Below are 115258 nucleotides of genomic sequence, written 5' to 3'. Positions count from 1 at the left end.
TGCACACCCTGCTCACCAAGCATCGCTAGCCCACCACGATGCAACCACCACTAGAAACCGCCCAACGGCCAACACGGTGACCCTGCTGATCGGCGCCGGTCAGGAACCGGCGTTCTCGCCCGCAACCACCAACCGCACCGCGGTGAATTCCCGGTCCGCGACCAGGGCTCCAGCCGGGAACCCGCCGCTGCGTGCCACGGCGTCGAGCGGGCCATCGCACACCTTGAGCGCGGACAGCGCCTCGCCGCCGGCCACCTCGATCGAGGACCACTCCGCGGCGAAGTACTTGTCCTGCCAGACCGGGTTGGTGCAGTCGAAGGCACTGACCTCGTTGGCCGCGTAGGCCGGCAGGGCGCCGAGGGGGCCGATCGCGATCGCCGACGCGGCCATACCGATCAGGACGCGCATTCCCACTCGTTTCCTCATGTGGCCAGCCTCGCCAGCAGCGCGCGTTCTCCGCATCCGTCAGGCGTCCAGAAAAACCACCCGACCGGCTGGATGATCCCCCGCCGGTCAGGCCGGGCGGATCTCGTCCCAGGTGACCGGGAGGGCGGTCGGGCCGTAGACGGTGGTGTCGGCCTTGAACCGGATTTCCTCCTGCGGCACGGCAAGTCGCAGGGTCGGCACCCGCTGGGGCAGGGTGGCCAGCGCGGTGGTCAGTTCCAGGCGAGCGATCTGCTGGCCAACGCACTGGTGCGGTCCGTGGCCGAAGCCGAGGTGGCTGGTGGTCCGCCGCTCGATGTCCAGCGTTTCCGGTTCGGGGAACTGCGCCGGGTCGTGGTTGGCCGCCTGGACGGCGACGACCACGTACTCGCCGGCGGCGATCGGCTGGCCGGCGATCTCGGTGTCCTCGGTGGCCACCCGCAGCAGCCCCGCGCCGACACTCAGCAACCGCAGCAGCTCCTCGGCGGCGCCAGCGGCCAGCGCCGGGTCGGCGGCCAGCCGGTCGAACTGGGCCTGGTTGGCCAGTAGCGCCAGCACGCCGTAGGTGATGGAGCTGGCGGTGGTGTCGTAGCCGGCGACGAGCAGGCCGACGGCCATCTTGGTGAGTTCCAGGTCGTTGAACGGCTGCTGGTGTTCCCGGCCACGGGTGACCAGCACGCTCAGCACGTCCTCGCCTGGCTCGCTGCGCCGGGCCCGGGCCAGGTCGGCGACGTAGTCGTACAGCGGGAACCGCACCGCGTTCAGCTCGTCCACGTCGGTCTCGCCGCTGAACAGGGTCTCGGCAACGCGCTGGAACATGGCGCGGTCGGCGTAGGGCACGCCGAGCAGCTCGGCGATCACGGAGGAGGTGAGCGGCTTGGAAAACCGCTCGTGCAGGTCGATCGGCCCGGTCTCGCCGGCCAGACCGTCCAGCAGTTCGTCGGCGGTGCGCCGCACCATCGGCCGGAACTCCTCGATCCGGCGCACAGTGGTGATCGCCGGCGCGAACACCCGCCGGAACCGGACGTGCTCGGGCCCGTCCATCTTGAAGAAGTCGCCCTGCTCGACGGGCGAGTCGGGCGGCATGTTGGCGAGGATGTGCCCGGCCGCGCCGGAGCGGCTGCTGAAGCGCCGCGGGTCGCCCAGCACTTCGCGGACGTCGGCGTAGCGGGTGACCAGCCAGGCTTCGAGGCCGGTCGGGCAGGTGACCCGGGCCACCGGGGTCTGTGCCCGCAGCTCCGCCACCTCGGGGGCAGGCCCGAACGGACAGACGTCCTCGCGGGGAACGGGCAGTGGGCGGGCGCTCATCGTCGAGGACAAGACGGCTCCTTTGGCGGAAGGTTGCCTATAAGATCAGGTCGGCACTATTCACCGATGGGTGCGGATCCACGACAGGTCATGGCCGGGGCTGCCTGTTCAGCCACATCCTTGGGTACGAACGGGCAGGCCGAGGCGCAGGATACCCCGGTGTTGTTGTGCGGCAAGGTTCTCTCTTCCTCGCGTGGCGAGTACCGGCCACGTCAGGCGATAGCCGGGCACGGCCGCGGTCGGTGACGATGAGATGCCGCCGCCACGGTCCCCACCCTCGGGAGTTCCGATGCAGCGACGAGCTTTCCTGCGTGCTTCGGCCGGCATTGCCGCCTCGGCCGGTACCGCCGTGGCAGGCGGGTCTCCGGCGGCGAAACCGGTGCGGTTCCAGGTGCTGATGTTCGAGGGGGTGGAGGAGCAGGACTTCATCGCGCCGGTGGAAGTGCTTGGCCTGGCGGCGAAACTCAGCGCCGGGGCGATCGCGCCGCCGCTGATGGTCACCACCGGCGCGCCCGGGATGATCACCTGCACCTATCAGACCAGGGTGGAGGTTCCCGGTGGCTGGTCGCCGGAGCTGGCGGATGTCCTGGTGGTTCCCGGTGGTGGCTACCACCTGCCGCCCTCCGGTCAGCCGCGGCCCGGGGTCCGGAAACTGATGCGGGACAAGGAGTTCCTCGGCAGGCTGGCCGAGGTGCGCACGCCGCTGGCAGGCATCTGCACCGGGGTCATGGTGCTCGCCGCGGCTGGGCGTACCCGCGGCCGCACCGCGACCACCCACGGCAAGGCCAAGGCCGACCTCGCCGCGCACGGCGCCACCGTGGTCAACGCGCGGGTGGTCGACGACGGCGACCTGATCACCGGCGGCGGGGTGACCTCGGGGCTGGACGTGGCGCTGTGGCTGGTCGAACGCTACGCCGGGGCGCAGGTCGCGCTCGCGGCCGAGGAGATCCTGGAGTACGAACGGCGCGGCACGGTCTGGCACGCCTGAGCAGGCCTCCGCCGTCGAGTTGGCCCAAGCGGTACGCCCAGTTTGGCCAACTATGCGTACGACTTGGGCCAACTCGGCGGTGTCCGGTCGGTCTGGTGGGCTTTGCTTGACGGGGGTGGGTTTGGCTTGCTACATCTATCTCAGGGTTCCTGAGATGTAGGAGTGAGCTGATGAGCACTGCGATCCCCGCCGACTCCCCGCCGGTCGTGCCCGAACCGTGGGGGAACACCGTTGAGGTCAGCTTCGATCAGGGCATTGCCTGGGTGATGCTGAACCGGCCGAAGAAGCGCAACGCGATGAATCCGACGCTCAACGACGAGATGGTCCGCGTGCTGGACCATCTGGAGGCCGACGAACGCTGCCGGGTGCTGGTGCTCACCGGCGCGGGGGAGGCGTTCTCCGCCGGCATGGACCTCAAGGAGTACTTCCGCGAGGTCGACGCCACCGGCAGCCTCGCCGTGCAGCTCAAGGTGCGCCGGGCCAGTGCCGAATGGCAGTGGAAGCGGTTGGCGCACTGGAGCAAACCGACCATCGCGATGGTCAACGGCTGGTGCTTCGGCGGCGCGTTCACCCCCCTGGTCGCCTGCGATCTGGCCTTCGCCGACGAGCAGGCGCGGTTCGGGCTCTCCGAGGTCAACTGGGGCATCCCGCCGGGCGGGGTGGTCAGCCGGGCCCTCGCCGCGACCGTGCCCCAGCGGGACGCGCTCTTCCACATCATGACCGGCGAGTCCTTCGACGGTCGCAGGGCTGCTGAGATGCGACTGGTCAACGAAGCGCTGCCGGGGGACCGGTTGCGCGAGCGCACCCGCGAGGTGGCACTCAAACTGGCCTCGATGAACCAGGCCGTGCTGCACTCGGCCAAGGTCGGCTACCGGATCGCCAAGGAAATGCCCTGGGAACAGGCCGAGGACTACCTCTACGCCAAGCTCGACCAGTCGCAGTTCGTCGACCGTGCCGGGGCCAGGGCCAAGGGGCTCACCCAGTTCCTCGACGACAAAACCTACCGGCCCGGCCTGAGCACCTTCGACCCCGGCAAGGAGTAGCCTGCCGCCTGGGCATGAGGAGAAACCGTTGCGAAATCAGGGTTTGGGCTCCTGGCCCGCACGTCGGGCCAGGATGACCCCGCAGGCGGTGGCGGTCCGGCACGAGGACCGGGAGCTGAGCTACGCGGAGCTGTCCCGGCGGGTGACCGGACTCGCGCACGGCCTGTCCGCCGCGGGTGTGCGCTTCGGCGACCGGGTCGCCTACCTCGGCCCAAACCATCCGGCGTACCTGGAACTGCTCTTCGCCTGCGGGCTGCTCGGCGCGGTCTTCGTGCCGCTCAACTTCCGGCTCGCCGCCCCGGAAATCGACCACGCGCTGACCGATTCCGGCGCCGCGATGCTCGTGCACACCCCGGCGCACGCCGGCACGGTCGCCGCCCTGGCCGAACACCCCGGCCTGCGGCTGATCCCGGTGGCCGAGGAGTACGAGCGACTGCTGAGCACCGCGGCGGAACCGCCGGACATCCCGGTCAGCCTCGACGACACCTGCCTGATCATGTACACCTCCGGCAGCACCGGCCGCCCCAAGGGCGCCCAGCTGACGCACGGGAACCTGACCTGGAACAGTGTCAACGTCCTGGTCGAGACCGACCTCGCCGGGGACGAGCGGGCGCTGATCGCCGCGCCGCTGTTCCACACCGCCGCGCTGGGCATGATCTGCCTGCCCACCCTGCTCAAGGGCGGCACGGTGGTGCTGCACTCCGCCTTCGACCCCGGCGCGGCCCTGGACACGATCGAGCGCGAGCGGATCACGCTGATGTTCGGTGTGCCCACCATGTTCGCCGCGATGGCGGCGCACCCGTGCTGGCCCGCGGCGGATCTCGCCAGCCTGCGCACCCTGTTGTGCGGCGGGGCCCCGGTGCCCACGGCGATCATCCAGCGTTACCTCGACCGCGGCATCGGCTTCGCCCAGGGCTACGGGATGACCGAGACCTCGCCCGGCGCCCTGCTGCTCGACCCGGCACGGGCCCAGGACAAGATCGGCTCCGCCGGGGTGCCGTCCTTCTTCACCGACGTGCGCGTGGTGGACCCCGGCGGCCACCCGGTGCCGCCGGGCATCCGCGGCGAGGTGATTGTCAGCGGCCCCAACGTGATGCGCGGATATTGGCGCCAGCCAGGGGAAACCGCGGCCGCGGTGCGCGCTGGCTGGTTCCACTCCGGCGATATCGCCACGGTCGATGAGGACGGTTACGTCTACCTCGTCGACCGGCTCAAGGACATGATCATCTCGGGTGGGGAGAACATCTACCCGGCCGAGGTGGAGGAGGCGATCCACGCCTTCCCCGGGGTCCAGGCCTGCGCCGTGATCGGTGTCCCCGACGAGAAATGGGGCGAGGTCGGCAAGGCGATCGTGCTGCCCGAGCCCGGCGCGCAGGTCCGGGAGTTGGAGTTGCTGGCCTTCCTGCGCACCCGGCTGGCCGCCTACAAGGTGCCCAAGTCGGTGCGGTTGGTGAGCACGCTGCCGACCTCGGGCTCTGGCAAGATCCTCAAGCCCGAGGTGCGGAAGCTGTACTCCTGAACGGGATCAGAACCGCAGCACCGGTTTGATCGACTGTCCAGTGTGGACGGACGCGGCCGCGGCGTTGATGTCGGCGAAGTCGAATCCGGTGATCAGCTCTTCCAGGGGCAGCCTGCCCGCCTGGTACTGCGCGACCAGGAACGGGATCAGCGTCTCCGGCTCCGAATCCCCTTCGGTCACCCCGATAACTCGCTTGCCCGCGATCAGGTCGTTCACGTCGATGGCCACCTCGGCACCGAAGGGCGGCGCGCCGACCACGGCGCAGCCCCCGCGGGCGGCCAGCGCGTCGACCGCGGTGCGCAGCACCCCGGTGTTGCCGGTGGATTCCACCGCGTTGTGCACGCCGCGTCCGCCGGTGATCTCGCGCAGCGCCGAGGGCACGTCCTGTTCCGCGGCGTTGATCGTGTGCGTGGCGCCCAGCCTGGCCGCGAGCCGCAACCGTTGTGGCAGCAGGTCGATCGCGATGAGCTGGCCCGCGTTCGTCCAGGTGCCCGCGATGATCGCGGCGAGTCCGACGGCCCCGGAACCGAAGACGGCCAGGGATTGCCCGTAGGCCGGGCGCAGCGTGTTGAGCACCGCGCCGACCCCGGTCTGGATGCCGCAGCCCAGCGGGGCGAGCACGTCCAGGGGCAGTTCCGCGGCCACCTTCACCAGGCTGCGCTCGTCGACCAGCGCGCGGGTGGCGAAGCTGGACTGGCCGAAGAAGTGCCCGCCGATCCCGTGTCCGGCGCGGCGCAGGGTGTGGCTGCCGTCGGCGCGCAGACCGCCGATGAGGTTGGCGGGCAACCAGGTCGCGCAGTAGGCAGGGTGCCCGTCGCGGCAGGCGGCACAGCGTCCGCAGGAGGTGAAGGTGAGCAGCACGTGATCACCGGGCACCACCCGGGTGACCGCCGATCCGACCTCCTCGACCACCCCGGCGCCCTCATGTCCGAGCACTCCGGGCAACGGGAACGGCAGCCCGCCGGCGCGCACGCTGAGATCGGTGTGGCAGAGCCCGGCGGCGACCATCCGCACCACCACCTCATCCGGGCGCGGCGGGTCGAGTTCGACCTCCTGGATGGTGAACGCGCCGCCCGCCTGCTCGACCACGGCGGCCTGTGCCTGCGACATGGGGACCTCCTGTCTCGTACCACTTGGGCCAACTGGTACGCCCGCTTGGGCAAAACCGGCGTACCAGTTGGCCCAACTCGCCGGGGGAGTGGTCAGAACGGGTAACTCGGGGCGGTGGCGCGCAGGGTGAGCCACTGGGTGTCGGTGTAGCACTCCAGGTTGGCGCGGGCGCCGCCGACCCGGGAGGTGCCGGAGGCGCGGACGCCGCCGAAGGGGGCGTTCGGATCGTCGTTGAAGGTCTGGTCGTTGATGTGCACCAGGCCCGCGGGCACCCGGTCGGCGATGGCCATCGCCGCGGCCAGGTCGTTGCCCAGCACGCCGAGCGCCAGCCCGTACTCGCTGTCGGCGGCCAGCACCACCGCTTCGTCCACAGTGGAGAATGGGCGCACGCAGGCCACCGGCCCGAAGACCTCCTCGCGGTAGGCCGGGGTCGCCGAGGTGCAGTCGGCCAGCACGGTCGGGCGGTAGAACAGGCCGTCGTGCGTGCCACCCGCGACCAGCCGGGCGCCGTCGGCGACACTGCGCTCGACCAGGTCCTTGACGTGGTTGAGCTGCTTCTGGTCGATGATCGGGCCGAGTGCGACGTCCGCCCGGAAGCCGTCCCCGACGGTGAGCGCGTCGGCCTTCTTCGCCAGCAGGGCAACGTAATCGTCGTAGATCGATTCGTGCACCAGGTGCCTGCCGATGGCCATGCAGGCCTGTCCGGAGTGGACGAAGTTGCCGAACGCGCCGCAGGAGGCGGCCGCCTCGACATCCACGTCGCCGAGCACGACCAGGGCGCTGTTGCCGCCGAGTTCGAGATGCGTGCGGGTCAGGGTTTTCGCCGCCTGCGCGCCGATCGCGCGTCCGGCCGGGGTGGAACCGGTGAAGGACACCACCCGCACCTGGGGCGCGTCGATCATCGCGCTGCCGACCTCGACGCCGCCGGGCAGCAGCTGCAGCAACCCTTCCGGCAGCCCGGCCTCCTCGAAGACGCGGGCGATGAGCACGCCACCGCAGATCGCGGTGCGCGGATCCGGCTTGAGCAGCACCGCGTTGCCCAGCGCCAGGGCCGGGGCGAGCGAGCGCAGGGACAGGATGAGCGGGAAGTTGAACGGCGAGATCACCGACACCACCCCGACCGGGATCCGGCGCTCCATGCTGATCCGGGGCATCGGCGAGTGCAGCAGCTCACCGTAGGGGGCGGTGGCCAGTGCGGCGGCCTCCCGGCATTCGGCGATCGAGGCCGCGACTTCCAGGCCGCTCTTGAGCCGGGTCGAGCCGGACTCGCGCACCACCCACTCGTTGATTTCCTCGGCATGCTCCTCGAACAGCGCGGCGGCCCGGGACAGCACAGCGGCCCGCTCGACCGCGGGGGTCGCGGCCCAGGAGGTCTGCACCACCGCGGCCCGCTGCGCGGCCACCACCACGTCACCGGCCGTGGCCTGACCGACCTCGGCCAGTTCGGCGCCGGTGGCCGGTTCGATCGCCGGGTAGCCGAGCCCCGAACCCGGCAGCCAGGTGCCGGTGAAGATCCGGCCGGCCCAGGTTCCATCCCCGAGCAGCGTCATGTCAGCTCCTCTCACCAGATCACCCAAGATGTCAGGTTCCCTGATATTCAGTCAAGCGTAGCGAAGAATCAAGTCACGGTTGGGACGCGCTGGGCGCGGTCCTCAGTCGCGCCCGCCGTCGGTGCTCTCGCGTTCCCGTGCGAGCGGCGCCAGTGAGCCGATGCCGAGTTCGAGGGCCTCGCGGAACACCGCGCGCTGGCCAGGGCTGAACTGTTCGAGCATGGCGCGTTCCAGTTCCAGCACGGCCGGCCTGCACTCGGCGAGCAGCTCCTGGCCGGCCTCGGTCAGCGTGGCCAGCAGGACACGCTTGTTGCCCGGTTGCGCCTCGCGGCGGATCAGGCCGCGCTTTTCCAAGGTCAGCACCATCTCGTGCATGGTCTGCGGGCGCAGGAAGGAGCGTCGGGCCAGCTGCGCCGAGGAGGTCGCGCCTCGCGCCTCCAGGACGGTGAGGGCGGTGTACTGCAACGTGGTCAGCCCGCGCGGACGCAGTGCGTCGTCCAGCAGCGAGCGGCTCACCAGCTCCAGCCGCTTGATCAGGTACAGGGTCAACGGCGTGCCGTCGGTGGTGGCCATCCACCCATCCTCTCACCGCGCGCCAGGATTTCAGCATTCCTGATGATGCCATCAGGAGTCCCAGATGGCGCCGTAGGCGGGGATGCCCACCCGTTCGAGGCCGTGCACGACCTGCCAGGTGAGCTTCTTGTTGGAGATGCAGATGACCGCCTCGGCGTCGAAATCCCGGTACGCGGCGTAGGCGAGCCGGACCATATCGGGTTTGCCGTGTTCGCCGGTGTCCCAGATCTGCGCCTCGGGCTGCACCGCGAGGATCTCCTCCACCAGGCCGTCGCCGTAGGTCAGCCGCGGGTTGCGGGTGGCCCAGACGAGGCGGGCGGGCACCTGCTGGGCGAGCAGATGTGGCAGGCAGGGGCCGATGCCGCTGCCGGTGGCGACGTAGACGACCCGGCGGAACAGGGTCTCGATGTTGGCCACGCCCGCGGTGCTGATGCCCTTGACCCACACGTGGGAGGGCAGGTCGTCGATGAAGCGGCCGGTCCAGTCGCCCGCGCGGGAGATGGTCAGCCGGAAGCCGTGTTCGCCGGGGGCGGGGATGTTGGCGAAGGAGTGCCATTCGCGCAGCGGGGACCGGCTGATCGCGGTGGAGGAGCCGGCGAAAGGCTTGCGGCCGTGGGTGAATCGGGCGATGGCCACGTGCGGCGAGGGCCGTTCGATGGTCACCGGCACTCGACGCAACCGGGTCCACGGGGCGAGGATGGCCGCGGTGAGCCCGACTAGCACCCAGAACTGCGGGGTGCTCACCAGTGAATGTCCACTGTAGACGGATCGGGTGATGGTCAGTGCCCACAACAGGATCAGCGAGGTCCAGCCGCCGAAGCGGTGCATCAGCTCGAAGTGGTTGTGCGACTTGGCGCGTAGCCGGGGGAGTGCCAGCACCACCATCGCGGCGAACAGCGCGACCAGGAGGTAGGCCAGCACCAGCACGGCGGTGGCCGCGCCCTCAATGGTGGCCAGCGCGACGAATCCGGCGAACCAGAGCGTGCCGGACACCGCGCCGCCGACGTGCAGGCCGCCGAAGTGGTAGACCTTGCCCAGCAGCCAGCGCACCCGCAGCGGCCAGGTCACCGGCGCCGCGGTGGCCAGCCGGAACAGCAGGTTGATCAGGCGCTGGCGGCGGATCAGGATGGCCAGCGCGAAGTTGGCCAGTGCCGCGTCGGCGGCGAAGTCGGCGGCGATCCCGCCGGGCAGCGCGAAGCCGAGCACGACGAGGTTGACCAGGAGCACCGTGGCGGCCAGGCGATTGTGGTGCATCAGCCGCGGGTTCTTCCACACTCGCCGTGGCAGCGGCAGGGGGTCCGGGAGCACGATGTCGTTCACCAGCGCGGTCATGCCACTGCCCCCGTACCGCGTGCGATGCGCAGCAGCAGCGCCTTGTCGATCTTGCCTCGGTCGGTGCTGGGCAGCGTGGGCAAGGGGTGCACGGCGGCCGGAACGCAGTAGTACGGCAGGTCTTCGGCGATCGCGCGCAGTGCGGCGGCCGGGTCGACGGTTTCGGGCTGGACAAAGGACACCAGTGTGCGGTCGTCCAGCTTGACCGTGGCCGCCCTGGTGCAGCCGGGCAGCTGCTCCAGCACCGCGGACACCGAGTCCAGCTCCACCCGGAAGCCGCGGATCTTCACCTGGTCGTCGGTGCGGCCGAGGTGTTCCAGTTCGCCGTCCGGGGTCCACCGGCCCAGATCCCTGGTGCGGAACATCATTCGGCCCTCCCCGAGGAACGGATCGGGTGCGTAGCGCTCGGCGTTGAGACCGGGGTTGGCCAGATAGCCCGCTGACACGCAGTCCCCGCCGGCCCACATCTCGCCGACCGCGCCGATCGGGCAGGGCTGCCGGTGCTCGTCCAGGATGTAGACGGTGTTGTTCGGGGTGGGTTTGCCGATGGTCAGGCGTTCGGCGCCGGGATGGTGGCGCTGCATGGTATTGACGATGGTGACCTCGGTGGGGCCACAGCCGTTGTAGAAGGCGGTGACCCTGGCCCAGCGGTCGGCCAGCGGGCGCGGGCAGGGCTCGCCCGCGACCGCGACCGTGCGCATCCGGGTGCAGCGGGCGGGGTCGAGCGCGGCCAGGATGGTGGGGGTGGCGATCAGGACGTCCACCCGTTCCGCGGTCGCCTGGATGTCCTCGCCGCGGATGAGCAGGGTGCCGCCGTGGCTGAGGCAGCCCAGGATCTCCCAGGCGGCCAGGTCGAAGGCGATGTTGAGGAGCTGCCCGACCACCGTGCCCGGCCGGATGCCGAGATCGCCGGGCTCGGTGCGCAGCAGGTTGGCCACGTTGGCGTGGGTGACCACGACACCGTTGGGGGTGCCGGTGGTGCCCGAGGTGAACAGGACGTAGCACCCGTGGTCCGGGGTGACGTCCACCCGTGGTGCGGTGAACTTGTTCTGTTCAGCCATGATCACGTCGATGTCGATGTCGATGGTGAGGTGTCCACTTGGGACGGTCACCGGCTCATCGGACTGGGTAAGCACGATCCTGGCTTGCGTGGTGGCGAGGATGTGCCGCAGCGTGGCGGGCCGGAGGATCCTGGCGTCCTGCGGGACATAGGCCGCACCCGCCTTGAGGGTGGCCAGGATGCCGACCACCATCGGGATGCCGCGGTGCACGACCAGCACGACGTGCTCGCCCGGCCGCACCCCCTGCTCGATCAGGCGGGCGGCCAGCCGATCGGCCTGGCGGTCGAGTTCGCCGTAGGTCAGCTGTTGCTCGCCGTGCTCGACCGCGATCGCGCCGGGGGCCGCGGCGGCCTGCCGGGTGATCACCTCGTGCAGTGGCTCGGGTGGCACCGCACGAGCGGGTCCCCAGCCGAACCGCCGGAACAACCGGCGGTCCGCGGCACTCAGCCCGGGGTGATTGGTGCGGACATAGACCATGACTACTTCGTTTCATTTCGGACAGTATTGTTCCCGGCGGCACGACCTGAATGTCGTACGCCTGGTCTTCGCTATTCGGAATTGTTTTCCGCTGACCGTCAGGTGAGCGGAAGTCGCAATCGGAGCTGGTACCCGCCGTCGGGGGTGGAACCCGCGTGGAATCGCCCGTCCAGCAACGCGGCCCGCTCCCGCAGGCCGACCAGCCCGTGCTGGGCGCTGGGCAGGGCGAGTGCGGGCCGGGTGGGCGCGGTGTTGGTGACGGTGACGGTCAGATCGCTGTCATCACGTCTGAACTCGACCGTGGCCTTGGCGCCGGGAGCGTGTTTGCGGACATTGGTCAAAGCCTCCTGGATGGTGCGGTAAATGGCCCGCTGCATGGGCGCTTCGATACCGGTGGGAGCGGTGCCGACCAATTGGGTGTCGATTCCGCTGTTGTCGATGAGCCTGCGCAACTCGGCCAGCGTGGGCTGGGGCGAGAGTTCGGACTCCGGGGTGCCGGAGGCGCGCAGCAGGTTCACCATGTGCCGCAGTTCGTCCAGGGTGTTCACCGACAGGGTGCGGATGTGCTCCACCGCCTCCCGCACCGCGGGATCGGCGGTGCTCACCGTGACCACCCCGGCCTGCACCGCGATCAGGCTCACCTGGTGGGAGACCACGTCGTGCATCTCCCTGGCCAGCTGGTTGCGCTCCTTGGTCAGGATCACCTGGGCGTCCAGCTGCCGTTCGTACTCCCTGGCCTGTTTGACCTCTTCCAGTCGCAGGGCCAGTTCATGCCGGGTTTGCAGGAACCGGCCGAGCAGGATCGGGCCGCCCGCGGTCATCAGCGAGTCGATAAGTTCGAGCACCAGGTCCGAGGCCTTGAAATCCTCGTCTGGTCCGGGCAGCGGGAAGAACAGGCCGGCCGTCAGGGCCAGCCCGCAGCTGATGAGCAGCCACCAGTTCCGGTACCGGGCGGAGATCGAGTAGAGCGCCACGACCGCCGGGACGTACACATCCAGGAAGGCCACGGCGGGCAGCGTCAGCAGGTAGACGGGCAACGGCCAGCGGTGGCGCAGCAGCAGCGCGAGCACGGCGGCGACGCCGAACCAGGCGGTCGCGGTCGGCTCGCTGAGCGTGGTGAGGACCGCCTCCACCGTGGCGAAGGCCAGCACGGCGATGTCGATGAGCCACCCGCGCAGCCGGCTTTTCATGACCGGGGTTCCTCGGTGCTGAGCAGGCCGGCGCGCTCGGCCACCAGTGCGGCCTGCACCCGGCTGCCCACCCGCAGCTTGGTCAGGATGGCGCTGACGTGGTCCTTCACCGTGCTGGCGCTGACGTGGATCCGGGCGCCGATCTCGGTGTTGGACAGCCCCTCGGCGATCAGCACCAGCACGGCGTGTTCCCGTTCGGTGAGCTGTTCGGTCAGCGCGGTGGCCGCGGCCTCGGCGTCGCTGCCCGCGCCGAGATAGCCCTCCACCACCGTGCGGGTGACCTTGGAGGAGAGCACCACGCCGCCCGCGGCGACGGTGCGGACCATCTGGGCGAGCTGGTCGGGCGCGGTGTCCTTGAGGATGAAGCCCGCCGCGCCGGAGCGCAGGGCGGTGGCGATGTACTCGTCGGAGTCGAAGGTGGTCAGCATGGCAACCACCGGCGGGGGCTTGAGGCCCTGGAGCTGGCGGAGCACGGTGAGTCCGTCCACATCGGCCATCCGGATGTCCAGCAGCACCACATCGGGCCGGTGCTCGGTCACCTCGCGCACGGCCTGTGCGCCGGTCGAGGTCGCGACGACCTGGATGTCCCCGGCCGCCTGGAGGATGAGGCGGAAGCCTGATCGCACCAGTTCCTCGTCGTCCACGACGATCACCCGAATCACGCCACGCTCCTTTGCGGCTCCTGTGCCGGTCCAGTGTGGCCAGCACCAGCCCCGGCGACCACCCGGCTCGCCGGAGGCAGGCACCTGCCGTCGAGTTGGCCAAAGTGGTACGTCCAGTTTGGCCAACTAGGCGTACGGCTTGGGCCAACTCGACGTTGGGACGGCCGGGGTCACCTGGTCGCGCTCGGCGGTCAGGGTTAGCCAGGCGGAGATCAGGGCGGGCCAGTTGGTGGCCTGTGCTTCCTGGTGGGATAGGCGGAAGTGGCCGAAGGCGTTGTCGCCGTGCGGGAACTCGCCGCCGCGCCGGTCGGCGGCCAGCAGCACGCACAGCTCGTGCTCGCTGGGCACGAAGATCAGTTCGACCTCGTCCACCCGGTTCGCGAACGGGGCGGGCGAGGCGAAGGCGAATGCCTGGTAGAAACCCATTTCCTGGGGCAGTTCGGGCACCCGGCCGGTGGCCACGCCGACCTCGCGGAAGGAGAAGCCGAGCTGGGTGAACGCCGCCAGCACGGTGTTCTGGCTGGGCATCGGGTTGATCTGCACCCAGTCGAGATCGTCCCGGTCCGGCCTGCCCGAGACCATCAGTTCGGTCCGGAGCCCCACCGCCGTGCGTGGCAGCGGCGACCCGCCGACCGCGGTGAGCGGCGTCTCCCACGGCACCGGCAGCTGGAACGGGAGGATGACCAGCTCACCCGCTGACACGCTGATGTCCTGCTGCAGCACCAGCCGGAAGAACTCCGCGGTGCTGCCCGGCCCATGCTCGCCCTCGACCTCGGTGACCAGCGACAGCACGATCCGGCTGATCTCGGCCGCCGCGGAGCCGGCCTGGAGGTAGACCTGGCCGGTCAGCGGCCTGCCGGGCACGGCGTGCGGTGCGTCCAGCCAGGTCTCGACGGAGGGGTCACTGATACCAAATGCGCTCTGCGTCCGGTGGAACATGAACAGTCTCCTTCGGGACAGGTGGCACAGCCGCCGCCGGAGCGAGTCAGTCCGCACCGCCTGTGTCACCTGGCCCAGCCTCGCTGGGCCGACCGGCGTCACGCATCCCTCATGCGTCCGGAACAACCCCCCACCCGGCTGGATGACACCCCCGCCGGGTGGCTGGAACCGCGGCTGACCCCGCTCCGGTGGCTGGTCCGTGGCTAGTCTGAAACAGACGGGCGGTCGCCGTCTGTTTCAAGTCCATTGTGGAGAGACCAGCATGACTGATCGAATGCGCGGCCTTGCCTTCCTCGGCCGGGGCGAGGTCGGCCTTGTCGAACGCGACATCCCGGCCGCCGGTCCCGGCGAGGCCATCGTCCGGACCACGGCCTCGCTCATCTGCACCTCGGACGTGCACGCCGTGCTCGGCGCGGTGCCGGTGCCCGACGGGCGCCTGCTGGGCCACGAGAGCGTCGGTATCGTGCACGCGATCGGCGAGGGCGTCACCTCGGTGGCCGTCGGGGACCGGGTGGCCGTCAACGCCATCACCCCGGACGGGACCTGCGACTACTGCCAGCGCGGATTCACCTCGCAGTGCGGCGGTCCGCTGGGCGCATACCGTTACACCGCAAGGAAAGACGGCAACCTCGCGGAGTACTTCCACGTCAATGACGCGGACTACAACCTCGCGCCGATCCCGGACGGAGTCTCCGACGAGGCCGCCGTCTACGCCTGCGACATGCTCTCCACCGGTTTCGTCGGCGCGGAGAACGCCAACATCCCGATCGGCGGCACCGTAGCGGTGTTCGCCCAGGGCGCGGTGGGCCTCTCGGCCACCCTGGGAGCGCGCCTGCTGGGCGCCGGGCTCGTCATCGCGGTGGAAGGCATCCCCGGACGAGCCGCGCTGGCCAAGCGGTTCGGGGCCGATCTGGTGCTGGACCCGGCGGCCACCGACCCGGCCGCGGAGATCCTCGCGCTGACCGGCGGCGGAGTCGACTCCGCGATCGAAGCCCTTGGCGCGCAAGCGACCTGGGAAGGTTGCATCCGCGCCACCCGGGCCGGCGGCACGATCTCCAACATCGGCTACCACGGCGCGGACGGGCCCACGCTGTCAATTCCGCTGGACGCGTTCGGCCTGGGCATGGCGGGCAAGAAGATCACCACCGACCTGTGTCCCGGCGGCCGCGAGCGGATGACCCGGCTGATGCGCTTGCTGGCCAACGGAAGGGTGGATCCCACCCCGATGACCACGCACCGCTTTCCCTTGGCCGAGGCGGAAACGGCCTTCGACATCATGCGGAACAAGAAGGACAACGTCATCAAGCCACTGATCACCTACTGACAACTCGCCCTCGTATGTCCACAAAGGACTGTTGCTGGATGCTGCCGAAAGTCGTTGGGGGACAAGGTGAATGGTGGCGGGAACTGGTCACGCGAAACTGGCGTTGAGCAACCTTTTCACCCGGATGGCTTGCGTATGTTGACAAGTATGAGAGTTCTGTTCTCCAGCCTGCCCGCGTTCGGGCACCTCGTCCCTTTGCTCCCCTTCGCGGTCGCCGCGCGTTCCGCGGGCGCGGAGGTGGCGGTGGCCACGGCGGCCTCGAAGGCGCATGTCGTGGGAGACCTGCCGTTCATCCCGGTCGGCGCGGACTGGCCGGAACTGGCCGCCGAACATGAGCGGCGGGGCTGGTCGATAGACATGACCGACATCAGCGATCCCGCCGGCGTGATCGCCCTGTGCGCCGACACCAGGGTCGACCTGTGCTTCGAGGAGGTGCTGGCTGTCGCCAAGGAGTTCCAGCCGGACCTGATCATCTCCGACGTCGCCGACCTGATCGCGCCGCTGGTGGCCACGGTCCTCGACGTGCCCTGGGCGTTCTTCAACATCACCACGACGATGCCGCCGGAGATGCACGAGGGGTTCGCGGAACGGTTTGCCTTCCAGGCCGAGTCGCGGGGCCTGACGCCGTCGCCCCCGCTGGCGTTGCTGGACGCGGTGCCGTCACTGCTGCATCTGGCAGGTCACCTGCTCGCGGAGAACCGGATCCCCATGCGCCCGAGGGCCCATCGACCGCCGGGCGCCGAATCCGCCGTGCTGGAGCGCGGCGACCGGCGGCGGGTGCTGCTCACTCTCGGCACCGTGGTTGACCCCGAGGCGCACCTGGCCCGGCTGCTGGCTGCGGTGTCCACTGTGGACGCCGAGATCCTGGTCACCGCCGAGGAAGCGCCGGATGCGCCGGAGAACGTCCGGTTCGTCGGGTTCACCTCGCTGGCCGACCTGCTTCCCTCGGTCGACGCGGTGGTCACGGTCGGCGGCGCGGGCACGGTCTCGGCCACGCTGAGCCACGGCCTGCCGATGGTCATCCAGCCCGTGCTCGCCGACCAGCCCTTCGTGGCCCAGGGCGCGGCCGGCACGGGCGCGGCGATCGTGCTCGGTCCGGACGAGACGGACCGGATCGCCGAAGCCGTCGGCACCGTGCTCACCGACCCGGCCTACCGGGACGCCGCCCGCGAGGCCGCGGTCCGGATCGCCGAACTGCCCGCCCCGCAGGACGCGTGGGCGGAACTGCTGCGGCGCCTGCCATGACCGCCGCGACCGACCCCGAACTCCCGGACAACTGGGGCAGATGGGGACCCGAGGACGAACTGGGCACGCTCAACCTCATCACCGACCAGGTGCGGGTGCGCGCGGCGGCGGAGGTGCGGATCGGCCGGTGGGCCTCGCTGGCCCTGCCGATCACGCCCAATCCGATGATCAGCAGCCCGTTCGCGCCCAGCACGGTGGACGCCTCGCCCGTGCAGCAGATGATGCAGCACACCGGGATCGGCGTGGCCGCGGATCTGATGCTGGTCACCAACCACCACGCGAACTCGACCCACCTCGACGCGCTGGCACACTGGTCCACCGACGACCAGGTGTACCCGGGCCGCCCGCGCGCCCAGACCGTGACCCCCGGCGGTGTCACGCACGCCTCCACCACGGCCTTCGCCGCCGGGATCGTCACCCGCGGGGTGCTGCTCGACCTGGCGCACGAGGGACCGCTCGCCTCCGGGCACGCGGTGACCGGGCTGGACTTCGAGCGGGCCGAGCAGCGCCAAGGCGTCGAGGTGGGCTCGGGCGACGCGCTGGTGGTGCGACTGGGCTGGTCGAGCACCCCGGTTCCCGGCACGCCGACCCCGGGCATCAGCCTGGACGCGGTGTGCTGGATGCACCGCCGAGGCGTCGCCCTCTTCGCCGGTGACCGGGGCGACGCCTACCCGCCGTTCGACCCGGTCAGCCCGTCTCCGCTGCACGGGATCGGCCTGGGCCGGATGGCGATGCCGCTGATCGACGCGGCCGCACTCGACGACCTCGCGGCGCTGTGCGCCCAGCTCAACCGGCACACCTTCCTGCTCAGCATCGCCCCGCCCCGTATCCACGGCCTGACCGGCGTCCCGGTCAACCCCATCGCCGTGTTCTGACCTGAAAGAGACTGTGATGAAAAGAATGAGAACGCGTGTCCTGACTGTGCTCGCGATGTCGGCGATGAGCCTCGGCACCATCAGTGTCGCCCCGGCCTTCGCGATCAACGAAATCAACGTCGCGGAGTGCAACAACCCGATCTGGGTCGACAAGTACTTCATCATCGGCATCCGGAACAACAACGGTGGTTTCAAAAGGTGCTTCGCCAATGCGGGTGAGCGCTCGCTCGACCAGCCCGGGGTGACGAACTTCAGCTCCGGCAACAACAAGGGCTGGTTCGAATACGAACCGGGCGACGGCAGCCGCTACCGCCACACGTTCCGGAAGAACGAGTCGAAGTACCAGAAGTACGGTGCGGTAGTCAAGATCCACATCGACCGCTGACCGCGAGGCTTGGGTCGTTCCGGGCGGACCGCGCGCTGCCCGGAACGACCCATGCCCGGGGGACGAACGCCCAGGTAGCGGGACCGCCGTCCAGCGCAACGGTGTCACATCGTGCACTCTGATTGCCCACTTGTACCCGGGGCCGTCGGCAACACTTCCACCCGGGCCGACAAGAGCGCCTAATGCACTCCCAACATCGATTCGTCGGGTGGAGTGACGGGCGGCGACAGTATGCGGAAATCGGTTGAGGTGAATTGGTCGGGTGGTCGCAATTCCGCTCGCGCTCGCCTCGGTTGGGTTCCGCGCATTCTGCTGGCCGCCGCCCTGTGCGGCACGGTCAGCTCCTGCGGCGTCACCGCCACCTCCGAGTGGAACGAGTCGGTGCCGGGGGAGCGGCTGCGCGAGCACACCACCATGGACGCGCCGTTCGGCCCGCTCTACCCGGCCGACATCGGCATGCTGTTCGCGGTGGCCCAGGCCGGGTTCTGGGAAATGCCCGCCAGTGAGCTGATGGCCAGGGAGAGCGGCAATCCCCGGGTGCGGGCGGTCGGCGCGCAACTGGCCAAGGAGCACCACAAGCTCAACGAGTACAACGAGGCGGCGGCCGCCCGGCTGAACGTGCTGCTGCCCGCCACGGCCACCCCGCAGCAGAACGCCTGGCGCGAGCAGATCCTGGCCGCCACCGGCGCGGAGCGGGACCGCCGCTACGTCCGGCTGACCAGGGCCGCGCACGGCACGGTCTACCTCAAGGTCGCCGGCGTCCGGGCGACCACGCAGAACGACGTCGTGCGCACCATGGCCCAGCTCGCCGCCGACTACGTGGCCCGGCACATGACCCTGTTGGAGAGCACCGAGTTGGCGGGCACCGACTCGCTTGCGGTGCACTCCGGCACCGACTCGCCGTACCAGCCGGTGCCCTCGCTGGTGTCGGTGCTGGCCGGTTCGGCGCTGGCGCTGGTGCTCGGCTTCGCCACGCTGCTGCTGGTCCAGCTGGGCGCCCGGCGGCGGGCCGGGGAACCGGCCGCGGACCCGGCGGGCGGGGGTGCGATCGAATGAGCGTGGAGCTGTTGCTGGCCGGGGGATTCACCTCCTACGACGCCGGCGTGCGCGCGGTCGCCGCGCTCTCCGGGCGGCTGGCCTACCTGTGCATGTGCCTGACCCTGTGCTGGGGCGTGCTGGTGGCCACCGGCTGGATCCGCCGGGTCACCGGCCACCAGGCACTGCGCACCGGGCACGTGCTGCTGGCCGCCTTCGCCCTGGCCACCGCGACCGTGCACGGGTTGTCGATGCTGTTGCTGGACGAACAGATCGTGGTGGGCACCCAGGTGGTGATCCCGTTCCTGAACGGCTATCTCCGGCACGCGCTCGGCATCCTCGCCTTCGATCTGATGGTGGTGATCATGCTGACCGCGTGGGTGCACCGGATCGTGCGCTACCGCAGCTGGCTGCGTTTCCACCAGATCGGCTACCTGGCGATCGCCCTCGGGGTGGCGCATTCCTGGTGGGGCGCCTGGGCGAACGCGAACTTCAACCTGGTGTGGCTGGGCGGGATCACCGTGCTCGCCCCGGCGCTCGCGCTGACCGCGGTGCGGTTCCTGCCCGCCGCGGCGCTGGTGCGGATCGGGCTGCTGGACGCGAGCAGTCCACGGCAGAAGCAGGTGGACAAGGCGGCGCCGCTGAGCATCAGCGTGGACAACCAGCGTTGCCACCGCTACGGCTTCTGCCAGTCCGAGGCCCCGGAGGTCTTCCAGCTGCGCGAGGACGGTCGCCTGGCCTACCGGCAGAACCCCGAGGTCGAGCACAACCGGGACGTGCTCTCCGCGGCGCGGGCCTGTCCGACGCGCGCGATCGAACTGGAGGCGGGCAAACGTGACTGAGCTGCCACGAATCGTCATCGCCGGGGCCGGCCTGGCCGGGATGTGCGCCGCGGAACGGTTGCGGGAACTGGGTTTCGACGGGGAGATCGTCATCCTCGGCGCGGAACCGGGCCTGCCGACCTACCGGCCCGCGCTGACCAAGCAGTTCCTCAGTGGTGAGTTCAGCGAGCGGGACCTGGTGATCGCGCCCGCGCACCAGCTGGACGTGGTGTGGCGGTTCAACACCCCGGTCTCCCAGCTGGATCCGTTGCGGCGGCAGGTGTTCCTGCCCGGTGGCGAGCTGCTCGACTACGACGGGCTGGTCATCGCCAGCGGGGTCGAGGCCCGCAGGCTGCCCACCGGGATCCACGGCCACCCGCGGGTCACTGTGCTGCGCACCATCGCCGACGCCGCCAGGGTGCGCAAGGCGCTGACCAACTCGCGCGAGCAGGTGGTGGTGATCGGCAGTGGTTTCATCGGCTGCGAGCTGGCCGCCAGCCTGCGTGCCATGGGCCATCAGATCACCCTGGTCGGCCGGTCCCCTCGGCTGATGGGCGAGCTGCTCGACCGCGAACTCGGCGCCCGGCTGACCGAACTGCACCGGCGCAAGGGCGTGCAGCTCCAGCTCGGCACCAAGGTGGCGGGCTGGGCGCCGCAGCCGTCCGCGGTCGAGCTGCGGCTGACCAACGGGCGGGTGCTGTCCGCGAGCCACGTGGTGGTGGCCGTCGGCTCGGTCCCGGCGGTCTCCTGGTTGCGGGACTCGGGCGCGGACCTGGCCGACGGCGTGGTGTGCGAGCCGAGTTGTCACGTCGCCGGGCTGGACGACGTGGTGGCCGCCGGCGATGTGGCCAGCTGGCCCAATCTGCGCTTCGGCCCGCGGGCGCACCGGGTCGAGCACTGGACCAACGCGATGGAGATGGGCCGGGCCGCGGCGGAGAGCCTGCTCAGCGGACGCGAGGGGGCGCTGCCGTACACACCGGTGCCGCGCTTTTGGTCCGAGCAGTTCGGCCTGCAGATCCAGGCGGCCGGGATGCCCGCCCTGGGCCCGGTGCGCCGGGCGATGGACCAGGGAACCCCCGGCGGGCACACGGTTTCCGGGTTTTTCCTGGACAACCGGCTGACCGGCGTCGTCGGTTTCGACAACACCCCGGCGGTGCTGCGGCACACCGCCGAGCTGCGGCGGCGGGTCGCCACCGGCGCGGACCGGGTCCCGCCCGTGCCCGAGCCATCAAGGGTGTGACGCGCATGTTGACGGACTGGAAAGGACCACGGGATGCGACCGAACGTACTCGCGATCTTCTCGCTCGTCGCCCTGGCCGCGGCCGCCGCGATCGCGGTCCAGCAGTCCCCGAACTTCACCTCGCAGACCACCGGGATCTCCGTGCTCATCGCCGAGGACCCGTACTACCGGTCCGCCGTCGTGCCGCTGCCCTATCGGGAGCGGGAGCGGATCGCGCGGGCGCCCGCGCCCGAGGAGCTGCTGGGGCCTGCCACCGCGGCCAGGCACGCGCACCAGGGGGAGCGGTGATGCGTGGCGGCCGGGCGGCCGCGCTGCCGGGCGAGCGGGCGGACGGGGCCGAACCGGTCCGCTTCGGCGGCTGGGCGGACTACGGGGAGTGGGCCGATCACGACTTCCGCGACCGGTCCCCGTTCGAGGAACCAGGGCGCGGCGGCGGCCGGCCGGTCGTGGTCGAGGCGCTGACCGAGGTGACCCCGATCCGGGTGCTGGCCGAGACCGAGGGGGAGTCCGGCACCAGGCGGTCCTGCCGGATCGCCCCGGCGGCCGACTACGAGGACGGGATCCGGTTCGAGGCAGGCGATCTGACCCTCGACCTCGACCGCACCGCCCCGCTCATCCGGCCCTACGTCCGCTCCGGCGGCCGGTCGGAGTCCAGCCACGAGCTGGAATTCGAAACCATGATCGCGGCCGCCCGGCCCTACGCCACCCTGCCGCAGCGGGAGATGAGCCAGGACGAACGGCTGGTGTGCCGCACCTGCGCGGTGCCGCAGTCGGTGGCCGAGATCGCGGTGGCCATCGAGGCGCCACTGGGCCTGGCCCGCACGATCATCAGCGACGGCATCGACAAGGGATACCTGCGCGTGCACAGCATTTCCGGCCCGACCGCGGGCGGCCTGCCCTCGCTGGAACTGCTGCGCCGCCTCTACGCCGGGCTCGCCCGGCTCATTTGAACCCCACGGCTGACGGAGGCACGATGAACAGAGACCAGGCGCGAGGACAGGGCAGGCAACTGCTGCTCGCCTTCGTCCTGCTGTGCGCCCTGCAGTTCGCCGTCGTGGCCGCCGCCGCGTCCGGGACGCCCTGGTCGCGCTGGACCGCGCTGGCGACGGGGATCGGTTCCCTGCTGCTCGGCGCGCTGATAGCCGTTGGCGCGCGGCGGTTGTGGCGTTCGATGGACACCCTGCGGGCCGAGGTGGACGAGCTGTCCGGGCGACGGCTGTCGGAGATCGTGGGCGAGGTGGTGGACGGGCGAGACCTGGAACGCGTCGGCCTGGAATTGCCCAACCCGACCGACGGCAAGCTGGCCATGCTCATCGACGACGTCCGGCAGGTCTGCACGCACGCGGTGCAGCTGGCCACCAAACACGACGAGATCCGCTCCGGTTACTCCGAGGTCTTCGTCACCATGTTCCGGCGGACGCAATCCCTGCTGCTGCGCCAGTTGCAGATCATCGAGCAGCTGGAGGAAGGCGACCGCTGCTCGACCGACCTCAACCGCCTGTTCCAGCTCGACCACCTGGTCACCCGGATGCGGCGCAACAACGAGAACATCCTGCTGCTCTCCGGCACCGAGCTGGTGCGCAAGACCAAGGAGCCGGTCCCGGTCGGCGACCTGCTTCGCGCGGCGATCTCGGAAATCGGCTCCTACCAACGGGTCCGGATGCTCGACACCCCGGCGGTGCGGGTGTCCAACACCGCGGCCGGGGACCTGATCCGGATCGTGGCCGAGCTGCTGGACAACGCCACCTCCTTCTCCGCCCCCGATCAGCAGGTCACCGTCAAGGCCGAACTCGGTCGGCACCACGGACTCTCGATCGGGGTGTTCGACAACGGGATCGGCATGTCCGATGAGGACCTGGACCGGGTGAACCGGCAGCTGCGGCGGCTGGGCTCGGAGGAGATCGCGCGCACCCGCCGGGTCGGGCTGCTGGTGGTCGGCAGGCTGGCGGGCAAGCACGGGATCCGGGTGGAACTCTTCGGCGGCAACAACGTCACGGGTGTGTCGGCCTTGGTCACCGTGCCCAGTTCCGCGCTGCTGGAGGAGGACGAGGTGCGGGCCGCGCTGCCGGGCGATCCACGCCGGGGCCTGACCCAGGGCGCGGGAGCCGTGCTGGCGGAGCGGCCGGACGTCGCGCCCGCGGTGCTGGTGACCACCACGTTGCGCCGGACCGAGACCGAGGCGAAGGCGCCGGTGCGGGCCAGTTCCCGGCGGCAGTCCTCCTGGTACTCCAGGTCGAGGACACCTGTGCGGGCCGGCCAGGCGTGGCGGGATTCCGCCGAGGTGGTCGCCAAGGTGCACGCGGACGTGCCGGGGGAGCTGCCGGTGCGGGTGCCCCAGCGTGCCACCCCGGAGTCCCGGCCCATGCCCAGCACGGTGCGCCCCACCTCCCGCTGGTTCCAGGCCAGGGAGGCGGTGGCCCTGCGCCAGCAGTCGGTGCCGTTGCGCCCGCGGGCAGGGGAGTCTGGGCCGGACAACGGAAGGTCCACAGTGGACAGTGAGTGGGAGTTGGCGGACACCGTGCGGGACGAGGACGGCTACAGCTACACCGAGGACGGCCTGCCGTTGCGGCGGCAGGGGGCCCACCTGATCCCCGGTGGCCCGGACGCGGCGCCCGCCCCGGCCACCCCGAACCCGGTCGTCCCCATCACCCGCGACGCGCAGACCACCCGCAGCCGCCTGTCCAGCTACCAGCAGGGCGTGCGCAAGGCCAAGGAACAGGAGAACCGGTCGCGGCCCGCGCCGGACTCCGGCGGCTGGACGGTGCTGGAGAACAACTATCCGGAAAGTGGTGACAAGTGATGACCGAGAAGGACGAGAAGCGGGGTAACTTCGCCTGGCTCATCAACGATTTCGTGGACCGGGTGCCCGGGGTGGCGCACGGGGTCGCGGTCTCCTCCGACGGCCTGCTCATCGCGGCCTCCAGCTCGCTGCCGGAGGCGCGGGCCGACCAGCTCGCCGCGGTCGCCTGCGGCCTGGTGAGCCTGACCGAGGGCGCGGCGCGCTGCTTCCAGGCTGGCAACGTCAACGAGACCATCGTGGAGATGGACGCGGGCACCATGCTGCTGATGGCGATCAGCGACGGTTCCTGTCTGTCCATTCTGGCCGATCCCGGTTACGACATCGGGCAGATCGCCTATGAGATGACGCTGCTGGTCGAACGGTTCGGCCACATGCTGACCCCCGGCACCCGGGTGAACGAGGACGGCCCGTCCGCGGTCACGGCTGGCGCCCAGTCGAACTGATCGTGCGATCGGAAAGGGACGTACTCAGATGAACAACACTGGAATCGGACGCCCGAGGATGTCTTCGCGGGGTCCGGTGATCTCCTCGAAGATCGTGGTGGCCGGCGGCTTCGGGGTCGGCAAGACAACGTTCGTCGGCGCGGTCTCCGATATCCAGCCGCTCACCACCGAAGCGGTGATGACCGTAGCGAGCGACAAGCTGGATGACCTCAGCCGGATCCCGGACAAGGGGTCGACCACGGTGGCGATGGACTTCGGCCGGGTCGCGGTGGAGGACGACCTGATGCTGTACCTGTTCGGCACCCCCGGCCAGGAACGGTTCTGGTTCATGTGGGACAACCTGGTGCGCGGGGCGATCGGCGCGGTCGTGCTCGCCGACACCCGCCGCCTGGCCGACTCGTTCACCTCGATCGACTTCTTCGAGAACCGCAACATCCCTTATGTCATCGGGGTGAACACCTTCGACGGCATCCTGCACCATCCCCTCGAACACGTGCGGCGGGCGATGGCGATCGACCCGTCGATCCCGGTGTTCCGCTGTGACGCGCGGATGCGCGGCGAGGTGAAGAGCACATTGCTGGGACTGATCAAGTACGTCATGGAGCGGGTGGAAGAGCTGACCGAGCCCTCGATGGCGTGAGGTCGTAGCAGGAAGGTTGACGTTTGTGGCCAACGGAAATCGCGAGGTCATCTCGCTCGATGTGGACAATTTCGGCCCGACGGTGGAGTCCGGTGAGGTGGTGGTCATCGACATCTCCGCGGAGTGGTGCGGGCCGTGCCAGGCATTCACCGCGGTGTTCCACGAAGCGGCGGCCAGCACCGAGGGCGTGCTGTTCGGCCACGTCGACACCGACACCCAGCCCGAGCTGGGCGCGGCGTTCAACGTGACCGCCATTCCCACGGTCGCGGTGATGCGCGGCGGTGTGCTGATCTTCCTGCACGAGGGCTCGTTGAGCGCGCGGGCGCTCAACGACGTGATCCGGCAGGCGAAGCAACTCGACCCCGACCAGGTGTGCGCCTCGGTGACGGAAAAGGCGGCGAAGTGATGCGACTCGAAGTCGGCAACCCGGCCCCGGATTTCACCCTGGAGAACAGCCATCGCGAACCGGTGACGCTGTCCTCCTTCGCCGGCCACAAGAACGTGCTGCTGGTGTACTACCCGCGCGCGTTCACCCCGATCTGCCGGGGCGAGCTGTGCCAGCTCCGGGACGAGCTGGACATCTACCAGAAGTACGACGTGCAGATCATCGGGGTGTCGGTGGACACCCCGTTCAGCCTCAAGGCGTGGGCCAGCCAGCAGGGGTATCCGTTCCCGCTGCTGTCGGACTTCTGGCCGCACGGCGAGGTGGCCACCACCTACGGCACCTTCGACGACCGGCACGGCGTGGCCCGGCGGGGGACCTTCCTCATCGACACCGAGGGCATCATCCGCTTCGCCGAGGTGCAGCAGCAGGACGTGGCCCGGGATCAGGACGCCTGGAAGTCCGCGGTGACCTCGATGCTGGGCGCCAGAGACCTGTCCAAGGTCTCGATCCCGGTGGCGCCGGGGAACTGGATCACGTTGCCCGCGAACGCCGAGCCGGGTGAGGCGAACTGAGGCGTTCGGGCACAAACGTCGTGCGAATGGACAGAGCCGCCCGCGCGCCCGCCGGCGTGGATCGCGGTGGTGCTTGTCTGGTGAAGGACCGGGAACACCACGCGCACGGACTGAGGTGTGAGGCGCCGATGTACCTGAACTACCTTTTTGGCCGCCCCACGCCAGGTTCCGTGGGCAAGCGCCGGAAGACCGCGCGGCCGCCGGTGGCCGTCAATCCGGGCGCCCACCCGGTGCTGGGCGTCCCGGTCGGATCGCCGGGCCGGGACGGCGGACTGGCCTGGCGATCCGCCCTCACCGCCCCTGCCTGGCCGGAACGGGACTGCTACGGCCGGGGCAGCACTATCGGCGCCGCGCCGGGGGAACTCGCCCTGGCCGCCGGTGCGGAGTTCTTCCGCCTGAGCTGTGCCGACATCGAGGTCAGCGAGCTGTACCTGGCGAAGGGTCAGACCTGGCCGACCCAGATCGGACTGTCCATTGTGGTCACACCGGCTGGGCCGGGCGCCGCGCGGTTCGAGTTGCACCGCGGCGAGCCCGCCGAGGGCGCGCTGCTCGCCTCCGCCACGCTCCGGGTCGCCCTCCGCCCGATGCGCATGCCGGAGTGGTGAGCCCGCCGGTGCGCTTCGGCAGCGGAGGCCGGGTGCGGGCCGTGCTCATCAGCGGCGACCCGGCTATGTGCGAACAACTGCGGCTACAACTGGGTTTCGGCGACCGGGTGGACATCGTAGACTCGGTGCGCGCCTGCGCGGACGGCGTGCCCGCGACCCGCCTGTACCGGCCCGGCGTGGTGGTGCTGAGCCTGCGGAACCGCCGGGGCGGGTGCTGCCGCCACCTGGTGCGGCCGTTGTCCTTGCTGGCGCCGGTGCTGGTGCTCATCGACCGGCCGGATGTCCCGCTGGTGCCCAAGCTGCTGGCCGCGGGCGCGCGCAGCTTCCTGGTCCGCGGTGAGTACACAGTGGACGAACTGGTGAACGCGACCACGGCCACGGCCAGGAACATCGTGCACCTCAGCCCCGCCGCGGCCACCGTGCTGGTCGACCTGCTGCACGCGCGGCCGGTGAATGTGCCCTTCTGACACCACGATGTCAGATCGCGGTCAGGTTCGTGGACGGCCCGCCGGTGGGCCGATAACACTCTGCCACTAATGAACTCCACATTTTTGGCTGGTGTCACCTATTCGCTGGGTTCCGCGGGGGAGACCGCGTACGGAGTGCTGGCCACCGCCGAGATCCACGGGCTCGACCAGCAGGGCTGCACCGGGATGCTGGATGCCCTGCGCCTGGCGCACGAGCTGCTGGCCGTCGAACCGGCCTGGCGCACCGTCCTGTGCGTCACCGTCGACCGGTTGCCCGGTGATGAACGCTCCTCTGGCGCGGCGGCCTGCCGGGTGTCGGCGACCACCGCCGCGTTCCGCGTCGTGGCCACACACCAGGTCGCCGAGAGCGAGCTGGACGAATCCGTCGGACTCTTCTTCGCGCTGCTGCCGAAACTGGTTCGCGAGGTGCTGGCCAAGGCCGCGATCGGCACCGACGACATCGACTGGGTGGTGCCGCAGAACACCAGAAGCTCCGCCTGGACAATTGTCGGCAAACTGCTGGGAATCCCGATGGACCGGTTGTGGCAGAGCACCTTCGGCGAACTCGGGCACGCCGTCTCGGCGGACAACATCGTCAACCTCTCGGCCTTGATCAGCAGCGGCGCCCTGCGCGCCGGACAGCGGGTGCTGCTGGTCATGGCGGGGCAGGCCACGATCCTTGAGGTCACCGAGCTTTTGCCCGTCTGTGCCCCCGCCGGTGCGTGCCTGTCCATTGGTCCAGACAAATGCTTGATCCGGTGATTACCTGCTGTTTGCATCGGCGTGACCGATAGACCCGAAGGCAGTACCTGAAGGGAGAATCAGCTTGCGTGGCAAGAAGGCTGTGGTAGCACTATCGGGTGCGTTGCTGGCGGTATCGGGCACTCTTGTTGCCCCCGCGGCGGATGCGGCGGCAACGGAAACCGCCGCGGACCGCTACACCAGGGTGATGTACCAGCAGCACGGCGGCAAGTACAACGTCATCACGTTCCAGTGGAGCCCGAACCACACGGTGCGCCTCGAACGTCCGCAGCAGTGCACGAGGAACGGCAGTTTCATGACGATCGCCTTTGTGCGCGGGACCTTCAGACGGTCCGGTGACGGCGGTTATAAGAACTGGGCGTTCCGGGGTAGTTTCACCAGGGGAAGCGGCTCCGAGGAGCGCTTCGTCAAGTTCCGGACCAGGACGAACGCCTCCACCGGAATTCATGGTTGCCCGGACGCCTGGCGAGGGTGAACCCGGACCACCGGTGAGGTGAGCGCGAAACCCGGCCGCGGCGTGACACACGCCGCGGCCGGGTTCGGTTCAACGGGTGCGCTCAGCGGTGCTTGACGTAGAGCTTCACCAGGAAGCCACCCCGGCAGTTGGTCTTGTTCGCGCCCTGGTGGACATCCCGGCTCTGCCCCTTGATCCGGTAACCGGCCGCCTTCGGCCCGGTGTGCACGCACTTGACCGGCAGCGGGCCCCGGCTCGCATCCACCGGGAAGGGGCCGTAGCAGCGCCGCTGGCCCGAGCTCATGGTGACGCCCACCTGGTTGGCCTTGCAGAAGAAGGCGGCGCCGGTGGCGTCGGTCGCGGCGTCCTGCGCCAGGGCGGCGCCCGCGGGGAGGCCGAGGGTGAGCGCGGCGGCCACCGCCGCGACGCCCAGCGCCTTCTTGATCTTCGACATCGTTGACCTTTCCGGTAAGGGGTTCGGCTGTTCCAGCCGACAGCCGATTCTGTTGCCCCACACCACGAATCCGGGAGCCCCCCGAGCCGTTCGGGCAAGATCCCTGCCCGAGCACCCACCCACCCCCGTGTTGGCCGTTGTCGTACGGTGTGTTGGCCGTTCTGGACGGTGTGTTGGCGGTTGTGGACGGTGTGTTGGCCGAGTGGCGTACCAGTTCGGCCAAGACTGGGTACGACAACGGCCAACACGCCGGCGATGTGAGGCGGGAGTGTGCGGTGACGGATACGCACTGGAGTAGGTGGGCGGGGCCGAACGTCGAGGCCCTGCGCGCGGTCGCGGACGCCGCCGACGACCTGGTGCCGACCGCGGCGATGTTCGACGGACTGGGCGCCCACGCGGGCGCGGTGGCGGTGGTGGTGGCCGTGCTCGGTCCGGAGGCGCCGCTGCACGACGCCGCGGAACTGGCCCGGCTGAGTCTGCCGGAGGTACTGGCCGCGGTGGATGTGCTGACCGCGGCGGGCGTGCTGGTCAACCAGGTTCCGCTGTCCTTCCAGGAGCAGGACACCGCGGACACCGTCCTGAATGGACTGTCGGTGGGCGCCAGGGTCACCGTGCGGTTGCGGGCGGCCGAGCTGCTGCGCGCGCTGCCCGGGGCGGCCGAACGCACCGCGGACCAGCTGGTGCTGATCGGGCCGATCGGACTGGACTGGGCCGGGGAAGCGTTGTGCACCGCCGCCGCCCAGGCCCAGGACCGGGGCGACGTGCCCGCGGCGGCGGAGTACCTGCGGCACGCGCTGCGCGAGCCGCTGCCAGCGGCCGAACGCGCGGCCTGCACCCGGCGGCTGGCCTCGATCCTGCTCGACACCGACCCGGTGGCGGCGATCAGCTGCCTGCTGCAGGAGTTGCGCCGCCCGGACACCCCGGCCGAGGTCGAGGTCACCTGCGGGCTGTTGCACCGGCTGGTCGATCGGCTGCCCGGCACCGAGGACGCGCTGCGCCTGTTCGAGGAGGCCGCGGACCAGGTGCGCAGGCACGATCCGGCGGCGGCGCTGCGGCTGCTGCTGGCCGGGGCCGGGGCCACGCTGTTCCGGCCCGGCGCGAAAGCCCGGCTGAGCAGGTTGGTGAGCTGGTTCGCCGAGACCGGCCTGACCGGTCCGGTAGCCGAGCGGGGACTGGCCGCGGTGCGGGTCTGCCTGGCGGCGCTGTGCGAACCCCGGGCCGGCGACGCGGTAGAGCTGGCCACCTCGGTGCTGGTGGCGGCCGACCTCCGGCGGGAGTGGGACACCTGCCGGCTCGCGCTCTCCGCCCTGCTGCTGGCCGGGAACGACCAGGCCACCGAACACGCCTGCCGTCGGCTGGAGGCCGGACTACCGCTGGAGGGCGCCGACCTCCAGCGCTTCGGCTGCGTGGTGTTCCGCGCCCACGCAATGCGGCGGCAGGGAAACCTGCGCGCGACAGTGTCTACTTTGGACAGTTTGTTGGCCGGCTGCGCGGAACGCGGCCTGGCCAGGGACCAGCCGATCGTGGCCGAGGCGGCGGCGCTGCTGGCCGAGACCCTGGTGCACACCGGTGCGCTGTGGCGGGCCGAACAGGTGCTCGCGGACTACGGCCTGGACGGTGAGATCCCGCAGTCGGCGCACACGGTGGCGCTGCTGCGCGCCAGGGGCGTGGTGGCCCTGGCCAACGGCGATCTGGCGGCGGCGCGGTCCGCGCAACTGGACTGCGGCAGGCTGGTCGACGGCTGGGCCGAACTCAACACCGAACTCGCCACCTGGCAATTCGACCTGGTGGGGATCCTGCTCCGGTCCGATCGCCACGAGGAGGCGGTGGCCGTGGCCAAGGCTGGCCAGACCGCGGCCGCGGCCTGGGGCACCGCCCGCGCGCTGGGGTTCGGCGCCTACGGCCGGGCCCTGACCAGCCGGGGTGACATGCGGATGGCCCTGCTCGCCGAGGCGGTGCGCCAGTTCGCCGAGGCGGGCGCCGCGATGGCGGAGGCGCACGCCCGCTACGACCTGGCCCTGGCCCTGCGCGAGGCGGGCGCGGCCAGGGAGCAGGAAGCGGTTCGCCACCTCGCCCGTGCCCGCGAACTGTTCGAGCGCTGCGGCGGCGTGCCGGTGGCCGGGAGCCTGGACGACCCCGCCCGCGCCCCGGCCGCCCGCGCGCTGCTCACCCCGCAGGAACGCCGGATCGCCCGGCTGGCGGCTGGCGGCCTCGGCAACGCCGAGATCGCCGCGGAGCTGAGCCTGGCCCGCCGCACGATCGAGTTCCACCTCTCCAGCGTCTACCGCAAACTGGCCATCACCGGCCGCCACGACCTGCTCGACTGGCCCGGCCCGGAACTCGGCTAGCAGCCGCGATCCCCCTCCGCCGTCCAGTTGGCCAAAGTCGTACGCCAAGTTGGGCCAACTATGCGTACGAGTTGGGCCAACTCGGCGTCAGCCGCGGTCTCGGACCAGGCGGAATGCCTCGATGTACTTGGGGAGTTCGCGCTGGGCGGCTTCCAGGCCGCGTTGTTCCGCGGTGGATCCGCGTAGCAACAGGTGCACCGAGTCCAGGGTGCGGACCAGGTCGTCCACGATGGCCCCGGCCTGCTCCGGGGCCAGGGCGAGCCGTCCGTCCTCGGCGAGGCTCAGGAAGAGGTCCCCGGCCAGTCCGCTGTACCCGGTGTCGCTGCTCGCCATCTCTCCTCCAGCCAGTTCCGCGGTCAACCCGCCAGCAGTCCAGCACTCTCCGGCCGATCGGACCCGCGGAACCGCCGAGGTTGCCCGGAAAACCGGCCGGTATGCCCGTATGACCACCTTCCGGTGCCCGCTTCGAAAGCACTGAAGCCCGGCCAGGTCGTAGGTTGCGGGGCATGGTCTCCGCCTGCCGCCGCCGCGAACGCGATGCGGTCGGAGGAATCACCTGGGGGACACTGGGTGTACTCCGCAGGTGCGACCACGAACCACCGTGGACGGTCGGCGATCACCGCCGCGAAAGGCAGTACCAGTCCCGTTTTCCCAGGTTGGCCCGGTGTCGTTGGGGTGGGTGTCCGATGGCTGATGTCTTCGGCGCCGGTGCCCGCCAAGATGATCCGGTTGCCCCACAGGTATGGAGAGAGCGCAGTGCGAGCCATTCGCGTCACGGTGCACGCACCGGATCCGCTCACCGCCGAAGGCATCCTCAGCACCCTGTCCGCCCAGCCGGAGTTCGTGGTGGAGCAGGGCATCGAGTCCGCGCCCGCCGAGGTCCGGGTGGTGGCCACCGACGCGCTCACCCCCGAGCTGCTCTCGTTGCTGCGCCGGGTGTCCGGCGATGACGGGGCGCCGGTGGTGCTGGTGGTGGAGAAGCTGGCGGAATCCCAGCTGCTGGCCGCGCTGGAGTGCCGGGTGGTCGCGGTGCTGCCCAGGGCGGCGGCCACCGGTGACCGGCTGGTGCACGGCGTGCGCGCGGCCGCCGCGGGCGGGGGAGTGCTGCCGCCCGCCATGCTCGGCGAACTGCTCAAACACGTGGAGCGGATGCAGCGGGATTTGCTGGCGGGCAAGAGCGTGAACGCCGCCGGACTCAGCGCGCGTGAGGTGGACGTGCTGCGGTTGATTGCCGATGGCTGGGACACCGCGGAGATCGCCGCCCAGCTCTGCTATTCCGAGCGCACCGTGAAGAACGTCGTTTCCGGCCTCGCCCAGCGGCTGAAGCTGAACAGCAGGCCGCACGCGGTGGCCTATGCCCTGCGCGCCGGGATGATCTGAGCGCACGCGCCGCGGATAAAGATCAGCCACCAGCCGAATGCGACTGGTGGCTGATCGTTCGGTTTTCCCGGTCTGGCCGGTTCAGATCATTCCGGTGCGGATGGCGTAGGCCACCAGGTGCGCCCGGTTGCGCAGGCTCAGCCGGCTGGTCATTCCGTAGAGCACGTTTTTCACCGTGCGCTCGGAGTAGCAGAGCTGTTCCGCGATCCGATTGGTGTCCCAGCCTTCGGCGAGCAGGCGCAGCACGGCCTGTTCCCGGTCGTTCAGCGCGTTCGCCTCGACCTGTCCCTGCTGGCCGAAATGGGTGGCGGCCCGGTCGGCCAGCCTGGTCTGCAGGCAGGCCGGGCTGACCTCGGCGCGTTCGCTGGCGGCGGCCACCGCGGTGAACAGGTCCTCCGAGGTGGCCGAGTTGCGCGGCAGCACCTCCACCACCTGCTGCTCGACCAGCAGCCGCAGGTTGTCCACCTGACTGGTGACCAGCACGGTCGGCGTGTCCTGGTCCACCGTGGGACAGCCCCGGCGCAGCAGCGCCACCGCGGACGGGGTGCCGAACCTGGTGGCCACCACGACCACGTCCGCGGTGCCGGTGTCGTCCAGTACTCGCAGCTCAGGGTGGCATTCCAGCCTGGTCCGCAGCCCCCGTCGGCTCAGCCAGTCGGTCGCGTTCACCGCGACCTTGATCGCAGGTGAGGAACGGGAAATCGAATACCCATTCTCTTCTCGCGAGGTGATCTCAGTGCCGATCAAGTCCGGGTTCAACAGATTATGCGGCGGCATTCTCCGATGGTCACATGCAGCCGGGCGAAGTGCCTGGCCAGGACGAACGCGGTCATAGGTTTGTCACAGTTGCCCGGTCGGGCAGGTGCTTATGTGTGTTCGGGCAACCGGGGCCTGCGGGTTTCGGAAATGTCCGGAAAATGGTGGAAAACCAACCTTGCCCGACGTTGCTTCCGTGCCCTGTTGTCGGTCAGAACGGGCACCCGGGCAGTTCATCTGTACATGTCTAGACCACGGTCGTTGTGCTTGATGCATTCATCCGGTCTGCTGGCGGCGAAGCGGCTTCGTGTGAAGTGGCATCGTTCACTAAGGGAGATGGTTTTTCCATGGCTGGTGTGTCAACAACAACCCCGGGAATGCTGCAGGCCGCTGGGCACCTCGGCAGCACCCAGAGCGTCGCGCGCAACGGCATGAACACGGTGTCCGGCGCCCTCGCGAGCCTGAAGTCCACCTGGAGCGGCGATGCCTCGATCGCCTACGACACCTCGATGAAGGCGTGGCTGGACGACTGCACGCTGATCGTCAACAAGCTGGGCGAGATGATCGAGATGATGAACGGCAACCGCCAGGTCATCACCGCGGGCGAGCAGGCCAACGCGGACACCGCGGCCCGGATCCCGGTCGGCGCGGGCGGCGGCGGCCTCCCCGGCGTCTGATCGCGTCATTCCCTTACTCCGTCAGCGAAACGAGAGGACAGCGCCTTGCCTACCTATACCTTCAACCGGGGTATGGCCGACACGGTCAGCGACCAGATGGCCGCGATCACCAAGCAGCTGCAGAACGAGCTGGAGAACATGCACCAGCAGATCACCAGCACCCTGCAGGACTGGCAGGACGGCGCCAAGGACCAGTACCTGGTCGCCAAGTCGCAGTGGGACGCGGCCGCCCAGCGCATGCCGCACAGCCTCAACGCCGCGGAGACCGCGCTGCAGCAGATCACCGCGGGCTACCTGAAGGTTGAGCACACCGGCATGAACGCCTGGGGTGGCTACAGCGTCAAGTGAGGTCCGGAGCACCGTCGAGGCGAAGCCACCCGGCGGTGCTCCGCTCCTGACCGAAATCGTGTGGTACCAAGGAAAATCGTTGGGAGGAACCGGTGTCCACGCCGCGATCGGAGCAGGTGGAACAGCTCTACGCGCAGTACCGCCGGCAGTTCGACCAGGTGCGGGAGACCCAGCGGCAGCTCGGTGAGATCTCCTGCACGGTGTCGGCGCCACGCAACACGGTGTCGGTCACCGTCGGACATGGCGGTGTGGTCAAGGACATCTCCTTTCCCACCGGCGCGTACAAGAACATGGCGCCGAGGGAACTGGCCGCCGCCCTGCTCGACACCCTGCGCAAGGCCCAGGACCAGGCCACGCACGCGGCCGCGGAGTTGCTCGCGCCGAGCCTGCCCGAAGGCGTTGACGCGCACAAGTTGTTCAGCGGCAAGCTGGATCTCCAGGAACTGATGTCGGCGGAACCACGCACGGGCGCCGATTCCGGTGACCGCGCCAAGAGCGGGGAGTGACACCCGTGTCGACCAAACCAGCCACTCCCGGTGGCGGCGCCGAGAACGGCTCCGCGCCCTCGTCCCCAGCCGGTGGCGGAAACCCGGTGGATCTGGGCGGTGGCGGGGAGAACATCAGGTTTGACACCGACGCCCTGGCCGGCGCCGCGGAGAACTTCCGGCACCTGGGCGTCGCCTTCGCCCAGTTCGCGGGCCAGTTCGGCGAGCTGCTCAGTCACCCGCCGCTGGTCAACGGCGAGACGGACGAGACATGGGACAAGTTCCAGGGTGGCTACGCAAAAGGCGTGAACTCGGTCATCAGCGTCCTGTACTCGATCGGCACGGCGGTGGGCACGACCGGGGAATCCATGGGCGCGCTGGGAAAACTCGCCGCGGCAGCGGAGGAGCAGAGCGAAGCGGTGGCGGTGGACCTGCGCCGGAACATGCCAACGGGCAAGAAGTCCGGCTGATCGCGAGCACGACCTCACCAGAGACAACAGGAGCGCGGGAGTGGCAAGCAAGAAGGACGAGATCAAGGGGATGTCGGCGAAGGACTACGACATCAACACCAAGGCCGACCCGGCCTGGGGCGGGCTTTCCGACGGCGATGTCGGCAAGAGGTTCCCGCCGCCGCAGGTACCGTCCACAGAGGACGGTTCGGGTGCGGGGACGCGGGTCAGCACGGAGGCGTTGAAGGAGTTCGCGACGAACATCCGTTCGCTGATTCCGCCGTTGAAGGATGTGCTGCACAAGATCCGGGAGACCAAGCTCGCGCCAGGGGTGTTCTTCGACGCCTTCGAGTTGGTGAAGAAGGTGACCGGGTCGAAAACCGGGGACAGCTCGGGCGGGGTGACCTCGATCCAGCATGCCACCGAGAAGTTCACCATGAACGCGATCAACGCGATCACCCAGGCGGCGGAAGAGCTGGAGAAGCTGGCCACCGCCTACGCGACCACGGAGGAGCTGAACTCCGCCACTGGCAAGGATCTCAGCGAGCACATCGAGAACGCCAGGCAGCGCATCATCTCGATGGTCGGCGGTGCGGGCGCGGTCGGCGGCAGTGGCCTTGGCGGTATCGGTGACGGTGCCAAGGGTGGTGGCGGGGAAGACTCCCGCACCAAGTGACTGCCGCCTGCTGACCCCGCGTTCCCCCTGCACACCGCGGTCTGCCCCGCCCTGGACGAAAGCTCTGGACAATGGCTGACGAAGCAAACGACCAGTCCAAGAACACCGGTTTCAAGGTCGTCGACGGCGCGGTCGTCGCCACCGGCGATGGCTCGCAGACCATGTCCAAGGCGGACTACGACTCCTGGGACTGGAAGACCATCAAGGCCGCGATCCACGGGGTGGCCGGCGGGCACGGCAAGAAAGCCGTGCACGAGCTGGACGGGAAGTCCGATCCCAGCACCCTGTGGAACGCCGCGCTGACCTTCCAGGAGGCCAGGGTGGTGCTGACCATGGTGGGCAACAGCATTCGCGACCAGGCCGAGGCCCTAGCAGGCGAAGGCCGCCCCTGGCAGGGCGAGGCCGCGACCGCCTTCCTGGGGCTGATGACGCCGTTCTCCAAGGCGTTCCTGCAGCAGGCCGAGCAGATCGCCGGCGGCCCGTCCGGAATGGACCCCGTGCCCGAGCAGTTGTGGTCGGCGGGCAACTACCTTGAGTGGGCGCGTCGCACCGTGCACGACATCGACGTGCACTACGCCGCCGAGACCCGGCGCATCGCGGCGGAGACCCAGGCGCACCACTACGGCATCGACATCACCTTGGAGAACAACAAGACCAAGGTCAGCGAGTTCCCGCTCGTCGTCGAACAGATGACCAAGGACATGCGGTCGGTGCTGAAGACCCTCGCCGGGAACTACCAGGAGAAGCGGTTCGACACCGAACTGCAGAAGGTGCCGACCCCCGATCCACTCGGCAGCGGGCCGGGCGGGCCGAACAAGCTGGGACTGGACAACCTGCCGCCCGAACTGCGGAACGGTCCGCCGCTGAGTCCGGCGGTCGCCATCAAGCCGCCGTCGGAGGTGAACAGTCCGCCGTTGAGCCCGGCTTTCGCCATCAAGCCGCCGGGTGGCAAGGGACCGGGTGAGCACGCCGCGGGTGATTTCACCGCCAGCGCCCCGCCCAGTTTCCACGCCAGTTCGCCGCCGGGCGGCGGGGGGATCGGCAATCGGGCGCCGAACGAGTTCACGCCGAAGAGCGTGCCAGGGTCCGGTGGTGCGGGGCCGAACGCACCCGGCCACAGCGGCTCGATGCCGCCGCTCTCGCCGACGCTGGCCCACATCCCGGGCGGTCCGGAGTCCGCGCCGAAGAGCGTGCCCGGTGGTTCGGCGCTGAAACCGCCGGTCCACAACAATGCGGTCGCGCCGCCGCTGCCTTTCCTGCCGACTCCGCCGCCGGGCTCGGCGGGTGGACCCAGGTCGCCGGGCAGCAGCACGACGTCCCCCAGGTCGCCGGGCGCGGCCACCCCGCCCCCCAAGTTGCCGGGCAGTGACGTGCCGAACCGCTTCCAGCCGACGCCCCCGCCCGGTGGCGTCAAGCCGCCGTCGCTGCCCGACCTCCACAAGCCGCCGGCGCCCGATCTGCACAAGTGGACCGGCGACAAGCCCCCTGGCGGGCAGAACCTGCCCAACCCCAAGGACTGGGCCGCGGGCAACCACCCCGACGCGCCCAAACTGTCCGACCGCCGCGAGGCCACTGTGCCTCCGCCGATGCCGTTCCACCCCGGCTCGGGGCCGGGGGCGGGCGGCCTGCCCGGCGGCAGTCACGTGGACCGGCCCGGTTCGCACGGTCCGATCGGCGATGGCAAGTCCTGGCAGAGCCCCAAAATGCCCGGTCTCGGCGATCCCCAGATCCCGCACAACCCGCAGAAGGACTGGGTCGCGCCGGGTGCGTCGAAGCCGAATTCGCCTGGTATGCCGATGATGCCGCCGCCGGGTATGCCGATGGCTCCTGGTGGCGGTGCGCCCGGTGGTGCTGGTGGTGGGGATCGGTCGGATTCGTCTGGGCTGATCGGCGGGGAAGTCAAGCCGTGGAAGGGGAAGGGGCTTCCTGGGCTGGGGGATCCGCGCGGGCCGGGTGAGGTGGCGAAGGGTGATGTGCAGGATTGGGCGGCCGGGCCGGGGGCGAAGTCGCCGAATCCGGCTGGTATGCCGATGATGCCGCCGCCTGGTGCGCCGATGGCTCCCGGTGGTGGTGCGCCTGGTGGCGCGCAGGGTGGGGATCGGTCGGATTCTTCTGGGCTGATTGGTGGGGAGGTCAAGCCGTGGAAGGGGGCGGAGGCTCCCGGGCTGGGTGATCCGCGTGGGGTGGACACTCCGGCGGCGGTCGGGAAGGAGCGGGTGGTCGCACCGAGTGTGTCGTTGCCGAACCCGCCCGAGATGCCGATGATGCCGCCCGCTGCGCCGATGGCTCCCGGTGGTGCGCCTGGCGGTGGCGCGCCGAAGAGCGAGCGGTCGGATTCTTCTGGGTTGATCGGCGGGGAGGTCAAGCCGTGGAAGGGGCCGGGGGCGCCGGGGTTGGGTGATCCGCGTGGGGTGGATACTCCGGCGGTTGTTGGGAAGGAGCGGGTTGTCGCTCCGGGCCTGTCGTTGCCGAATCCGCCTGGTGTGCCGACGATGCCGCCCGGTGCGCCGGTTGCACCCGGTGGTGGTGCCCCGAGCGCGGAGATCAAGCCCTGGAAGGGGGCGGAGGCGCCCGGGTTGGGTGGTCCGCGTGGGGTGGAGATGCCAGCGGTCGTCGGGACAGAGCGGGCTGCTGCTCCGGGTGGGGCGTCGGCAAATTCGGCTGGCGCGCCGATGATGCCGCCGCCGGGTGCGCCGGGCGGTGCGGCCGGTGGTGCGTCGGGTGGGGATCGGTCGGATTCGTCTGGGCTGATCGGGGGCGAGGTCAAACCCTGGACGGCTCCGGAGGCTCCGGGGCTGGGTGACCCGCGTGGGGTCGACACCCCGCCGGCCACCGGGCAGGACTGGGCTGCCGGGCCGGGGGCGAAGTCGCCGGATTCGGCTGGTATGCCGATGATGCCGCCGCCCGGCATGCCGATGGCGCCCGCTGGCGCGTCGAACAGCGAGCGGTCGGACGCGTCCGGGCTGATCGGGGGCGAGGTCAAGCCCTGGGAGGCTCCAGAGGTGGCCGGGCTGGGTGATCCGCATGGGGTCGACACCCCGGCCGGCACCACCGCGGAGTGGGCTGTTGCCGCCGTGACGCCGGAGGAGGAACGGATCGCGGTGGTCGCGCCCGCCGAGAACGAGGAGGACACCAGCTCCTGGGATCTCCCCCTGGCCGGCAGCCTGTTCGGACTCGGTGGCCTGGCCGGGCAGCGGGCGGAGGAGCCCGAGGCACCGGAGTACACGGTGCGGGAAGACACGGCCTGGGCGCACAGCGGGGTGTCCGCCTCCGCCCGTGCCGTGCGTGCGCCCGAGTCCGACCGGCCGGTGGATCCCGCGCTGTTCCTGCCCCGGCCGTTCGAGCCGGACGAGCAGGGGACGTGCAGCGAGGAGGACGCCTCGGTGGAGGAGGTCCAGCCCGAGCAGACCGAGGAGGAGACGCCCGAACGCACCGCCGCCGATCTGCTCCGGCGGGACAGCAGTGCCTGGGGCGCACCGAAAGCAGCGGCTCCGGGAGTGATCGGATGAGCACGGTCACGGTCAAACGCGGGCCCCGGGTGGCGGGGCCGGAGCTGCCCGAGGGGGAGGAGGAACTCCAGGAACCGCCGGTGATGCCGGAGCCGGCGGCGCGGGATCTCAGCTCGGTGCTGATGTTCATCCCGATGGCCATGGGGCCGTTGGTGATGATCCTGATGTTCTCCTCGGCCGGTGGCGGCGGCGCGTCACCGCTGATCCTGATCATGGCTGGGGCGATGGGCATCGGCATGGTCGCGATGGGGATCACCCAGTTCCTGCGCGATTCCATGGAGCGCAAGCGCAAGCTCAACGCCGAACGCCGGGACTACCTGCGCTACATCGGCCAGCTCCGCCGCAAGGCGCGGGAAAGCTCTGAGGCGCAACGCAAAGCCGTGGTGTGGAACAATCCCGCGCCGTCCGGACTGTGGTCGCTGGCCGGTGGGCCCCGGCTGTGGGAGCGGCGGGGCAGCCACGACGACTTCGCCAGGGTGCGGCTCGGGCTGGGCACCCAGCAGGCGGTCATGGAGTTCACCCCGCCCGCCACCAAACCGATCGAGGACCTGGAACCGCTGTCGGCGATCTCGTTGCGCCGCTTCAGCGAGACCTACCGGACGGTGACCGGCATCCCGATCCCGGTGGGGCTGCGTAGTTTCACCAGCGTCGAGTTCGCCGGCGACCCGGACGCGGTGGCCGGACTGCTGCGCGCCATGCTCGGCCAGCTGGTCAGCTTCCACGCCCCGGACGAACTGCGGATCGCCGTGCTGACCGGGGCACGCAACCAGTCCGAATGGGACTGGGTGAAATGGCTTCCGCACACCGCACACCCGGTCGCCCACGATGCGGCCGGGCCCCTACGTCTGCTCTCCTGCGATCACGACGAGCTGCTTGACCTGCTCGGCCCCGAGGTGCTCTCCCGGGGTGATCACGACAAGAGCGTGCTGCCCGGTGCGGCCGAACCGTTCGTGGTGATCCTCGCGCACCTGGCCGCCATCCCGGCGCACTCCCCGCTGCTGGGACCGGGGCTGCGCAACGTGGTGCTGCTGGACGCCACCGGGGAACTGCCCGGTGGCGCCAAGGTGCTGCGGCTGACCTGTCAGGACGGCCGGGTGTCCTACCCGGCCGACACCGACACCGGTTCGGCCACCTGCGATCAGCTCAGCCCGGTGCAGGCCGAGACCCTCGCGCGGGTGCTGGCGGCCAAGCGGACCAGCGGCACGGTGGACATCGTGGACCGGCCGTTCGAAAACGACTTCGAGCTGACCACCCTGCTCGGCATCCGCGATGTGCACACCTTCGACGTGGCCGCGCAGTGGCGGCAGAAAACCCCGCAGCGGGCCAGGTTGCAGGTGCCGATCGGGGTCACCGAGGACGGCGAGGTGGTCGAACTCGACCTCAAGGAATCCGCGCAGGGCGGCATGGGCCCGCACGGAATGCTCATCGGGGCAACGGGATCCGGCAAGAGCGAGCTGCTGCGCACCCTGGTCTGCGCGCTCGCGGCCACCCACTCCTCCGAGGTGCTCAACCTGGTCCTGGTCGACTTCAAGGGCGGCGCGACCTTCCTCGGTATGGACAAGCTGCCGCACACCTCGGCGGTGATCACCAACCTGGCCGACGAACTGCCCCTGGTGGACCGCATGCAGGACTCGCTCAACGGGGAGATGACCCGCCGCCAGGAGATCCTGCGGGAGAGCGGGTACTCCTCGCTGTTCGACTACGAGAAGGCGCGCACCACCGGCGGCCAGCTCACCCCACTGCCCACCCTGCTGGTGATCGTGGACGAGTTCAGCGAACTCCTGGGCAGCAAACCGGAGTTCATGGAACTGTTCGTCTCCATCGGACGGCTCGGCCGCTCCCTTGGCGTGCACCTTCTCCTTGCCTCGCAACGACTTGACGAGGGCCGCATCCACCGGGTCGAGGGCCACCTGTCCTACCGCGTCGCGCTGCGCACCTTCTCCTCGATGGAATCCCGCAGCGTCATTGGGGTCGCCGACGCCTACGAACTGCCGCCCGGACCGGGCAACGGCTACCTCAAGATCGACACCTCCACGCTGATCCGGTTCAAAGGCGCCTACGTCTCCGGCCCCTGCCGGACCACCGCGCCCAGCGGCGGCCCCGGCGTCGAGGCCGAGACCGTGGCGGGTGAGGTCGCGCCCTTCTACACCCAGCCCAACCCTCGCCAGCACGAGATCCGCGCCGAAATCGAGGAGGAGCAGGAGGAAGCCACCGAAGCCGAGGAGCGGGCCGCGGGTGAGGACGCGCCGAGTCTGGCCGAGGTGCTCATCGGCAGGCTCGCCGGCGCGGGACCGGCCGCCCGTCAGGTGTGGCTGCCGCCGCTGTCGCATTCGCCCAGCCTGGACTCGATGCTGCCCAGCGTGGTGCCGCACCCCGACCTCGGCATGACCGTGGACGATCCCGCGGTGCGGGCCCGGCTGCGGGTGCCGGTCGGCCTGGTGGACCTGCCGTACGAGCAGATGCGCGAACTGCTGGTGGCCGACCTCTCCGGCGCGGACGGCCACGTCGGCGTGGTCGGCGCGCCGATGACCGGCAAGTCCACCCTGCTGCGCACGCTCATCCTCGGCCTGGCGCTGACCCACACCCCGGAGGAGATCCAGTTCTACGGCCTGGACTTCGGCGGCGGCGGGCTGATGTCGATCAGCGGTCTGCCGCACGTCGGCTCGGTGGCCACCAGGATGGACCGTGACCGGGTGGTGCGCACCCTGGCCGAGGTCGTGCAGGTGATGGAAATGCGCGAGTCCCGCTTCGCCGAGTTGGGTTTCGAGTCGATGGCCGACTACCGCCTGGCCCGGCGGGAGGGCAGGGTCGAGGACGCGCACGGCGAGGTGTTCCTGGTCATCGACGGCTGGTTCACCCTGCGCCAGGACTTCGGCGATCTGGAGACCAAGCTGACCGAGATCGCCGCCCGCGGCCTGTCTTACGGCGTGCACCTGGTGGTCTCCTCCACCCGCTGGTCGGAGATCCGGCCCTGGCTGCGCGATGTGCTGGGCACCCGGTTCGAGCTGCGGCTGGGCGATGCGATGGAGTCGGAGGTGCAGGGCCGCAAGGCCGCCACCGTGCCGAACCAGCCGGGTCGGGGCCTGACCAGCTCGGGCTGCCACTTCCTGGCCGGCCTGCCCCGGTTGGACGGAGTGTCCGATGTGGAGGATCTGGCCGCGGCGACCAAGTCCATTGTGGAGGAAGTGCGCATCTTCTGGCCGGGGCGCAGCGCGCCGGGCGTGCGGTTGCTGCCGACCAAGCTGCCCATGGTGGAACTGCCGCGCTCCCAAGGTGATCTGCGGTTCTGCCTCGGCCTGGACGAGCAGCGGCTCAACCCGGTCTGGCACGACTTCAACACCACCCCGCACCTGTTCATGCTCGGTGACGCCGAGACCGGCAAGACCAACGCGTTGCGGTTGCTGCTGCGGCAGATCGTGGCCGGGCACGGCCCGGATGAGGCGAAGATCGTCCTGGGTGACTCCCGCCGCGACCTCGACGAGATCGTGCCGGATGCCTACCGGGTCGGCCACGCGATCAGCGCGGAGGCGTTGACCGAACTGGCGAACAAGGCCGCGGTGTCCCTGCACCGGCGGGTGCCCGGCGCGGACATCTCCTCCGAGCGCCTGCGCAGGCGCGACTGGTGGACCGGCCCGCAGTTGTTCGTGGTGGTCGATGACTACGAGCTGTTCGGCGGCGGGATGGGCATGGGCACCCCGCTGGACACCCTGCTGCCGTTGCTGGCCCAGGGCGTGCACATCGGCTTCCACCTGATCCTGGCCCGCAGCAGCGCGAACGCCTTGCGCGGCATGATGGATCCGCTGCTGCGGCGGCTGTGGGAACTGGGCAGCCCGGCGCTGTTGTTCTCCTATCCCAAGGAGGAGGGCAAGTTCCTCGGCGAGGCCCCGCCGCGGACCCTGCCGCCCGGCCGCGCCCAGCTCGTCACCCGGCGCGGGATCCGGCTGATCCAGACCGGTTACGTACCAGTGGAAAACACCCAGCAGCACGACCCGGTCGCCGCGAGCACGTGGTCGGGGAAGGCGGAACGATGAGCGCCACCAGGAACGCGGAACTGTGCCGCATCACGGTGTTCGGCCCCAGCGGCCGGGCCGATCTCGCGGTGCCGGTCACCACCACGGTCTCGGCCCTGCTGCCGACCCTGGTCCGGCAGGTGCTCCGGGAGGCCGAACGCGTCCCGGACGGCGATGAGGCCGGGGCCTGGGTGCTGCAACGGCTCGGCGAGGCGCCGTTCGACCCCGACGGCACCCCGGAGACCCTGGACTGGCTCGACGGCGAGCGGCTGCACCTGCTGCGGGCCGAGGAAGCGTTGCCGGAACTGGACTTCGACGATATCGCCGACGGGATGGCCACCGCGGTCAGCCGCCAGGGCAACCGGTGGAACGAGCAGGTCAACCGCACCCTGTTCCTCAGCCTCACCGGCGCGCTCTTCGGCGTGATCGGGGTGTCCCTGTTCAGCAATACCAGCGGGCTGGTCGCCTCGATCATCGCGGCGGAGCTGGCGCTGGTGCTGTGCGTGGCGGCCACCATCGTCGCGCGCACCCTGGCCGATCGGGGCCTGGCCGCGGTGGTGGGCACCGCGGGCTGCCTGTTCGCCGCGCTCTGCGGCGCGCTGGGCGCCGAAGGCGTGGCCGGGACACTGGCGCTGGCGCCGTTCGGGGTGCTGGTGGGCGCGCTGGCGCTGACCGGGGTCTCGGCGGCTTTGCTGCTGGTGCAACGCCTGCTGGCACCGGACCTGCCGATCGTGCCCTTCGGCTGCGCCGCGGTGGCCGGTCTCGGCGGGATCCTGGCGATGTGGCTGCACCTGGGCGTCGGACTCACCCCCACCCAGAACGCCGTGGTGGTGGCCACCACGTTCTTCCTGCTGACCCTGGCCGCGCCCAAACTGGCCACCCGGACGGCCAGGCTGCGCGGACCCCAGTTGCCGCGCACCGCCGAGGAACTCAAGATCGACGTGGAACCGGCGCCCGCGGCCGAGGTGGTCGCCCAGACCGGGCACGCCGACCGCTACCTCAGCGTGCTGGCCATCGGTTCGGCCACGGTCATCGGGGTGGCCCTGTGGTACCTGCTGGCCGCGCCCACCTGGCTGGAGTACACCCTGGCCGGGCTGCTCGCGGTGCTGGTGCTGTTGCGCGCCAGGGAGTTCCTCAACATCGGCCAGCGCACCGGACTCGCGCTGGCCGGCTCCTGGGGCCTGGCGCTGTTCGCGCTGTCCCTGCTCGCCGAGTGGACCGACCTGTGGCGCGGTATCGGCGTGGCCGCGTTGCTGGGTGGCGCGCTGCTGCTGGTGCTGGCCGCGCTGCGCCCGGCGCACCGCAGGCTGCTGCCGATCTGGCCGCACAGCGGCGATGTGCTGGAAAAGCTGCTCGCGCTCGCGCTGATCCCGTTCCTGATGCACGCGCTGGGCGTTTTCGCCTGGGCGCGTGGACTGGCGGGGTGAGCGCCGGTGCAGACCCGCAAGGACCACGTGCACGCCTACCAGACGCTGGTGGGCCGGATGAGCGCGGCACTGTTGCTGGGCGACACCAACTACGGTGAGCCGCCCGCCCGGCGCGCGGTCACCGGGGTGATCTTCGGACTGGTGCTCGGCCTGTTGATCGGGGTCGCCTTCTGGGTGTACGGGCTGATCAACCCGGGCGGCAACACCGCGTGGCGCAAGCCCGGGGTCATCCTGGTGGAGAAGGAGAGCGGCGCCCGCTACGTCTACCAGCACGGGCTGCTCGTCCCGGTGCTCAACCACGCCTCCGCGATGCTGGTGCAGGGCCAGGGATCGACGGTGGAGACCATCAGCCGCGCCTCCCTCGCCGAGCTGGACCGCGGCCGGCCGGTGGGCATCCCGAACGCCCCCGATTCGGTGCCTGGACCCGGATCCCTGGTCACCGGCTCCTGGCTGCTGTGCCTGCCGCAGACCGGCGGCGGGAGCGGGGCGCTGAGCATGAACCTGAACCCCGAGGCCGAATCCACCCCGATCGGCGAGCGCGAGTACCTGTGGGTGGCCGCCGCCTCCGGCGAGCAGTACGTGGTGTGGGGACAGCAGAAGCTCCGGCTCGCCGACCCCACCGTGGCCATCGCGCTCGGCCTCGGCGCGGGCACCCCGCCACTGGCCGCGCCCGCCTGGCTGGCCGCCCTGCCGGAGGGACTGACCGTTGGTGCCGCCGCGATTCCCGGCTCGGGCGGCGCGGGCACGTCGGTGGGTGGCGTGACCCAGCCTGTGGGCACGGTGTTCCGGCACGCGGTGGGCAACGGCGTGGAGAACTTCCTCGTGCTGCGCGCCGACGGCCTGGCGCCGCTGTCGCGCACCGAGGTGGCGCTACTGCGGGCCCACCGCGGGGCGTCCGTGGTCGAGGTGGACGCCGCCGCGATCGCCGCCGCCCCACGTTCCGCCGACACCTCGCTGAGCACCCGGCTCCCGGACCTGCTCACGATGAAGCAGGTCCCGGCCGGGCAACGGGCCTTCTGCCTGCGGCAGCTGACCAACGGCGCGCAGCTCGCCAGCCAGGTCGTCACCGCGCCGCGCCGGCTGGCCTGGACCGGGATGACCGCGCAGACCGGCGCGTACCTGAAGCCGGGCACCGGATTGCTGGCCGCCGCCGTGCCCGCGCCGACCAAGGCGGGGGTCAAACCGGACCGCTACCTGATCACCGACCGCGGGTTCAAGTACCGGCTCGCCGACGACGAGGCCGTCCAGGCCCTGGGTTTCGGCGGGATCACCCCGCGCCCGGTGGCCGCCGAGGTGCTGGCCGCGCTGCCCAGTGGACCGGCGCTGAGCCGGGCCGAGGTGGGCGTGCCGCAGAGAGGAACTGGCTGAGGTGAGTGTGCTGACCAAGCGCCGCGGTGGACCGGAGGGTGGCCGCGGCATGACCAGCCAGACCATCGGCAATGCGCTGGTGGTGCACCCGCAGGCCGCGCTGCGCAACGAGATCCGCGATCTGGCCCTCGGGCTGGCCGCGGATCCCGATCACCAGCTGGTGGTGGTCGACCTGCCGGGGGAGAGCCCGTTCTCGGTGTGGGAGTCCACGGCGAAGTTGTTGCCGCGCAAGCGGTCCGGCATCCGGCTGGTGATCGGCAGCCGGTCCAGGGAGACCACCGCCCTTGCCGGGCAATGGTTGTCCGAGCGGCTCAACCGGGTGGTCATCGCGCCGGACGGCCACATCATGCCCGGGGTGGGCGGCTCGCTGTTCGTGGACGCGGGCTGGGGCAGCGGCTGGGTCCGGTTCCAGCCGGGCCGGCCGCCCAAACGGGACGGCAAGCGATTCCCCCGGCCCGCCTGGGAGGCCCCGTCCTCGCTGGCCGAGATCATGCCGACCAGCGCCAACGGCGTGGCCGAGCCGCTGCCCGGCGGGGTGTGGCTGCGGCCGCGCGGACCCGAGCACATCCTGGGCCCGCAGCGGGCCCGGCTGATCGCCACCGTGCCCTGCCAGCCGGAAATCTGCACCGTGGTGATCGGCTGCCCCGGCGCCGCCCCGGTGACCGTGGACGACATCACCCGGTTCTGGGGCTGGCTGCCCGAGGACGTGCGCCCCCGGCTGCGACTGGCCCGTTTTGGCCCGGTGGAAGGCAGGGGCGGGGTGCCCTACGGCCAGGCCGTGGCGGATGCGTTGGGGGAGCACGTGATCTGCTACCCGGGTCTGCCGGTCGGCGCGCGGATCGAGCCGGACATCCACCTGGTCCGCGCGGACGGCTCGCTGGGCTGGCAGGCCAGTGTGGGCGAACTCGGTTACGCGCCAACGGAATCGTGGCAGGAGCCGTCGGCGCCGTACCCGGTGAGCTACCGGGCGCCGGTCTTCGGTGTGCAGGAGGTCGGCCGGGCGGTCTACGGCTACGCCCCCGACGCGCTGCTGGAGGTCGTGCAGTCCGGCCTGTGGCTGCGGCCGCACTACGACACCGCCAACGCCGCGGCGATCCGGCTGGCCGAGGCCGACGCCGAGCGCCAGCTGGTGCTCTACGACGAGGGTGATCCCGAGTCCGCGGCGCGGATGCGCCAGCTCGCCGAGGATCTGTTCGGCAGCCTGGACAACGCCGCCCAGCGGCTGAGCTGCGTGGCGCCCGCGAGCGCGATCCTGCACCGGCGGGCGGAGATCGCGGGCCCGGCCAAAGGCGCGCTGGGGCCCGGTATCGCGGCTGCTGGTTTCGCCGAGGCGGCGACCCTCATCCAGCCGCGGCTGCGGCTGGAGCCGCCCGCCAAGCCCGCCGTCCCGCGGCCCGAGGAGCCCGCCACCCTGCGCCTGGAAAGCGCGCCTGAACCCGGTGGGGGTGGTTTTCTCCGCGAGATCGCCGCCCCCGCCGTTCCAGCCGGACTGGCACCGGTGCGCGCGGCCACCGACGCCAGTCCGGACCCGGCGGCCGAGCGGGACTCGGTGCGCCAGCCTTCGCCGTCAGTGGCCCCGAAAAGGGCGGCGGAGGCCCCGGCCGCGGTCGGCTCGACCCCCAGCGAGCCGGTCGCGGCCCCCACACCCCCGGCGCCCGCCGTCGAATGGGTCTCGGCCCTGCAGGCGGCGCCCGTTCCCGAGGCCGCCGCGCTGGTGCCCAAACGCGGCCTGGACCAGGAACGCGAATGGCTGCGCCGGGCGCTCAGCCGGGAGTACGCGGCGGTGGCGAACTCGGTCGGCCGGGTGCTTTCCGAACACCCCGGCTTCCAGAGCGCCCTGGAACGCTCCTCCGGCCGGGTGCTCACCGACGCGGTCGCGGTGCGGCTGTACCTGTCCGCGGCAGGGGACGAACTCGACCTGCCGCTGCGCCGGGCATTGGCCGGTCCGCACGTGCCCTTCGCCCGGTGCGCGGTCTCCGGACTGAGCAGGCTGCCCTCGCACCGGGGCGCGGCGATCTTCTCCGCCACGCCCACCGCCAGGGAGTGGGAGCTGTACCGGAGCCGGACGCTGTGCACCGAATGGGGATTTGTCAACGCGCTCACCGCGCCCTGCGCGCGACAGCAGGCTGAACACCAGACCGACGTGTTGCTGTGGTCGATGACCTCGCGCCGAACCAAGCTGCTCGAACCCGACGGCGAACCCACTGCGGACCGGGTGTTGTTCGTGCCCGGCACCAACTTCAAGGTGCTCGACGTGACCGAGCCGGCCGAGGGCAGCCGTGGGCAGATCGTGTTGCGCGAGCTGGCGGCTGGCGAGATCGACGCCGAGGGCCGGGTGGACCGCAACCGGGCCGCGCTGGACGAACTCGCGCTCACCTCGATGCGGCGCTGCGTGGAGAAATGGGCTGCCGCCAACGGCGAACAGCGGATGCCGGAGTCCGCGGCGCGGCGGTTCGAGCTGCTGCCAGGTCTGGTCCGAACCGTGCGTGGGGAAGGGTGAGCCGCCGATGAATCGGCAGTTGCTGGTGGTGTCCGAGGGCAGGCCGGGCGCGTACCCGACGATCGGCGCCGCACTGCGCGAGGCCAGGGACGGCGCGACGATCTCGGTGTGCGCCGGCCGGTACGCGGAGAACCTGGTGCTGACCCGGATGGTCACCGTCACCGCCGAGGACGGCCCTGGCACGGTGGAGGTCTCCGCGCGCACCGGCAGCGCGGTGGTGGTCGAGGCGGACGCGGTGCAGTTCGCCGGGCTGAGCTTCACCGGCGCGGACGAGCAGTGCGCCGCGGTGGACATCCGGCGCGGCGAGGTCGCCTTCGACGACTGCCGGATCGCCGTCTCGGCCTGGGCCGCCCTGCTGGCCAGGGACCAGGGTTGTGTGGTGCTGCGCAACTGCGTGGTCACCAACACCACCGGGGTGGGGCTGGTGATCACTTCCGCGCTGCCCAGCGTGGTGGAGCACACCGAGATCACCGAGGTCGCCTCCTCCGCGGTGGTGCTCACCGAGCACGGCTCGCTCGGACTGCGCAATGTGGTGGTGCGCAAGGCCGGTGGCAACGGGATCTGCGTCAACGGGCAGGCCAGGGCGGTGATCGAGGGCTGCGAGATCATCGAGGCGGCCAAGCCGGCCCTGGTGGTGGAACAGCACGCGGGCGCGGAGATCCGGGACCTGGTGGTCACCCGCAGCGCCACCATCGACCTGTACCTGCGCACCACCGGCGAGGTGAGCATCGCCGACTCCGACTTCACCGGCGCGGGCATCCAGTCCGCGCACATCGCCGACGGGGCCGCACCCCGGTTCCGCGGCTGCCGGTTCAGCTCGGCGGCGCAGGTCGCGGTCTACGTCACCGGTGGCGCCGCACCGCGCTTCGACGACTGCCGGGTGGCGGACAGCCCGGTGGGCATCGCGGTGGACGGGGCAGCGACGCCGGAGTTCGGCGGCCTGCGGGTCGAGGGCGCCACGCAGGCCGCGCTGCTGCTGGACGCGGGCGCGCGGGTCGGGCTGACCGGCCTGCGGGTGACCGACTCCGCCGGGGCCGCGCTGGTGCTCAAGGGCCAGGCCAGGGTGGTGCTCACCGACGCGGTGGTCGAACTGACCGACGGTCTGGGGCTCGCGCTCACCGAGGGCGCCGCGGCCGAGGTCAGCGATCTGCGGCTGAGCGGATCCGGCGCGCGCCTGGTGGCGGTGGCAGGCGGGTCGCGGGCCGAGTTCGCCTCCACGTTGTTGCGCGGTGGCGGTTTGCGGGTCGAGGACGCCGAAGTGTCCATTCAGGACAGTGAGATCGTGGATCCGGCCGAGGACGGGATGAGCGTGGCGGCCGGGGGAGTGCTGCGGGCGCTGCGCTGCCGGGTGCGCTCGGCCCGCAGGCACGGTGTGCACCTGCTCAGCGGCGCCCGCGGCGAGGTGCGGGAGTGCGAGATCACCGGCAGTGCCGGGGACGGCGTGCTGCTGGATACCGAGGAGCCCGCCACGGTCGCCGACTGCCGGATCACCGGCAGCGGGGGCAGCCCGGTGCGCCGGGGCGTGGAGCACGAACAGCTTGCGGTGCACGGGATCGTCACCGGCGACCCCGCCCCGGCGGCCGCACCGCGCCCTACCGCTCGGTCGGTACCGGAGCGGGAGGCCGGGCCGGCGGACGCGATCGGCAGCGCGGCCGGAGTGGTCCTGGACGGGCCGCTGGCCGAGTTGCAGACGCTGGTCGGCCTGGACGGGGTCAAGAGCGAGGTCGTCGGCCTGATCAACCTGATCAAGATGTCCCAGCGCCGGCAGGAGATGGGCCTGCCGATGCCGCCGATGAGCAGGCACCTGGTCTTCGCCGGGCCGCCCGGCACCGGCAAGACCACGGTGGCCCGGCTCTACGGCTCGGTGCTGGCCGAACTCGGCATCCTCAAGCGCGGCCACATGGTCGAGGTCGCGCGGGCGGACCTGGTGGCCCAGTACATCGGCGCGACCGCGATCAAGACCACCGAGGTGGTCACCAAGGCCATGGGCGGCGTGCTGTTCATCGACGAGGCGTACACCCTGGCCAGTGGATCCGGTGGCAGTGGGCCGGACTTCGGGCAGGAGGCCATCGACACGCTGATGAAGATGATGGAGGACCACCGGGACGAGATCGTGGTCATCGTGGCCGGCTATTCCGAGCTGATGCAAGGCTTCCTGGCCTCCAACCCGGGTCTGGCCTCCCGGTTCTCCCGCACCATCGAGTTCCCCAATTACAGCGTCGGCGAACTGGTCACCATCACCACCAACCTGTGCGGCAAGCACTACTACGAACTCACCGACGACGCGGTGGACGCGCTCACCGACTACTTCGAGCGGGTGCCCAAGAACGACACCTTCGGCAACGGCCGGGTCGCGCGCAAGCTGTTCGAGGCGATGGTCAACAACCAGGCGTCCCGGCTGGCCCAGAGCCCACCGGCCAAGGACACCGAGCTGAGCAGGCTCACCGGCGCCGACCTGAACACCGAACTCGTGGTGCTGGAACAGGTCTCGCCACGCAAGGCCGGTCCCGACCCGGCCACCGACCCGGAGGCCGCGGTACAGGCCAGCCTGGGCTGGCGGCGGCTGTCGCAGCTGTGCGGGCTGGCGGGGGTGGCGGAAGCGGCCGGGGGCACCCTGGTGCGCCTGTGTGCCTTGCGGGCCAAGGGAAAACCGCCGGGCAGACTGGCCAACGTGGTGCTGTCCGGCCACTCCGGGATGGGGCGTAGCGCGGTCGCCGCGCTGTACGCGCAGGCGCTGACCGAACTCGGCGTGCTGAGCACGGGGCAGGTGCTGCGCCGCAGCCTCGGCGAGCAGCTGTGCCCGCGCTGGCCCGGCCAGGCGAACAGCCTGGTGGACAAGGCATTCCAGGACGCGACCGGCGGACTGCTGCTCCTCGACGCCGACGGCGACTGGGCCGGTGGCTCGCTGGAACGCCGGGTCGAGGCGGTGGACGCGCTCTGCCAGGCGATCCGCCGCAACCCGGGCGGCCCGGTGGTGCTGCTGCTGGGCGAACCAGCGGCGCTGGCCGCCCTGGCCGAGCTGTCCACCGAACTCGGCGACTGCTTCGGCGAGCGCTGGGACTTCGCCGAGTACGAGATCGAGGACCTGGCGGAACTGGCCCTGCGCAAGCTGATCTGGTGCGGCCACGAGGTACCCGCGGAGGTGGCCGAGGCACTGCACGACCTGCTCGCCGAGGGCGAGGACCGCACCGCACGCGGCGCCCACCGGCTGGCCCACCGCCTGGCGACCACAGCGGCCTCCCGCACCCTGGCCGCGGCCGACCTCTACGCACTGACCCGCGCCACCCTGCCCGCCCTGTCCCTGGACGAAGGCCTAGCCCCAGTCGGCTGACCCGTCCCGTACCAACTTGGGCCAACTGGTACGCCCACTTGGGCCAAACCGGCGTACCAGTTGGCCCAACTCGCCGGTTGCGTGTTCAGTGCTGGACTGGGAGTACGACGCGGAAGGTGCTGCCGCGGCCGACCTCGCTGGTCACCCGGATGGTGCCGCCGTGTGCCTCCACCAGGTACCGGGTGATGGTCAGCCCCAGGCCGCTGCCGCCGGTGCGCCTGCTGCGCGACTTGTCCGCGCGCCAGAACCGGTCGAACACGTGCGGGAGATCCTCGGCCGCGATGCCGATCCCGGTGTCGGTGACCTCCAGCACCGCCTCGTGCTCGTCGACCCGGCCGGTCACCACCACCTCGCCGCCGGGCTGGGTGTAGCGCAGCGCGTTGGACACCAGGTTGCCCAGAGCCTGGCGCAGCCGGACAGGGTCCGCGGTCAGGTGCAGTGGACCGTCCACATCCGTGCGCAGCGCCACCTCGTTGCCCTCGGCCAGCACCCGGTGCGCGCTCACCACGTGCTCGATGACGTCGGCGGTGTTGATGGGTTCGGGGTGCAGGCGCAAAGTTCCTGCGTCGGCCTGGGCCACGTCCTGGAGATCGTCGACCAGACGTTCCAGGAACAGCGATTCCTCCAACAGCATGGCGGTCAGCTGCGGGTCCGGGGCGGCCAGTCCATCTTGGACCGCCTCCAGCCAGCCGGTGATGTTGCCCACCGGGGTGCGCAGTTCGTGCGCGACATCGCTGATCAGCGCCTGGCGCTGGGCCTCGGTCAGGGTGACCCGGATGGACATCAGGTTGAAGGCGCGGGCCAGTTCCCCGATCTCGCCCCGCGCGGTGGTGCACACCCGCGCCTCGCGGTCACCCGTGCCGAGGCGGCGGGCGGCCTCGGTCAGCTCCCGGATCGGCCGGACCAGCTGGTTGGCCAGCAGCCAGGCGGCCGCACCGGCCAGCACCAGGATCGCCGTCATGATCAGCAGGATCCGCGGCAGCCGGTCGAAGCTCAGCACGGCCGGGGCCGGGATCGCCGTGGGGGAGAGGTAGAGCAGGGCGGGCGGTGCGACCGATCCGGCGAGCTGGTCCCGGCGCGCGGCGGTGAGGCAGTCGGCGACCTGCGTGGGCGAACCCGGGGGCGGTGGGGTCAGGAACCATCGCGAGTTCGCCGGTTCGGCCCAGTTAGTGTCCACAGTGGACGCTGGGAGCCCGTTGCGCCGCAGGCAGTCCGTGAGCTTGTCGAGCAGTGTGGCATTGGTTGCCAGTTCGCCGGGGGTGGACCGCGTCAGCTGTCGCGGGTCCGGCAGGCAGGGAGTGCCCGGCGTGCTCCAGGTGACCCGGCTGCCGTCGGGCTGGACCAGGTGCGGGCGGCCCGCCGGATCGATCTCCATCCGCAGCCGGGTATCGCAGCGCGCCGCGGCGCCGGCGAGCTGCCACAGCCGCTCACCGTCCACTGTGGACAGCTGGTACGGGCCGAGCGCCCTGGGATCGATGGCCGGACCGGGTTTGACGGCCTGGTCGACGTGCAGTGGATCGACCAGCGTGCTCGGCGCGGCCAGCGGCACCGCGGCCGCGGCGCCCTCCGGCGCGTTGTCCGCGATGAACTGGCCGTCCTTGCCGCGCAACACGATCTGCCTGCCGGTCTCGGCCCGTAGCGAGTCCAGCACGGGCTGGATCCTGGACCAGTCCTGGTGCGTGGCGGCGTAGTCGAGCAACCGCTGGTAGAGCTTGCCGTCGGCCTCGATCGAGCGGGACTGCTGCTCCGGCCCGGTGGCGACGGTGGTGGTGAGCAGGGTGGTGGCCACGATCGAACCCGCCGCGATGACCAGGCACACCGCGAAGAACCGAAGCAGCAGAGTGTTCCGGCGGGCCATGGGGTTCGTCTCAGTCCTTGTCGTCGGCGAGCTTGTACCCGATGCCGTAGACCGTCACCAGCAGCCGGGGCCGCCGCGGATCGATCTCGATTTTCTTGCGCAGCTTCATGATGCGCACGTCCACCGCGCGCTCGGTCATGAACTCGGTGCCGAAGGCGTCCTCGATGAGTTGTTTGCGGGTGAACACCCGGTTGGGCGCCGCGGCGAAGATGCTGAGCAGCCGGAACTCCGCCGGTGTGATGTCCACCCGCTGGCCGCGGACGCAGACCTTGTGCGCCACCCGGTCCACGGTGATCTCGCCGACGCTCAACAGTGGACTGTCGGTGGCCTCGGCCGGTCGTGGGCTGGTGCGGCGCAGGATGCTGCGCACCCTGGCCACCAGTTGCCGGGGCCGGAACGGTTTGGTGATGTAGTCGTCGGCGCCGAGGTCGAATCCGGTCAGCACATCGGGTTCCATGGACCGCGCGGTGAGCAGCACGATGGCCACATCGGACTCCGCGCGCAGCCGGGCGCACACCTCCAGGCCGCTGAGGCCGGGCATCATCACGTCCAGCACGATCATGTCCGGCTTGAGCTGGCGGGTCCTGGTCAGGGCGGACTCGCCGTCGAAGACGACCGACACCGTGTGCCCGTCGTGTTCGAGGTACCGGCGGATCAGTTCCGCCTGCCGGGAATTGTCCTCGGCCACCAGAATGTCCGCGCACATTGCCGCAGTATGCACGGGCCGAAGTGGCAGCGCCCGTGCCGAAACGGGACTGTCACACTTTCGGTCGGCGCTGATCAGCACACCCCGGCGCGGACGGCGAAGGCGACCGCCTCGGTGCGGTTGCCGAGGTTGTACCGGGTCATCATGCGATAGAGCACATTCTTGACGGTGCGCTCGGAGTAGCACAGCTTGGCGGCGATCTCGTCGGTGTCGAATCCGTCGGCGAGCAGGGTGAGCACATCGACCTCGCGCTCGGTCAGTCCGGCCGCGGTCAGGCCGCTGGGCGCGAGCACGTCCTGGTGAATCCGGGCAAGTTCGCTGACCAGCGCGCCCTGCAGCTGCGCTGGGAAATGCGCGTTGCCCTGGCGCACCGACAAAATCGCCTGGGTCAGGCGCAGGCCGTCGATCTCCTGCAGCGGCAGCACGGCGGCCAGGCCGCAGGAGAGCGCGTAGGCCATGGTCCCGGGTTCGAGGTGGTCGGTCACCACCACGCAGCGCGTCGGGGGCGTGGCGGGTAGTCGCGGGTAGCAGCGGTGCAGCGCGGCGAAGGACGAGCGGGTGACCACGTGCTCGATGAGCAGCACCACCTCCGCCGCGGCGAGATCCACGTGTTCGAGGTCCCGCGCGCTGCGCACGAGGCCGACCGATTCGGCTCCGATCAACTGGTCCGAGGCCAGCACCGCGACCTTGGTGGTTCTCATCTCGGCTCCCGAGGGGTGAATGGGAAATCGAATACCGCCGCTCCTCGCTTCCCTTGGCCGAAGGGCCGCTCCGCCGATACTTGCACGGACCAGGTCCCGGCCAGCGAACTTGACGGGAAGTGGTCATCGGTTCTCCACAGTTGCCCGAGCGAACATCGTCACGGGCCGGGGGAATAGTGAAGCAGTTCTGCCCGAACGTTCTTCGTACATCGATTCAGGCAGCACTCTGGTGAATCCTGGATTCGTCATTCCCGAGCGTGACCGGCGATCGCGGCCGCCACTGTCCAATCCGGAGGAAGTGTGTTGCAGCTCAACGGGTCCTGGCGCGGCGGGCTCCTGGTTCCCGCGTACTTCCAGCCCGACACCGCGCCCGCGGACTGGCGGCGGCTGACCGGCGCGGTGGGTCCGGAGTGCGCGGTGGTGCTCAATGTGGACGGTGGCGCGGGCCCCCGGCCGGAGCCGAAGCTCCAGTGGATGGTGCAACAGCTCAAGTTCGCCGGCACGCGGGTGCTGGGCTACGTCGACACCAGTCACGGCCGCTGCGCCCGGGAGCGGGTGTACCGGGAACTGGTCCGGCACCGGGCCTGGTACCGGGTGGACGGGGTGTTCTTCGACCGGGTGCAGGGCACCGCGAACCGGTTGCCGTTCTACCGGCAGCTGGCTGGGATGTCCCGCAGCGCGGACTGCGCGTGGCTGGTCCTCAACTGCGCGGGCTACCCCCATCCGCGGTACCTGGACTTCGCCGACCTGGTGCTGCCCTTCGACGGCCCGATGAGCCTGCACGAGAACCTGGAGGTGCCCGCCTGGGCGGAGCAGCTGCCACGGGAGCGGTTCGGCCGCCTGGTCAACGACACCCCCGAGTTGCTGACGGAGCAGGTGCTGCGCGAGATCGCGGCCGCCAACGCCGGCTGGGCCTACGTGACCGAACAACGCGGCTGGCAACCCTGGAGCAGACTCGCCAGCACCCTGCACCAGCAGCTGTCCGCGGTGCGCCGCGGCGTGTTCGACCCGAAGTCACCTGCCTTCGGCGGATCGCGCCACCACCGCGGAACCCAACCCCTGGCCGGAGTACTTCAGGGCAACGGGGTTTCACTTCCGCGCTGGAGTTAGGCCATTCGGGTTGCCACGCCCACGATGCGCTCGTTCTACTGCCGGACAGGTCAATGGGTGAAGGGTGCGCGGGTGCCGATGTCAGGTGCGGGGCAGTCGGAGCGGCTTGACGCGCCGCGCCGCCTCCGCGCGAGCCGGGGCCCTCGCCGGTGACCATCGAGTTCGACCCCAAGTACGAGCCCCTGGTGATCCTGGTCGCCGGCTCGAAGGTCCCCAGGGTCAGCCCGAACCAGGCCCGCGCCCTCGGCGACGCCTATGAAGTCCTCAGTGGACTGGTCCGGGAACTGGGGGAGAACGTCCGTTCGCAGATCGGCTCGGTGGAGGGCGCGGTCAGCGAGCGGATGGGCAAGGGCTTCCGCGACTTCGTGCACAAGCTCGTGGAATCCTTGCCACAACTGGAAAAGTCCGTCCACGAGCTGTCCGGCAGCCTGCGCAAACTCGCCCTGGACGTCGAACAAGGCACCTACTCGATGCTCATCGAGATCATCTTCTTCGTCAACTCCATCCTCTGGGCCCTGGCAAGCCCGTTCACCGCCCCCCTGGTGCCCGGTTTCATCACCAGCGCCCGCTTCGCGATCGGCCGCATCGCCGGGAAAATGCACTGGGCCGCCCGCCTCCTGGCCGAGGCGATCGAGGAGGGCGTCGAGGAGGTCCTCCAGGACGTCGCCGTCCAGTTGATCCAGTTCGCCGAAGGCAACCGCCAGGCCTGGGACACCTTGAGTCTTGGCATGTCGGCTCTTGGTGGCGCGGTGGCAGGGGGCGTCGCGGGCGGCATGCATATCGGCATGAACAACTGGCGGCCCAATGTTGGGAACTCCCTTCTTTTTCATGGTGCCACCGAAGCTGTGGCCGACGTCGCGGCGGGCGCCGTCGGCGCGGCTGCCAGTGGTGGCAGTTTTGATGATTTGTGGGTGGGCGCGGTCGGTGGTGCGTTCAGTGGTGGGGCGGAGAAGGGGGCCAGTGGGGTTGGGGATCGGATTGCCGGGTCGCTGCATGGGCCGTCCATTGTGGATGGTTTGGATGCGGGATCCATTGGGGGAGGGGGGCTTGGTGGGGGTGGGGTTGGTGGGGCTGGGGCTGGGGTTGGGGGTTCGGGGGTAGTTGGCGGGAGCGTTGTCAAGGGGGGAGATCGGGGCGTTCTGGGGGGTGGGGCGGGGAGTGTTGGGGAGAAGGAGGGTGGCGGGCATCGGGGTGGACTGGGCGGGGGGCCGTTGGAGCCTGGGGCGTCGCCGGCGTCGCCGTCGTCGCCGGGTGGGGTTTCGGGGCCGCCCGGGGGAGTGGGCTCATCGCCGGTAGGAGCGGGCTTGCCGCCCGTGGTCGGGAGTTCGCTGCCGGGCGGAGCGGCATTGCCGCCTGGTGGCGCCAGGTCGTTGTCGGGGGGAGTGGGTCTGCCGCCTGGCGGCGTGAGTTTGCCGCCGGGAGGAGCGGGATTGCCGTCTGGTGGCGTGAGTTCGTCGCCGGATGGGGTGTCGGGGCGGCCAGGGAGTGTCTCGTCGTCGCCGGGTGACGTGGGGTCGCGGCCCGGTGAGGTGGCGGCGCCTGGCGGGGTGGGGTCGTTGCCGGGTGATGTGCCGTCGCAACCGGGGGGCGTGCCGTCTCCGCCTGGCGGTGCGCCGTCGTCGCCTGGAGGTGTGGGGTTGCCGCCGGTGGCTGAGGTCCCGGCTCGCCCCGATGCGCACGCACCGGCACCGGCCGCGGGTCCGTCGGCGCCGGTCGCGGGGCCGCCCACTCCCGTGGCGGGAGTGCCTGCGCCGGTTGCGGGGCTGCCTGTGCCGGTCGTGGGTCCGGCGGTACTGGTTGAGGGTCCGCCTGCCCCGGTCGCGGGACTGCCCGTTCCGGTTGCGGGTCCGTCGGCATCGCTCGGGGGTCCGCCCGTTCCGGTTGCGGGTCCGCCTGCTCCGGTCGTGGGGCCGCCTGTGCCGGGGGCGGGTGTTCCCGGTGCCGACGTGTCCGGGGCCGTCCAGCCGCCCGTTTCGCACCCGCGGGCGCCTGAGCCCCAGCCAGACCAGTCGTTGCCGGGCGTTTCCCCGCGGCAGCCGGATGGGCTGGCTCCGCGAGGTCAGACCGATGAGTGGCAGGCCACTCAGTCTGGTTCGGCTCGCGGGTCGGGTGAGTGGCAGGCCACTCAGTCTCGTTCGGTTGGTGGGGCGGGTGAGTGGCAGGCCACTCAGCCTGGGGCGGTTCGTGGGGCCAGTGAGTGGCAGGCCACTCACTCTGGGGCTGGCGGGGTGCTGGGGGCGTCGGGTGGGTTGTCCGTGGCGCATGGAGGGCCGCCGTCGATGGTGGTGGATTCGCCGGTGTCGGGGCCGAGTGCGGCGGCAGGGACGGTGGCGGAGCAGTCGCCCGGGAAGCCTGGCGCCTCGCTGCCTGTTGCTCCGCAGCCTGGCGCCTCGCAGTCAGCTGGCCTGCAACCCACTGGCCCGCAGCCGGAAACCCGCAGCGGCCCGGAACACAACGTCCGCAGCAGCACCAACCCCACCCCGGCCGACAGCCTCCGCACCGACAGCCTCCGTATCGACAATCTCCGCACCGACGTGGCCACCCCGCACATCGCGCACGCTCCGCCCGGACTCGCGCCCCGGACCGAGACCGATGTGCCGGCGGTGTTCTCCGGCAACGGGCCCGCGGTGAGTCCGAGCGCCGCTCCACCCCTCAGCCTCGAAGCGCTCGCCGACACCGGCTCCGACAGTGACACCGGCTACGACCGCGACACCGGCCCCGCCCCGGAAACCGAGGTCGCGTCCGAGCCGAGCACCGCCCCCGCCGCGAACATCCAAGCCCCGGCCCTGGTACACGGGCGCGAGCAGCTCGCTGGGGCTGCTGTGGAGCAGCGGGCTGGGTTTGAGGTGCGGCGGGCGGTGCAGGATGGGGTGCCGACCACTGAGGTCACGGTTGTGGTGGCGGTTGATCCGGCGGGGCGGAGTGGCGAGCAGGGTCGGCGGGAGTTGTTGCGGGAGGCGCGGAACGATGTTGACGCGCGGCTCAACAAGCCTGGGCTGAGGCTGCCCAACGGGGACCTGCTTCGCTTCCGGGTGGTTCCGAAGAGCCCGGAGACCGCGGTTGTGCATCACGTGGCGCGCCTCGATGCCGGCCCGCCGCTCGCCAAGGATCTGTTCGGGGTGGTTGAGGGCGGTTACCCGAAGGATCTGGCGCAGCTCGTCGCCGAGGTGCGGCCCGGACCCGTCGGCTCGCCCGTCACCGCCGAGCCCCAGCCGGATCCCGCAGCAGCACCCGCGGCCGCGCTGGAATCCGCGACCGCGCCTGTGGCCGGTGACCCGGTGGAAACGGGTGCGCCGCCGGCAAACCCGCCGGAGCCGGGTGGCGACCACGACGGCCCCCTCACCGCGCAGCAGCTCCGGGACGGCCTGCCGCGCTACCTGCGAGACAGCCGATCCCTCGGCGCCGCCCAGCAGAAGGAGCACGCCCGGGGCACCGCGCTGGACGTCGAGGCGCGGTTGCGGCAGATCGCGCCGCAGGTCAAGAAGTGGGACGGCGCCAAGGAAATCGGCGAGATGTTGGCGCAGGACATGGCGGGCACGCTGGGGGATGGGCTTCGGGTGCGGGTGAAGGGGGATGGGAAATACTACCAGTTGCGGATCGCCTCGCGGTTCGACTGGGCTGGGGATGGGTTGCGGGACAAGGGAAAGGCCGGGTACCACCTCGAACAGGCCTCGAAGTCCAAGGTGAGTTCCGCGGTGCGGGAGGCGGATCGGCGGGACAACAACATCGCGCCGGTGCTGCGATTCACCGGGCTGCCGGGGGTCATCGTGCAGGTGGTTCCCTCCGTGCAGTCCGCGCCGACCGAGGAGGTCGGCAGTGAGTTGCGGCAGGAGCTGGGTGGGTCTGCGGAGATCGAGCATGGCTCGCCGCATGAGGTCTCCGTGCCGTTCCGGGTGGAGTTCGGCCTTTACGACGACGCGGGGAACCTCGTCCGGTCGCCGGTGGGCGGGCCGGTGGTCACCGCGGACGCCGAGGTCACCCTGGCCATGCCGGTGGATCTCGGCAGCCGGGACGGTGCGGGCGCCAGGGTGTTGCGGGCCGAGCGGGCTGGCTGGGGTGGGGTGATTCGGCCGGCGCGGGCTCGGGCGCTGGCCAAGCTTGGGGTCAGTCCGGTCGGGCGGGCCGAGCGGCGGCGGTTGCTGGGGGAGGGCGGACAGCGGTCGGCGCCGAGGCTGGTTCGGTTGCCGGGGCACACGCTGGTGGAGTCCGTTGTGGTCAATCGGGGGCCGCAGCCCACTGACATCCCGGCCTTCGCCGATCAGGTCATCGAGAAGCTGGGGCCGCGTTACGCCGGGGCGACCGCGATCGGGTCGGAGGGGCGGGAGGCGATCCAGGAGTTTCTCAGTGCGGGCAATATCGCGGCCAAGTTGCGGGCGATGGCGCTCTACGACGACCGCGATCCCAGCGACCCGCCCGAGGTGCGCGCGCGGAAGGACGAGGCGTACCAGGACAAGAAGTGGATCCGGTCGCCGGTGATCTTCAAGGGCAAGAACCGGGGCGGGTTCGAGTGGCGGCAGCGCAGCACCCAGCTGGAGATGCGCGCGGTCGCCCGCTGGGTGCGGGTGGACCAGACCAAGAGCGGCGTCAGCATCACCCAGCGCACGCACGAGCACTACGAGCACACCGGCAAGCAAGGGGTGAAACGCCGGTCCGGGGTACACGCCTTCCTCGGTGGCGGCGCCGAGTTCGAGCCCGCGTTCACCGCGGCGGGCGGGCTCACCTCCGACGCCACCCTGGAACAGGGCGTCACCGGCGGGGTCACCGGGTCCACCGCGGCCAAGGAAGCGCTCAAGATCACCGGGGATGCCGTTCGGTACGAGCTGGTCTACGACATTGAGGTCCGGCAGGTCGGTCGCGCCGGGGAGCAGCCGTGGCGGTTGCGCGGCAATGTCGGCGCCGTGCAGTGGACCACCGCCCGCGAGGCGGGGTGGGCGGGGCTGGTCGAGGCCGATCCCCAGGACACCGAGTTCCGCTCCGGCGCGGACCGGACCCGTTTCGGGCCGCGGGAGTTCGAGACCGGGCAGGCCGTCCTGGGCATGGTGGAGGAGGTCAGCAGCGGTCAGCTGCTGGCGCGGGCGCTGCGGCCGCTGCTGGGTGACGTGCCGCTGCAGAAGGGCTGGTACCTCAACAAGGACAAGCTCATCCGCTCCTTCACCGACCCCGACATCAAGGACGGCCAGCTCACCGCCAAGGCCCTGGCGGCGCTGGAACGGGGCAAGGCGCTGACCTTGGCGCTGTCCGAACCGGAGATCAACCGCCTGACCAACCGGCTGATCGGCCCCGGCCTGCACGTCCCGGTCCGGCGCGCCGGGTACTTCCACGACTACCGCACCACGATCGTGGTCAAGGCGGAGGTCGGCGCCATCACGGAGGGCAATCCGCTCACCGCCGAGGAGTTGCTGGCGATCTACCGGGCCAAGGACGTCACCGGGGTCGACAGCGGACACGGCCGGGAGACCGGACTTGGCGGCGGTCCGCAGGGCCGTCTGCTGGGCCCGCTGGGCAACACCGGCGGCGCCGAGGCGTTCGGGGCGCTGTACTTCGGCGCCCGCGGCGCGCGGACCTGGGCGCAGGAGACCACGCAGACCTTGGGCGGCAAGCACAATGTCGAGCGGTGGCGGGGCGGCTCGCTCACCGAGCAGGGCAAGCTCGGTGACCGCCCGGTCCGCCAGTTCCGGGCCGAGCTGACCATCACCAGCGAGATCCACGCCGACCGGCGGCATAACCAGGCGATCCGCAAGATCAGCTTCGGTCGCCGGGGCCGGCACCTGCCCGCGCACGCGCAGCTCACCGCGCCCGACCCGATCACCGTCCCGCTGCGGATGCTGCTGCCGGAAGTGTTGCTCACCAACGGGGATCCCAATCAGGAGCAGGCGATCCAGCCTCGGCCCAACCGGCCGCTGGCCGACGCGCCGGCCCCGCACGCGCTGCCCGCCGCGCTGTCCCGCTCCTTCGACGACGTCGAGATCCTCGCCTTCACCGGCGCGGCCGCGGTGCAGCGTTCGGCGGAGGAGATGCTGAGCCTCGCCACCGAACGGGATCCGGTGGTGCGCTCGCGGGTCGGGGACATCGCCTACTCGATCAACTCCCGGCTCGCCCCGGAGGCGCTGCGTCGGGACCTGCGATTGTTCAACCGCACCACGGTGATCGACTCGACCAAGCTGCTGCACGGCCGCCGCGCGGCGGACCTCTTCGGCGCGCTGGGTGTGTCCTTCCGGCCCCGGTTGTCCGCGCGGCAGGTCAGCGCGGCGGAGTACCAGGAGGTCACCCGGCAGCTGGAGAGTTCCAGCAAGGGCACCGGCGGCGCCGGGACCACCGACCGCTACGGCGGTTACGTCATCGCCGTGCCCGTGCTGACGAGCGCGGGTCACTCGGAGACCGACGGCGGCGTCCGGGTCTCGCCCCGGGGCGTCTTCGGGGTCTCGGCCTCGGCCTTCACCGTCGAGCGCGGCGAGTCCCAGGCCGTGAACCTCAAGGGCGGGGAGAAGATCGCGCTCCGCGAGCTGCCGAACAAGGTGGTACTGGCCCGGCTCGACATCGAGGCCACGGTGGTCGCGGAGGCGCGGTACAAGGGCAACCTCAGCTTCGGCCTGGCCGAGCCGGATCCGGCCCGGACCGCGGGCGAGGTTCTCGACCTGCCGGAGTCGGCGCTGGTCTGGCTCACCGAGGACCAGCTGCACGAGCTGAGCACCGGGACCCCGCCGCCGCGGGAGGACGCGGCAGCGCCCGCGGACCGGGGGATCGAGCCGCCGTCCTCGCTGCGGCCGGGGGAGTCGGCGGGGCAGTCGATCGGGCTCGGTGGCATCATCGAGCGGATCGACCTGAGTCCGCGGATCGCCGACCTCCGCGCGGAACTGGCCCAGGCGCCCGGCATCGGTCCCGACCTGGCGGCCCGGCTGCTGCCGGAGAGCAGCCTGGATCCCAAGAACGGCAACATCGACGCGGTCAAGCGGTTCCTGTCCGAGGTCAACGGCGCGGTGCACAACTCGCTCAACGGCGGCCAGGCCAACCCGATCCGCGCTGAACTCCGCTTCAGCGGCCAAACCTATGAGCTGACCCTGGACGCGGCCTTCACCGAGGCCCCCGAACGCGGTGTGGTGCGCAACGTCGGCAAGCTCAAAGCCACCGTCAGCGCCGAATTCGGCGGCCAGGACACCAGGATCAGGGCGCGCACGCTGGTCAACGGCATGTTCCTGGCCCGCGTGGCGCTGGTGCTCAGAAGGACACGAGGTCCCCGGCCAGGGACTGCCTCGGCAGGCGCGGCCCGCACCCGCCGAGCCGACGGTCAGGTGGGCGCGGGTCTCGGCGTGGAGATCGCGGCGGGGCGGCGGGGGCGGAAGAAGACGACGGAGCAATCGGTCAAGCACAACCACTCCGGCACCTTCGCCGGGCCTGCCGCCGTGCACCAGGGCAGGCTGGAGCTGAACCTGCGGATCCAGCGGCACGGCCGCACGATCGCCGCGGTCCCGGTGACCGAGGACGTGCGGATCACTAAGATTGCGGAAGAGTCGTTCCCGGCGCCTGAACACGGCGGCAGGCTCGGCGCCATCGAGACCGGACCCCGCCCGGTGACCGGCACACTGTCCGAACAGGACCTGGCGACCTGGCGCGCACAGCTGGCCGACGGCACGCCGGCGCCGAAGCTGCCCGCGCTTGAGGGCTACTGGGCCGAGCACTATTTCGGCGACGTCGAGGCCCTGCGTGCGCAGGCCCGGGAGGTGCTGGCCGGGTCCGGGGTCCGGATCACCCCGAAGATCAGGCGCACGCTGCAGGCGGCCATCACCCCGGCGACCGTGCGCGCCGGGCTCTCCGCCGCCGCCGACGGGACCTTCGCCGTACCGCTGCCCGGGGGCGTCGACCGGGACCTGGAGATCCACTTCCGGCTGCCCGCACAGCCGAGGTTCGCCGGCGCCAGCGCCACTGTCCGGGTCGGCTCGTACACGACCTCACGGCAGTCGACCGAGGTGGTGGTCAAGACCGGCCAGGAGACCACGCTGGTCCAGAACACGCCGTTCGGCGCCGCAGGGCAGTCGACCGACGTCGAGCGGGCCGCAGGCGCCGAACCCGCGCAGCCCCCGAGCCGGACACCCTTCGGCGACAACGCGGCCTACGCGCTGCGCCAGGGGCAGGTGCTCACCGGCCCCGAGTCGGACCGGTTGAAGGCCACCAGACTCGACGAGGACGGCCCGGCCCACGACCCGCTGATGCCGTGGACGAACAAGGACGGGGACCAGCTCTCCCGGGTCCTGCTGGCCGGTGCGGAGTTCCGGGTGGTCGCGCGGCGCCGGTCCAAGCCCGCGTTCGGCGGGGCTCAGGACCAGGCCACCTACCAGGACCTGCGGGTGCACGACGCCTACGCGCTGCGGGTGCGCGAGCCCGACGCCGCCGCGCTGACCGGGCAGGCCCTGCCGGACACGCTGGTCACCGCCACCAGGGATCTGGCGGACAAGGGAAAGGCGTGGCTGGGCGCGGAACAGCGCCGGATCGCGGCGACCGCGGCGGCTGAGGAGGCGGGCCGTCCGATCGAGGCGGGCGAACGGCGGCGGGCCAGGGCCAGCGTGGACCGGCTGCACGAACTCGACACCCGCATCCAGCGCCAGCAGGCCCACCTGGACACCGTCCGCGAGCAGTTCACCATCGCCAGGAACGCCGCGGCCGCCCGCCCCCGGGGGCTGTCCTCGGCCCGCCGCCAGCTGGAGCACCGGCGGCAGGCGTTGTTCAAGGCGGACACCGAACTGCGCCGACTGATCGACCGCAAGCGCGAGCTGGGCGCGGTGGCGCTGGACCGGGGTGGCGTCAGCACGGCGGACAAGCGGCGCTACACCGAGGCGGTGGCCAGGGAACGCGCCGCGGTGGACGCCGAGCGCGCGGCGGAGCAGGCGTGGTGGGACGCCAAGGCATTGTACGACAACGAGATCGCCGGGGTGTACGCGGCGGAGAGCGGTCGGCGCGCCGAGGCGGCGGAGCAGTCGGTGACGCCGCAACTGCCGCCCGGCGCCCGGGTGCCGCGCGCGCCGCTGCCCGCGCCCGCGGTCGCTCGCGCGCATCAGGCCGTGGTCCAGCTGCTGGCCGAACCCGCGGTCGACGGCGGCAGGCTGCTCGGCCGCCTGCACCGCCTGATGGGGCTGCCCGACTCCGGCAGGCTCTCCACCCGGCTGGCCGAGGTGCTCTCCGCCGCGCACGACGATGGGCGGCTCTCCACGGCGAACTACCAGCGCGCGCTGCAGGTCATGGGCCGGATCACGGTGTTCCCGGCCGACCCCGCCGCGGCACGCCCGGTCGAGTCGACCGCTGTGCCCGCTGACGAGTCCCCGGCCGACCTGCCGGAGGTGGCGGAACTGGCGCGGGAGGTGGGGACCCGGGTCAGCACCGGCGATTTCGAGGGCGCGGTGACGCTGCTCGGCGGGCTGAACCGGGATGTGCAGGCAATCCAGGCTGTGACCGATGCCTACCGGTCGGCGTTCGACCGCGACCTGTATGCGGACCTGCTGGCGTCCAGGCCGGCGGAATCGGCCTACCTGGATCACCTGCTGGGCCGGGTGAACCCGGATCCGGTGCCGCTGGAGCAGGCCCAGGACTGGTTCCGGCGGATGCGGGAGCTGACCTTCGACCACCCCCGCTCCGGCGCCCTGACGCTGCCGCACGACTACCCCGAGGACGGGTGCTACTTCCGCGCGCACCGCATCTCGCTGGCCCTCTGGCAGCTCGGCGCTCAGCCGCACAAGATCTTCGCGGCCGGGCCCGACATGGAGCTGCGCGTCACCACCGCCGAGGACGCCACCAACGACCAGCCGGTGGACCTCCCGCTGGACTTCCACGTGGCCACCACGCTGCTCGTGGACGGTCCGCGCGGCCCGTCCTGGGCGGTGTTCGACCCGACCGTGGGCCCCGGCGGGCTGCTGACCGTCAACCAGTGGCTCGCCGCGATGAACCTGGCCCCGGGGGCCGTCCGGCGCTACGCGGGCACCACCGAATCCGTCCGGCAGCGGCTGATGACCGAGCGCGCGCAGAATCCGGGCGGGTGGGAGGACGACTACCCGATCGACGCCCCCATCGCGGTGATCACCGGCGCCCGCACCTACGAGTTCGCCGAACTCGTCGAACCCATGCCCACCTCCTTGCGCCGGGCCGACCAGGAATTCCGCAGCGACGTCGAGAACATGCGCAGCTACTACGCCTTCGCCGCACGGCGGCGGGTGAATCGCGCGCTGGCCGAGGTGGCGGCGCGGGTCGACCTGGCCCAGCGGACCGGCCACCAGGTCGACGTCCAGGACGTGCTCGACTCCCTCGCCGCCATCGCCGAGCGGGAGCCCGTCGGCCGGGCGGGGCTGCTCGGTCGCGAACCAGAACCGTTGGCACGACTGTACGAACTGCTGCCCGAGTACCAGGAACAGATCGAGGACGCGCTGGACCCCGTGGCGGACAACGAGTCCAGCACCTCGGGCGAGTCCGACGTATCGATGGTGGACACCGCCGACGAGGCGTCGTGGACGCGGTGGCTGGATCAGGTGGAGTTCGCCTCCGGGGTGCATCGGCGCGGACGGACGAGATCCCAGCCGGGTGAGTGGCGGTGGGAGCCGGTTCCGGGGCAGCTGGGGCGCAGGCGGGTGGTGCACTCCGCCGAGCCGGTGTCGGAGCGGTCGGCGTTCGAGGTGTGGCGCGGGCTGATGAACGATCAGCCGACGACCGTGGTGACCGTGCGGGTCGACCTGGATCCCGAGGGGCGGCACGGCGAGGCGGTCCGGGACGCGGTGCTGCGGGACGCCCGGCGCGGGGTCGACCGGTATTTCAACCGGGATGCCGATGGTGGGCCGCGTTTCCGGCCGAACGGTGATCGGTTGCATTTCCGGTTGGCACCGGACACCGGGGACGGGCACCGGCATGTGGTGACGCTGGATCCGGGGCGTCCGGTTGATCAGAACAACTGGCATCCGGGGCAGCATCCGACGACCAGCGCGCACGAGTTCGGGCACATGCTCGGCCTGGTGGACGAGAACGGGGCTCAGCCGGGCGGCCCGGACATCGCGGGCACCCTCATGGGGGATTACACCGTGGTGGAGCCGGGTGCGGTGCGGATGCCGGACCGGTTCTTCCACTTGGTGGAACTGGCCATCGGTGCGGTGCCGGCCGCCGGTCAGGAGGCCGCGGTGCAAGGCCCGGTCACCAAGGTGCTGCCGGACGGGGCGGTCGTGCCGAAGGCCCCGCTGGGCACTGGGCTCGGCCCGTTCAACCGGGCGATGACCTTCGAGCTGCCCCAGGCGCGGCGGGACCCGATGCGTGACGCCGACGAGGAGGTCCTCGGCATCGCCCTGCCCACCAGGAAGGGCGATGACCGGGTGGCCAGGTCGTGGGCGGAGAGCAGCACCGCCCATCCGGTCCGCGATTACCACACACTCCACAGTGGACAGTCCGCTGTCATCCACCGCGCCCAGTGGGACAGCGCCGATCCCGCCCGCAAGCCGATCTTCCTCTACCTGCACGCGGGTCCTGAGCGCTTCCGGGCTGCCACGCACCAGGGCATCCTCCGGATCGACGGCGCCACCCTGGCCGACATCGCGCTGGCCGACCCCGACTTCCAGCGGGCGTTGCGGGAACGGCCGGACGCGCCGATCGTGTTGCTGGCCTGCGAATCGGGGCAGCGCAACGAGTCCGGTGGCGGTGGCTACGACTTCCGTCGGCGGCTGACCGAACGCGGGCAGCACCGGCGGGTCTTCGCGCCGACCCAGCCGATCAACCTGGTGCCGGCCTTCGCCGCGATCAACGTGGACAACGGTGGCAGGTTCGTGGAGATCGCCGGGCCCGCGGTCGCGCCCAGGCCCAACCTCACCCGTGCCTACCGGACCGAACCCGAGGGCGTGTCGCTGTTCGAGTCGCTGCGGCCGATCGCCGTGGAGCCGTTGCCCGGCAACGACTTTCCCGCCGCCGGCCGGCCGGAGAGCGGGTTCAACAGGCAGGATCGGCCGGACTTGCGGATCGCGCGGGACGGGACGCTCGCGCTCAACGGCGGCGAGCCCGCGAACGAGGCCAGGGAGTTCTTTGCCACCGCGGAGGTGCTGGACAGGGCTCGGGAAACGTTGCGGCGGCTGGGCAGCCGGATCGAGTTCGAGGTCCAGGACTCCCGGGTGATTGTCGGCGACGAGCAGGTGCTGCACCGGGTGACGCCCAGGATGCCGGCGGAACTGGCCGAGGCCGGCCGGGACTTCGCCGGGCTCGCGCACGGCGCCCAGGCTGACACGTTGCTGTTCCGCGAACCGGGTGGTGCCAACGCGATCGCGCGGGTCAACACCGATGACGACCTTGAAGTGACCGGAACCCTGCACCTGGCCGAGGGCTTGGCGGAGAGTGTGGCACGGGACGCGGTGTCCGAAGTGGACGCTGACTCGGCAGCGGCATTCGCCGGGCGGGACACCCGGCAGGTGGGCGGTATCCCCGGCGGGCCACTGCCCGGACGCCGCTACGGCGGGATGTTCGGCCACCCGCCCGAGCGGGCGCGGATGGCGGAGGCGGCGCGCCGGGCCGGGCTCAACCAGTTCGCCTGGGCCAAGCCGGGGGAGCTGTACGTGCGGGTGTCGGTGCCGGACGGGCGGACCGAGGCCGGGTACCACTTCGCCGCGGTGATCGCCGAAAGCGCCGATGGCCGCACCCAGGTCACGCTGGAGAACCACGCGCACGCCGCTGAGTTCGAGGCCGCCGTCCGGACCGCGATCAACGAGAACCTGGCCCGGCACAACGGGTTCGAACGGATTGCCGCGGCTCTCGGCACCAGGGTGGAGCTGGCCCGTGAGGCCGGGGACACTGCCGAAGCGCGGCGACTGGAGCGGCACCGCGTGCTGGCGAACGCACTCGGCGCGATCGCGGACACGGGCTATGACAACGCGACCCCCGAGGCGCGGCGGCGGGCCTGGCAGGCGATGGCCGTCGAGCTGAACGTGGTGCCGGGCCCGCGGCGCTGGCACTTCAGGATGTACACGAAGGAACCTGGGGAGTCCTTCTTCGAGCAGCAGGCGGCGCACGCCAACCCGCTGGTCACGGTGGCATTGGGCGGAGTGCACGAGCTGGACCCGGTCGGCGTCTGGTTCGAGCAGGGGCAGCGCACCGTGCCCGCGCAGGCGGGCGGCGGGATCCGGGCGGGCGCGCGCGAGGTGGCCCGTGCGGCGGTGCTGCGCGCGGAGCTGGGGCTGCCCGCGCCCGAGGTCACGATCACCGGTTACGGCAACGGCCGCCGCGGCTTCCTCGGCGTGGGCACGGCCAGTCCGGCCGCGCGACAGCGTGCCGAGCACGTGCTGGCGGCCTACCGGGCGGCGCTGACCGCGGAACTCGCCGCGCTGCAAGGGGATCGGCCCACCGTGGCGGCCGGGGACATCAAGATCCGCACCCGGACCGGCGACGGCGTGGGCACGCCTGAGGAGCGGCGCCGGGTCACCATCGAGGTCTCCTTCGACTCGCCGCGGAGCACGGCGCAGCGCCAGGCCGAGGCCGGGTACGACCGGCTCACCCACGGGCTGTCCGACCTGACCCTGCCGACCGAAGCCGTGCGCGCCCGGATCGCCGAGTACAGCGCGCTGGCCGCGGACGGCAGGCTCGAACACCACGCACTGCCCGACGGGGTCCGGGACCAGCTCGCCGCACTCCAGGAAACGCTTGCCGGGCAAGGGGATCCGGCGGTCGGGAGCCGGGTGCGCGAGTTTGTCACCGAGGCGCTGCTGGCCGCTTCGCTGACCCCGGCCAGGAACCTGCGTGAGATCAGGCCGATCAGCTCCGCCCGGCTCCCGCAGCTCCTCGACGATCTGAACACTTCCCTTGCCCGGGGCGAGGATCCGTTCACCCAACCCACCTCGCTGGTGCACGGCCTCGCCATCCCGGCGGCCGAACTGCCGGTGCGCCTGGCCGTCCTGGGACAGGTGAACCTCGGCGCGGGAGCCAGGGCGGCGGTGGCCGGGACGCCGTTGTCCACCGCGTTGCGGGCGAATCCGGCGGCGCTCACCGAAGCGCTGTTCGCCGGTACCGGCCACGAGGAGCAGTACTTCCTCACCACCTGCGTCGCGGCCGCGGTCAACACCGGGGTCCGCACCCGGGCGCCGGGCCTGCCCTCCCTGCTGCACCTCGGCCGCACCGTGGCCACCGCCACCGAGAACCGCATCGGCCGGGTCCCCGCCGAACTCAGGAACACCCCGGACCGGCCGTTCGGTCGCACCCAGGAACAGATGACCAGGAAACGGGTCGCGGACGCGCGGACCGAGTTCGACGCCATCGAGGGGCGGGCGCTGGAACTGGTGACCGCGGATCAGCGTGACCCCGGCGTGCGCCGACAGTGGCGGGCGCTGACCGATCGCTGGGCCCGGTCAATGCAGAAACTGGCCGCCGCCGAGCTGAACCGGCCGACGGTCCCGGTGCTGACGCCGAAGGTCCGCGAGGGTGACTGGGCAGGCAGCGCGGTGCTGGCCGCGCCACTGCTGGTGGACCGGGGCGCGCGCAGGCTCACCGGTGTCGACCAGGAACAGTATGTCGCCAAGTTCCAGGCGCAGCTCGCGATGGAGCCGGGCGGGACGTTGTTCGGCGCCACCGACCTGTTCGAGGGCAAGCGGCCCCGGGTCGGCCTGGCACCGAACCTGGCGACCGGCGGGGCGCGGGCGGAGTTCTGGCGGCAGGTGGCCGAGGGTGACGGAGTCGTGCTGGACACCCCGTTCCACGCGGCCTACCTGCGGGCGACCATTGTGGACGGTCAGCGGGCATTTGTCCTCAACGACCCGAAGTTCGCCGACCCGACCAGCATGACCCCGGCGGAGCTGGCGGCCTGGGCCGACCGGGAGAGCGCCGGGGTCAGCGCGACGTTCTTCCCGCACGCCGGGGACGACACCCGGCGCACCACGCAGCGGCACCTCGGCGGCCCCGGTGGCTTCCTGCGAGTGCCCGTGTCCCGGGGGTGGGCCGGGGCCTTCTTCCCCACCGAGGAGACGCCGACTGAGCTGGGCGCGGGCCCGCGCGCGCCGATCCTCGCGCGCCGATCGGCGCCCGCTGACGGGACCACCTCGCGCGGGTACGGCGTGGACGAGCACGAGTTGCGCGCGGTCGCCGTGCACGGGGTGCTGCCGGACCGGATCGACGACTGGGACCCGGCCTGGCGGACCTCGGCCGAGCCGCTGTACCGGTACGACCTGGCCCGTCCGGAGCAGGTGTTCGCCGACGGCTTCGTGCCGCACGACCGGGTCAACTACGACCTGATGTCCCGGGTGGTCGCCGACAACGACAGCGTGTACGTCTCGCTCACCAGCGACCCGGAGCTGCACCGGCACCCGCGGACCGGCGGGCTGTACCACGGCCGGTTCCGGTACGAGATCCAGGCGCCCGGCGGCATCGTCGTCAACGACACCATGCTGGCGCATTCGCCGCTGCACGAGCATGAAGCGGAGATCGCGTTCGCCGGTGGGGTGCGGCCGCGTTTCATCCGGGGCGCCCAGGAGATCACCGCTGACGGTGAGCTGGGCGAGTTCCGGCCGAACCCGGGCTTCAACCCGGAGATCGCACCGGTCGCCGACGAGCAGGACGAGGAGTCGGAGTTCGACCCGGCCTCGGATCAGGAGTCCGAGTTCGACCCGGCCTCGGATGAGGACGACTCGAACGAGCCGGTCGGCGAGGACCCGGAGTTGGAGGCCGAGCTGGCGGAGTGGCGGGGCTTCGGCCTCACCCCTCGACCGGGCCTGCGTTCGGCGCCCACCATGCCGGGCCTCGCCCTCTCCGACAGTGACTCCGACAGCGACGCCGGGTCGGTGATCTTCGTCGGTAGCTCTGGCGGGCCGGTGACGATTGGTACCGGAGCTGGTCTGACGACTGTCGGCGCCGGTCCGGACAGCGACAGCGACACCGCCTCGGTGGCCTCCGCGGGCAGCCGGTCGACGGTGCGCGTCGCCCAGCCTGGCGGTGGGGAGCACGGGGTGAACGCGAACACCGCGGGCGGCCTCAGCTTCGGCGCGACCGGCGCGTCCGAGAACGACCAGTGGGACGAGCTGCACCAGGCGCTGCCCTCGGTGTCGCAGCGGGCCAAGCCGTTCTACGTCTACGCCACCGGCCAGGGTGACCGGTTCCTGGTCGACGGCGCGCTGATCGACGGGGCCGAACTCGCCCGGCGGGTGCGGACCTCGCCGTGGTTCCACTTCCTCGCCGACCACCACAAGGTGCCGGTGCGGCTGGCCGCCGCGGATCCGGCGGATCCGATGGGGTCGCGGCGGGCCGCGCGGGAGTTCGCCGAAGCGTTGCGCGGCAACGGGAAATACCGCAAGATCAGCGCGGCCACCGACCGGCTGGCACTGGACGCCGCCAGCGTGGCGACCGCCTCGTTCGACCTGGTGTCCGTGGCCGGACCGGACGATCTCCACTGGCACGAGCTGAAACGCGAGCACGGCAAGTCCTTCGGCATGGCCTTCGCCGCCGAATCGGCGGACAGGCTGGCCGACACCACCGACTACCGCCTGCGGGCGGTGGCCACGGAGTCGGTCGACGCCGCGGGCGCCTGGCAGCGGGAGTACACCACCCAGGTCTGGGCCCCGGCCACCGACGGCGACCGGACGCGGCCCGTGGTGCTGATGGTGGGCAGCTCCGGCCCCGAATTCACGGTGCGCCTGGACGACGAGTCCCTGCTGCCGGTCACCCCGGAACACCTGGCCTCGCTGCTGCACCGCTCCTCGATGTTCCAGCAACTCACCGGCGGTCCGATCCGCCCGCCACTGCTGGTGATCGGCAAGGACGACGCGCTGGCCCCCGGCGCGAGGGGCCTGTCCAACGCCCGGTTCCTGGCCAAGCTGCGTGAGCTGAGCGGGCCCTGGGTGAGCTGGGACGTCACCGGCGACACCAGGCCCGACGCCTACGCCGTGGCGGCCGTGCCCGCGGGCTCGAAGTTCACCGAGGGCAAGCCACCGGCGCTGGCCGAGGTGGTGCACGTGTCCGCGGACTCGGTGTTCGGTTTCCCGGTGCGCGGCGGCCTCCGCGACCTCGCGGCGGAAACGGCCGCACTGCGGGACTTCATCGACGAGGTCGAGCGCGGCACCGCCAGGCTGAGCGGGCCGTGGCAGGGCACCGAGCCGTTGGTCGTCGCGGTGGACTCCCCGGACGGCAAGCACGTGCGCATCGGGACCGTGGCCGGCCCCGCGCTGGAGCTGGACGGCAGGCAGTTCGGGCGGATGCTGCTGGCGGACCAGGGTTTCCGGCAGCAGCTGGAGGCTGATCCGCGGCGGCCGGTGGTGCTGGTGGGCCGCAATGCCGCGGTGCGCAACAACTTCGGCGGGCTCGGCTTCGACTTCGCCGGGGCGCTGCGGGCCGAGGGCTTCTTCCCCGACACGCACGCGCCCGACGGCCCGGCCCGGATCGAGGCGGACCGGATCCAGACCGGACCGGGCGTCAGTTTCGTCCGCGTTTCCGAGCTGCGGGCCGGGGACCTGCGCCGGAAGGTGCTGGCCAACCGGGACGGCGTGCCGGTGGCGGTGCACCTGTCCCTTGGCGACCAGCGGCAGGACGACGAGGTCGACGTGTGGTCCTGGAACGTCACCGCGGACAGCGTGCGGCGGTCCGCGGTGGCGGGCGGCGCCCGGACGGAGGAAGCGCCCTGGCGGCAGGGCGAACTGCCGCTGTTCGTGCTCGCGAGTTCCAGCGACCTCGGTTACCGGGGCCTGTGGCGGGATCACACGGATCCCAGGCACGCCATGTCCCTCACCCCGGACCAGCTCGGCCAGGTCCTGCGCGCCGATCCTGAACTGCGGCGGATCCTGGGGCGGGGGATTGGCGTCGGCCGTGACCGGTCACTCGTGCTGCTGGGACTGGCCGGGAAGACCACCGGCGCCCAGAAGTTCGGCAAGTCCCTGCTCAGCGGCGGCTTCTCCCGGTGGATCCACACGCCGAAGGGGGAGGCCACCCTGACCCAGGACGGCCGGATCACCTTGACCGGCAACGGTTTCACCTCGCGAGCGCCCATGCTCCCCGGCTCGGGGGACATCGTCACGCACGCCATGGCGAACGAGGCACTGGGCGTGCACGGGCAGTTCCTGCCGCGCGACGAGACGGACGGCCACCAGATGCACCTGGCCGCCTACCGTGATTCCGCGACCCGGCAGCAGTACTACTTCCGGGAGATCACCGAGCAGGACAGCGCGGGCCGCGACGTCACCCGCAGCGTCGCCTACCTCGCACCGTGGGCGGGGATCCCCGGCCGGTCCTGGTCCCTCGACGGCCACGGCTCCACCGTGGGCTTCCAGTTCGGGCTGCGCACCGACCAGCCGCTGCACATCGGCGACGCCGTCCTGGTCGACGGGGCGGCGGCCGCGACCCTGGTCTTCGGCACCGAGGTGTTCCAGCAGGCGGGCCTGGACCCCGCCGGCCCGGTCCTGCTGGGGCAGTGCTGCTTGAACAAACCCCGGCTGCCGGACCCCACCAGGGCCGCCGAGTTCCAGATCAAGTGGCGGCAGCTCCGCGGTGTTCCGGCGCGGGTATTCGGCGCCTCCGGGGTGGTCGGGGTGTGGGAGAACGCGGCGACCCGCCAGGTCGAGGACGGTGCCTTCGCCGAGGTGCTGCCCGCGGACGGGGTGGGTCCGCCGGAGGTGCGGATCGCCGACCTCACGATGAGCCGGATCCCGGGGCTGAAGGTGGGATTCCCCAGGGGGAGCACCATCCTGCCGGGCTCCGAGGTGGCGGAGGTGCGCGGCCTGGCCCGCGCGGTGGCCGCCGCGGCGGCCTGGCGACGGGCCAACAACGTGCCGCCGCCCGAGGTGACCGTCGACGGGTACGGCCACCCCGTCCCGTTCCGCCGGCACCGCGGCCAGACGAACGGGCAGGCCAGGGCGGACGCGGTCGCCGCGGTGTTCACCGACGAGCTGACCGCCCACGGGGTGCGGCTGGGCGAGCTGGGCCTGGACGTCCGGCCCGAGCACGTGCTGCTGCGCGTGCACGGCCGCGAAGCCGGGCCGCACCAGGACAGTGGCGTCCAGGTCGAGGTGCTGCTCTCCGGGCCCGACGTCGGCGAGCAGGCGCTGCTCACGGCCCAGGCGACCCCCAGGGACGTCGCCGCCACGGACGCGCTGAACCTGGCGCTCGCGGCTCTCACATCGCGGCAGTCCCCGCCCGGCGCACCCCGGCCCGCCACCGCCCGACCCACGACCGCGGTCCCCGGCACCCGCGGACTGTCCTCATCGGACGAATCGACTGAGGGCCGCCAGGCGAAGCGGCCCCGGCACGAGCCGGCCGGGGTGGCGTTCCCGACCGGTCCGAACGCGCGCGGCGCGCTCGCCTTCGCCCGCGACCCGGCCGAACTGGCCCAGTGGCGGACCGTCTACCAGGGACTGCCCGCGCGTCCCGGTCAGCCCGTGCCGTTCTACGTCTTCGCCGCCGCCCGCGACTTCGTGCACGGCGCGGATCTGGCTGCCCGGGTCGCCGGTGCCGATGCCTACCGTCAGGCGCTGGCCGCCGATCCGGACCTCACGGTGGTGGTGCTCGGCGCCGATCCCGCCCGTGTCGCCCGCGAGCTGCGGGAGTTCGCCGAGGCGTTGCGGGATTCCGGCCGCTACCGCGAGGTGCTCGCTGCGGACCAGTCGCGGCCCGGCGGTTTCCAGCGGGTCTCCCGGCTGGACCTGGCCGATGTGGAGTGGGTGCCGCTGACCGATGTGAGCAAGAAGGTCTACGGCGTTGGTTTCCCCGGCACCGCGGCCGCGAAGCAGGACTGGGCGGCGTTGCCGGAGAAGGCCACCAGTCATTCGCGGCGGCTGATCGCGGAGAAGGACGAGGATGCCGACGACAGCTCAATGGACGGGACCGAGGACTCTTACGACAGCTCGGTGGACGGGACCGAGAGCGAGGACTCCGACGACGGGTTGCGGGAGGGCATCGAGACCGTCGCGCCGTGGTCCCCGGCCACTGCGGCCGGCCGGACCGAGCCGGGCTCACTCATGCTGGAGGCCAAGGATGGCCGGCATGTGGTGCTGCTCAAGGGCAAGGACCGGCAGCTTGAGGTCAGCGGGGATGAGCTGACCGAGCTGGCCCTGGCGACGACCGTGTTCGCCGCGGCCAGTCAGGCTCGGGTGCGGCCGCCGATCGTGCTGGCCACCAACGAGCTGAGCCCAGGTGAAACGGACCCGAACACGGCCTTGCTGGACTCGTTGCGGCGATTGGCCGGACCGTGGCCCGGTCATGCCCTGACCGGCTCGGTCGGCCACGGCGGCTTCGGCCAGCTGACCGTGCGACCGGGCGAGCGGTTCACCGAGATCAAGCTGACCCTCGACGAGGTGAACCACTTCGCCGCCGGGCCGCTGTTCGGCTTCCCGGTCGGGGCGGACCGGGATGCCGCGATCGACTGGTTGCGGCAGTTCGCCGAGAGCACCGGTGGTCCGTGGGGTGACCGGGATCCGATCTACGTCGTGCTCGACGGCGCCACTGGCCACGCGAACGTGGCACTCGGCAATGGCCGGATCGCGGAGACCGAGGGTGACAAGCTCGGCGTGCTGCTGCTGTCGGATCCCGGATTCCTTGCCCTGGTGGCGAATGAGCCGGGCCGGCCGGTCGTGCTTGTCTCCGCCAAGGGTGCGGCGCGGCGGAACCATGGTGGGCTGGGCTTCGATTTCGCCGGCGCGTTGCGGTCTGCCGGGCACTTCAACGATGTCTACGCGCCCAGCGGGCCGGTCCGCGACTCGGCGTTCGAGGTGGTCTCGACCTGGCGGGACGGTGACCTGAAGACGACTGTGTTGTCCAGCGGCAACAAGGCCGACATCCTGCTGCTGCACGCACCCGGGGACGAGGAGTTCGGCACGGACCTGCGGGCCTGGATCGAGCAGGCCGATGAAGGCGCACTGACCAACTTCCTGGACGCGCACGGGCAACCGCAGGACCTGCCATGGGATGCGGACACACCGCCGGTGTTCATCCTCGCCCAGACCACCGAGCAGGGCTTCGCCGCCCAGCGCGCGGATGGGGCAGCTGCCACCGTCTCGGCGACCGAACTGGCCCAGGCGCTGCGGGACGAGCCCGCACTGCGCCGGCTGATGGGCACCGACTGGACCCGCCCGCTTGCGCTGATCGGCTTCGGTGCGCCGGTGACCGGGCTCCGGGAGTTCGCCGCCGCGCTGGTGCCCGGTGGCTATGCCCGCCCGATGTTCGCCCCGGACGGCCGGATCGCCTTTGACCAGCCGGGCGTGCTGCGGGTCGAGCACGGTCGGTTCCACCACGTCGCTGCGATCACGCCTGGACCCGGCGACCTGGTCGGCTACCCGCACGTCCGCGCTGACGGCACGGTGCACGGCCAGTTCTTTCCGACCGAGGACTTCGACGTGCTCTCCGACGCGCTCAACGGCATGCGTTTTGTCGGCGAGATGCAGAACCTTTACCACCGGGAGGTTCCTACCCCCACCCGAGGGCCGAATGGCAGGCCGCTGCTGAACACCCTTGGGCAGAAACAGAAAGTGGGCGCCGCGGCGCCGTGGGCAGGGCGGGACCCGTGGATCGTGGACGGCCACGGCGAAAAGGGGCTCGGTATCGGCTTCGCGATGGCCACCGGCCGGCCGCATGTGCGTGGTGATGTGTTGTGGCTGAACGGATCCGCGGGTGCGCGGGCGATTTTCGGCAGCGAGGTCTACCAGCAGGCAGGCGCCAGGGACGCGGTGCTGCTCGGCCACTGCTCGACCGCTGCCGCCTACCCCGGCCAGTTCTCCGTCGCCTACTTGATCAAGCAGGCAGCCGACCGGGAGTTCGGGCCGGTCACCCTGTGGGGTGCCGATCAGGTGGCCGCGCTGGCGAAAACGGGCAGACGGACCGTGCGTGACAGCGGGATGTTCCACGAGATCGGCGCGCCCGTGGCGGCCCCGCCGCCGGAACTGCCGGCCGCGGGGCCGGGTTCGGGCCCCGTTGTCACCAAGGGCGGTCCGCGGCAGCCCTCGGCCAAGCGGCCCCGGCACGAGCCAGCCGCGGTGGCGTTCGCGGCCGGTCCGAACGCGCGCGGCGCGCTCGCCTTCTCCCGCGACCCGGCTGAACTGGCCCAGTGGCAGGCCGTCTACCAGGGGCTGCCCGCGCGTCCCGGTCAGCCCGCCCCGTTCTACGTTTTTGCCACCACCCGTGATCTCGCCGACGGCGCCGATCTGGCCGCCCGGGTCGCCGGTGCCGACGCCTACCGCCAGGCGCTGGCCGCCGATCCGGACCTCACGGTGGCGGTGCTCGGCGCCGATCCCGCCCGTGTCGCCCGCGAGCTGCGCGAGTTCGCTGAGGCGTTGCGTGGTTCTGGTTCCTACCGCGAGGTGCTCGCCGTGGACCAGTCGCGGCCCGGCGGTTTCCACCGGGTCTCCCGGCTGGACCTGGCCGATGTCGAGTGGGTGCCGCTGACCGATGTGAGCAAGAAGGTCTACGGCGTGGGCTTCCCAGGGACGGCGGACGCGAAGCAGACCTGGGAGGCGTTCTCGGAGAAGGCCACCAGCCATTCGCGGCGGCTGATCGCGGAGAAGGACGAGGACCTCGACGACAGCGTGCTGAAGGGGACCGAGACCGTCGCGCCGTGGTCCCCGGCCACCGGGGCAGGCCGGACCGAACCGAGCCTGCTTACGTTGGAGGCCAAGGATGGCCGGCATGTGGTGCTGCTCAAGGGCAAGGACCGGCAGCTCGAGGTCAGCGGGGACGAGCTGGCCGAGCTGACCCTGGCGACCACCGTGTTCGCCGCGGCCGGCCAGGCCGGCGTGCGGCCGCCGATCGTGCTGGCCACCAACGAGCTGACCCCCGGCCAGGTGGACCCGAACACCGCCCTGCTGGACTCATTGCGGCGACTCGCCGGACTGTGGCCCGGTCACGCCAGGACCGGCTCGATCGGCTACGGCTTCTACGGCCAGCTGACCGTGCAGCCGGGTGCACGGTTCACCGAGATCGGGCTGACCCTCGACGAGGTGAACCACTTCGCCGCCGGCCCGCTGTTCGGCTTCCCCGTCGGGGCCGACCGGGACACCGCCATCAACCGGTTGCGGCAGTTCGCCGAGGACACCACCGGCGGTCCGTGGGGCGATCGGGATCCGATCTACGTCGCGCTCGACGGCGCGACCGGCCACGCGAACGTGGCACTCGGCAACGGCCGGATCACCGAGGCCGAGGGCGACAAGCTCGGCGCACTGCTGCTGTCGGATCCCGGATTCCGCGCCCTGGTGGCGAATGAGCCGCACCGGCCGGTCGTGCTCGTCGCCGCGGAGGGCGCGGCGCGGCGGAACCACGGCGGGCTGGGCTTCGACTTCGCCGGCGCGTTGCGGTCCGCCGGGCACTTCAACGACGTCTACGCGCCCAGCGGACCGGTCCGCGACCTGGCGTTCGAGCTGGTCTCGACCTGGCGGGACGGTGACCTGAAAACGTCCACGCTGTCCAGCTCGGCGGACAAGACCGACATCCTGCTGGTGCACGCACCTGGGGACGAGCACTTCGTCGCGACCCTGCATGCCTGGATCGAGCAGGCCGATGAGGGCGCACTGGCCACTTTCCTGGACGCGCCCGGGCAGCCGCTGGACCAGCCGTGGACCGAGGACTCGCCGCCGGTGTTCATCCTCGCCCAGACCACCGGGCCCGGCTTCGCCGTCCAGCGCGCGGATCAGGCAGGCGCCACGATCTCGGCGACCGAACTGGCCCAGGCGCTGCGAGACGAGCCCGCGCTGCGCTGGCTGGCGGACACGGACTGGACCCGCCCGATCGTGCTGATCGGCTTCGGTGCACCGGTCACCGGGATCCAGGAGTTCGCCGCCGCGCTGGTACCCGGTGGCTACTCGCGCCCAATGTTCACCCCGGACGGCCGGATCGCCTTCGACCAGCCGGGCGCCCTGCGGATCGAGCACGGGCGGTTCCAGCGGGTCGCCCCGAGCACGCCCGGACCCGGCGAACTCATTGGCTACCCGCACGTCCGCGCCGACGGCACGGTGCACGGCCAGTTCTTCCCCACCGAGGACTTCGACGTGCTCTCCGACGCGCTCAACGGCATGCGCTTCGTCGGCGCGACCCAGGACACCTACGAGCGGGAGGTCACCACCCTCGGGCAGCAGCGGATCGTGGGCGCGGCGGCGCCGTGGGCGGGGCGGGACCCGTGGATTGTGGACGGCCACGGTGAAAAGGGCCTTGGCATCGGCTTCGCGATGGCCACCGGGCGGCCGCACGTGCGCGGTGATGTGGTGTGGTTGAACGGATCCGCCGGCGCGCGGGCGATTTTCGGCAGCGAGATCTATCAGCAGGCCGGCGCCAGGGACGAGGTGCTGCTCGGCCACTGTCTGACCGCCGCCGCCCACCCTGGCCAGTTCTCCGTGGCCTACCTGATCAAGCAGGCGGGGGAGCGGGAGTTCCAGCCGCTCACCCTGTGGGGCGCCGATCAGCCGGTCGTGCTGCCGCAGACGGGCAAGCGGCGCGTGCGCGAGGACGGCATGTTCCACGAGATCGGCGCGCCCGTGGCGCCGGTGCCGCCGGAACTGCCCGCCGCGGGGCCGGGTTCGGGCCCCGTTGTCACCAAGGGCCGCGCCGGGCGGATCACCGCCGTCAGCTACCCGCCCAGCGCCAATACCCCCGGCGGCCTGGCCCTGGTGCCGGACCGCTCGCACACCCATGGCTGGCCGCTGCGGATGTACCAGGTGCACGCCGGCCTGCCCGTGGACCGGGAGGGCCCGCTCTACGTCTACCTGGTGGCCACCACGGACGGGTTCCTGGCCGGCGACAGCCGGGACCTGGACGCGCGCGCGGCGGCCGGGACGATCCTGCGCGACGGCGGGGAGATCGCCGGGGATCCGGGCACCAGGGTGCGGATCGTCCTGCTCGCCCGCGACAGCCCCGACGACGCCTGGCGGCACGCGGCCGACTTCGCCACGGAACTGCGTCACGGAGGCGAGTACCGGCACGTCGAGGCAGCGGTGCTGACCGTCAACCCGGCGGCCGCCGCCGAGCTGCCCGCGGCCGGGGACGCCGACTTCCACCTGGTGTCCACGCCGCGCGCCGAGGAGGTGCGCCCGACCGTGCTGACCAACGCCGAGGGCCACCGCCACGGGTTCAACCTCACCGGCGATCCGTGGCCCGAGCGCGGCGCCAGGAACGCGACCACGCACGCCGAGCGGGTGCTGGCCGTCACCCACTACGACCAGCTGGGCAGGCGGATCGTCGAGGAACACCCGATGCCCGCGCAGTGGCGGCTGGAACCGGGCCGGACCCGGCCGATCGGGATCTACCTGGACGTGGCGCCCTCCGGCGACTTCCGGGTCGGCCTGCCCGCCGGGGTCGCCGTCGAGCGGACCCCGGAGCAACGGGCCGCCGACCTGGCCGCGGACCCCGGGTTCGGCCAGGCGATCGGCGGCGGCGTCCGGCCCGCGCTGAACATCGTGGTCCGCGACACCGCGCCGGATGCCCCGCCGCGTCAGCACGTCGAGCGGTTCCTGGCCGAGCTGGGCAGGCGCACCGGCGGGCACTGGGAGAGCAACACCTACTCCGGCCCGGTCGAGTTCGACCCCTACGGCGTGCTGATCATCCCCGAGCCGAACACCTTCCGGCACCGGCCCACCCTGTTCCCCACCCGCGACCTCTTCCATACCGGCCGGGTCTTCGGCCTGCCGGCACCGGAGAACGCGTGGTCGCAGGCGGACATGCGGCGCTTTGCCACCGCGGTCCGGCAGGTCCGTCTCACCGGAGCAGGGCGGGACGGCCGGACACCGCTGTTCGTGCTCGCCGCCGGCTCCGGCCACAGCACGTCCGTGGCGCACCCCGGCGGATTCGTCACCGAGGAGAACGGCTACTGGGCCGGGGACTGGCTGGCCCGGCGGCCCGAGTTCACCGGCGCGCTGCGGCTGCACCCGGGCAGCCCGGTCGTGGTGATCACCCCGAACGGCGCCGCGCACAACGGTTACGGCGGCTTCGGTTTCGATTTCGCCTCCGCACTGCACGCGCACGGCCTTTACCCGGACGTGTACTCGCTCACCGGCGACGGCGGCCTGGTCTGGGACGCCGACCACCCGCCCGAGCTGGCCCTGGTGTCCCAGCCCAGGGCCGGGGAACTGGACGTGCTGCGGATCCGCGCCGCCGACGGCACCCCGCGACTGCTGCTGGTCCGTTCCCCGGGCGATGAGATCCTGGTGGAACGGTTGCGGCAGTGGGCATCGGCGAGCACACCCGGCACCCTGGCCACGGTCACCCTGCCCGCTGGCGAGGCGCCCGCGCCGTGGCGCGGCTCGGCCACACCACCGGTTTTTGTGGTGGCCAGGCGCACGCCCACCGGCTACCTCGGCACCCGCCGCGGCGAACCGCTGGACCTGAGCCCGCGGGACCTTGCCGGAGTCCTGGGCGACGACCCCACCCTGCGCGGCCTGCTCGGCCGCGGCACCGCGGGCGCCGACCTGGTGCACGGGCAGGAACCCTCGATCGTGCTGGCCGCCCTGGGCGGGACCGTGCTGGGCCGCAAGGAGATCATCGCCGGATTCGCCGACGGCGGCTACTCGCGCACCACCCACACCGCGGCCGGGGAGTTCGACTTCCGGCCCGATGGCACCCTGCGCACCGACCTCGCGGAGTTCCGGTCGGCGCCGCCGCCGCACCCGAGCGCCGACACCGTGGTCAGGTACCCGGCCGTGCGCGCGGACGGCACGATCGACGGGGAGTTCCTGCCCTCGGAGGACTTCGACCTCCAGGCTGACGCGCTGGCCCACCGGAACACCGACGACGCGGGCAGTCGCTTCTACTTCCAGCAGCAGCTCAACGAGCAGGGGGCCGAGTACGACAACCTGGCCCTGGTCGCCCCGCACCACGACAACACCTGGAAGGTGGTCGCGCACGGCCTGCGGTCCGGCCTGATCGTCGCTCGGAAGACGGGTTTCCCGCACGGCAGGGGCGATGTCGTGACGCTGACCGGCCGGGCCGCCGCCCCGGTGCTGCACGGCAGCGCGACTTTCCTGCAGGCCCATCCGGAGGACTCGCCCTGGCTGGAGGCCAGGGTGTGCTGGCTGAACGCGCCCGCCTACCCCGGCGCGACGCCGGCCGCGTGGTCGATCGTGGATCAGTGGAACCTCGACCTGCCGGACCGGAAGTTGGCGGGCGCCACCGCCGCGAGCAATGTGCTGGAGCTGAAGTACCAGGGCGTCGCGCTCCGGGTACGTGGCGGCGGCACCTTCGCCGAGGTCGGCGTGCCCGAGGGTGAGCAGCCGCTGATCCGGGTCAGGGATCTGCTGGCCGACCGGCTCGACGAGGTGCGGCTGGAGTTCGCGGGGGACCAGGACCCCGCGAACTCCGGGCAACAGGAGGCGTTGCGGGAACTGGCATACCGGACCGCCCGCGCGGCCGCCGGCCGGGCCGTGCTGCAGCCCGGCAGCAGGCTCCCGTCGGTCACCCTGGCCACCGGCGCGCTCGACGGGATGCCGGTGCGGCTGGTCGAGCAGGAGTTCCGGACGGCATTGGCGGCCGAAGCCGAGGTGCTGGCCAAGCTCGGGTTGTCCTTCGACCTGGCCGACATCCCGATCCACGCGGTCGAGGCGGACGAGCCTGGCACCGGCCGCGAGGTGCTCGTCCAGGTGCACCTGGACAAGGCCACCGCCCACGCCGAGCTGTCCGGCGCCGGGTTCAGCGGCCCACCGCTGGCCAAATCGCCTGCCGCCGACGCCGCCCGGCACGCGCGGCTGGACCTGCTCACCGACGAGATCGCGCAGATCAACCGGCACCTCGCGGCCTTCCCCGCCGGCTTCCAGACCGAACTGCGCGCCAGGACGCGGGTCTGGACCGAGCTGGGCGAGCGGCTGCGGTCCGGGCCGGACCTCCCCGATCTCACCGACCGGCTGACCGCCGCCCGCGAGCTGACCGGCCGGCTGCGCGCGATCCGGTTGCGGCACCTGGGCGTGATCCACGCCGACGGACTGGAGGTGATCGCGGGCGGCGGACACCCGCTGACCTTCCACCCCGATGGGGTTCCCGGCGGCGTGAGCAGCCGGGCGGACACCAGCCTCGGATTCACCGTCGAGGTCCAGCCGGCCGACGAGCTGAGACAGGCCATCGAGCAGCGTCCGAAGTGGACGATCGTCCCGGAGTCCGCGCACACCAACGGGATCAAGGTGGTCTCACCGGTCGGCAAGGGCGATCGGGCAGGCTGGACCGGACTCGAGGACGTGCTGGCGGTCATCCGATCCCACCAAGGTCACGCCGGCGGCCAGGTGCACCTCGACTTCGCCGAACAGCTCCAGCCGCGGGAGCACGCCCGGCGCACGCGGCTGGCCAAGGCGTTCGAGGCGATCCGCGACCGCCTGGAGTTCCGGTTCCTCGCCGGCAGCCTGGATCCCGCGGTGTGGCAGGCGCACGCCGAGCTGTCCGCCGCGATGGCGCTGGCCGCCAGGGACCCGGCCCTGCACCGGCGGCTCGACGCGCTGGAAGCCGACCCGAGCAGCACACCGGCCGAACCCGAGGCGGCACTCGAGGTGCTGCTGGGCTTCCTGGAGCTGCTGCCGCTGAGCCCGGCGGCCCAGGAACAGGCCGTGCGGCTGTTCGCCTGGACCGACCAGCTGGACCAGGACGGGTACGCCCCGTATCCGGCCCACCTCTTCGCGGACCGCGCCTATGACCTGTTCGGCACCCCACCGCCCGCCGCGCAGCTCCCGGCCGCCGTGGCGGGACCCGCGCAGCCGGTGGCCGCGGCGGGCCCGCGCGAGGTCGAACTGCTGCTGCTGAACGACGCGCACGGCCGGGAGATCATGCTGGCCACCACCGTCAACGCGACGCACACCCAGCTGATGACCCGCACCGTGGCCAAGTACACCGACCTCGGCTCGCGGACGCTGGTGCTGGAGCGCGAGTTCTCGCCCGGTCAGAAGGTCACCCAGCTCGTCGACGCCGACTGGGCCGACGGCGTCAACCCGGTCCGGATGATGTTCACCGCCGACAACGGTTCGTTCTACGCCATGGGCAAGCGCGGCGCCCCGCAGCGGGTCACCGCCGAGGAGCTGGCCGAGCAGGTCGCGGCCAGCCCGGAGTTCCAGCGGCTGGCCGGCGGAGCGGTCCGGCCCGCGCTGTTGCTGACCACCCACGACACCACCGCGGCGCCCGGCGACCAGCGGCTCAACACGGCCTTCCTGCAGCGGCTGACCGAACTCACCGGTCCCTGGGTGGCCGACCACTACATCGGCCCGGTCGCGCACAACAGGTACGGCGTGCTGCTGCTCAACCAACGGCCGACCAGGTGGACGCCGCTCACCCTGGCCGACATCCAGCACTTCAGCTCCGGTGACACCATCACCTTCACCAACCGGCTGCCGACCTACACGGACAGCCGGATGCCGCTGCTGGTCGGGCTGAGCGGGACCGCGGACACCGCCACGATCACGCTGGCCAACGGGGTGCGCGCCGAGCTGAGCGGCGCCCGGCTCGGCGAGGTGGTGCTGGCCGAGCCCGAGTTCCGCAGGCTGCTGACCGAGAACCCGCTTCGCCCGGTCGTGCTCGAGACCGACGCGCTCGAGGTCAGGGTGGGCCACGGCGGAGTCGGCTTCGACTTCGCGGGCGCGCTGCGGGCGGAGAAGTTCTTCAACGAGGTCCACCTGCGATCCGGCGACGGCACACTGACCCTGGTGTCCACGCCACGGCCCGGCGACCTGAAGACGACGATGATCATGGGGCCGATGGGGCGGCTGGCCGGCATCTTCGTGCATTTCCCCGGCGACGCCGCGGTGTACGACCAGGTGCGGCGCTGGGCGGCCAAGGGCGGGCAGCGCCGCAAGCGGTTCGTCAAGGCCGACGGCCGCTGGGAGCGCTTCCCGTGGCAGCGGGAGCCGGTGTTCCTGTTCGTCGCGCGCAAGGACAACGGCTACCGGGCGCTGCGCGCCGACGACCAGGAACTCCAGCTGGTCCCGGCCGAACTGCCTAGGTACCTGCGGGACGGCGACGACCTGCGGCTCATGCTGGGTCCGGAGGGCGCGGCCAACGGCGTCGAGGGGACCGAGGTCCCGGTGCTGGTGGCGGCCATCGACGGCCCCGTCGCCGACCTCGCCGGGATCGCCGCCGAATTCGTGCCCGGCGGGTACTCGCGGGCCTTCTACGGCCCGAGAGGCGGGCTGACCTTCGAGCGGACCGGCCGCCTGGTCATGGACGGTGACGGGTTCGACCGCATCGACCCGATCCTGCCGGGACCGGACCAGGTGCGCAGGTTCGAGCGGGCGAGCGCCCTGCTGGGCATGCGCGGCGAGTTCTTCCCGAGCAACCCCGAGGACCGCGCGTTCATGGCACTGCAGAGCACCCTGGAGAACCCGGTCCGCAGCCGCATCTACGCCAGTGTCGTGATGCCGCCGCCCGGCCCTGGCCCGCGGTACAAGCGCGTTGGCTGGTTCCTCAGCCCCAGGGGCGCGAACCCCAGCCACGCCTGGGCCGCCACCATGCACGGTGACGCTGACCTGGGTTTCCACTTCTCGATGGCCACCGGCCACCGCACCCGGCTGGGGGACACCGTCGCCATGACCGGGGCCGCGACCTCCGCCATCGTCCTGGGGTCCCAGGCGTTCCGGCGGGCCTTCGCCGGTTCGGCCAACGACGTGGAGCTCACCCTGCTCTCGTGCAGTGCCGACGCCCGCGCGGCCGCGACCGGGCGCAGCATCGCCCAGGATCTCCAGGCGAACACCGCCCCGAACGACGCGGTGCGCACGCTCATCGCCGCCGACGGCAGGGTCTCCGCCGTACCTGGCGAGATACTGGGCGTCCAAGGCGGCAGCGGCCACTTCCGGGTGGTGCGGGCGCCGGGCGTGCCGAGGGACGAGCCGGTGTCGCTGTTGCACCTGGCCACCAACAACATCCCGCCGGCCCGGCTGGTCGCCGGGGGCGTGCCCGCTGTGCACCGGACCGCCCGGCTGGCGGCGCGGGCCGCGGTGTGGCGGCTGCGCCGGAACGCGCCGCAACTGACCGTGCTGATCACCGCGTACGGGCCGGACCAGGCGGCGGGGGTGGCGCTGGCCCAGCAGACCGAGGCGGTCTTCCAGGCCGAGTTCTTCGCCGAGTTCGCCCGGCTGGCCGAGTGGGGGCTGCCCAGCCCGCAGACCGTCCCGTACTACTGGTTCGGTTTCGACCTCACCGCCCTGCCCGGCGCGGCAGGCCCCGAGGCCTACGTCGAGGTCATGCTGCCCCCGGTCGAACTGGGCGTGCGGGCACTGCTGTCGGGGGACATCGTGGCGATCGAGCAGGAGTTCGCCCGGCTCGTGGTCTGAGCCGGACACCAGGCAGGAACACCAGCGGAGGAGTGAGGCAGCACGATGGACACCACGACCGAGGACGCCCAGCCGGGCGAGAACTGGTTCCTGTTGATGGACCCGGAGTGGCGTCCGGCCACCGAGCACGAGCCGCCGCCGCTGGAGGCCGTGGTCGGTCTGTGGCCGGTGGAGGAGGGCGGGCAGGTCGGCAAGTTCCGGGCCAATCCGGAGTACGTGCCCGCGGACGAGAACTCGCCCTCGGATCCGCTGGATGCCGTGCTGCGGCTGGTGTTGCAGGGCCGGGCCGAGGTCGACCACATCCAGTTGATGTTGCGGGACACGCTGTTCGACATCGGGATGAACGGCGACGGCCGTCCGCTGCTCACCCGGTCCCCTGACGACCTGCTGTGCGTGGTGGTGGCCTCCGGGGAGCAACATCGCAGGCGGATCAGTTCACCGGAGTGGCGGCGGATCGACCTGGACGAGCTGGTGGTGCTGCTGGCCGACGGGGTGGACGTGCTGTTCAACCCGGGTGGGACGGCCTCGGTGCGGCTCACCGGTGACTTCATGCGCGAGACGCTGATGATGGGGGAGGAGGAGGTCGCCGAGCTGCATGCCCGGCACCACGATCTGACCGGGCTGCGCGTGGTGCCCTGGGAGCCCGGCACGGGCGAACCCGCCGACGAGGAGCCCGCGCCAGGAACGTGACGGCTCAACGAGACTGGCAGCTGGTCCGGCCGGGCGGAGCTGGGGCTCCGCCCGAACCGTTCGGCGACTAGGGGCGGGGCAGCCGGATGAAGTAGGACTTGGCGAAGGCACAGCAGTTCGAGGCGGGCAGGGCGTTGGTGATCACGTAGCCGGGCGGGATGGGCGAGATGTCACAGATCCACATGCCGCTGCTCTGCACGGGCACCACGAACCAGGAACCGAGACCGTTGCACCCTTTGCCGACGATGGTGATGACCTGTCCCGCCGGGATCGGCGACCCGGCGCAGACCCAGTTCAGCGCCCCCGCGGTGGTGGCCGGTGCGGCGGGTGCCGGTGCGGCGCTGACCGGGCTGGCCGCAAGGATGCCGCCAGCGATAGCCATTCCGGCGATTGCGGTGGCCATTCCGGCCATTTTTGGCCAGCGCGAATTGCTTTTCATGGAGTTGTCCCCCTGTTGGGTCAGGCGCTTCGGATGAAGTAGGTCGGGCCGCCGCAGTTCAGGTTGGTTCCGGTGAACTCGACCCAGAACCCGGGCGGCAACGGGCCGGACTAGCAGATCCACCTGCGGTCCTGTGCGGGCGTGCTGAACCAGGCAGTATCGGTGCACCCCGCGCCCTTGCCGGTGCTGACGCCCCGGCCAGGGCCACGTCGACGAACACCATGACCTGCATGGCGATTGTCGACTAGCGCGGGCGCAGGCGTGCGGAATTGTTCAAAGAATCTCCTCGCTGTGGGATTTGATCCCGAAAGTGCCCCCCTGGGAAAAACGTTATCCGGGTCGGTGGTGGCGGGGAATACGCCGAACAGGCTAATTTCGCTACAAGCTGTAGCGTAACCCGCGGTGGGCGGTGTCGAGGGCAGGATGCGGGGACTCCACAATGGACAAACGGACCGAGCCGTTGCCCGATTGTCCACAATGGAGTAGGCGTCCCGCGTCGCGCGCCGGAACCGGCCGCGGTGGGCGGTAGCGTGCGCCACCGTGCCGGGCATCGGCCCGGTGTTCGTTCGCTGAGTGCAGAGGTTGTCCTTGACCAGGTTGCTGCCCGCGGTCCTCGCCATTGTCGGGGCGAGTCTGCTTGCCGTGGCGTTGTTCGCCCCGTTCGTCGTCCGCAGTTACCGCCGCCGCGGTGAGCTGGGCCTTGGCCAAGCGGTGCTGGCCTTCGGGTTCCTGCTCTACGGGCTGGCGCTGCTGGCCTACACGCTCTTCCCGATCCCGCAGATCGACGCGGCCTGGTGCGCGGCGCACGCCACGCATCCGCAGCTGACCCCGCTGGCGTCGCTGGCCGATGTGGCCAAGTTGCAGCGCGGCAACGGTTTCGGCGCCGTGCTGGCCAACCCCGCGGTGCAGCAACTGCTGTTCAACGTGGCGCTGTTCCTGCCGCTGGGCGCGTTCCTGCGGCACTACACCCGCCGCAGCGCGCCGGTGGTCATCCTGGCCGGGTTCGGGGTGTCGCTGTTCATCGAGTGCACCCAGCTCACCGGGAACTGGTTCCTCTTCGCCTGCCCGTACCGGCTCTTCGACGTGGACGACCTGATCACCAACACCTCGGGCGCCGCGCTCGGTGTGCTGGCCGCGCCGCTGCTGCGGCTGTTCGACCGCAGCACCGAGATCCCCGCGGGCGATCCCCGTCCGGTCACCACCTTCCGGCGGTTCCAGGGCATGCTGGTGGACCTGCTCTCGGTGGTGATCCTGGGTGGTCTGCTGGCCGGTTCCACCAACGTGATCGCGCACTTCGCCTTCCAGGTGTGGCTCAACGACAGCCCCGGCGGGCGGCTGGCGCTGACCGTGCTCAGCACCTGGCTGCCCGCCGTCGTCCTGCTGGCCATCCCGGCCCTGCGACCGAGCGGCGCCACCTTTGGCCAGCAGGCGGTCCGCTTGCGCCGCACCGGCCCGGACGGCGGCCACCCCGGCGTCCGGATCCTGCCCGCGTTGCTGGCAGGCACCTTCGGCTACTACCTGTTCAGCGGCCTGGAGCAGTACTGGCCCGGGCTGAGCTTCCTGCCGGGCCTGCTGGCCTTCGCCGCGGTGGTGTTCGCCTGGCGCCCGCGCAGTCACCGCGGCTTCTCCGGTCTGGTCTCCGGCCTGCGCGTGATCGACGCCCGGGAGCCAGTCACCAGGTGACGGGTAGCGATTCGATGCCGTGGATGAACGAGTCGCGGCGGAAGGCGACGGCACTGCCGGGGTCGGCCAGACGCAACTCCGGCAGCCGGGTCAGCAACGCGGTGAGCGCGGCGCGTAGCTCCAGGCGGGCCAGTGGCGCGCCCAGGCAGTGGTGCGCGCCGAAGCCGAAGGCGACGTGTCCCCTGGTGTGGCGGGTCAGGTCGAGGGTGTCCAGGTCGGGGCCGAACGCGGGGTCGCGATTGGCCGCGGCAAGGGACGCGCTGATCATCGTGCCCGCCGGATAGGTCTGCTCGCCGACTGTGGTGTCGGCGAGCGCGAGGCGAGGGAATCCACTGGACACCACACTGGTGAAGCGCAGGATTTCCTCCACGGCCCGGCCCACCGCGTCGTGATCATCCTGGGCGATGGCGGCCCGGAACAGCTTGAGCTGGTCCGGATTCTCCAGCAGCGCAAGCACACCCAGCGCGATGGTGTTGGCGGTGGTGTCGTGGCCGGCGATCAACAGCAGGTTGGCCAGCCCGGCGATCTCGTCATCGTCGACACCGCCGTCCGCGACGGCCTGCTGACCGTGCTCGCGGACGAGGTAGCCGAGCAGGTCGTCACCGGGCTCGCGCCGGGCCTTGGCGACCAGTTCCCGCATGTAGTCGAGGGCCTCGTCCTCCAGCGCACCGCGCCGGGCGGGCGGCAGACTCGCGGAACTGATCAGTGCGGCCCGCCGCTGGAACTGGTCCTGGTCGGTGTAGGGGACGCCGAGCAGGCGGCAGATCACCAGCGAGGGCACCGGCATGGCGAAGCCGGACACCAGATCGCCAGGCGCGCCCGCGGCGACGAACTGGTCCAGCTGCTCGCTGACGACGAGTTCTACCTGCGGGGCAAGGGCTTTGATCGCGCGGACGGTGAAACGCGGTGCCACGGTGCGCCGCACCCGGCCGTGTTCGGGCGCGTCCATGAGCAGCAGCATGCCTGCCCGGCGGCGGCGGATCTGCTCGTCGGTCAGGCCGACGGCGGTGCCCTCGGGTGGTGGCACCGCGCCCAGGCTGAGCGTGTCCGTGCCGTGCACCGCGTGCGCCTGGGCGTGCCCGGCCACCAGGGTGCTGACCCGGCCGGTCACGGTGGTGACCGGGCAACTCGTCCCGCTCGCCTGCACCGCGCGCAGCGAGGCGTGCGGGGCGAACCGGTCCCGGCGCGACCCGAGTGGCTGCAAACTCTCCGCGGCCGGCCGGTGGTCGGTGGATTCGGTCATGGTTGGCCTTTCGTCGTCGGGCCATCAGGTGAGCGGAAGTCGCAGCCGGAGCTGGAATCCGCCGTCGGCCGTGGGGCCCGCGTGGAATCGCCCGTCCAGCAGGGCAGCCCGTTCCTGCAAGCCGATGAGCCCGTGGCGGGCGCTGGGCAGGGCGAGGGCGGGCCGGCTGGACGCGGTGTTGGTGACGGTGACGGTCAGGTCGGTGTTGTCCTGGCTGAACTCGATAATGGCCTTGGCGCCGGGGGCGTGCTTGCGGACGTTGGTCAGCGCCTCCTGGATGGTGCGGTAGATGGCCCGCTGCACCGGCGCCTCGATGCCAGTGGGGATGCCGCCGGTCAGCTCGATGTCGATCCCGCTGTTGTCGATCAGCCAGCGCAGCTCGGTCAGCGTGGGCTGCGGGGCGAGTTCGGTGGCGGGGGTACCGGCGGCGCGCAGCAGGTTGATCATGTGCCGCAGTTCGTCCAGGGTGTTCACCGACAGCGTGCGGATGTGCGCCGCCGCCGCCCGCGCGGTCGGATCGGTGGTGCTCACCGTGACCACGGCGGCCTGCACCGCGATCAGGCTGACCTGGTGGGAAACGACGTCGTGCATCTCGCGGGCCAGCTGGTTGCGTTCCTTGGTCAGGATCACCTGGGCGTCGAGTTGCCGTTCGTGGTCCCTGGCTTCCTGGACCTCGGCCAGCCGCAGGGCCAGTTCGTGCCGGGTTTGCAGGAACCGGCCGAGCAGGATCGACCCGCCGGCCAGCAAGATCGAGTCCATCAGGTTGAGCGCCAGTTCGGTGGCCGTGACCGCCGAGCCCGGCGCGGGCAGCGGGAAGAACTGGCAGACCGCCACGGCCAGCCCGCAGCCGCTGATCAGCCACCAGTTCCGGTACCGGGCGGCGACCGTGTACAGGACAACGATTGCCGGGATAAGCAAATCGAGGAACATCAGGGCGGGCAGCGCCAGCACGAAGGCGGGTAACGGCCAGCGGTGCCGCGGCACCAGCGCGAGCACGGCGAGCACGCCGAACGCGGAGGCCGCGGTCAGCTCGGTGAACGCGGCGAAGGTCGCCTCGATCGCGGCGACGCCGACCACAGCGGCGGTGACGGGCCACTCGCGCGGCCGGTGGGTCATGGCCGGGGTCCCGGCTCGGCGAGCAGGCCCGCGCGCTCGGCCACCAGCGCCGCCTGCACCCGGCTGCCCACCCGCAGCTTGGTCAGGATGGCGCTGACGTGGTCCTTCACCGTGCCGGCGCTGAGGTGCACCCGGGCGCCGATCTCGTTGTTGGACAAGCCTTCCGCGATCAGCACCAGCACCGCGTGCTCCCGTTCGGAGAGCTGTCCGGCTCGCGCCACGGCCGCCGCGTCCGTGCGCGCCCCGAGGTAGCCGTCCACCACCGTGCGGGTGACCTTGGCGGAGAGCACCACCCCGCCCGCGGCCAGGGTGCGCACCAGCTGGGCCAGCTGCACGGGCGCGGTGTCCTTGAGGATGAAGCCGGCCGCGCCGGAGCGCAACGCGGTGGCGATGTACTCGTCGGAGTCGAAGGTGGTCAGCATGGCCACCACCGGTGCGGGGCGCAGGCACTGGAGCCGGCGCAGCACGGTGAGTCCGTCCACATCGGACATCCGGATGTCCAGCAACACCACATCGGGCCGCTGTAGCTCCACCTCGCGCACCGCCTGCTCGCCGGACGCGGTGGCCACCACCTGGATGTCCCCTGCCGCCTGGAGGATGAGGCGGAAACCCGACCGCACCAGCTCTTCGTCGTCCACGACGACCACCCGAATCACGCCACGCTCCTTTGCGGGGGCCAGACTCGCCTGCACCAGCTCAGGCGATCACTGGCCGCGCTCGGCGGTCAGGGTGAGCCAGCCGGAGATCATCGGTGCCCAGTCGTTGACCCGCGCGTCCAGGTGCGACATCCGGAAGTGGCCGAAAGCGTTGTCCCCGTGCGGGAACACGCCCCCGAGCCGGTTGGCCGTCAGCAGCACGCACAGCTCGGACTGGCTCGCCACGAAGATCAGTTCGACCTCGTCGATCCGGTCCGTGAACTGGGTGGGCGGGGCGAACGCGAGTGTCTGGTAGCAGCCCAGCTCCTGGGGCAGGTCCGGCACCCGGCCCGCTTCCACCCCGGTGCCGCGGAAGGAGAATCCGAGCTGCCGCAACGCGTCGAGGACCCGCTGCTGGGCGGGCAGCGGGTTGACCTGCACCCAGTCGAGGTCGCACGAGCCCGGCCCCACCAGCTCGGTCCGGATCGCCGCGGCCGTCCGGGGCAGCGGCGCACCACTGACCGCGGTGATCGGCATTTCCCAGGGCACCGGCAGCTGGAACGGGAGGATGGCCAGCTCGCCCGCTGACATCCGCAGGCCGTCCCGCAGCACCAGCCGGGCGTACTCGGCGCCGCCGCCGGGCCCGCTCTCGCTCTCCGCTTCGGTGACCAGCGACAGCAGGACCTGGCTGATCTCACCCGCCGCGGACCCACCGTGCACCCGCACCTGTCCGCGTACCGGCTGGCCGGGCATGGCGTGCGGCGAGTCCAGGACCGTCGTGACGGAGGGGCCACCGATGCCGACCTCGCTCAGTGTCATGTGGATCAGCCTCGCGGGCGCCAGCTGCCTGCCACATCAGTCAGGAGTCCAGAACGGTGCTCTGACTGGCTGGATGACCCCCCGCCGGGTGGGGGGAGCTGTCGTGGCTCTCCCGTGCGGTGTGCAGGGCAGGGGCCGACCGGCGGGGGATCTTCCCTCCGGTCGGGGGATTGTTCTGGTCGCCTGACGGATGGGTCTGCGCCGCGCCACGCGCGAGGCTGCTCCACATGGCCCTAGCGGAGGAACGCCGTCAGTACCGGCTGGGCGACGCCCCAGGGCGATTGCCGTTGCTGGGCAACGCGCTGCACATCTTCCGGGATCCGCTGAACTACCTGCCCGCGCTGCGGGAGCAGGGCGATGTGGTGCGGGTGCGGCTGGGGCGCAGCACCGCGTACATGGCGGTGACGCACGACGTGGTCCAGGAGGTGCTGCACAACCCGCGGACCTTCGACAAGGGCGGGGAGTTCATCGACAAGATGCGGGTCATCCTCGGCGACGGGGTGGGCACCTGTAGCTCGCGGACGCACAAGCGCCAGCGCGGCTTCATCCAGCCCGCCTTCCAGAAGGCCAAGATCGAGGCATACAGCGGCGTGATGGCCCGGCACGTGGCCGAGCTGGTCGACTCCTGGCAACCGGGGCAGGAGATCAACCTGCCGGGCGAGATCAGCAGGCTGACCACCCGGGTGACCGCGCAGCTGATGTTCTCCGACGAGCGGATCGGCGCGGACGCGATCGCGGAGGTCCAGCGCTCCTTTCCGGTGGTGTGGCGGGGGGTCTACCGCCGGATGATGGTGCCGCTGCCGGTGGTGCACCAGGTCCCGACCAAGGCCAACCGGGAGTTCCGGCACGCGCTCCAGCGACTGGAGGACGTCATCTCCGGGATGCTGGCCGGCTACCGTGCAGGCACCCGGCCCGATGAGGACTTCCTCTCGATCCTGTTGTCCGCGCGGGACGAACAGGGCGCGAGCCTGAGTGACACCGAGATCCGCGACGAGTTGATGACGGTGCTCGCGGCCGGAGTTGAGACCCCGGCCGCCGGCCTGACCTGGGCGCTGTACCTGCTGAGCCGGCATCCCGAGGCCGAGGCCCGGCTGCACGCGGAGGTCGACTCGGTGCTCAACGGCCGCACCGCCACCGAGGCGGACTTCCCGGCGCTGCCGTTCACCAACCGCGTGGTGAACGAGGCCCTGCGGCTGTATCCACCGGTCTGGTTCATCACCCGCCGGGCCACCGTGGACACCACCCTGGGCGGGCACCGGATCCCTTGCGGCGCAAGCATCCTGTTCAGCCCCTACGCCCTGCACCGCGACCCGGCGGTCTTCGCCGATCCGGACACGTTCGCACCCGACCGCTGGCTGCCCGAGAACCTCCGGACCCTGCCGAAGAACGCGGTGATCTCCTTCAGCGGCGGCACCCGCAAATGCCTCGGCGATGTGCTGGCCAACCACGAGATGACCATCGCGCTGGCCGCCATCACCGCCCGCTGGACGCTGCGGCACAAGCCGGGCCACACGCTGTGCCCGGTGGCCAAGGCGGAGCTGACCACCGGCGACCTGCCGATGATCCTGCAGCCCCGCCGCCCCGGAATCGCGTCGTGACCGATGCGCCAGCGGACCTAGCCGGAGCGTTGCGTCTGGACCCACCGGCCGGGCACCCGCTGCTCGACCTGCCCTCGGCGATTTCCCCGCACCTGGCCGAACTCGAAGCAGGCATCCTCGACTGGGCCGACCGGTACGCGTTGCTGGACGGCCCCAGCGCGCGGGACAAGCTCGCCCGCACCCGGCTCGGTGAACTCATCGCCCGCTCGTACCCGACCATCGCCCCAGCCCGGATCCCCGCCGTCACGGGCTGGTTCACCTGGGCGTTCGTCATCGACGACTGCCACGAGCAGCCGAGCGGCGACTACGACGCGGCGGCGGCCCGCACGATGGACATCCTCGCCGGTGCACCAGGATTGGCTGGCGCGACACCGCTGGAAGCCCAGCTGTCCGAGGTGTGGCAGCGGCTGTCGGCCGGGATGAGCACGTCCTGGCGGCACCGGTTCGCCCTGCACATGGCGCATTTCCTGGTCGCCTTCAAGTACGAGGCGTTCAACCGGCGGCACCGGCAGGTCCCGGATCTCGGGTGGTATCGCCAGTTCCGCCGGTCCTCCGGCGGCATCACCCCGTCGCTGGACCTGATCGAGGTGGCCACCGGCCAGGAGGTTCCCGCGCTGCTGCACGAGTTCGAGGAGACCCGGCTGATGTTCAACCGGGCGGCCGACGTCGTGGTCTGGGTGAACGACATTGTGTCGCTGCGCAAGGAACTGGCCGCGGGCGAGGTCAGCAACGGAGTCCTGGTGCTGGCCCGCGAACGCGACCTGGACCTGCAAACGGCCGTCGACGAGACCTACGTCCTCATCGGCAGGCAGCTCGCGGAGTTCCACCAGGCGGAGGCCGAGGCGGAAACCCTGCTGGGCCACTGGCGCGGCCTGGAACCCGCGGCGGTCGACGCCGTGCGGACCTTCGCCGACGGTCTGCGCTCCTGGATGCGCGGGAATCTGGACTGGTCCGCGCACAGCGACCGCTACCAGGTCACCGACGGCATCCGGCTGGCCACCGTCAACTGATATTGGGGGCTGGGCAATGGATTTCGAGCCGAACCAGGAACAGCGCGCACTGGCCGAGCGCGCGTTCGAACTGGGCTCCGCGCTGAACGGCGGTCTGGCGGAGCGGGTGCGCGCGGGGCGCTTCGACCGGGATATGTGGCGTCGCTGTGGGGAATTCGGGCTGTTGGGGCTGAGCGTGCCCACCGCGGACGGCGGCCTCGGCCTGGATTCGCTCAGCACCTCGCTGGTGATCGAGGCCTTCGCCAAGGGCTGCCAGGACATGGGGCTGCTCTTCTCCGCCTGCGCCCACCTGTTCGCCTGCGCGATGCCGATCGCCGAACACGGCGGGCCGGAGCTGCGCACCCGGCTGTTGCCCAGGCTGATCTCGGGGGAGTGGATCGCCGCGAACGCGATCACCGAGCCGGAGGCGGGCTCCGACGTGCACGCGTTGCGCACCACCGCGATCCGGGACGGCGCGGACTACGTGCTCAACGGCGTCAAGAGCTTCGTCACCAACGGTCCGATCGCCGACCACATCCTGGTCTACGCCAGCACAAACCCCGCCGACGGGCACCTCGGGCTCAGCGCGTTCGTGGTGGACCGGCACTCGCCTGGACTCACCGCGGGGCCGAGTTTTGCCAAGCCAGGCCTGACGACCTCACCCCTGTCCCCGATCTACCTCGACGACTGCCGGGTGCCCGCGGCGAACCGGCTCGGCGCCGAAGGCGCGGGCAGCACCATCTTCAGCAGCTCGATGGCCTGGGAACGCACCTGCCTTTTCGCGGCCTACCTGGGATCGATGGACCGTCAGCTGACACAGACGATCGCGCATGTGCGCACCCGCAGGCAGTTCCGCAAACCACTGTCCCGGCACCAGGCGGTCGCACACCGGATCGCCGACATGAAGCTCCGCCTCGAAGGTGCCCGGCTGTTGCTGTACCGGGCGTGCGCGCGGCGGGACCGCGGCGTGGACAGCACCCTGGAGGTCTCCCTGGCCAAGCTGGCGGTCAGCGAGGCGGCCATCCAGAACGCCCTCGACGCCATCCAATTGCACGGGGCCACCGGTTTCCTGTCCGAGGGCGGCGTGGTCGAGGCGCTCGGCGATGCCCTGCCCAGCACGATTTTCTCCGGCACCTCCGAGATCCACCGCGACCTCATCGCGAGAGGACTGGGGCTGTGAGGCTCGAACAGCTCCTGCGCGGACAGGCCCACCGCACCCCGGACGCACTCGCGATCAGCGCACCGGACGGTCAGCTGACCTACCGCGAACTCGACGACCTCGCCGACCGGCTCGCCGGTGCACTGGCCGATCTCGGGGTGCGCAGCGGGGACCTGGTCCTGCTGTGGTTGGACAAGTCGGCGTTCGCCGTGGCCGCCTTGCAGGCGGTGCTACGGCTGGGCGCGGCCTATGTCCCGGTCGACTCCCACAGCCCGGCCCGGCGGGTCACCGCCCTGATCGCCGACTGCGTGCCCGCGGCGGTGATCACCACCCGGGAGCGGCTGGCCGAGCTGGCCGAGTCGAACCCCGAGCTGACCTCGATGCCCGCCCTGAGCCCTGGGGAGTTCCCGGCTCGGCCCGGTCCCGACCAACCGGTCGGTTCGCCCGGGGAACTGGCCTACGTGCTCTACACCTCCGGATCCACCGGCAAGCCCAAGGGCGTCTGCGTCACCCATCGCGCCGCACTCGCCTTCGTCAACTGGTCGGTCGGTTTGCTTGCTGTGCACAGCGGGGATCGGCTGGCCAACCACGCCCCGTTCCAGTTCGACCTGTCGGTATTCGACCTGTACGCGGCCTTCCACACGGGCGCCTCGGTGCACCTGGTCCCCGAGGGCACCCCGGCCCGCGCCCTGGTGCGTTTCATCCGGGAACACCGGATCACCATCTGGTACTCGGTGCCCTCGGCCCTGACCCTGATGATGGAACACGGCCGTCTACTGGAAATAGACGACCTGCCGCTGCGGGCCGTGCTGTTCGCGGGCGAGGTCTTCCCACTGCCCGACCTCAAGGCACTGCGGGCGCGCTGGCCAGAGCTGGCGCTGTACAACTTCTACGGCCCCACCGAAACGAACGTCTGTACCTACCACCCGGTCGGTTCGCTGTCCGCCGAGCACACCACCCCGATCCCCATCGGCACCGCCGCGTGTGACAACCAGGTGTGGGCCATCCGCCCGGACGGCAGCCGTGCCAGGCCCGGCGAGGTGGGCGAGCTGATGGTGGACGGCCCGACGGTGATGGCCGGTTACCTGGGCGTAGCCGTTGGCCGGCAAGGGCCTTACGCCACCGGTGATCTCGTCCGGCCGCGTGCCGACGGCGCGTTCGACTACCTCGGCCGCCGCGACCATCAGGTCAAGGTCCGGGGCCACCGGGTGGAACTGGGCGAGATCGAGGCGGAGCTGGCCGCGCATCCTGACCTGGCCGAGGCGGTGGTCCTGGTGACCGGCAGCGGACACCGGGCCCGGCTGTGCGCCTGCGTTCGCGCCCGCGCGGGCCGCACGCCGTCCGCCATCGAGGTGAAGCGGTTTCTCGCCGAACGGCTGCCCCGGCACCTGGTCATCGACACCCTCCGCCAGTTCGAGCAGCTGCCCCGGACCGCCACCGGGAAGGTGGACCGGCAGCGGCTGCTCGCCGAAATACAGGGAGAGAAACGCCGGTGAACGAGACCGAGAAGCAGCTGCACCAGTTCATCGCCGAGGTGTTGCTGCCCGGGGAGGACATCGAGTTCGACGCCGACACCCCACTGCTGGAGTACCGGCTGATCGACTCGCTCAACGTCGAGCAGCTGATGGTGCACGTGGAGCACACCTACGCGGTCTCCCTGGAACGACACACCCCGTCCCAGTGGAACACCATCCGCAAGATGGCCGCACTCATCCAGGCGGGCGGTGCCGGTGCGCACTGAGCCGGGTCCGCCCCTGGACTGCCCGTTCGACCTAGCCGACCCGGCCGCCTACGCGACGGGCAGCGCGCACGGCAGGTGGCACCGCCTGCGCCAGACCCAACCGGTGCGCCGGGACCGCACCCCGTCCGGAGTGCCCTACTGGTCGGTCTTCACCCACCGGGACTGCGCGACGATCCTGCTCGACACCAACACTTTCAGCTCCGCGTCCGGCACCATCCTGGACTCCATCGGAGCCCCGGACCCGGCAGGCGGACGCACCGTGGTCCTGGCCGATCCGCCGCAACACGCCCAGCTCCGCGCACTGACCATGCGCCACCTCGGCCCGGCCGCGGTGCGCGCGCACGCCGATGCGATCCGCGAGCGCGTGCACCGCCTGGTCGCCGCCCTGCCCTTGGGCGAGCAGGACATCATGCCCGCGTTGCGACGACTGCCGATGCTCGCCCTGGGCCCGCTGCTGGACCTGCCCGAGCGGGACTGGGACGCCATGGTGTTCCACGCAATCGGCTGCATCGCCCCCGCTGACCCGGAATTCACCAGGGGCAGCACCACAACCACCCTCCAGCACACGCACGCCAAACTCTTCCACCTGATCCACACCGCCCTGCGCAGCGGAAACGCCTTCGCCGACGACCTGCGCTCGATCACCCTGTCCGGCGGACCCACCAGCAGCCGCGATGTGCTGCTGAACCTCTACAGCACCCTGATCGGCGGCAACACCACCACACCCCATGTCGCGGCACACCTGTTGCTACGCCTGGCCGACCAACCCGAGCTGTGGGACGCCGAACCCGCCCACCTCCCGGCCCTGGTCGAGGAGGGCGTGCGCTGGGCCACCCCGACCCAGAGCCTGGTCCGCCGGGTGACCACCGATATCGAACTCGGTGGCAGGCAACTCCGCGCGGGCGACTGGGTGGCCGCCTGGGTAGCCTCGGCCAACCGAGACGAGTCCGTCTTCCCCGACCCGTACCGGTTCACCCCCGGCCGGCCGGCCAGCGCACACCTCGGCTTCGGCAGGGGAGCGCACTACTGCGCCGGCGCGCAGGCCGCCCGGCTGCTGCTCAGCTCGCTGATCGAGGAGCTGGCCCACCGCCGCCTGCGCTTCAGCCTCGTCCAGGAGCCACAGCACCTCAGTTCCACCGCCATCAACGGGATCACGACCATGCCGATGAGGTTCTTCCGATGATGTTCCAGCCAGGCGAACCCATTCCGCAGACCATGGCCGGTTACGGCGAACTCGCCGTCCGGCGGCTCTGCCAGGCATCCGGACTGGCCGAGCTGGAAACCCAGGCCGTCGACGGCTACCGGATCATGACCGAGTCCTGGGGCCGGCGGCGGATCGAGGACGGGCCGCCCTGGTCGATCCTCACCCCGGACAGCACCCCGATCGAGTATTCCGTTCTCCTGCAAGACGAACCGGTCGCCGTGCGGGTGGCCATCGAGGCCCTCGCCGACCCACCGACCCCCGAGGGCTACTGGGCCAACGCGCAACGGATGACCGCACGCCTGGCCGAGACCTACGGCCTGTACACCGAGCACCTGCACCGGATCGAGCACCTCTTCGCCCCACGCCCCGGACTGCGCCAGCCCATGGTGGCCCTGCACGTCATGGGCTGGTCCCGCACCGGGGCCCCCGAAGGCAAGATTTACCTGTGCGTGCCCCGATCCGAGATCGCCTCGTGCGGCCCGATCTACGACGAAGCACTGACCCTGCTCGGGTTTCCCGGCCAGTGGCAACGGATCGCGGACGCCCTGCACCCGGATGACGTGGTGCCCTTCTTCTCCCTGGACCTCAGCGAGGCGCCCTCGGCCCGCACCAAGGTGTACGTGCAGCACCGGGGAAGGCTGACCGCGCAACGCCTGGAACGCTTCGACCGCCTCGCCGCCAACCCACACGCCGGGGCCGGACCCGCACTGGCGCGCATCGCCAACCGCGCGGAACAACGCTCGGCCTGGGCCCCCGGCGCCTCCGCCCGGACCAAACTCCAGTGGCGGTCCAACAGCCGTCGCTACTGGTCGGCCGACACCTACGTGGCACTGGTGCACGGCCAATCGCAGCCGATTGACACTGTGCTGCACCAGTTCGCCCTGCCCACCCGCTGCCGCAACGACGCCGAGTCCGACCGGATGGTGCACGAGGTCCTGGATGCCTTCGCCGTCTCCGACCGCAGCCGCGCCGCCTACACCCGCTGCGTGGATTCCCTGGTCGGCCCGGACCCGGCCAAGCAGATGTACAACCTCACCTACGTCAGCGCCCGCCACGACGACTCCGGCACACCCCGGATCGCGGTGTACTTCAACCCCCGCATGTTCCACTCCCGCTTCGGGTTGACCAACGGCGACCTGGCCCAGACCTGGCGCTTCCAGGGCATGTCCGTGCCCAGGACCGCGTGGTGAGCCCGGTGCGCACCGGCGTGCTGCGGGTGCCCGGCGCCGGACTGCACTACGCGATCTGCGGCAGCGGCCCGCCACTGGTGATCCTGCCGGGCGGTGGCGGCGACGCCGACTGCGCGGGCCCGCTCACCGAGACCCTGGCCGCCGACTTCACCGTGCTGACCTACGACCGCCGCGGCCAGACCCGCACCACGGTCGACGATCCCGTTGCCGCGCCTGGCATCCGGCAGCACGCGGCGGACGTGCACGGCCTGCTCACCGGCCTCGGCCTGACCGGGGCAGTGGTGTTCGGCTCCAGCACCGGCGCGGTGATCGGGCTCGACCTGGTGCGGCAGCACCCGGACCTGATCCGCCGTTTCGTCGCCCACGAACCGCCGCTGCCGTCGCTGCTCGATGCCGAGGACCGGGCGGCGGTGCACGGCGTGGTCGGTCAGGCACAACGGCTGCACCGCACCGGCGGCTGGCAGGCGGTGTTCCGGCGGATGAGTCAGGTGCTGGAAGTGCCGCTGACCGACCACACCGACCGCACCGCCGAGGTGGCCTGGTCACCACCGACCCGGCGCACCTCGGCCAACCTGAACTTCTTCCTCACCAACGATTTCGGCGCCACCTGGGAGTATCAGCCGGACGAGCAGGCGTGGGCGGCTCTGCGCGAGGCGGCCACGGTGATCACTCCGGCGGTGCGCGCGTGTGGGACCGGCCGGGAGACCCTGCTGACCCGCTCCACCCTGGCCCTGGCCGAGGTGCTCGGCACCGCCACGGTCGAGCTGCCCGGCGGCCACGACGGTTACCGCACCCACCCCTACTCCTTCGCCGCGGCCCTGCGGGAGGTGCTGGCCGGATGACCACCATGCGCGAGTTCGGCGAGACCGCCCTGCGCGAACTGTGCCGCGCCACCAACCTGACCGACCTGGCACCCCAGGTGCTCGACGGCTACCGGACCCTGACCGAGTCCTGGGGCGACCGCCGCATCGACCAGCCCCCACTCTGGTCCACCCTGACCTCCGACAACACCCCGCTGGAACTCTCCGTCGTGCTGACCGATGGCCCGATCGCACTGCGCGCCACCGTCGAAGCCCTGGCCGAGCCCTCGAACCCGGCGACGTACTGGGCCGCCGCCCAACACCTGACCACGCGCCTGACCGAGGCGTACGACCTGTCCCCGGCCCGCCTGCGCCGGATCGAGCACCTGCTGACCCCGGACCCGGCCCGGCGACCACCCATGGCCGCCTTCCACACCCTGAGCTGGTCCCGCGCCCGGCGCCCGGCAGGCAAGATCTACCTGTGGCTGGGCGGCACCACGCCACGCACCTGCGGCCCCACCTGCGACGAGCTGCTGACCGCACTCGGCTTCCCCGGCCAGTGGCCCCGCCTGGCCAACGCGCTGCACCCCGAAGACGTGCTGTCCTACCTCTGCCTCGACCTCAGCGACAGCCCAGCGGCCCGGGTGAAGCTGTACGCGCAGCATCGCGGCCGCCTCGCCGCCGAGCGTCTGGCCCGCCTGGACCGGCTCGCCCCGCACCGCCTTGCCGGAGACGGTCCGGCCCTGGCCCGGCTGGCCGAGAGCGCCGCGGCGCGATCCGGCTGGCCGGACGGGGTGCCCGCGCGCACCCGGCTGCAATGGCGGTCCAACAGCCGCCGCTTCTGGTCCTGCGGCACCTATATCGCCCTGGTCCACGGCAGGCCCGACCCGATCGACTCGGTCACCCACCAGTTCGCGCTGACCCCGCACTGCCGCAACGACAATGAGGCCCGCACGATGATCCGCGAGGTGCTGTCCGCCTACCAGGCACCCGAAGCCGCGCGGGCGGCCTACGAGCGCTGTGCCGAGGTCTTCGCCGGTCCCGAGCCCGCGTCCCAGATGTACGCGCACACCTACGTCAGCGCCCAGCAGACCAGCGACGGCCCGCCCCGGATCGCGGTGTACTTCAACCCCCGCATGTTCCACGCGAAGTTCGGCCTGACCAACGGCGACCTCGACCAGGCCCGGCGGTTCCACCATGGCTGACCTCGCCCCGCTGGGCCTCAACCTGGCCCTCACCTTGGCCTTGGTGCTCCTGCTGACCCTGATCACCTTCTGGGTGGCCGTGCGCCGGAACCGCTACGACACCATCGACAGCGTCTGGGGCCTCGGCTTCGTCGTGGTGGCCCTGGCCGGATTCGCCCTGTCCGCCGGTCACGGCACCCTGCCCGTCCGCCTGCTGGTCACCGCACTCACCGTGATCTGGGGCCTGCGCCTGTCCGCGCACATCCACGCCCGCAACCGGCACCGGCGCGAGGACCGGCGCTACGCCGCCATCGTGGTCCTGGCCAACGCCCGCCCCCGGCCGAAGACCTTCCTGCTGACCCGGGTCTACCTGGTGCAGGCCGGGTACCTGTGGCTGGTCTCGCTGCCGGTCCAGCTCACCCAGTACCTCGGCGGCGAGCTGAGCTTGCTGCACTGGATCGGCACCGGCGTCTGGCTGACGGGTTTCTATCTGGAGGCAGTCGCGGACGGGCAGTTGCGCCGGTTCCGCGCCAACCCGGCCAACCACGGCAAGGTCCTCGACCAGGGCCTGTGGCGCTACACCCGGCACCCCAACTACTTCGGCGACGCCTGCCTGTGGTGGGGCCTGTACCTGCTCGCCTGCGACACCTGGCTCGGCGCCGCCACCGTCTTCGCCCCGCTGCTGATGACGGCCCTGCTGGCCGGCGGCTTCGGCGGCAAACCCATCCTGGAACGCCACCTCCGCCTGCACCGCCCGGACTACGCCGCCTACGCCCGCCGCACGAGCGGCTTCTTCCCGTTGCCACCGGGAAAATCGGGCAACCAGGCGGGACTCCGAGGCAAACCAGGCGGCCACGGATAGCTGCCGCCACCAGCTGCACCTATACAGGAGTGGAGCCGACACGGGGAGGACAGGCATGGAGGATTTCAGCTGGCTACGCGGTCGCACGGCGGAGCTGGTCGCCGCGGTGGCCAACGGCGATCGCAGGCGGGCCGAACAGCTCGTCGCGCACACCAGCGCCGAAGGCGGGGTCGAAGCCGCGGGGCGCCTGCTGACCGAACTGCTGGTGCAGATCCAGTTGCAGGCGACCACCGCGACGCCTACCAGGTGACCGGCATCGAGTGCACGCCGAAGAGCACCCCGTCGTACTTGAACGGCAGCTCTGCCACCGGCACCGCCAGCCGCAGTCCAGGGATCCGCTCGAACAGTGTCCGGTAGGCGATTTCCATCTCCACCCGCACCAGGTTCTGGCCCAGGCACTGGTGCACGCCGTAACCAAAAGCCACGTGCTGGCGGGCGCCGCGTTCCGGGTCGAACTGGCCGGGGCAGCCGAACATCGACTCGTCGTGGTTGGCCGCGGCGACCAGGGGCATGATGCCCTCGCCGGCCTTGACCAGCTGGCCGTTGATCTCCAGGTCGGCCACCGCCACCCGTAGCGCGACCAGGTCGGCCACCGAGTGCAGCCGCAGGGTCTCGTCCACCACCCGGTCGTCGCCGATCCACTGCGGGTTCTGCAGCAGGGTCAGCACGCCCAGCGCGATGTTGTTGGCGGTGGTCTCGTGTCCGGCGATGAGCAGCAGCATGCCGGTGCCGGGCAGTTCCTCCGGGGTCAGCACCCCGGCGGCCAGGATCCGGCTGATCAGGTCGTCGCCGGGCCACTTCTGCTTGATCGCGATCAGCCGGGTGACGTAGCGCAGCAGCGCCTTGCCCGCGGCCTCTCGCTCCTCGTGTGAGGAGCCCAGGCTGACCAGCACCTGGGTCCGGGACTCGAAGAAGTCGTGGTCGGCATAGGGCACGCCGAGTAGGGCGGAGATGACCAGGGAGGGGATCGGCAGCGCGAAGTCCTCGACCAGGTCGGCCTTGTCCCCGCGGGCCAGCATCGCGTCGATCCGCTCGTCCACGATCTTCTGGATCGCCGGTCGCCACTCGCGCATCCGGCGCACGGTGAACTCCGGCATCAGCGCCTTGCGGAACCGGTTGTGCTCGGGCGGGTCGTAGCCCACGAACCAGCCGGGCACCTCATCGGACCGCGGCACACCCCCGGTGCGGCCGAAACTGGGGAAGCCTTCCTTTGTCGGGTCCGAGCTGACCCTGGCGTCGGTGAGCACCGCGCGCACGTCCTCGTGCCTGGTCACCAGCCAGACCTCCTGGCCGGTCGGCAGGCTGGTGCGGGCCAGGCCGGGAAGCTCGCGGAAGCGGGCGTAGTCGGCCGGTGGGAACGCCTCGCCGGGGACCCGTCTGGGGAAGTCCACCACCGGGCACCGGGCCGGTTCGTCTGCCGGCATAGCTCCTCCTTGGCTGCCAGGCGGGACGGCCACGCCCCGCGGGTCCACCTTGCGGCCTCCCTGGCAGGAAAACGCCCAGAAGCTCGGGCCGGGACCGGGCCTCTCGCGGACTGGAACAGAGACGGACGGCCTGGTTGCCGGGAGCTAGGATTCCGTCATGAACGGGGGCAGGGACACAGCGCTGGTCGGGCGGGACCGGGAACTGGACCTGCTGGTCGAGATCGCCGAGAAGGCGCGGGCCGGCACCGGCCAGGCGGTCCTGCTCCGCGGCCCGGCGGGCATCGGCAAGACCACCCTGCTGCAGGCCGCCCTCACCCGGATCCGGCCACTGGCCGCCCGCACCCTGACCGCGCGCTGCCGGGACGCGGGCAGCGGGGCCTACGCCGCGGTCCGCGCGCTGTTCGAGCCACTGCACCTGACCCAGGCGGGGGAGGCGGGGCGGCTGCTGGACGGCAGCGCCCGGCACGCGCTGCCCGCGGTCGACCCGGAAATACAGCATCCGACCCAGCACAACACCGCGTACTCGGTGCTGCACGGCCTGCACTGGCTCACCGTCGGCCTCACCGCCGACGGCCTGCTGGTACTGGCCGTGGACGACCTCCAGTGGTGCGACGACCCCTCGTTGCGCTGGCTGGCCTTCCTGCTCCGCCGGGCCGAGGACCTGCCGCTGTTGCTGCTGCTCACCCAGCGCACCGACCAGGACTCCCCGGTCACCGAGGTCTTCGCCGAGATCGCCGAACTCGCGCTGTGCCACACGGTGAACCTGCCCGCGCTCAGCGCCCGCCCGGTGGCCGAACTGCTGACCACGGTGCTCGGCGCCGAACCGGAACTGGCCTTCGCCGCCCGCTGCGCCCAGCTCACCGGCGGCAACCCGCTGCTGCTCGGCCGGATGCTGACCAGGCTGGGCGAACACGACGGCGACCGCACCGACCCGGCACTGCTGGAGGACCTGGGCCGGGCCGTGGTCGCCCGCTCGGTGCTGGACCGGCTGCCCGAGCACTTCCTGGCCGTGGCCAGGGCGATCGCCATCCTGCCCGGCGAGGCCCTGGAACTCATCGCCGCCCTCGCCGGCGCGCACCACCGCACCACCACCGCGGCCATCAGCGAACTGCGCCGCCGCGACCTGGTCACCGCCGAGGACGCCGGGCCCGGCCCCGAGTTCGTGCACGACACCATCCGGCAGACCGTGCTCGGCGGCACCCCGGCAGGCGAACTCGACCAGCTCCGCGAACGCGCCGCCACCCTGCTCAACGACGCGGGCAGGCCCGCCGAGGAGGTGGCGGTGCTGCTGGTGCTGCTACCCGGCACCCCCGAACCGTGGATGGCCGACGTGCTACGCGAGGCGGCCACCGGCGCCGAACATCGCGGCGCACCCCGGATGGCGGCCAGCTACCTGGAACGCGTGCTCGCCGTCGACGACGCCGACGTGCCGGTGCTCAGCCAGCTCGCCCGGGTGCTCGCGATGATCGAACCCACCACCGCGCTGCGCCACCTGGAACGCGCCCTGGAACTGATCGCCGACCCACGCCGCCAGGTGCCCCTGGTCCTCCAGTACACGCTGACCTCGTTGCGCGCGCAGAACTCCATCCGCGCCTTCGCGCTGGCCTGCACCACCCTGGACGCGCTGACCAAGTCCATCGGCGAAGAACCGGACAGCACCGACCGGGCACTCCGTGCGGTGCTGGAATCCTCGATGCTGGCCTCCGGCATCGACGAGAAGACCAACCTGGCCGAACTCGGCGAACGCTTCGCCCGCCGCGCCAACCCGCCGGGGGACACCGCCGAGGAACGCCAGCTACTCGCCGGACTCGCCCTGCTGGGCATGCTGCAGGCCCGTCCCGCCGCCGAACTGGCCGAACAAACCCGGCGCGCACTGAAGATCAACGAGGTCGAGGTGGGTGGCTGGACCATCCTGGGCTCGATCTACACCCTCTACCTGGCTGATGACACCGTGGCCATGCCCGAGGCGCTGGACATGCTGGTCGAGCACATGCAGTCCACCGGAGCCGCCTGGACGTATTGCCTGGTCACCAGCCTGCGCGCGATCGTCCGGCACTGGAACGGCGACCTGGTCGAAGCCCTGGCCGACGCCCAGTCCTGCTACGACCTGGTCGTCCAGGAGAACTGGGCAGGCGCCATGGTCATGCCCCAGGTCGCCCTCGCCGTGGTGCTCACCGACCTGGGCGAGCCCGACCGCGCCGACGAGATCCTCAGTGAGACCTTCCGCGACCGCTTCGACGCCTTCACCTTGGAGTACCACTACTACCTGATGGCCCGCGCCCGCACCTACGAGGCCCTAGGCGAGACCGACCGCGCCCTGGAAACCCTCCAGCAATGCGCCCTGAGCCTGGCCGAAGGCACCATCGACAACCCGGTCCTGGCCCCCTGGTGGTACGAAGCCGCCCTCATCCTCGCCGACCAGGACCGCCTCGAAGAGGCCACCGCCATCGCCAACCACGGCGCCGAACTCTGCCGCCGCTGGGGCACCCCCCGAGCCCTCGGCATGGCCCTCACCGCCCAAGGCGCCGTCACCCCCGGCCCTCAAGGCATCCGCCTGCTCACCGAAGCAGTCCGCACCCTGGCGAACTCACCCGGCAAATTCGAGCACGCCCGAGCCGAATACCTCCTCGGCCGAGCCCTGCTTCGCGCAGGCGACGCCGAAGCCGCCCGCAAACGCCTCCGCAGTTCCCTGGATCGCTCCGTCCTACTCCGCCACCGCCGCCAGGTGACGCTGTCCTCGGCCGCGTTGCTGGAAGCGGGCGGCCGGTTGCGGCGGGGGACCGACTCCCCGGCGGACAGCCTCACCGGCAGCGAACGCCGGGTCGCGGCGCGCGCGGCCAATGGGGCGACCAACCGGGAGATCGCGGAGTCGCTGTTCCTCACCGTGCGGACGGTGGAGCTGCACCTGACCAGCGCGTATCGCAAACTCGGCGTGCGCGGGCGGGCGGAACTGGCGGCGGCCCTGGCCCGCAGCGGGCAGTGAGTTCTGCTCGGTCTGCGTGACTGATCAGGTGCTGGACAAAATGTGTCACCCGGCGCGATCAACGACGCTTAGGTTCCCTCTCGCCGATGTTCGGCAACTACGGGAGGCGCTGGAATCCATGGTGGTCAGCGAGGCGAACTGTCAGCCGTCAAGACGTCCATTGAAAGAGTCCTGGTACCGGATCGAATACCACCGGATCGTGCGCGGCGTCGTCGGTCCGCTCGTCTGGGCGGAGCAGGCGAACAACCACGGTTTCTGTGTCAGCGAAGGCAAAAACGCCACCGAACGCGCGGAGAACTGGCTCCGGTACTGCGCCGAGGACTGGCTCGCCGGCGGAGAGGCCGAGGCGGGTCGGTGGGCCGGTGTGTTGTGGCGCCTGGACGACAATCAGCAGCCGCTGCACGAGCTGGCCAGACTGGAGTTTCGCCGGCAGCTCAGCACAAACCTGTCCGGCAGCGGTTCGGCGACAGCGTAGGCGAGGAGCGCGACCATGCCGATTCCCTTGGTGGCACCGGTTTTGCCGGATCGGGACCGGCTGACCGCTACGCCCCGGTCCGGGCCGCGATGCTGTCCAGCGCGAGCTGCCAGGGATAGGACTTCATCGCCTCGCCGCCGGTTCGAGGCGGGTGCGGGACGAACCCGCCCGCGCCGAACAGCACGATCACCCCGGCGTGGCGGAGGTCGTCCACACTGCGCTGGAACACGTGGTTGGCGGCCAGGGCGGTGTTGACGAACGGCAGGACCGCGATCGGCACACCGAGTCCGGTGAGTTCGGCGAGCTGGGTGAGCACGTAGTTGTCGGCGATCCCGGCAGCCCACTTGTTGATCGTGTTGTAGGTGGCCGGGGCGACAATCACCGCGTCCGCCTTGGGCAGCTTCGGCACTCCGGGCCGTTGATGTCCGGTGCGCACGGCGTGGCCGGTCAGCGCGGCCAGGGCGGCCAGATCGAGGAGGTGTGCGGCCGCAGCCTCGGTGGGCAGGCAGTGCACGTCCCAGCCCGCGGCTTGGGCGAGGCGGATCATGTCCTCGATGTGGTCGGCGGGACCGGCCCCGCACACCACGAGGTAGAGCACCCGGCCGGTCACGCGGTCACTCCCGCCCGGCTCGCCATCTGCCGCACCAGCCCGGCGCAATCCCCGCCGGTGTTGTGCAGGAGCGCGCGCAGCAGGCCGCGTCCAAGCGGCCGTCCGCGAACCTCTTCGGGTGCGATGTGCTCGACCTGTCCGAGCAGTCGGGTCGCCGTCCGGTAGTCGCCGCTCCGGGTGTGCGCTTCGGTGAGGTCCAACAGGAAGTTGGCGCGTCGTTCCGGGGACAGGCTCGCGATCTCCGCGGGGTCGATGGTGGCCGCGAACTCGATCGCGCGCCCCGTCTCGTGCAGGCGTACCAGGGCGGCGACCCGGTGGATCTGGACGTTGGCCAGGCCGAAGTAGGTGTTGTGCGTGGCGTAGTTCGGCGCCATCCGCCGCGCGGCCGCGTTCGCGTGCTCGTGCATGTCGCGGGCCAGCGCCGAGTCCTCTCGACCGGCCGCGGTCATGGCGGCGGCGAGGTAGAGCATCCCGTACAACGCCAGCAGGGATTCCCGGTGCCTGGGCAGTTCCGGGCGTACCCGGTCGGTCATGGTCAGCAGGCATTCGATGGCTTCCGGACCCTGGCCGCTGCTGGTCATGGCGCGCGCCGCGCACCTGGCCGCTCGGGCCAGTGACCAGGCGTCGTCGCTGGTCAGCGCCACGTGCATGGCCCGGTCCGCGGCCAGCCAGGCGACCTCGTTGACCTCGAACTTCAGCAGCAACGAGGAGGCCAGCCGGTAGGCGGTGATCAGGACCCGCCGTGCCGCAAGCTGGTCAGCGCCGACCGCTGTCCGACTGGCCCGCTGGGCGTCGAGAAGCAGGGCGGGCAGGCGCTGGGCGACGACGGTGAAGTGGGCGGACACCCACGCCTGATCCAGGTACTCGGCCTGGCGCCGGACAGCGGCCACGCTGACCGCGGGCCCCTCGGCGTCCGGGAGCACCGGATACCAGCCGAGTGCCTCCCGCACTGCCTGGACCTCCCGGCCGTCCACCGACTGCTCGGCTTGGCTGGCGACAGCGCGGTTGGTCAACACGCTGGCGTCGATCCCCAGGACTTCCGCGGCCTGGTCGATGACCGGTAGTCGCAGCAGGTTCCGCTGGCCCGATTCGACCTTGTCCAGCCAGGAGAGCGAACGCCCCATGAGATCGGCGAACCGCTTGCGGTCGAGTTTCCGTCGCTCCCGCCAGTAGCGCAGGCGCCGACCGATCTCCCGAGCCTCGCCCTCAGCCATGCGGCAGATCCTCCTGTCCGGCCCGCGACCGATCCACCTCGATCATCGCAGCCCAAACAGGGCTGGTCGCACATTTTGTCCAGCCGACGAGCCGTCCCACGGTCGGCCGGTGACGGGAGGTGGGTAGCCGCTAGTCGGCAGCTGCTACGTGCCCGATGACGCACGCCACCGGCGGGTCGAGGTCGAGCATCTCGGTTCGGAGCTGCTCGAACCCAGCCTCGGCAAGCTGACCCGCCAGCTCATTGGCAGCCGCCGCCGAAGTGGCCGCGGTGGCACCAGGACAGCGAGGCTGGGACACCAGTGCGATGCGCCCGCCAGGCCGCAACAGCCGGGCGAGTTCGCGTAGCCGGGCGGTCGGGTCAGGCCACATACCGACCGTGTTGACCGCCAGCGCCGCGTCGAACGGCCCGTCACTGATCGACAGCTGCTCAACCGGCGTGTGCGTCAGCCGTACCCGCCCGGCCCTGACGGCGGACCTGTTGCGGCGACTGGCCTGGCTGATCATGACCTGCGAGTGGTCGACGCCGACAACCAATCCCCGGGACGCCCGGCTGGCAAGGGCGGCGATGGCCACGCCCGGACCGCAGCCGAGTTCGATAACGCGATCGGTCGGCTGGATGTCGAGCAGCCGCACCGCCCAGCGATTGCGCGCCACGTTCGACGAACGCCGCCCCATGATCCAGCCGACCACGTGCCCGCCGGCCCCGGTCGGCCGATGGAACTGCGCCACGGCTCGCTTCTTGATCTCCATGAGGCGAGCCAAGCACTTCGAGTACCCTTGAAGTCAATGCCTGCCACCGAGCACACCGGGGCTTCGCCGACGTCGTTGTCCATCGGTGAGCTGTCCGAACGCACCGGCGTGCCGACCAGCGCGCTGCGCTACTACGACGAACTCGGCCTGGTGCGGCCGGCGGCTCGGGCATCAGGACGACGGCGCTACGCCGAGTCGGCGGTCCGGGAGGTCACCCTGATCCGCTTCTTCTGCGAGATCGGCTTCTCGCTGGCCGAGATCGGGCGGTTCCTCACCGCCGAGAGCCAAAGCCGGCAGGAGCTGGTCGAGCACAAGCTGGCCGAGTTGGCCGAGCAGCAACGCCGGATCGAGGTGGCCCGCACCGCCCTCGAACACGGTCAGCGCTGCCCGGCCAGCGATCCGATGAACTGCGCCCGCTTCTGGTCGATCCTGGAAGCGCGACGGCGCGGCCTGTCAGTGGACGAAAGCCACGCGCGAGCGCACTGACCCGACGAGTTGGGCCAACTGGTACGCCGGTTTGGCCCAAGCAGGCGTACCAGTTGGCCCAAGTGGTACGAGCGTGCGGATCAGCCCACCAGCTGGTGCCGCACCCACACATTCGGCTCCACATACACCGCGAAATCCCGCGCGACATCGCACTGCACCAACGACAACGCCCCCGGCACCGCCACCCCGCCATCCCGGTCAAACGGCAACCCGGTCCACTCCCGCCACTGCACCAGCGACCCACTCACCGTCATCGAGGCGGGCGCGATCCGCTCCACGGTCCCACCCGCGCGCACGTGCACCCGCAACCAGGGATCAACCGGCAACCCATCCTCCCGGGTCTGCCGGACGTACTCCGCCATCGGCACCTCCGGTTGCCGGTCCTTCCAGGTCGGCCGCACCGGCACCAGCAACTCCGCCCGCCCCTGCGCTCGCGCCGCGTCCCCCAACGCGGCCAGCATCCGCCCGGACAGCCCCTGCCCCAGCGCATCGGCAGTCACGGTGATCTCCAGCGCACTGACCGTGGTCGGCGGACGCCCCGCGCGGTGGTCCTCGAACGCCCACGGCAGGATCCGGTCCCAGCCCTGATCCGGCATCGGCACCCGGTCCTCGCCCGTGCCGTCATAGGGCACCGCGAGGCCGTAGGCGATCACCCGATCACCGTCGGTGGCCACCACGCAGTACTCCGGGAACAGCTCGGGGACCTGGACCCACAGCGCGTCGGAGACCAGGTCGTGCAGCAGGAACTCCGGCCAGTCGGTGTCCATGGCGTGCAGTGGTTCGAGCAGCTCCGGCCGGTCGGCAAGCGTGGTGATCACAGCAGGTCAGTCTGCCGGTCGGCGCGCCGCGGCGCACCCGGGTTACGGGCCTAGCGTCGCCTGCCCGGCGCGCTCGGCTGCTCGCCCGAGGCCTTCAGCTCCTTCAACCGCGCCTCTTCCCGCCGCACCTCGGCCTGCGTCGCGCGTTCCTGCCGCAGCCACTCTGGGTTCGCCGCCTTCAGCTCCTCCACCTGCGCGGTGGTCAGCGCCTCGGTGATGCCACCGCGCGCCAGCCCGCCAATGGAGATGCCCAGCTTGAGCGCCAGCACCGGGCGCGGGTGCGGGCCGTTGCGGCGCAGGTCGCGCAGCCACTCCGGCGGGTCGGCCTGCAGCGCGTTCAGCTCGTCGCGCGAGACGACACCCTCCTGGAACTCCGCGGGAGTGGCCTCAAGGTAGACACCCAGCTTCTTCGCCGCGGTCGCGGGCTTCATCGTCTGGGGGGTTTTCTGCGACGTCATGTCCACAGGGTATCGAGCTGGTGCGTTGCCGCTGACCACGGGCGGTAATCTGACCAGGTGACTGGCTCGGACACCCCTGCGTCGTTCCGCCTCGGCTACGTGCCGGGGGTGACTCCGGCCAAGTGGATCCGGACCTGGCAGGACCGCCTGCCCGAGGTCCCACTGCACCTGCACTCGCTCTCGCCCACCGAGGCCGCCGAGGCGGTGCGCGCCCGCGAGGTCGACGCGGCGCTGCTGCGGCTGCCCATCGATCGCACCGACCTGCACGCGATCCCGCTCTACACCGAGAACACCGTGGTCGTGCTGCCCAAGGAGCACCCGCTCACCGACGCCACCAAGATCACCGCCGCCGACCTGGCCGACCTCCTGGTCCTGCACCCCCTGGACGACTCCCTGGACTGGACCGCCCCGCCCGGTCAGCCCGCGAAGGAACGTCCGGACAGCACCGCCGACGCCATCCAGCTGGTGGCCGCGGGCGTGGGACTGCTGATTGTGCCGCAGTCGCTGGCCCGCCTGCACCACCGCAAGGACCTCACCTTCCGCCCGCTCGCCGAGGCCCCGGTCTCCCAGGTCGCGCTGTCCTGGCGGGAGGACGCCGGCACCGAGCTGACCGAGCAGTTCATCGGCATCGTCCGTGGCCGCACGGTCAACAGCACCCGCGGCGTCACCCCACCCGCGCCCGCCCCCGCACCGGCCAAGGCGAAGAAGCCCGCCGCCACCCCCGCGCGCAACCAGAAGCGCACCGCCGCCCCCACCAGCCGGGGCCGCAAACCACGCCGCGGCCGTTAGCCACCCCGCCGTCGAGTTGGCCCAAGTCGTACGCCTAGTTGGCCAAAGTGGGCGTACCACTTGGGCCAACTCGACGATGGCGGCGACCTCACCCTGCGCCCCAGGGGTAGGGCCAGCCCCACCCCAAGGACGGCAGCTCGCGGGACTGTGCACCACGTCGGGAACGGGAAAGCTGATCACCAGCAGCGGAGAGCCCGCCGCCCCGGCAGATGAGGACACCCACGATGAAGCGCAGTAGCCTGGCCCGCTCGACCGCCGCGGTGGCCGCGGTCACCGTCAGTGTGGCGCTGGCCTGCACCGGCGCCATCGCGCTGGCCGCCGAGGGCTACCACGGCAACAAGGTCCAGCAGCGCCTGGACAGTCTGGTGCGCAACGACAAGTTCCCGGCAGCACTGGCCAGTG

Annotated in this window: 81 protein-coding genes and 1 pseudogene (1 of these 82 running past the window's edge); 54 read left to right on the top strand and 28 right to left on the bottom strand. The window is 71.2% G+C overall.

The genetic code is table 11. The annotated features are described in order from the left end of the window. Positions 1-99: 99 nt before the first annotated feature. The gene (locus MZC64_RS41140; protein WP_247765069.1) at positions 100-408 is read right to left on the bottom strand and encodes a hypothetical protein; all 309 of its coding nucleotides are present in this window, start codon (positions 406-408) and stop codon (positions 100-102) included. Between the two features lie 105 nt (positions 409-513). Then, entirely contained in the window at positions 514-1743 is a 1230-nt protein-coding gene (locus MZC64_RS41135; protein WP_247765068.1) for a cytochrome P450, read from the bottom strand. A gap of 277 nt (positions 1744-2020) precedes the next feature. Between MZC64_RS41135 and MZC64_RS41130 the strand changes: the two genes are divergently transcribed. The 3 genes from MZC64_RS41130 (at position 2021) to MZC64_RS41120 (ending at position 5281) form a co-directional block, all read left to right on the top strand. Next, positions 2021-2719, top strand: coding sequence for a DJ-1/PfpI family protein (locus tag MZC64_RS41130; protein ID WP_247765067.1), 699 nt, complete (start codon positions 2021-2023; stop codon positions 2717-2719). A 170-nt stretch (positions 2720-2889) separates the two neighbouring features. After that, positions 2890-3762: a p-hydroxycinnamoyl CoA hydratase/lyase gene (locus MZC64_RS41125; protein WP_247765066.1), complete on the top strand. Its 873-nt coding sequence runs from the start codon at positions 2890-2892 to the stop codon at positions 3760-3762. A 28-nt stretch (positions 3763-3790) separates the two neighbouring features. Next, the gene (locus MZC64_RS41120) at positions 3791-5281 is read left to right on the top strand and encodes a long-chain fatty acid--CoA ligase (RefSeq protein WP_282106687.1); all 1491 of its coding nucleotides are present in this window, start codon (positions 3791-3793) and stop codon (positions 5279-5281) included. Positions 5282-5287: 6 nt separating this feature from the next. Here MZC64_RS41120 and MZC64_RS41115 read toward each other — a convergent pair whose 3' ends face one another. From MZC64_RS41115 to MZC64_RS41080, 8 genes are all read right to left on the bottom strand, one after another. Next, positions 5288-6391, bottom strand: coding sequence for an NAD(P)-dependent alcohol dehydrogenase (locus MZC64_RS41115; protein WP_247765064.1), 1104 nt, complete (start codon positions 6389-6391; stop codon positions 5288-5290). A gap of 92 nt (positions 6392-6483) precedes the next feature. Beyond that, positions 6484-7941 (bottom strand): aldehyde dehydrogenase family protein, encoded by a 1458-nt coding sequence (locus MZC64_RS41110; RefSeq protein WP_247765063.1) that lies wholly within the window; start codon positions 7939-7941, stop codon positions 6484-6486. Between the two features lie 102 nt (positions 7942-8043). After that, on the bottom strand, positions 8044-8514 hold the full coding sequence (locus MZC64_RS41105; protein ID WP_247765062.1) for a MarR family winged helix-turn-helix transcriptional regulator: 471 nt from the start codon (positions 8512-8514) through the stop codon (positions 8044-8046). 51 nt (positions 8515-8565) lie between these two features. Continuing rightward, a complete protein-coding gene (locus tag MZC64_RS41100) occupies positions 8566-9846 on the bottom strand; it encodes a hypothetical protein (protein WP_247765061.1) in 1281 nt (426 codons plus the stop codon). Further along, positions 9843-11384 (bottom strand): amino acid adenylation domain-containing protein, encoded by a 1542-nt coding sequence (locus MZC64_RS41095; RefSeq protein ID WP_247765060.1) that lies wholly within the window; start codon positions 11382-11384, stop codon positions 9843-9845. The genes MZC64_RS41100 and MZC64_RS41095 overlap by 4 nt, the downstream gene beginning before the upstream one ends. Positions 11385-11482: 98 nt before the next feature. Next, a complete protein-coding gene (locus MZC64_RS41090; protein WP_247765059.1) occupies positions 11483-12574 on the bottom strand; it encodes a sensor histidine kinase in 1092 nt (363 codons plus the stop codon). Continuing rightward, positions 12571-13236, bottom strand: coding sequence for a response regulator transcription factor (locus tag MZC64_RS41085; RefSeq protein WP_247765058.1), 666 nt, complete (start codon positions 13234-13236; stop codon positions 12571-12573). Before MZC64_RS41085 ends, MZC64_RS41090 begins: the two co-directional genes overlap by 4 nt. Positions 13237-13362: 126 nt before the next feature. Further along, positions 13363-14175 carry a sporulation protein gene (locus MZC64_RS41080; protein WP_247765057.1) on the bottom strand — a complete coding sequence of 271 codons (813 nt, stop codon included), beginning with the start codon at positions 14173-14175 and terminating at the stop codon, positions 13363-13365. A gap of 262 nt (positions 14176-14437) precedes the next feature. Between MZC64_RS41080 and MZC64_RS41075 the strand changes: the two genes are divergently transcribed. The 18 genes and pseudogenes from MZC64_RS41075 (at position 14438) to MZC64_RS40990 (ending at position 28249) form a co-directional block, all read left to right on the top strand. After that, positions 14438-15499: a zinc-binding dehydrogenase gene (locus MZC64_RS41075; protein WP_247765056.1), complete on the top strand. Its 1062-nt coding sequence runs from the start codon at positions 14438-14440 to the stop codon at positions 15497-15499. 147 nt (positions 15500-15646) lie between these two features. Beyond that, entirely contained in the window at positions 15647-16744 is a 1098-nt protein-coding gene (locus MZC64_RS41070; protein ID WP_247765055.1) for a glycosyltransferase, read from the top strand. Beyond that, on the top strand, positions 16741-17619 hold the full coding sequence (locus MZC64_RS41065) for a cyclase family protein (RefSeq protein ID WP_247765054.1): 879 nt from the start codon (positions 16741-16743) through the stop codon (positions 17617-17619). Before MZC64_RS41070 ends, MZC64_RS41065 begins: the two co-directional genes overlap by 4 nt. A gap of 55 nt (positions 17620-17674) precedes the next feature. Next, the gene (locus tag MZC64_RS41060; RefSeq protein WP_247797780.1) at positions 17675-18004 is read left to right on the top strand and encodes a beta/gamma crystallin domain-containing protein; all 330 of its coding nucleotides are present in this window, start codon (positions 17675-17677) and stop codon (positions 18002-18004) included. Between the two features lie 381 nt (positions 18005-18385). After that, a complete protein-coding gene (locus MZC64_RS41055; RefSeq protein ID WP_247765052.1) occupies positions 18386-19060 on the top strand; it encodes a DUF4142 domain-containing protein in 675 nt (224 codons plus the stop codon). Next, positions 19057-19881, top strand: a complete 825-nt coding sequence (locus tag MZC64_RS41050) for a ferredoxin (protein ID WP_247765051.1) — start codon at positions 19057-19059, stop codon at positions 19879-19881. The genes MZC64_RS41055 and MZC64_RS41050 overlap by 4 nt, the downstream gene beginning before the upstream one ends. Further along, positions 19874-21100 carry an FAD-dependent oxidoreductase gene (locus MZC64_RS41045; RefSeq protein WP_308301126.1) on the top strand — a complete coding sequence of 409 codons (1227 nt, stop codon included), beginning with the start codon at positions 19874-19876 and terminating at the stop codon, positions 21098-21100. The genes MZC64_RS41050 and MZC64_RS41045 overlap by 8 nt, the downstream gene beginning before the upstream one ends. 33 nt (positions 21101-21133) lie before the next feature. Next, entirely contained in the window at positions 21134-21388 is a 255-nt protein-coding gene (locus MZC64_RS41040) for a hypothetical protein (RefSeq protein ID WP_247765050.1), read from the top strand. Beyond that, a complete protein-coding gene (locus MZC64_RS41035; RefSeq protein WP_247765049.1) occupies positions 21388-22050 on the top strand; it encodes a DUF742 domain-containing protein in 663 nt (220 codons plus the stop codon). The genes MZC64_RS41040 and MZC64_RS41035 overlap by 1 nt, the downstream gene beginning before the upstream one ends. Positions 22051-22073: 23 nt before the next feature. Further along, complete coding sequence (locus tag MZC64_RS41030) at positions 22074-23900, top strand: sensor histidine kinase KdpD (protein WP_247765048.1); 1827 nt, start codon at positions 22074-22076, stop codon at positions 23898-23900. After that, the gene (locus tag MZC64_RS41025) at positions 23900-24343 is read left to right on the top strand and encodes a roadblock/LC7 domain-containing protein (protein ID WP_247765047.1); all 444 of its coding nucleotides are present in this window, start codon (positions 23900-23902) and stop codon (positions 24341-24343) included. The genes MZC64_RS41030 and MZC64_RS41025 overlap by 1 nt, the downstream gene beginning before the upstream one ends. A gap of 28 nt (positions 24344-24371) precedes the next feature. Continuing rightward, a complete protein-coding gene (locus MZC64_RS41020) occupies positions 24372-24983 on the top strand; it encodes an ATP/GTP-binding protein (RefSeq protein WP_247765046.1) in 612 nt (203 codons plus the stop codon). Between the two features lie 25 nt (positions 24984-25008). Beyond that, positions 25009-25389 (top strand): thioredoxin family protein, encoded by a 381-nt coding sequence (locus tag MZC64_RS41015; protein WP_247765045.1) that lies wholly within the window; start codon positions 25009-25011, stop codon positions 25387-25389. Further along, positions 25389-25844: pseudogene (locus MZC64_RS41010) on the top strand (peroxiredoxin); the annotation flags it as partial. The gene MZC64_RS41015 and the pseudogene MZC64_RS41010, both read left to right, overlap by 1 nt. 224 nt (positions 25845-26068) lie before the next feature. Further along, positions 26069-26545, top strand: coding sequence for a hypothetical protein (locus MZC64_RS41005; protein ID WP_247765044.1), 477 nt, complete (start codon positions 26069-26071; stop codon positions 26543-26545). Then, positions 26542-27012, top strand: a complete 471-nt coding sequence (locus tag MZC64_RS41000; RefSeq protein ID WP_247765043.1) for a hypothetical protein — start codon at positions 26542-26544, stop codon at positions 27010-27012. Before MZC64_RS41005 ends, MZC64_RS41000 begins: the two co-directional genes overlap by 4 nt. Before the next feature lie 69 nt (positions 27013-27081). Beyond that, on the top strand, positions 27082-27774 hold the full coding sequence (locus MZC64_RS40995) for a 3-oxoacyl-[acyl-carrier-protein] synthase III C-terminal domain-containing protein (protein WP_247765042.1): 693 nt from the start codon (positions 27082-27084) through the stop codon (positions 27772-27774). A gap of 64 nt (positions 27775-27838) precedes the next feature. Then, complete coding sequence (locus tag MZC64_RS40990) at positions 27839-28249, top strand: hypothetical protein (RefSeq protein ID WP_247765041.1); 411 nt, start codon at positions 27839-27841, stop codon at positions 28247-28249. Positions 28250-28331: 82 nt separating this feature from the next. Here the strand turns inward: MZC64_RS40990 and MZC64_RS40985 are convergent, their stop codons facing one another. Beyond that, the gene (locus MZC64_RS40985) at positions 28332-28682 is read right to left on the bottom strand and encodes a hypothetical protein (RefSeq protein ID WP_247765040.1); all 351 of its coding nucleotides are present in this window, start codon (positions 28680-28682) and stop codon (positions 28332-28334) included. A gap of 275 nt (positions 28683-28957) precedes the next feature. Between MZC64_RS40985 and MZC64_RS48995 the strand changes: the two genes are divergently transcribed. Continuing rightward, positions 28958-31030: a helix-turn-helix transcriptional regulator gene (locus MZC64_RS48995; protein ID WP_247765039.1), complete on the top strand. Its 2073-nt coding sequence runs from the start codon at positions 28958-28960 to the stop codon at positions 31028-31030. 87 nt (positions 31031-31117) lie between these two features. On the opposite strand, the gene MZC64_RS40975 is transcribed toward MZC64_RS48995, so the two are convergent. Next, positions 31118-31363, bottom strand: coding sequence for a hypothetical protein (locus MZC64_RS40975; protein ID WP_247765038.1), 246 nt, complete (start codon positions 31361-31363; stop codon positions 31118-31120). Positions 31364-31750: 387 nt separating this feature from the next. On the opposite strand from MZC64_RS40975, the gene MZC64_RS40970 reads away from it, so the two are divergent. After that, positions 31751-32410 carry a LuxR C-terminal-related transcriptional regulator gene (locus MZC64_RS40970; protein ID WP_282106717.1) on the top strand — a complete coding sequence of 220 codons (660 nt, stop codon included), beginning with the start codon at positions 31751-31753 and terminating at the stop codon, positions 32408-32410. Between the two features lie 81 nt (positions 32411-32491). Here MZC64_RS40970 and MZC64_RS40965 read toward each other — a convergent pair whose 3' ends face one another. Beyond that, a complete protein-coding gene (locus MZC64_RS40965) occupies positions 32492-33079 on the bottom strand; it encodes a response regulator transcription factor (RefSeq protein WP_247765036.1) in 588 nt (195 codons plus the stop codon). 443 nt (positions 33080-33522) lie between these two features. Here MZC64_RS40965 and MZC64_RS40960 point away from each other — a divergent pair, with 443 nt between their 5' ends. The 11 genes from MZC64_RS40960 to MZC64_RS40910 all read left to right on the top strand — a co-directional run bounded on the left by MZC64_RS40960 (position 33523) and on the right by MZC64_RS40910 (position 51946). After that, positions 33523-33843: a WXG100 family type VII secretion target gene (locus MZC64_RS40960; RefSeq protein WP_247765035.1), complete on the top strand. Its 321-nt coding sequence runs from the start codon at positions 33523-33525 to the stop codon at positions 33841-33843. A gap of 45 nt (positions 33844-33888) precedes the next feature. Further along, positions 33889-34191 carry a WXG100 family type VII secretion target gene (locus MZC64_RS40955; RefSeq protein WP_247765034.1) on the top strand — a complete coding sequence of 101 codons (303 nt, stop codon included), beginning with the start codon at positions 33889-33891 and terminating at the stop codon, positions 34189-34191. 92 nt (positions 34192-34283) lie between these two features. Then, positions 34284-34697: a YbaB/EbfC family nucleoid-associated protein gene (locus MZC64_RS40950; protein WP_247765033.1), complete on the top strand. Its 414-nt coding sequence runs from the start codon at positions 34284-34286 to the stop codon at positions 34695-34697. Between the two features lie 5 nt (positions 34698-34702). Beyond that, a complete protein-coding gene (locus tag MZC64_RS40945; protein ID WP_247765032.1) occupies positions 34703-35146 on the top strand; it encodes a hypothetical protein in 444 nt (147 codons plus the stop codon). 40 nt (positions 35147-35186) lie between these two features. Beyond that, positions 35187-35801 (top strand): hypothetical protein, encoded by a 615-nt coding sequence (locus tag MZC64_RS40940; RefSeq protein WP_247765031.1) that lies wholly within the window; start codon positions 35187-35189, stop codon positions 35799-35801. Between the two features lie 71 nt (positions 35802-35872). Continuing rightward, on the top strand, positions 35873-39310 hold the full coding sequence (locus MZC64_RS40935; protein ID WP_247765030.1) for a hypothetical protein: 3438 nt from the start codon (positions 35873-35875) through the stop codon (positions 39308-39310). Continuing rightward, the gene (gene eccCa / locus MZC64_RS40930; RefSeq protein ID WP_247765029.1) at positions 39307-43341 is read left to right on the top strand and encodes a type VII secretion protein EccCa; all 4035 of its coding nucleotides are present in this window, start codon (positions 39307-39309) and stop codon (positions 43339-43341) included. The genes MZC64_RS40935 and eccCa overlap by 4 nt, the downstream gene beginning before the upstream one ends. Next, entirely contained in the window at positions 43338-44747 is a 1410-nt protein-coding gene (gene eccD, locus MZC64_RS40925; RefSeq protein WP_247765028.1) for a type VII secretion integral membrane protein EccD, read from the top strand. Before eccCa ends, eccD begins: the two co-directional genes overlap by 4 nt. 6 nt (positions 44748-44753) lie before the next feature. Continuing rightward, complete coding sequence (eccB, locus tag MZC64_RS40920; RefSeq protein WP_247765027.1) at positions 44754-46115, top strand: type VII secretion protein EccB; 1362 nt, start codon at positions 44754-44756, stop codon at positions 46113-46115. A gap of 49 nt (positions 46116-46164) precedes the next feature. Beyond that, the gene (locus tag MZC64_RS40915; protein WP_247765026.1) at positions 46165-48615 is read left to right on the top strand and encodes a hypothetical protein; all 2451 of its coding nucleotides are present in this window, start codon (positions 46165-46167) and stop codon (positions 48613-48615) included. Positions 48616-48622: 7 nt separating this feature from the next. Next, positions 48623-51946 carry a right-handed parallel beta-helix repeat-containing protein gene (locus tag MZC64_RS40910; RefSeq protein WP_247765025.1) on the top strand — a complete coding sequence of 1108 codons (3324 nt, stop codon included), beginning with the start codon at positions 48623-48625 and terminating at the stop codon, positions 51944-51946. An 85-nt stretch (positions 51947-52031) separates the two neighbouring features. On the opposite strand, the gene MZC64_RS40905 is transcribed toward MZC64_RS40910, so the two are convergent. The 3 genes from MZC64_RS40905 to MZC64_RS40895 form a co-directional block, all read right to left on the bottom strand. Then, positions 52032-53804, bottom strand: coding sequence for a HAMP domain-containing sensor histidine kinase (locus MZC64_RS40905; RefSeq protein WP_247765024.1), 1773 nt, complete (start codon positions 53802-53804; stop codon positions 52032-52034). 10 nt (positions 53805-53814) lie between these two features. Beyond that, positions 53815-54510 carry a response regulator transcription factor gene (locus tag MZC64_RS40900; RefSeq protein ID WP_247765023.1) on the bottom strand — a complete coding sequence of 232 codons (696 nt, stop codon included), beginning with the start codon at positions 54508-54510 and terminating at the stop codon, positions 53815-53817. Between the two features lie 74 nt (positions 54511-54584). Next, a complete protein-coding gene (locus tag MZC64_RS40895) occupies positions 54585-55211 on the bottom strand; it encodes a response regulator transcription factor (RefSeq protein WP_247765022.1) in 627 nt (208 codons plus the stop codon). A gap of 303 nt (positions 55212-55514) precedes the next feature. On the opposite strand from MZC64_RS40895, the gene MZC64_RS40890 reads away from it, so the two are divergent. After that, positions 55515-56321: a spherulation-specific family 4 protein gene (locus tag MZC64_RS40890; RefSeq protein WP_247765021.1), complete on the top strand. Its 807-nt coding sequence runs from the start codon at positions 55515-55517 to the stop codon at positions 56319-56321. A 50-nt stretch (positions 56322-56371) separates the two neighbouring features. Here MZC64_RS40890 and MZC64_RS40885 read toward each other — a convergent pair whose 3' ends face one another. Continuing rightward, the gene (locus MZC64_RS40885) at positions 56372-57316 is read right to left on the bottom strand and encodes a hypothetical protein (protein WP_247765020.1); all 945 of its coding nucleotides are present in this window, start codon (positions 57314-57316) and stop codon (positions 56372-56374) included. Positions 57317-58648: 1332 nt separating this feature from the next. Here MZC64_RS40885 and MZC64_RS40880 point away from each other — a divergent pair. Both MZC64_RS40880 and MZC64_RS40875 read left to right on the top strand, forming a co-directional pair. Beyond that, the gene (locus MZC64_RS40880; RefSeq protein WP_247765019.1) at positions 58649-87496 is read left to right on the top strand and encodes a protein-glutamine glutaminase family protein; all 28848 of its coding nucleotides are present in this window, start codon (positions 58649-58651) and stop codon (positions 87494-87496) included. A gap of 45 nt (positions 87497-87541) precedes the next feature. After that, positions 87542-88186 carry a type VII secretion system-associated protein gene (locus tag MZC64_RS40875; protein ID WP_247765018.1) on the top strand — a complete coding sequence of 215 codons (645 nt, stop codon included), beginning with the start codon at positions 87542-87544 and terminating at the stop codon, positions 88184-88186. A 67-nt stretch (positions 88187-88253) separates the two neighbouring features. Here the strand turns inward: MZC64_RS40875 and MZC64_RS40870 are convergent, their stop codons facing one another. Then, the gene (locus tag MZC64_RS40870; RefSeq protein ID WP_247765017.1) at positions 88254-88568 is read right to left on the bottom strand and encodes a hypothetical protein; all 315 of its coding nucleotides are present in this window, start codon (positions 88566-88568) and stop codon (positions 88254-88256) included. Between the two features lie 645 nt (positions 88569-89213). On the opposite strand from MZC64_RS40870, the gene MZC64_RS40865 reads away from it, so the two are divergent. Next, on the top strand, positions 89214-90308 hold the full coding sequence (locus MZC64_RS40865; RefSeq protein ID WP_247765016.1) for a VanZ family protein: 1095 nt from the start codon (positions 89214-89216) through the stop codon (positions 90306-90308). Here the strand turns inward: MZC64_RS40865 and MZC64_RS40860 are convergent. The 4 genes from MZC64_RS40860 to MZC64_RS40845 are packed head-to-tail and all read right to left on the bottom strand — an operon-like array spanning position 90298 to position 94121. After that, the gene (locus MZC64_RS40860; RefSeq protein ID WP_247765015.1) at positions 90298-91551 is read right to left on the bottom strand and encodes a cytochrome P450; all 1254 of its coding nucleotides are present in this window, start codon (positions 91549-91551) and stop codon (positions 90298-90300) included. The genes MZC64_RS40865 and MZC64_RS40860 overlap by 11 nt on opposite strands. A gap of 24 nt (positions 91552-91575) precedes the next feature. Further along, a complete protein-coding gene (locus MZC64_RS40855; protein ID WP_247765014.1) occupies positions 91576-92667 on the bottom strand; it encodes a sensor histidine kinase in 1092 nt (363 codons plus the stop codon). Beyond that, positions 92664-93323: a response regulator transcription factor gene (locus MZC64_RS40850; RefSeq protein ID WP_247765013.1), complete on the bottom strand. Its 660-nt coding sequence runs from the start codon at positions 93321-93323 to the stop codon at positions 92664-92666. The genes MZC64_RS40855 and MZC64_RS40850 overlap by 4 nt, the downstream gene beginning before the upstream one ends. 48 nt (positions 93324-93371) lie before the next feature. Further along, complete coding sequence (locus MZC64_RS40845; protein WP_247765012.1) at positions 93372-94121, bottom strand: sporulation protein; 750 nt, start codon at positions 94119-94121, stop codon at positions 93372-93374. 227 nt (positions 94122-94348) lie between these two features. On the opposite strand from MZC64_RS40845, the gene MZC64_RS40840 reads away from it, so the two are divergent. The 11 genes from MZC64_RS40840 to MZC64_RS40790 are packed head-to-tail and all read left to right on the top strand — an operon-like array spanning position 94349 to position 105098. Beyond that, positions 94349-95719 (top strand): cytochrome P450, encoded by a 1371-nt coding sequence (locus MZC64_RS40840; RefSeq protein WP_247765011.1) that lies wholly within the window; start codon positions 94349-94351, stop codon positions 95717-95719. Continuing rightward, positions 95716-96729, top strand: a complete 1014-nt coding sequence (locus MZC64_RS40835; RefSeq protein ID WP_247765010.1) for a hypothetical protein — start codon at positions 95716-95718, stop codon at positions 96727-96729. The genes MZC64_RS40840 and MZC64_RS40835 overlap by 4 nt, the downstream gene beginning before the upstream one ends. Before the next feature lie 16 nt (positions 96730-96745). Continuing rightward, positions 96746-97888, top strand: a complete 1143-nt coding sequence (locus tag MZC64_RS40830; RefSeq protein ID WP_247765009.1) for an acyl-CoA dehydrogenase family protein — start codon at positions 96746-96748, stop codon at positions 97886-97888. After that, on the top strand, positions 97885-99363 hold the full coding sequence (locus tag MZC64_RS40825) for an amino acid adenylation domain-containing protein (RefSeq protein ID WP_247765008.1): 1479 nt from the start codon (positions 97885-97887) through the stop codon (positions 99361-99363). The genes MZC64_RS40830 and MZC64_RS40825 overlap by 4 nt, the downstream gene beginning before the upstream one ends. Further along, positions 99360-99608: an acyl carrier protein gene (locus MZC64_RS40820; protein ID WP_247765007.1), complete on the top strand. Its 249-nt coding sequence runs from the start codon at positions 99360-99362 to the stop codon at positions 99606-99608. The genes MZC64_RS40825 and MZC64_RS40820 overlap by 4 nt, the downstream gene beginning before the upstream one ends. Next, positions 99598-100791 carry a cytochrome P450 gene (locus MZC64_RS48990; RefSeq protein WP_247765006.1) on the top strand — a complete coding sequence of 398 codons (1194 nt, stop codon included), beginning with the start codon at positions 99598-99600 and terminating at the stop codon, positions 100789-100791. Before MZC64_RS40820 ends, MZC64_RS48990 begins: the two co-directional genes overlap by 11 nt. Next, entirely contained in the window at positions 100788-102002 is a 1215-nt protein-coding gene (locus MZC64_RS40810; protein WP_247765005.1) for a hypothetical protein, read from the top strand. The genes MZC64_RS48990 and MZC64_RS40810 overlap by 4 nt, the downstream gene beginning before the upstream one ends. Then, positions 101999-102844 (top strand): alpha/beta fold hydrolase, encoded by an 846-nt coding sequence (locus MZC64_RS40805; protein ID WP_247765004.1) that lies wholly within the window; start codon positions 101999-102001, stop codon positions 102842-102844. Before MZC64_RS40810 ends, MZC64_RS40805 begins: the two co-directional genes overlap by 4 nt. Then, complete coding sequence (locus MZC64_RS40800; RefSeq protein ID WP_247765003.1) at positions 102841-104007, top strand: hypothetical protein; 1167 nt, start codon at positions 102841-102843, stop codon at positions 104005-104007. The genes MZC64_RS40805 and MZC64_RS40800 overlap by 4 nt, the downstream gene beginning before the upstream one ends. Then, entirely contained in the window at positions 104000-104848 is an 849-nt protein-coding gene (locus MZC64_RS40795) for a DUF1295 domain-containing protein (RefSeq protein ID WP_247765002.1), read from the top strand. The genes MZC64_RS40800 and MZC64_RS40795 overlap by 8 nt, the downstream gene beginning before the upstream one ends. Before the next feature lie 55 nt (positions 104849-104903). Continuing rightward, entirely contained in the window at positions 104904-105098 is a 195-nt protein-coding gene (locus tag MZC64_RS40790; RefSeq protein ID WP_247765001.1) for a hypothetical protein, read from the top strand. On the opposite strand, the gene MZC64_RS40785 is transcribed toward MZC64_RS40790, so the two are convergent. Then, positions 105088-106272: a cytochrome P450 gene (locus tag MZC64_RS40785; protein ID WP_247765000.1), complete on the bottom strand. Its 1185-nt coding sequence runs from the start codon at positions 106270-106272 to the stop codon at positions 105088-105090. The genes MZC64_RS40790 and MZC64_RS40785 overlap by 11 nt on opposite strands. A 157-nt stretch (positions 106273-106429) precedes the next feature. Between MZC64_RS40785 and MZC64_RS40780 the strand changes: the two genes are divergently transcribed. Together MZC64_RS40780 and MZC64_RS40775 are read left to right on the top strand one after the other, a co-directional pair. After that, positions 106430-109255 (top strand): AAA family ATPase, encoded by a 2826-nt coding sequence (locus tag MZC64_RS40780; protein ID WP_247764999.1) that lies wholly within the window; start codon positions 106430-106432, stop codon positions 109253-109255. Positions 109256-109271: 16 nt separating this feature from the next. Continuing rightward, a complete protein-coding gene (locus MZC64_RS40775) occupies positions 109272-109730 on the top strand; it encodes a hypothetical protein (RefSeq protein WP_247764998.1) in 459 nt (152 codons plus the stop codon). Between the two features lie 67 nt (positions 109731-109797). Here the strand turns inward: MZC64_RS40775 and MZC64_RS40770 are convergent, their stop codons facing one another. From MZC64_RS40770 to MZC64_RS40760, 3 genes are all read right to left on the bottom strand, one after another. Beyond that, complete coding sequence (locus tag MZC64_RS40770) at positions 109798-110340, bottom strand: flavoprotein (protein ID WP_247764997.1); 543 nt, start codon at positions 110338-110340, stop codon at positions 109798-109800. Further along, on the bottom strand, positions 110337-111554 hold the full coding sequence (locus tag MZC64_RS40765; RefSeq protein WP_247764996.1) for a helix-turn-helix domain-containing protein: 1218 nt from the start codon (positions 111552-111554) through the stop codon (positions 110337-110339). Before MZC64_RS40765 ends, MZC64_RS40770 begins: the two co-directional genes overlap by 4 nt. Before the next feature lie 130 nt (positions 111555-111684). Continuing rightward, entirely contained in the window at positions 111685-112305 is a 621-nt protein-coding gene (locus tag MZC64_RS40760) for a class I SAM-dependent methyltransferase (protein ID WP_247764995.1), read from the bottom strand. A gap of 36 nt (positions 112306-112341) precedes the next feature. Between MZC64_RS40760 and MZC64_RS40755 the strand changes: the two genes are divergently transcribed. Further along, on the top strand, positions 112342-112791 hold the full coding sequence (locus MZC64_RS40755; RefSeq protein ID WP_247764994.1) for a MerR family transcriptional regulator: 450 nt from the start codon (positions 112342-112344) through the stop codon (positions 112789-112791). Positions 112792-112871: 80 nt separating this feature from the next. On the opposite strand, the gene MZC64_RS40750 is transcribed toward MZC64_RS40755, so the two are convergent. After that, entirely contained in the window at positions 112872-113609 is a 738-nt protein-coding gene (locus MZC64_RS40750; protein WP_247764993.1) for an N-acetyltransferase, read from the bottom strand. Between the two features lie 50 nt (positions 113610-113659). Continuing rightward, entirely contained in the window at positions 113660-114067 is a 408-nt protein-coding gene (locus tag MZC64_RS40745; RefSeq protein WP_247764992.1) for a DUF5997 family protein, read from the bottom strand. A 57-nt stretch (positions 114068-114124) separates the two neighbouring features. Here MZC64_RS40745 and MZC64_RS40740 point away from each other — a divergent pair, with 57 nt between their 5' ends. Next, positions 114125-114856: a LysR family substrate-binding domain-containing protein gene (locus MZC64_RS40740; protein ID WP_247764991.1), complete on the top strand. Its 732-nt coding sequence runs from the start codon at positions 114125-114127 to the stop codon at positions 114854-114856. A 224-nt stretch (positions 114857-115080) separates the two neighbouring features. Further along, on the top strand, positions 115081-115258 hold the start of the coding sequence (locus tag MZC64_RS40735) for a serine hydrolase (RefSeq protein ID WP_247764990.1). It continues 956 nt past the right edge of the window; only the first 178 of its 1134 coding nucleotides appear in the window; it begins with the start codon at positions 115081-115083; its stop codon lies beyond the right edge, outside the window.

The sequence above is a fragment of the Crossiella sp. S99.2 genome (assembly GCF_023094165.1).
Taxonomy (GTDB): domain Bacteria; phylum Actinomycetota; class Actinomycetes; order Mycobacteriales; family Pseudonocardiaceae; genus Crossiella.
This window is presented reverse-complemented; position numbering and strand designations above follow the sequence as displayed.

What these genes read in the sequence shown, in the direction of transcription:
- MZC64_RS41140 (WP_247765069.1), bottom strand. Translation starts at nt 408, where the DNA reads ATGCGCGTCCTGATCGGTATGGCCGCGTCGGCGATCGCGATCGGCCCC.
- MZC64_RS41130 (WP_247765067.1), top strand. Translation starts at nt 2,021, where the DNA reads ATGCAGCGACGAGCTTTCCTGCGTGCTTCGGCCGGCATTGCCGCCTCG.
- MZC64_RS41125 (WP_247765066.1), top strand. Translation starts at nt 2,890, where the DNA reads ATGAGCACTGCGATCCCCGCCGACTCCCCGCCGGTCGTGCCCGAACCG.
- MZC64_RS41115 (WP_247765064.1), bottom strand. Translation starts at nt 6,391, where the DNA reads ATGTCGCAGGCACAGGCCGCCGTGGTCGAGCAGGCGGGCGGCGCGTTC.
- MZC64_RS41110 (WP_247765063.1), bottom strand. Translation starts at nt 7,941, where the DNA reads ATGACGCTGCTCGGGGATGGAACCTGGGCCGGCCGGATCTTCACCGGC.
- MZC64_RS41105 (WP_247765062.1), bottom strand. Translation starts at nt 8,514, where the DNA reads ATGGCCACCACCGACGGCACGCCGTTGACCCTGTACCTGATCAAGCGG.
- MZC64_RS41100 (WP_247765061.1), bottom strand. Translation starts at nt 9,846, where the DNA reads ATGACCGCGCTGGTGAACGACATCGTGCTCCCGGACCCCCTGCCGCTG.
- MZC64_RS41095 (WP_247765060.1), bottom strand. Translation starts at nt 11,384, where the DNA reads ATGGTCTATGTCCGCACCAATCACCCCGGGCTGAGTGCCGCGGACCGC.
- MZC64_RS41090 (WP_247765059.1), bottom strand. Translation starts at nt 12,574, where the DNA reads ATGAAAAGCCGGCTGCGCGGGTGGCTCATCGACATCGCCGTGCTGGCC.
- MZC64_RS41080 (WP_247765057.1), bottom strand. Translation starts at nt 14,175, where the DNA reads ATGTTCCACCGGACGCAGAGCGCATTTGGTATCAGTGACCCCTCCGTC.
- MZC64_RS41075 (WP_247765056.1), top strand. Translation starts at nt 14,438, where the DNA reads ATGACTGATCGAATGCGCGGCCTTGCCTTCCTCGGCCGGGGCGAGGTC.
- MZC64_RS41070 (WP_247765055.1), top strand. Translation starts at nt 15,647, where the DNA reads ATGAGAGTTCTGTTCTCCAGCCTGCCCGCGTTCGGGCACCTCGTCCCT.
- MZC64_RS41065 (WP_247765054.1), top strand. Translation starts at nt 16,741, where the DNA reads ATGACCGCCGCGACCGACCCCGAACTCCCGGACAACTGGGGCAGATGG.
- MZC64_RS41060 (WP_247797780.1), top strand. Translation starts at nt 17,675, where the DNA reads ATGTCGGCGATGAGCCTCGGCACCATCAGTGTCGCCCCGGCCTTCGCG.
- MZC64_RS41050 (WP_247765051.1), top strand. Translation starts at nt 19,057, where the DNA reads ATGAGCGTGGAGCTGTTGCTGGCCGGGGGATTCACCTCCTACGACGCC.
- MZC64_RS41040 (WP_247765050.1), top strand. Translation starts at nt 21,134, where the DNA reads ATGCGACCGAACGTACTCGCGATCTTCTCGCTCGTCGCCCTGGCCGCG.
- MZC64_RS41035 (WP_247765049.1), top strand. Translation starts at nt 21,388, where the DNA reads ATGCGTGGCGGCCGGGCGGCCGCGCTGCCGGGCGAGCGGGCGGACGGG.
- MZC64_RS41030 (WP_247765048.1), top strand. Translation starts at nt 22,074, where the DNA reads ATGAACAGAGACCAGGCGCGAGGACAGGGCAGGCAACTGCTGCTCGCC.
- MZC64_RS41025 (WP_247765047.1), top strand. Translation starts at nt 23,900, where the DNA reads ATGACCGAGAAGGACGAGAAGCGGGGTAACTTCGCCTGGCTCATCAAC.
- MZC64_RS41020 (WP_247765046.1), top strand. Translation starts at nt 24,372, where the DNA reads ATGAACAACACTGGAATCGGACGCCCGAGGATGTCTTCGCGGGGTCCG.
- MZC64_RS41005 (WP_247765044.1), top strand. Translation starts at nt 26,069, where the DNA reads ATGTACCTGAACTACCTTTTTGGCCGCCCCACGCCAGGTTCCGTGGGC.
- MZC64_RS40995 (WP_247765042.1), top strand. Translation starts at nt 27,082, where the DNA reads ATGAACTCCACATTTTTGGCTGGTGTCACCTATTCGCTGGGTTCCGCG.
- MZC64_RS40985 (WP_247765040.1), bottom strand. Translation starts at nt 28,682, where the DNA reads ATGTCGAAGATCAAGAAGGCGCTGGGCGTCGCGGCGGTGGCCGCCGCG.
- MZC64_RS40975 (WP_247765038.1), bottom strand. Translation starts at nt 31,363, where the DNA reads ATGGCGAGCAGCGACACCGGGTACAGCGGACTGGCCGGGGACCTCTTC.
- MZC64_RS40970 (WP_282106717.1), top strand. Translation starts at nt 31,751, where the DNA reads ATGATCCGGTTGCCCCACAGGTATGGAGAGAGCGCAGTGCGAGCCATT.
- MZC64_RS40935 (WP_247765030.1), top strand. Translation starts at nt 35,873, where the DNA reads ATGGCTGACGAAGCAAACGACCAGTCCAAGAACACCGGTTTCAAGGTC.
- eccCa (WP_247765029.1), top strand. Translation starts at nt 39,307, where the DNA reads ATGAGCACGGTCACGGTCAAACGCGGGCCCCGGGTGGCGGGGCCGGAG.
- eccD (WP_247765028.1), top strand. Translation starts at nt 43,338, where the DNA reads ATGAGCGCCACCAGGAACGCGGAACTGTGCCGCATCACGGTGTTCGGC.
- MZC64_RS40915 (WP_247765026.1), top strand. Translation starts at nt 46,165, where the DNA reads ATGACCAGCCAGACCATCGGCAATGCGCTGGTGGTGCACCCGCAGGCC.
- MZC64_RS40910 (WP_247765025.1), top strand. Translation starts at nt 48,623, where the DNA reads ATGAATCGGCAGTTGCTGGTGGTGTCCGAGGGCAGGCCGGGCGCGTAC.
- MZC64_RS40905 (WP_247765024.1), bottom strand. Translation starts at nt 53,804, where the DNA reads ATGGCCCGCCGGAACACTCTGCTGCTTCGGTTCTTCGCGGTGTGCCTG.
- MZC64_RS40900 (WP_247765023.1), bottom strand. Translation starts at nt 54,510, where the DNA reads ATGTGCGCGGACATTCTGGTGGCCGAGGACAATTCCCGGCAGGCGGAA.
- MZC64_RS40895 (WP_247765022.1), bottom strand. Translation starts at nt 55,211, where the DNA reads ATGAGAACCACCAAGGTCGCGGTGCTGGCCTCGGACCAGTTGATCGGA.
- MZC64_RS40885 (WP_247765020.1), bottom strand. Translation starts at nt 57,316, where the DNA reads ATGCAGCGACCCGGCAATCCGATCCCCAACCCCACTGGCCCCCTTCTC.
- MZC64_RS40875 (WP_247765018.1), top strand. Translation starts at nt 87,542, where the DNA reads ATGGACACCACGACCGAGGACGCCCAGCCGGGCGAGAACTGGTTCCTG.
- MZC64_RS40870 (WP_247765017.1), bottom strand. Translation starts at nt 88,568, where the DNA reads ATGGCTATCGCTGGCGGCATCCTTGCGGCCAGCCCGGTCAGCGCCGCA.
- MZC64_RS40860 (WP_247765015.1), bottom strand. Translation starts at nt 91,551, where the DNA reads ATGACCGAATCCACCGACCACCGGCCGGCCGCGGAGAGTTTGCAGCCA.
- MZC64_RS40855 (WP_247765014.1), bottom strand. Translation starts at nt 92,667, where the DNA reads ATGACCCACCGGCCGCGCGAGTGGCCCGTCACCGCCGCTGTGGTCGGC.
- MZC64_RS40845 (WP_247765012.1), bottom strand. Translation starts at nt 94,121, where the DNA reads ATGACACTGAGCGAGGTCGGCATCGGTGGCCCCTCCGTCACGACGGTC.
- MZC64_RS40840 (WP_247765011.1), top strand. Translation starts at nt 94,349, where the DNA reads ATGGCCCTAGCGGAGGAACGCCGTCAGTACCGGCTGGGCGACGCCCCA.
- MZC64_RS40830 (WP_247765009.1), top strand. Translation starts at nt 96,746, where the DNA reads ATGGATTTCGAGCCGAACCAGGAACAGCGCGCACTGGCCGAGCGCGCG.
- MZC64_RS40810 (WP_247765005.1), top strand. Translation starts at nt 100,788, where the DNA reads ATGATGTTCCAGCCAGGCGAACCCATTCCGCAGACCATGGCCGGTTAC.
- MZC64_RS40800 (WP_247765003.1), top strand. Translation starts at nt 102,841, where the DNA reads ATGACCACCATGCGCGAGTTCGGCGAGACCGCCCTGCGCGAACTGTGC.
- MZC64_RS40795 (WP_247765002.1), top strand. Translation starts at nt 104,000, where the DNA reads ATGGCTGACCTCGCCCCGCTGGGCCTCAACCTGGCCCTCACCTTGGCC.
- MZC64_RS40790 (WP_247765001.1), top strand. Translation starts at nt 104,904, where the DNA reads ATGGAGGATTTCAGCTGGCTACGCGGTCGCACGGCGGAGCTGGTCGCC.
- MZC64_RS40785 (WP_247765000.1), bottom strand. Translation starts at nt 106,272, where the DNA reads ATGCCGGCAGACGAACCGGCCCGGTGCCCGGTGGTGGACTTCCCCAGA.
- MZC64_RS40780 (WP_247764999.1), top strand. Translation starts at nt 106,430, where the DNA reads ATGAACGGGGGCAGGGACACAGCGCTGGTCGGGCGGGACCGGGAACTG.
- MZC64_RS40765 (WP_247764996.1), bottom strand. Translation starts at nt 111,554, where the DNA reads ATGGCTGAGGGCGAGGCTCGGGAGATCGGTCGGCGCCTGCGCTACTGG.
- MZC64_RS40760 (WP_247764995.1), bottom strand. Translation starts at nt 112,305, where the DNA reads ATGGAGATCAAGAAGCGAGCCGTGGCGCAGTTCCATCGGCCGACCGGG.
- MZC64_RS40755 (WP_247764994.1), top strand. Translation starts at nt 112,342, where the DNA reads ATGCCTGCCACCGAGCACACCGGGGCTTCGCCGACGTCGTTGTCCATC.
- MZC64_RS40745 (WP_247764992.1), bottom strand. Translation starts at nt 114,067, where the DNA reads ATGACGTCGCAGAAAACCCCCCAGACGATGAAGCCCGCGACCGCGGCG.